At 48.7% G+C, this 98,903-nt stretch carries 97 protein-coding genes and 1 other RNA gene (1 of these 98 only partly in view); 57 read left to right on the top strand and 41 right to left on the bottom strand.

Annotated elements, in window-relative coordinates; genetic code table 11:
- Positions 1 to 96 precede the first annotated feature (96 nt).
- Genes B067_RS0116890 through B067_RS0116875 form a run of 4 tightly spaced genes read right to left on the bottom strand, consistent with a single transcriptional unit; the run spans position 97 to position 3,672 of the window.
- Positions 97 to 672 carry a BON domain-containing protein gene (locus B067_RS0116890; RefSeq protein ID WP_019531271.1) on the bottom strand — a complete coding sequence of 192 codons (576 nt, stop codon included), beginning with the start codon at positions 670 to 672 and terminating at the stop codon, positions 97 to 99.
- A 7-nt stretch (positions 673 to 679) separates the two neighbouring features.
- A complete protein-coding gene (locus B067_RS0116885) occupies positions 680 to 1,267 on the bottom strand; it encodes an SIS domain-containing protein (protein WP_019531270.1) in 588 nt (195 codons plus the stop codon).
- A gap of 19 nt (positions 1,268 to 1,286) precedes the next feature.
- Positions 1,287 to 1,694: a YraN family protein gene (locus B067_RS0116880; RefSeq protein ID WP_019531269.1), complete on the bottom strand. Its 408-nt coding sequence runs from the start codon at positions 1,692 to 1,694 to the stop codon at positions 1,287 to 1,289.
- Positions 1,695 to 1,737: 43 nt separating this feature from the next.
- Positions 1,738 to 3,672 (bottom strand): penicillin-binding protein activator, encoded by a 1,935-nt coding sequence (locus B067_RS0116875; protein WP_019531268.1) that lies wholly within the window; start codon positions 3,670 to 3,672, stop codon positions 1,738 to 1,740.
- Between the two features lie 47 nt (positions 3,673 to 3,719).
- Between B067_RS0116875 and rsmI the strand changes: the two genes are divergently transcribed.
- From rsmI to B067_RS0116865, 3 genes are all read left to right on the top strand, one after another.
- Complete coding sequence (gene rsmI / locus B067_RS0116870; RefSeq protein WP_035802565.1) at positions 3,720 to 4,562, top strand: 16S rRNA (cytidine(1402)-2'-O)-methyltransferase; 843 nt, start codon at positions 3,720 to 3,722, stop codon at positions 4,560 to 4,562.
- A 37-nt stretch (positions 4,563 to 4,599) separates the two neighbouring features.
- Positions 4,600 to 4,969, top strand: an RNA gene (gene rnpB, locus B067_RS21465) — RNase P RNA component class A.
- 263 nt (positions 4,970 to 5,232) lie between these two features.
- The gene (locus B067_RS0116865; protein ID WP_026244745.1) at positions 5,233 to 5,715 is read left to right on the top strand and encodes a YajQ family cyclic di-GMP-binding protein; all 483 of its coding nucleotides are present in this window, start codon (positions 5,233 to 5,235) and stop codon (positions 5,713 to 5,715) included.
- Between the two features lie 60 nt (positions 5,716 to 5,775).
- Here the strand turns inward: B067_RS0116865 and B067_RS0116860 are convergent, their stop codons facing one another.
- On the bottom strand, positions 5,776 to 7,077 hold the full coding sequence (locus B067_RS0116860) for an AmpG family muropeptide MFS transporter (RefSeq protein WP_051083874.1): 1,302 nt from the start codon (positions 7,075 to 7,077) through the stop codon (positions 5,776 to 5,778).
- 484 nt (positions 7,078 to 7,561) lie between these two features.
- On the opposite strand from B067_RS0116860, the gene mraZ reads away from it, so the two are divergent.
- The 20 genes from mraZ (at position 7,562) to mutT (ending at position 31,101) form a co-directional block, all read left to right on the top strand.
- Positions 7,562 to 8,008, top strand: coding sequence for a division/cell wall cluster transcriptional repressor MraZ (mraZ, locus tag B067_RS0116855; RefSeq protein WP_019531263.1), 447 nt, complete (start codon positions 7,562 to 7,564; stop codon positions 8,006 to 8,008).
- Positions 8,009 to 8,016: 8 nt separating this feature from the next.
- The gene (gene rsmH / locus B067_RS0116850) at positions 8,017 to 8,946 is read left to right on the top strand and encodes a 16S rRNA (cytosine(1402)-N(4))-methyltransferase RsmH (protein ID WP_019531262.1); all 930 of its coding nucleotides are present in this window, start codon (positions 8,017 to 8,019) and stop codon (positions 8,944 to 8,946) included.
- A 59-nt stretch (positions 8,947 to 9,005) separates the two neighbouring features.
- Complete coding sequence (gene ftsL, locus B067_RS0116845) at positions 9,006 to 9,311, top strand: cell division protein FtsL (RefSeq protein WP_019531261.1); 306 nt, start codon at positions 9,006 to 9,008, stop codon at positions 9,309 to 9,311.
- 31 nt (positions 9,312 to 9,342) lie between these two features.
- Positions 9,343 to 11,076: a peptidoglycan D,D-transpeptidase FtsI family protein gene (locus B067_RS0116840; RefSeq protein WP_476695842.1), complete on the top strand. Its 1,734-nt coding sequence runs from the start codon at positions 9,343 to 9,345 to the stop codon at positions 11,074 to 11,076.
- Positions 11,076 to 12,572 (top strand): UDP-N-acetylmuramoyl-L-alanyl-D-glutamate--2,6-diaminopimelate ligase, encoded by a 1,497-nt coding sequence (locus B067_RS0116835; RefSeq protein ID WP_019531259.1) that lies wholly within the window; start codon positions 11,076 to 11,078, stop codon positions 12,570 to 12,572. Before B067_RS0116840 ends, B067_RS0116835 begins: the two co-directional genes overlap by 1 nt.
- Positions 12,569 to 13,933, top strand: coding sequence for a UDP-N-acetylmuramoyl-tripeptide--D-alanyl-D-alanine ligase (locus tag B067_RS20785; RefSeq protein ID WP_019531258.1), 1,365 nt, complete (start codon positions 12,569 to 12,571; stop codon positions 13,931 to 13,933). Before B067_RS0116835 ends, B067_RS20785 begins: the two co-directional genes overlap by 4 nt.
- Positions 13,933 to 15,015, top strand: a complete 1,083-nt coding sequence (gene mraY / locus B067_RS0116825; RefSeq protein WP_019531257.1) for a phospho-N-acetylmuramoyl-pentapeptide-transferase — start codon at positions 13,933 to 13,935, stop codon at positions 15,013 to 15,015. The genes B067_RS20785 and mraY overlap by 1 nt, the downstream gene beginning before the upstream one ends.
- Before the next feature lie 65 nt (positions 15,016 to 15,080).
- Complete coding sequence (gene murD, locus B067_RS0116820) at positions 15,081 to 16,442, top strand: UDP-N-acetylmuramoyl-L-alanine--D-glutamate ligase (protein ID WP_019531256.1); 1,362 nt, start codon at positions 15,081 to 15,083, stop codon at positions 16,440 to 16,442.
- Entirely contained in the window at positions 16,443 to 17,690 is a 1,248-nt protein-coding gene (gene ftsW, locus B067_RS0116815; RefSeq protein WP_019531255.1) for a putative lipid II flippase FtsW, read from the top strand.
- On the top strand, positions 17,687 to 18,772 hold the full coding sequence (gene murG, locus B067_RS0116810; protein ID WP_019531254.1) for an undecaprenyldiphospho-muramoylpentapeptide beta-N-acetylglucosaminyltransferase: 1,086 nt from the start codon (positions 17,687 to 17,689) through the stop codon (positions 18,770 to 18,772). Before ftsW ends, murG begins: the two co-directional genes overlap by 4 nt.
- Positions 18,762 to 20,204: a UDP-N-acetylmuramate--L-alanine ligase gene (gene murC / locus B067_RS0116805; RefSeq protein ID WP_019531253.1), complete on the top strand. Its 1,443-nt coding sequence runs from the start codon at positions 18,762 to 18,764 to the stop codon at positions 20,202 to 20,204. Before murG ends, murC begins: the two co-directional genes overlap by 11 nt.
- Positions 20,194 to 21,111 carry a D-alanine--D-alanine ligase gene (locus B067_RS0116800; RefSeq protein ID WP_019531252.1) on the top strand — a complete coding sequence of 306 codons (918 nt, stop codon included), beginning with the start codon at positions 20,194 to 20,196 and terminating at the stop codon, positions 21,109 to 21,111. The genes murC and B067_RS0116800 overlap by 11 nt, the downstream gene beginning before the upstream one ends.
- Positions 21,111 to 21,878, top strand: coding sequence for a cell division protein FtsQ/DivIB (locus B067_RS20780; protein WP_019531251.1), 768 nt, complete (start codon positions 21,111 to 21,113; stop codon positions 21,876 to 21,878). Before B067_RS0116800 ends, B067_RS20780 begins: the two co-directional genes overlap by 1 nt.
- Positions 21,879 to 21,944: 66 nt before the next feature.
- Positions 21,945 to 23,186: a cell division protein FtsA gene (gene ftsA, locus B067_RS0116790; RefSeq protein WP_026244741.1), complete on the top strand. Its 1,242-nt coding sequence runs from the start codon at positions 21,945 to 21,947 to the stop codon at positions 23,184 to 23,186.
- 76 nt (positions 23,187 to 23,262) lie between these two features.
- Complete coding sequence (ftsZ, locus tag B067_RS0116785; protein ID WP_019531249.1) at positions 23,263 to 24,423, top strand: cell division protein FtsZ; 1,161 nt, start codon at positions 23,263 to 23,265, stop codon at positions 24,421 to 24,423.
- A 125-nt stretch (positions 24,424 to 24,548) separates the two neighbouring features.
- Positions 24,549 to 25,460: a UDP-3-O-acyl-N-acetylglucosamine deacetylase gene (gene lpxC, locus B067_RS0116780; protein ID WP_019531248.1), complete on the top strand. Its 912-nt coding sequence runs from the start codon at positions 24,549 to 24,551 to the stop codon at positions 25,458 to 25,460.
- Between the two features lie 199 nt (positions 25,461 to 25,659).
- Positions 25,660 to 26,586, top strand: a complete 927-nt coding sequence (locus B067_RS0116775; RefSeq protein ID WP_019531247.1) for a M23 family metallopeptidase — start codon at positions 25,660 to 25,662, stop codon at positions 26,584 to 26,586.
- A 120-nt stretch (positions 26,587 to 26,706) separates the two neighbouring features.
- The gene (secA, locus tag B067_RS0116770; protein WP_019531246.1) at positions 26,707 to 29,436 is read left to right on the top strand and encodes a preprotein translocase subunit SecA; all 2,730 of its coding nucleotides are present in this window, start codon (positions 26,707 to 26,709) and stop codon (positions 29,434 to 29,436) included.
- A 36-nt stretch (positions 29,437 to 29,472) separates the two neighbouring features.
- On the top strand, positions 29,473 to 30,693 hold the full coding sequence (argJ, locus tag B067_RS0116765; protein WP_019531245.1) for a bifunctional glutamate N-acetyltransferase/amino-acid acetyltransferase ArgJ: 1,221 nt from the start codon (positions 29,473 to 29,475) through the stop codon (positions 30,691 to 30,693).
- Positions 30,694 to 30,702: 9 nt separating this feature from the next.
- Positions 30,703 to 31,101: an 8-oxo-dGTP diphosphatase MutT gene (gene mutT, locus B067_RS0116760; protein ID WP_019531244.1), complete on the top strand. Its 399-nt coding sequence runs from the start codon at positions 30,703 to 30,705 to the stop codon at positions 31,099 to 31,101.
- Between the two features lie 3 nt (positions 31,102 to 31,104).
- Here the strand turns inward: mutT and yacG are convergent, their stop codons facing one another.
- Genes yacG through pilB form a run of 5 tightly spaced genes read right to left on the bottom strand, consistent with a single transcriptional unit; the run spans position 31,105 to position 35,757 of the window.
- Positions 31,105 to 31,302 carry a DNA gyrase inhibitor YacG gene (yacG, locus tag B067_RS0116755; protein ID WP_019531243.1) on the bottom strand — a complete coding sequence of 66 codons (198 nt, stop codon included), beginning with the start codon at positions 31,300 to 31,302 and terminating at the stop codon, positions 31,105 to 31,107.
- Between the two features lie 10 nt (positions 31,303 to 31,312).
- Positions 31,313 to 31,927 carry a dephospho-CoA kinase gene (coaE, locus tag B067_RS0116750; protein ID WP_019531242.1) on the bottom strand — a complete coding sequence of 205 codons (615 nt, stop codon included), beginning with the start codon at positions 31,925 to 31,927 and terminating at the stop codon, positions 31,313 to 31,315.
- A gap of 2 nt (positions 31,928 to 31,929) precedes the next feature.
- The gene (locus tag B067_RS0116745) at positions 31,930 to 32,814 is read right to left on the bottom strand and encodes a prepilin peptidase (RefSeq protein WP_019531241.1); all 885 of its coding nucleotides are present in this window, start codon (positions 32,812 to 32,814) and stop codon (positions 31,930 to 31,932) included.
- Positions 32,815 to 32,817: 3 nt separating this feature from the next.
- On the bottom strand, positions 32,818 to 34,032 hold the full coding sequence (locus tag B067_RS0116740; protein WP_019531240.1) for a type II secretion system F family protein: 1,215 nt from the start codon (positions 34,030 to 34,032) through the stop codon (positions 32,818 to 32,820).
- 3 nt (positions 34,033 to 34,035) lie between these two features.
- Entirely contained in the window at positions 34,036 to 35,757 is a 1,722-nt protein-coding gene (gene pilB / locus B067_RS0116735) for a type IV-A pilus assembly ATPase PilB (RefSeq protein WP_019531239.1), read from the bottom strand.
- Positions 35,758 to 36,069: 312 nt separating this feature from the next.
- On the opposite strand from pilB, the gene B067_RS0116730 reads away from it, so the two are divergent.
- The 3 genes from B067_RS0116730 to B067_RS0116720 all read left to right on the top strand — a co-directional run bounded on the left by B067_RS0116730 (position 36,070) and on the right by B067_RS0116720 (position 37,980).
- A complete protein-coding gene (locus B067_RS0116730) occupies positions 36,070 to 36,576 on the top strand; it encodes a pilin (RefSeq protein WP_019531238.1) in 507 nt (168 codons plus the stop codon).
- A gap of 68 nt (positions 36,577 to 36,644) precedes the next feature.
- A complete protein-coding gene (locus B067_RS21460; protein WP_019531237.1) occupies positions 36,645 to 37,394 on the top strand; it encodes a hypothetical protein in 750 nt (249 codons plus the stop codon).
- 79 nt (positions 37,395 to 37,473) lie between these two features.
- The gene (locus B067_RS0116720) at positions 37,474 to 37,980 is read left to right on the top strand and encodes a pilin (protein ID WP_026244740.1); all 507 of its coding nucleotides are present in this window, start codon (positions 37,474 to 37,476) and stop codon (positions 37,978 to 37,980) included.
- Positions 37,981 to 38,071: 91 nt separating this feature from the next.
- Here the strand turns inward: B067_RS0116720 and nadC are convergent, their stop codons facing one another.
- On the bottom strand, positions 38,072 to 38,911 hold the full coding sequence (nadC, locus tag B067_RS0116715) for a carboxylating nicotinate-nucleotide diphosphorylase (RefSeq protein WP_019531235.1): 840 nt from the start codon (positions 38,909 to 38,911) through the stop codon (positions 38,072 to 38,074).
- Positions 38,912 to 38,962: 51 nt separating this feature from the next.
- Positions 38,963 to 39,475, bottom strand: a complete 513-nt coding sequence (locus tag B067_RS0116710) for a retropepsin-like aspartic protease family protein (protein ID WP_019531234.1) — start codon at positions 39,473 to 39,475, stop codon at positions 38,963 to 38,965.
- A gap of 291 nt (positions 39,476 to 39,766) precedes the next feature.
- Between B067_RS0116710 and B067_RS0116705 the strand changes: the two genes are divergently transcribed.
- The 5 genes from B067_RS0116705 to B067_RS0116685 all read left to right on the top strand — a co-directional run bounded on the left by B067_RS0116705 (position 39,767) and on the right by B067_RS0116685 (position 45,776).
- Positions 39,767 to 42,148, top strand: a complete 2,382-nt coding sequence (locus B067_RS0116705; RefSeq protein ID WP_169335591.1) for a DUF1631 domain-containing protein — start codon at positions 39,767 to 39,769, stop codon at positions 42,146 to 42,148.
- A 100-nt stretch (positions 42,149 to 42,248) separates the two neighbouring features.
- On the top strand, positions 42,249 to 42,848 hold the full coding sequence (gene ampD, locus B067_RS0116700) for a 1,6-anhydro-N-acetylmuramyl-L-alanine amidase AmpD (RefSeq protein ID WP_019531232.1): 600 nt from the start codon (positions 42,249 to 42,251) through the stop codon (positions 42,846 to 42,848).
- The gene (gene ampE, locus B067_RS21455) at positions 42,845 to 43,750 is read left to right on the top strand and encodes a regulatory signaling modulator protein AmpE (RefSeq protein WP_019531231.1); all 906 of its coding nucleotides are present in this window, start codon (positions 42,845 to 42,847) and stop codon (positions 43,748 to 43,750) included. The genes ampD and ampE overlap by 4 nt, the downstream gene beginning before the upstream one ends.
- Before the next feature lie 43 nt (positions 43,751 to 43,793).
- The gene (locus tag B067_RS0116690) at positions 43,794 to 44,690 is read left to right on the top strand and encodes an ROK family protein (protein WP_019531230.1); all 897 of its coding nucleotides are present in this window, start codon (positions 43,794 to 43,796) and stop codon (positions 44,688 to 44,690) included.
- Positions 44,691 to 44,933: 243 nt separating this feature from the next.
- Complete coding sequence (locus B067_RS0116685) at positions 44,934 to 45,776, top strand: DUF481 domain-containing protein (protein WP_019531229.1); 843 nt, start codon at positions 44,934 to 44,936, stop codon at positions 45,774 to 45,776.
- A gap of 70 nt (positions 45,777 to 45,846) precedes the next feature.
- Here the strand turns inward: B067_RS0116685 and B067_RS0116680 are convergent, their stop codons facing one another.
- From B067_RS0116680 to B067_RS0116625, 12 genes are all read right to left on the bottom strand, one after another.
- Positions 45,847 to 46,614, bottom strand: coding sequence for a sulfite exporter TauE/SafE family protein (locus B067_RS0116680; protein ID WP_019531228.1), 768 nt, complete (start codon positions 46,612 to 46,614; stop codon positions 45,847 to 45,849).
- Positions 46,607 to 46,792: a cbb3-type cytochrome oxidase assembly protein CcoS gene (gene ccoS, locus B067_RS0116675; protein ID WP_019531227.1), complete on the bottom strand. Its 186-nt coding sequence runs from the start codon at positions 46,790 to 46,792 to the stop codon at positions 46,607 to 46,609. The genes B067_RS0116680 and ccoS overlap by 8 nt, the downstream gene beginning before the upstream one ends.
- Positions 46,793 to 46,796: 4 nt before the next feature.
- Positions 46,797 to 49,226: a heavy metal translocating P-type ATPase gene (locus tag B067_RS20765; protein ID WP_019531226.1), complete on the bottom strand. Its 2,430-nt coding sequence runs from the start codon at positions 49,224 to 49,226 to the stop codon at positions 46,797 to 46,799.
- 3 nt (positions 49,227 to 49,229) lie between these two features.
- Entirely contained in the window at positions 49,230 to 49,769 is a 540-nt protein-coding gene (locus B067_RS20760; RefSeq protein ID WP_019531225.1) for a FixH family protein, read from the bottom strand.
- Positions 49,769 to 51,172, bottom strand: coding sequence for a cytochrome c oxidase accessory protein CcoG (gene ccoG, locus B067_RS0116660; protein WP_019531224.1), 1,404 nt, complete (start codon positions 51,170 to 51,172; stop codon positions 49,769 to 49,771). Before ccoG ends, B067_RS20760 begins: the two co-directional genes overlap by 1 nt.
- 58 nt (positions 51,173 to 51,230) lie before the next feature.
- Complete coding sequence (gene ccoP, locus B067_RS0116655) at positions 51,231 to 52,112, bottom strand: cytochrome-c oxidase, cbb3-type subunit III (RefSeq protein ID WP_026244737.1); 882 nt, start codon at positions 52,110 to 52,112, stop codon at positions 51,231 to 51,233.
- Positions 52,109 to 52,273: a CcoQ/FixQ family Cbb3-type cytochrome c oxidase assembly chaperone gene (locus B067_RS0116650; protein ID WP_019531222.1), complete on the bottom strand. Its 165-nt coding sequence runs from the start codon at positions 52,271 to 52,273 to the stop codon at positions 52,109 to 52,111. Before B067_RS0116650 ends, ccoP begins: the two co-directional genes overlap by 4 nt.
- A 14-nt stretch (positions 52,274 to 52,287) precedes the next feature.
- Entirely contained in the window at positions 52,288 to 52,896 is a 609-nt protein-coding gene (ccoO, locus tag B067_RS0116645) for a cytochrome-c oxidase, cbb3-type subunit II (RefSeq protein WP_019531221.1), read from the bottom strand.
- A gap of 19 nt (positions 52,897 to 52,915) precedes the next feature.
- Entirely contained in the window at positions 52,916 to 54,343 is a 1,428-nt protein-coding gene (gene ccoN, locus B067_RS0116640; protein WP_019531220.1) for a cytochrome-c oxidase, cbb3-type subunit I, read from the bottom strand.
- Between the two features lie 174 nt (positions 54,344 to 54,517).
- Positions 54,518 to 55,276, bottom strand: coding sequence for a fumarate/nitrate reduction transcriptional regulator Fnr (fnr, locus tag B067_RS0116635; protein ID WP_019531219.1), 759 nt, complete (start codon positions 55,274 to 55,276; stop codon positions 54,518 to 54,520).
- A 34-nt stretch (positions 55,277 to 55,310) separates the two neighbouring features.
- Positions 55,311 to 56,729, bottom strand: a complete 1,419-nt coding sequence (gene hemN / locus B067_RS0116630; protein WP_019531218.1) for an oxygen-independent coproporphyrinogen III oxidase — start codon at positions 56,727 to 56,729, stop codon at positions 55,311 to 55,313.
- A gap of 172 nt (positions 56,730 to 56,901) precedes the next feature.
- Positions 56,902 to 57,495 (bottom strand): PEP-CTERM sorting domain-containing protein, encoded by a 594-nt coding sequence (locus tag B067_RS0116625; RefSeq protein WP_019531217.1) that lies wholly within the window; start codon positions 57,493 to 57,495, stop codon positions 56,902 to 56,904.
- A 441-nt stretch (positions 57,496 to 57,936) separates the two neighbouring features.
- Here B067_RS0116625 and B067_RS0116620 point away from each other — a divergent pair, with 441 nt between their 5' ends.
- Complete coding sequence (locus B067_RS0116620) at positions 57,937 to 58,500, top strand: PEP-CTERM sorting domain-containing protein (RefSeq protein ID WP_169335590.1); 564 nt, start codon at positions 57,937 to 57,939, stop codon at positions 58,498 to 58,500.
- Positions 58,501 to 58,615: 115 nt separating this feature from the next.
- Positions 58,616 to 58,939, top strand: coding sequence for a hypothetical protein (locus tag B067_RS0116615; protein WP_019531215.1), 324 nt, complete (start codon positions 58,616 to 58,618; stop codon positions 58,937 to 58,939).
- On the opposite strand, the gene B067_RS20755 is transcribed toward B067_RS0116615, so the two are convergent.
- From B067_RS20755 to B067_RS0116580, 7 genes are all read right to left on the bottom strand, one after another.
- The gene (locus B067_RS20755; RefSeq protein ID WP_019531214.1) at positions 58,917 to 60,299 is read right to left on the bottom strand and encodes an MATE family efflux transporter; all 1,383 of its coding nucleotides are present in this window, start codon (positions 60,297 to 60,299) and stop codon (positions 58,917 to 58,919) included. The two genes, B067_RS0116615 and B067_RS20755, sit on opposite strands and share 23 nt — an antisense overlap.
- 175 nt (positions 60,300 to 60,474) lie before the next feature.
- Positions 60,475 to 60,756 (bottom strand): hypothetical protein, encoded by a 282-nt coding sequence (locus B067_RS0116605; protein WP_019531213.1) that lies wholly within the window; start codon positions 60,754 to 60,756, stop codon positions 60,475 to 60,477.
- A gap of 325 nt (positions 60,757 to 61,081) precedes the next feature.
- Positions 61,082 to 61,537, bottom strand: a complete 456-nt coding sequence (locus tag B067_RS20750; RefSeq protein ID WP_019531212.1) for a group III truncated hemoglobin — start codon at positions 61,535 to 61,537, stop codon at positions 61,082 to 61,084.
- A gap of 13 nt (positions 61,538 to 61,550) precedes the next feature.
- Entirely contained in the window at positions 61,551 to 62,549 is a 999-nt protein-coding gene (cmoB, locus tag B067_RS0116595; RefSeq protein ID WP_019531211.1) for a tRNA 5-methoxyuridine(34)/uridine 5-oxyacetic acid(34) synthase CmoB, read from the bottom strand.
- The gene (gene cmoA, locus B067_RS0116590) at positions 62,549 to 63,277 is read right to left on the bottom strand and encodes a carboxy-S-adenosyl-L-methionine synthase CmoA (protein WP_019531210.1); all 729 of its coding nucleotides are present in this window, start codon (positions 63,275 to 63,277) and stop codon (positions 62,549 to 62,551) included. Before cmoA ends, cmoB begins: the two co-directional genes overlap by 1 nt.
- 103 nt (positions 63,278 to 63,380) lie before the next feature.
- Entirely contained in the window at positions 63,381 to 63,692 is a 312-nt protein-coding gene (locus B067_RS0116585) for an MGMT family protein (RefSeq protein ID WP_019531209.1), read from the bottom strand.
- A gap of 84 nt (positions 63,693 to 63,776) precedes the next feature.
- Positions 63,777 to 64,538 carry an SDR family oxidoreductase gene (locus B067_RS0116580; RefSeq protein WP_019531208.1) on the bottom strand — a complete coding sequence of 254 codons (762 nt, stop codon included), beginning with the start codon at positions 64,536 to 64,538 and terminating at the stop codon, positions 63,777 to 63,779.
- Positions 64,539 to 64,944: 406 nt separating this feature from the next.
- On the opposite strand from B067_RS0116580, the gene B067_RS0116575 reads away from it, so the two are divergent.
- From B067_RS0116575 to alr, 11 genes are all read left to right on the top strand, one after another.
- On the top strand, positions 64,945 to 66,045 hold the full coding sequence (locus B067_RS0116575) for a TonB family protein (RefSeq protein ID WP_019531207.1): 1,101 nt from the start codon (positions 64,945 to 64,947) through the stop codon (positions 66,043 to 66,045).
- Between the two features lie 186 nt (positions 66,046 to 66,231).
- Positions 66,232 to 66,756, top strand: a complete 525-nt coding sequence (locus tag B067_RS20745; protein WP_083921453.1) for an FxsA family protein — start codon at positions 66,232 to 66,234, stop codon at positions 66,754 to 66,756.
- Between the two features lie 162 nt (positions 66,757 to 66,918).
- Positions 66,919 to 67,209 (top strand): co-chaperone GroES, encoded by a 291-nt coding sequence (locus B067_RS0116565; protein WP_019531205.1) that lies wholly within the window; start codon positions 66,919 to 66,921, stop codon positions 67,207 to 67,209.
- Positions 67,210 to 67,292: 83 nt separating this feature from the next.
- A complete protein-coding gene (gene groL, locus B067_RS0116560) occupies positions 67,293 to 68,948 on the top strand; it encodes a chaperonin GroEL (protein ID WP_019531204.1) in 1,656 nt (551 codons plus the stop codon).
- 374 nt (positions 68,949 to 69,322) lie between these two features.
- A complete protein-coding gene (locus tag B067_RS0116555; RefSeq protein ID WP_019531203.1) occupies positions 69,323 to 70,111 on the top strand; it encodes a putative hydro-lyase in 789 nt (262 codons plus the stop codon).
- Between the two features lie 73 nt (positions 70,112 to 70,184).
- Complete coding sequence (locus tag B067_RS0116550; protein WP_026244735.1) at positions 70,185 to 70,925, top strand: 5-oxoprolinase subunit PxpA; 741 nt, start codon at positions 70,185 to 70,187, stop codon at positions 70,923 to 70,925.
- Positions 70,926 to 70,946: 21 nt separating this feature from the next.
- Positions 70,947 to 71,657 (top strand): 5-oxoprolinase subunit PxpB, encoded by a 711-nt coding sequence (gene pxpB / locus B067_RS0116545; RefSeq protein ID WP_019531201.1) that lies wholly within the window; start codon positions 70,947 to 70,949, stop codon positions 71,655 to 71,657.
- On the top strand, positions 71,654 to 72,601 hold the full coding sequence (locus B067_RS0116540; protein WP_019531200.1) for a 5-oxoprolinase subunit C family protein: 948 nt from the start codon (positions 71,654 to 71,656) through the stop codon (positions 72,599 to 72,601). Before pxpB ends, B067_RS0116540 begins: the two co-directional genes overlap by 4 nt.
- 29 nt (positions 72,602 to 72,630) lie before the next feature.
- Complete coding sequence (locus tag B067_RS0116535; protein WP_019531199.1) at positions 72,631 to 73,518, top strand: glutamate cyclase domain-containing protein; 888 nt, start codon at positions 72,631 to 72,633, stop codon at positions 73,516 to 73,518.
- Positions 73,519 to 73,734: 216 nt separating this feature from the next.
- Positions 73,735 to 74,592 carry a D-amino acid aminotransferase gene (locus tag B067_RS0116530; RefSeq protein WP_019531198.1) on the top strand — a complete coding sequence of 286 codons (858 nt, stop codon included), beginning with the start codon at positions 73,735 to 73,737 and terminating at the stop codon, positions 74,590 to 74,592.
- Positions 74,593 to 74,758: 166 nt separating this feature from the next.
- Positions 74,759 to 75,871 carry an alanine racemase gene (gene alr, locus B067_RS0116525; RefSeq protein ID WP_019531197.1) on the top strand — a complete coding sequence of 371 codons (1,113 nt, stop codon included), beginning with the start codon at positions 74,759 to 74,761 and terminating at the stop codon, positions 75,869 to 75,871.
- 79 nt (positions 75,872 to 75,950) lie between these two features.
- On the opposite strand, the gene B067_RS0116520 is transcribed toward alr, so the two are convergent.
- Together B067_RS0116520 and B067_RS21450 are read right to left on the bottom strand one after the other, a co-directional pair.
- Positions 75,951 to 76,673: a GNAT family N-acetyltransferase gene (locus tag B067_RS0116520; RefSeq protein ID WP_019531196.1), complete on the bottom strand. Its 723-nt coding sequence runs from the start codon at positions 76,671 to 76,673 to the stop codon at positions 75,951 to 75,953.
- Positions 76,674 to 76,849: 176 nt separating this feature from the next.
- Positions 76,850 to 77,617 (bottom strand): hypothetical protein, encoded by a 768-nt coding sequence (locus B067_RS21450; RefSeq protein ID WP_019531195.1) that lies wholly within the window; start codon positions 77,615 to 77,617, stop codon positions 76,850 to 76,852.
- A 260-nt stretch (positions 77,618 to 77,877) separates the two neighbouring features.
- Here B067_RS21450 and B067_RS0116510 point away from each other — a divergent pair, with 260 nt between their 5' ends.
- The gene (locus B067_RS0116510; RefSeq protein ID WP_019531194.1) at positions 77,878 to 78,540 is read left to right on the top strand and encodes a urate hydroxylase PuuD; all 663 of its coding nucleotides are present in this window, start codon (positions 77,878 to 77,880) and stop codon (positions 78,538 to 78,540) included.
- Positions 78,541 to 78,613: 73 nt separating this feature from the next.
- Here the strand turns inward: B067_RS0116510 and B067_RS0116505 are convergent, their stop codons facing one another.
- Positions 78,614 to 78,880 (bottom strand): hypothetical protein, encoded by a 267-nt coding sequence (locus tag B067_RS0116505; RefSeq protein WP_026244734.1) that lies wholly within the window; start codon positions 78,878 to 78,880, stop codon positions 78,614 to 78,616.
- A 310-nt stretch (positions 78,881 to 79,190) separates the two neighbouring features.
- Between B067_RS0116505 and B067_RS0116500 the strand changes: the two genes are divergently transcribed.
- From B067_RS0116500 to B067_RS0116485, 4 genes are all read left to right on the top strand, one after another.
- Entirely contained in the window at positions 79,191 to 80,708 is a 1,518-nt protein-coding gene (locus tag B067_RS0116500) for a fumarate hydratase (RefSeq protein WP_019531192.1), read from the top strand.
- Positions 80,709 to 80,919: 211 nt separating this feature from the next.
- Positions 80,920 to 81,513 (top strand): LemA family protein, encoded by a 594-nt coding sequence (locus B067_RS0116495; protein ID WP_019531191.1) that lies wholly within the window; start codon positions 80,920 to 80,922, stop codon positions 81,511 to 81,513.
- Between the two features lie 16 nt (positions 81,514 to 81,529).
- Positions 81,530 to 83,482 (top strand): M48 family metallopeptidase, encoded by a 1,953-nt coding sequence (locus B067_RS0116490; RefSeq protein WP_019531190.1) that lies wholly within the window; start codon positions 81,530 to 81,532, stop codon positions 83,480 to 83,482.
- A 23-nt stretch (positions 83,483 to 83,505) separates the two neighbouring features.
- On the top strand, positions 83,506 to 83,874 hold the full coding sequence (locus tag B067_RS0116485) for a hypothetical protein (RefSeq protein ID WP_020700321.1): 369 nt from the start codon (positions 83,506 to 83,508) through the stop codon (positions 83,872 to 83,874).
- Positions 83,875 to 83,877: 3 nt separating this feature from the next.
- Here the strand turns inward: B067_RS0116485 and B067_RS0116480 are convergent, their stop codons facing one another.
- Both B067_RS0116480 and B067_RS0116475 read right to left on the bottom strand, forming a co-directional pair.
- A complete protein-coding gene (locus tag B067_RS0116480; protein ID WP_019531188.1) occupies positions 83,878 to 85,092 on the bottom strand; it encodes a cation:proton antiporter in 1,215 nt (404 codons plus the stop codon).
- A gap of 19 nt (positions 85,093 to 85,111) precedes the next feature.
- Positions 85,112 to 86,662 carry an FMN-binding glutamate synthase family protein gene (locus tag B067_RS0116475; protein ID WP_019531187.1) on the bottom strand — a complete coding sequence of 517 codons (1,551 nt, stop codon included), beginning with the start codon at positions 86,660 to 86,662 and terminating at the stop codon, positions 85,112 to 85,114.
- A 138-nt stretch (positions 86,663 to 86,800) separates the two neighbouring features.
- Between B067_RS0116475 and sbcB the strand changes: the two genes are divergently transcribed.
- Positions 86,801 to 88,240, top strand: a complete 1,440-nt coding sequence (gene sbcB, locus B067_RS0116470; RefSeq protein WP_019531186.1) for an exodeoxyribonuclease I — start codon at positions 86,801 to 86,803, stop codon at positions 88,238 to 88,240.
- Positions 88,240 to 88,506: a GIY-YIG nuclease family protein gene (locus tag B067_RS0116465; RefSeq protein WP_019531185.1), complete on the top strand. Its 267-nt coding sequence runs from the start codon at positions 88,240 to 88,242 to the stop codon at positions 88,504 to 88,506. The genes sbcB and B067_RS0116465 overlap by 1 nt, the downstream gene beginning before the upstream one ends.
- A 7-nt stretch (positions 88,507 to 88,513) precedes the next feature.
- Here B067_RS0116465 and B067_RS0116460 read toward each other — a convergent pair whose 3' ends face one another.
- From B067_RS0116460 to B067_RS0116450, 3 genes are all read right to left on the bottom strand, one after another.
- Positions 88,514 to 89,005: a DUF4124 domain-containing protein gene (locus B067_RS0116460; RefSeq protein WP_019531184.1), complete on the bottom strand. Its 492-nt coding sequence runs from the start codon at positions 89,003 to 89,005 to the stop codon at positions 88,514 to 88,516.
- A gap of 84 nt (positions 89,006 to 89,089) precedes the next feature.
- On the bottom strand, positions 89,090 to 89,368 hold the full coding sequence (locus tag B067_RS0116455) for a polyhydroxyalkanoic acid system family protein (protein ID WP_019531183.1): 279 nt from the start codon (positions 89,366 to 89,368) through the stop codon (positions 89,090 to 89,092).
- Positions 89,369 to 89,400: 32 nt separating this feature from the next.
- A complete protein-coding gene (locus tag B067_RS0116450) occupies positions 89,401 to 90,300 on the bottom strand; it encodes a hypothetical protein (protein ID WP_019531182.1) in 900 nt (299 codons plus the stop codon).
- A 274-nt stretch (positions 90,301 to 90,574) separates the two neighbouring features.
- On the opposite strand from B067_RS0116450, the gene B067_RS0116440 reads away from it, so the two are divergent.
- From B067_RS0116440 to B067_RS0116425, 4 genes are all read left to right on the top strand, one after another.
- The gene (locus B067_RS0116440) at positions 90,575 to 91,591 is read left to right on the top strand and encodes an aspartate carbamoyltransferase (protein ID WP_019531180.1); all 1,017 of its coding nucleotides are present in this window, start codon (positions 90,575 to 90,577) and stop codon (positions 91,589 to 91,591) included.
- Positions 91,591 to 92,235 carry an NUDIX domain-containing protein gene (locus tag B067_RS0116435; RefSeq protein ID WP_019531179.1) on the top strand — a complete coding sequence of 215 codons (645 nt, stop codon included), beginning with the start codon at positions 91,591 to 91,593 and terminating at the stop codon, positions 92,233 to 92,235. The genes B067_RS0116440 and B067_RS0116435 overlap by 1 nt, the downstream gene beginning before the upstream one ends.
- Position 92,236: 1 nt before the next feature.
- A complete protein-coding gene (thpR, locus tag B067_RS0116430) occupies positions 92,237 to 92,782 on the top strand; it encodes an RNA 2',3'-cyclic phosphodiesterase (RefSeq protein ID WP_019531178.1) in 546 nt (181 codons plus the stop codon).
- Between the two features lie 191 nt (positions 92,783 to 92,973).
- Entirely contained in the window at positions 92,974 to 93,507 is a 534-nt protein-coding gene (locus B067_RS0116425; protein ID WP_019531177.1) for a cytochrome b, read from the top strand.
- A gap of 33 nt (positions 93,508 to 93,540) precedes the next feature.
- On the opposite strand, the gene B067_RS0116420 is transcribed toward B067_RS0116425, so the two are convergent.
- Positions 93,541 to 94,848 (bottom strand): metal-dependent hydrolase family protein, encoded by a 1,308-nt coding sequence (locus B067_RS0116420; RefSeq protein ID WP_019531176.1) that lies wholly within the window; start codon positions 94,846 to 94,848, stop codon positions 93,541 to 93,543.
- Positions 94,849 to 94,960: 112 nt separating this feature from the next.
- Between B067_RS0116420 and B067_RS0116415 the strand changes: the two genes are divergently transcribed.
- Positions 94,961 to 96,562 carry a tetratricopeptide repeat-containing sulfotransferase family protein gene (locus tag B067_RS0116415; protein ID WP_019531175.1) on the top strand — a complete coding sequence of 534 codons (1,602 nt, stop codon included), beginning with the start codon at positions 94,961 to 94,963 and terminating at the stop codon, positions 96,560 to 96,562.
- A gap of 23 nt (positions 96,563 to 96,585) precedes the next feature.
- Here the strand turns inward: B067_RS0116415 and B067_RS0116410 are convergent, their stop codons facing one another.
- Positions 96,586 to 97,764: a transglutaminase domain-containing protein gene (locus tag B067_RS0116410; protein ID WP_019531174.1), complete on the bottom strand. Its 1,179-nt coding sequence runs from the start codon at positions 97,762 to 97,764 to the stop codon at positions 96,586 to 96,588.
- Positions 97,765 to 97,925: 161 nt separating this feature from the next.
- On the opposite strand from B067_RS0116410, the gene murJ reads away from it, so the two are divergent.
- A protein-coding gene (gene murJ / locus B067_RS0116405) for a murein biosynthesis integral membrane protein MurJ (protein ID WP_019531173.1) crosses the window boundary here: on the top strand, positions 97,926 to 98,903 show its 5' portion. The gene runs 627 nt beyond the window's last position; the window shows 978 of its 1,605 coding nt (coding positions 1-978); the start codon lies at positions 97,926 to 97,928; the stop codon falls past the right edge of the window.

The raw sequence follows: 98,903 nt of genomic DNA, 5'->3' as shown, positions 1-98,903 counted from the left end.
GACTATCGACTATCGACTATCGACTATCGACTATCGACTATCGACTATCGACTATCGACTATCGACTATCGACTATCGACTATCGACTATCGACTGCTAAGAAATATACTCAAACAATATAACCACTTTTTGCACGCCGCTGGTTTGTTGGGCTAACTCGGCTACACGTGCACCTTCTTCGCGGGTTAGTAAGCCCAGCAAATATACCGTACCGTTTTCGGTGACGACTTTAATGCGGCCGCCCTGAATTTTTGGCTTTATTAGCATTTTGCTTTTGAGTTTGGTGGTAATCCAGGCGTCGTTGGAGCGGGCGACCATGGAGGTGGCGCCGGAGACGCTAATCTCATTGTGCACCTTGCGCACTTTGCGCACATCGTTGGCAATATTAGCAGCCATTTGGCGCAGGGATTCATCGCGCACTTGGCCGGTTAGCAGCACTACGCCGTTGTAGCAGGTGACACTAATATGAGCTAACGCCAGTTGCTGGTCGGTTTTATCTAGGTTGACTAAAATCTTGGTTTCTATCACTTCATCTTCAATAACGCTGCCGGTGGTGCGTTCACCTTCATCCTGATCTAATGGCCCGTCGGTGGTCATAGAGATGATTTTGCTACAGCCCTGTAGGTTAAGTGTTAAAAGAATGAGTAAAAATAGGCTGATAGTGCGAAACATGATGGGGTTATTCCTCGCTGCCAAAAAGTTGTTGTTCAATCAGTTCACAGAGACAGTTGACTATCAGTAACTGTGTTTCGCCCACGCGGGCGCGGTTATTAGAGGGTATGCATATTTCTATATCTTCGGGCAGCAGTAGCGCTGCGCTGTCGTGCTCGCTGTTATTAATGGTGATAACCAGCATGTCTCTATCGTGTGCGGCCTGAATGGCCTGCGAACTGGAGGTGACGTTACTGCCGCTGGATAGCACCAATAAAATATCCCCCGACTGGCCCAATGCGCGTATTTGTTTCGCAAAAACTTCAGCAAAATTACCTTCGCCAGTAATGGCGGTGACGGTAGTGCTATCGGTAAGAGCGATGGCGGCGAGGCCAGGGCGTTCGTGATTGAAACGGTTGAGTAAGTGGCTGGCAAAAATTTGCGCTATGGCACCACTTTGACCTTCACCACAGCAGAGAATTTTTTTATCGCTAAGCAGGCACTGCGCCATTAACTCACCACACTCGGCCAGCGTCATGGGGAGTTCTTCCATGCTACGCATGCTGGTGTCTATGTGGCTGTGAAAAAGTTCAGTAACGTATTCGTACAGATCCATTATTTAATCACTTCTTGCTTTAATAACTAAACGCATTTTTAACCCAATCAAAACAGAGCTCTGCACTTACCGGGTCGCAGTGTGCTGAGATGACATCAAAACGACAGGGCGCGTTTTGAAAATGTTGCTGAAGATAATGTTCAGCGGTGATTAGTAATTTTTGTTGCTTGCGAAAATCCACAGTTTCCAGCGGTGTGCCATGGCTGTTGCTGCGCCTATAACGCACCTCTACAAATACGATGGTTTCACCGTCTAACATAATAATATCTATCTCGCCGCGGCGGCAGCGATAATTGAACGCTAAAACACGCAATTGATGGCGGGTTAAATATTTGGCGGCCAGTTGTTCTACTTGTTGGCCGCTGTAATTAGCCTTGCGCGCTTGGTATGAGCGTTTTAATCGGTTAACAACGTATTGCAGTGCCATCCATGGCTCCTTCTATTCTTTTTCAACAGGTTTTTTGTCATGTTTACTGCTTGAGTATTCGGGTGTCTATGGCATCTCGCGGGCTAGCAGTTTTTGCAGCCGGCGGCGTAAATGCCTGATGTAATGATTGGTCGGCAGCGGCGATGACTTTGGCTTGGCCGCCAACAAACTGAGCTAATAATACCGTACGTTCTATTTGATTGCTTGGGTTTAATTTGAGCGTGCCGGTTTGGCCATACACGCGGCTGTCGGGTATGTGCTGTAATTGCTTTAGCCTAGGGTAGAGCTGGTAGCTGTCTACGCCTAGCGCATACATACGTTGGTAGAGCTTGCTGTTGTCCAGTTCGCGATTAACGAGCTGCTTTAAGGGGCTGTCGGGGTTGAGCACCCAGGGTATATCGGTAAATTTAATGCCGTTAATGTCGCTGTCTTTTTTCTTGTCGCTATAGCCGCTGTAGATTCTTGAGGTGGCATATATGGGCAGGTCGCTAGCGTAGTGGTAGTCGAGCAAGGGTTTGATGGAGCGGGCCTGCTCGGGGTGCGCTAATAAGAATATCATATCTATATCTTGGCGACGGCGGGGCTCAAACTCTACACGTTGGCCGGCAAGGGCTTGTATGCGGCGGGCGCGGCTTTCGCTGTGCTGTAGGTAGAGGGCATTTTTTATAGAGCTTGATAAATCTTTTTGGCCACTGAACTGGCTATTAGCTAGGGTTTTTGCGCCCAGTTGCTGCCAGTGTTGCTCAAAAGCGGCGCTGACTTTTTCACCCCAATCACCGCGTGGGCTAATGATTAAGGCGTTGCGGCGGTTTTCTAAAAAGGCCAGCTCGGCAATTTGCAGGGCTTCATCTTCGGGGGCTAAGCCAAATTGAAATAGTTGCTCGGGTGCTTGGCCGTAATCCTCTATGCGGTTAAGTGCCAAGGTGGGAATGCTGATGGGCTCATCGAATAGCTGGCGTACATGGGATTTATCCAGTGGGCCTATCACCACCTCGGCCCCCTCATTAACCGTTTGCTGATAGCGTTCGGCGAAGTTACTGCCGCTGGCGCTGTCATAAATTTTAATAATAGGTGCGCTGTTGCGATGCTGTAACGCTTGGTAATGGGCAGCCATAAAGCCGTCACGTATGGCTTGGCCATAGGGTGCTAATGCACCGGTGAGAGGTAATAGCAGGGCGATTTGTTTGGCCTGATTGGCGGCCAGCTCACGGATTAGCGCTAAGTCTTCGGGCAGGGGTTGGTTAGCTGGATGGCTGGGCCAGTGCTGCTGCCATTCATCTAAACGCCTCACTTGCTCATCTAAGTCGCCTTGCGCGGTTTTGACGATTAAGGCTAGTGATAGCCAACCTTTGTATTCTTCGCCAAAGGCGGTGCTCTCGTAGCGTATTAACTCCCCGGTGGGCACGTACATTAGCGAGCGCCAAATGCTTTTGCGGTTGAGGCTTTGGGTTTCACTATCCAATAGCGGGTCTATGTAAATACGCTGTTGGGCGCTAGCCAAGTGGCTACCTAGCAGGGCTAAAACTTTGGCGCGCAAATGGGTGAAATCAAGTTGCTGGGTTACGTTAAATTGGTCGCTAAGGTTGACCAAGCGCTCTCTATCTAGCGTGATAAGGGCCTGCTGATAAAGGCCGCGCTGGATATAGAGTTGGCAGAGTAATTTGCTATAGCTAATATACTGGCTATTGCTGAGCTGCTCGGCTTGTAACTCTTCTAAAATTTGGCTAGCTAAGTCTCTTTGCTGCTCTTGCAGTAGCAACTCTACCAGCGTCAGTTGCAGGTTTTGCCGTTTATTGCCGGCACTTTTTTGCAATTGCTGTAATAACTCTTGTATTTGTTGCGGCGTGTTTTGTGCTGCTGGTGTTTGCTCTGCGCCAGATCCACCATCTTGTGGCGTACAGGCGGCCAAGCTCAATAACAGTGCCGTCGTTAAAACGGCAGGTTTGAAGGCTGAAAAAAAGGCTGTTCTGAATGTCATTGCGTTGATAGTCTAGCGCCCACATTGATTCGCTGGGAGTATTATTGTTGGACCATACAGCTGCGCTTTATATCGTCGCCACACCTATAGGTAATTTAGGGGATATGGTACCCCGAGCGGTGGAGGTACTACAATCGGTAGATCTTATTGCTGCCGAAGATACTCGCCATAGTGTGAGGTTGATGCAGCATTTTGGTATAGAAACGCCGCTGCGAGCCTATCACGACCACAGCGGTGCCGACACGGTTGATTATTTAATAGGCAAAATACAGGCGGGGCAGTCTATAGCCCTGATTTCAGATGCGGGCACACCGCTAATTTCCGACCCCGGCTATCGCATAGTCGATGCGGCGATGACGGCGGGCATAAAAATTGTGCCCGTGCCCGGAGCCAGCGCCGCCATTACCGCATTAAGTGCCGCGGGCTTACCGTCAGACCGGTTTATTTTTGAAGGTTTCTTGCCCGCCAAGCAGCAGGGGCGCATCAAGCAGTTGCAGTTTCTACAAGAAGAAACCCGCACCCTGATTTTTTACGAGGCCCCTCATCGACTGCTCGCCAGCTTGCAGGATATGGCGGCGGTAATGGGTGCTGAGCGCGAGGTGGTGTTGGCCCGCGAGTTGACCAAAACCTACGAAACTATTAAACGCGCGCCCTTGGCCGAGATGGTGGCCTGGGTGGCGGCAGACAGTAATCAGCAGCGCGGTGAGTGCGTGCTATTACTGCGTGGCGCAGTTGAGCAGAATACCGAATTGGATAGCGAGGCGCGGCGCATTATGGATGTGCTGTTAGAAGAGTTATCGATCAAGCAGGCTTCGGTTTTAGCCGCCAAAATTACCGGCCTAAAAAAGAAGCCTTTGTACCAATACGGTTTGGATCAAAAAGCCGAATAGCACTTGCTTTGTGGGGCTGTGATGGTAGAGTCACGCCCGAGTTGGCTAGGCAGTCGCCGCTTGTTTTTGCCCTAGGGTGAACACAGGGGGAGGAAAGTCCGGGCTCCATAGGGTAGAACGCCAGGTAACGCCTGGGAGGCGCGAGCCTACGGAAAGTGCAGCAGAGAGTAGACCGCCGATGGCATCTTTCGGGATGAACAGGTAAGGGTGAAAGGGTGCGGTAAGAGCGCACCGCGCGACTGGCAACAGTTCGTGGCATGGTAAACCCCGTTCGGAGCAAGACCAAATAGGCCCTCTATAGGTGTGACCCGCACTGAGGGCGGGTAGGTTGCTAAAGCCTTGCGGTGACGTAAGGCGTAGATGAATGATTGTCCAAGACAAAACCCGGCTTATTGCTGACTCATTTTAATTACACAAGGCCTTCATGTTGAATGATATGTGGGCTTTTATATAGGTATCGGTGCGCCGGGCTTTGTCTTGGACAGGTCCAATCCACTCTTTATCTAGAGTCCGCGGCTTATTGCTGACTCATTTTTTTATCAGCCCTTAAGGGCTGAGCTACAAGTTTCAAGCTACAAGCTGAAAGAGGAATAGTGTGTTTTTCTTAAAGCTTACAGCTTACAGCTTACAGCTTGAAGCTTGCCGCTTCGAATGCAATGAGAACTTACTTATGCCCACTTTTGATATTGTCTCTGAAGTAGACGTTCATGAATTTACCAATGCGATTGATCAAGCTAATCGTATTATCGGTACGCGTTTTGATTTTAAAGGTGTAGACGCTAGCTTCGAGCGCAAAGAGTTTACCGTAACTATTTTTGCCGAATCCGATTATCAAATTCGGCAGATGGAAGATATGCTGCGCACCGCCTTGGTGAAGTGCAAAATCGACCCGCAGGCTATGAACTTAGGCAAAGTCGAAACGGCAGGTAAGCAGGTTAAAAAATTAGTGACCTTGCAAAATGGCTTAGAAAGTGACGTCTGTAAAAAAATCGTCAAAATTATTAAAGAGTCCAAAATGAAAGTGCAAAGCCAGATACAGGGCGACAAGGTCCGTGTCACTGGTAAAAAACGCGACGACTTACAGCAGGCCATGGCGCTGTTGCGCGAGCAAGAATTAGATCAGCCGCTGCAGTTCAATAATTTTCGCGATTGATATTTTCACCAGGGCAGCGATAGCTGCCTGCACCCACCCCGCACAAAAGGCTCAGGGGTTTTAATTCCTTGCTCTATCGTGCCGCATCACAATAACCGCCAATATTATTGCGGGTATGCCCATCACAGCAGCGTACATAAAAAAGCTTTGGTAGCTGCTGATATCTATAATTAAGCCCGAAAAACCACTTAACGATTTACCCGGTAGCGTCATTATCGAGCTAAATAAGGCGTATTGGGTGGCGGTATAAGCTCTATTGGTTAAGCCCGATAAATAAGCAATAAAGGCGGCGTTAGCTAAGCCAGCACTAAGGTTATCGGCGCTAATAGTGGCCATTAACCAATAAATATCTGGGCCTATATTGGCCAATGCTACAAATAATAAATTAGTGGCGGCCACCATAATGGCGCCGGCGACTAAGGGTTTATAAACACCGTAGCGTATTACCAGTAGGCCGCCGAGAAATGAGCCGGCAATCGTCATAAAAAAACCAAACACTTTACCGATATCGGCAATTTCGGTTTTGCTAAACCCTAGATCTAAGTAAAAAGGGTTGGCCATAATGCCCATGGTGATATCGCTGAGTCGAAAGAGGGCAATAAAAGCCAAAATCATTAGCGCAAAACTGCCTTGGCGCTTAAAAAAATCACTAAAGGGGGCGATAACGGCGTGCCTAAACCATTGCAGCAAGGTGTCGTGATCACTGCGCGGGGTAAGGCTGGCGTCACCGCCATTAGGCTCTCGCACGATTAAGCTGGTGATGATGCCTATAAGCATTAAGCCGGCCATGCACAGGTAGCTGGCCGACCACGAAAAAAATTCGGCAATATAAAGCGCGCCAGCACCGGCGACCAAGAGGGCAAGGCGATAGCCAAAAATATAGGTGGCCGACATGGCACCCTGAAACTCTTGTATGGCCGACTCAATTCTAAACGCGTCTATGGCGATATCTTGGGTGGATGAAGAAAAGGCCACCAATAAGGCGGCTAATGCGATAAGGCCTATATGTTGCTGCGGATCAAGCAGGGCTAATAACAGTAAGCCCAGTGCTATACCCAGTTGCCCTACCAGCATCCAGCTGCGGCGCTGGCCCAACTTGGTGCCGAGGTAGGGCAGGCTGAGTTGGTCGACTATGGGTGACCACAGCACCTTAATGGAATAGGTAATACCCACCCAGCCAAAGAAGCCTATGGTGGTTTTTTCTATACCGTAATCACTTAACCATGCGCTGAGTGTCGAAAACACCAGCAAGAAGGGTAGGCCGGCAGCAAAGCCCAGGAAAAACATGGCGATTACTGGCCGTTGGCAGTATACCGAAAGAGCTAGTCGCCAAGAGAGTATTGGAGCTGGGCTGGCCTTCAAATGGCTTAAGTCCTTCAAAAGACGAGAGTTTATTATAGGTATGTAGCTATGACGCTGAATGCTGTCATACTCGCTGGCATACATCCAGTAATGGCTTTTATTTTATCGCACCGTTTGTTATTGGGGGCTGTGTTGTGTTATGTTTTTGACCGTTGAGTAGCTAGGCGCAAGGCCTAATTGTTATTCACTTCTAGCTCAACAGGATTTCTCTTATCAAGCATCACTTACAAACTTAAAGTAATACATTAAGTTTGTCTTCTAATCGTTTGATTTAGCTGTATTTTGCTTTTTTCCCGTTTGTTGTTTCGCTGCAGATCCCTACACGATCCCCTCACATACCCCGAAATTCGTGGCTTTTAGCCATGTTTGTTTCTTGACAAGGTTACGCTTGCCTCCCTATAGTGTGCGAAAGTGGAGAAAAGTGTCATTAAGTGGTTTTTGGTGATTTTTTATCCCTATAAAAAAGCTAATTGGGTGGAAAAAAGTGTACCAAGGCAATTTTGCTATCAACATGGACGCCAAAGGGCGTCTCGCTATTCCCACGAAAGTGCGGGAAACGCTGCAGGCTGACTGCGGCGGTAGCATTGTTGTGACTGCAAATACCACCGAGAAATGCCTGTTGGTATACCCCGAGCCACGCTGGCAGCAAAAACTGCCAGAAATTAAAAACTTATCTAGTACTAATAAAAAAGCCGCACGCATTAAGCGGGTGGTACTGGGTTATGCCACAGCCTTAGAAGTAGATGAGGCTAATGGCCGGGTGCTGATACCACCGACACTGCGTGAATATGCAGGTTTAGAGAAAAAGATCGTGTTAGTAGGCCAGGTTGATTACTTGGAGTTATGGAGCGAAGAAAACTGGCAGTCTTACCTCGATGAAGAGGATGACGATGAAGAAATGCCTGCTTCACTCAGCGAATTTTCATTTTAGGCGAGCATATGCACGAAACCGTTTTACTACATGAGGCCGTCGATGCCCTGTTAGGTGATGATGACCAGCGCTTGCATGGCAGCTACGCCGACGGCACCTTTGGCCGTGGCGGTCATAGTGCTGAGATTTTAAAGCGCCTCTCAGAGCGCGGTCGTTTAATTGCCACCGATAAAGATCCGCAGGCCATAGCTACAGGCAAAGAATTCGAGCAGCAAGATTCACGCTTTGCCATTGTGCAGGGCTCGTTTGCCGATTTAAAAAACTTTATTGCCGATAAAAACATAGCAAGCCTAGATGGCATCTTGTTGGACTTGGGTGTGTCGTCGCCACAGTTGGACCAAGCTGAGCGCGGTTTTAGTTTTATGCGCGACGGTTATTTGGATATGCGCATGAACCCCGATGCCGGCCAAAGTGCGGCTGAGTGGATAGCTGAAGCGAAGGTGCCCGAAATACGAAAAGTATTGAAAGAGTTTGGCGACGAGCGCTACGCCCTGCGCATAGCCGAAGCCATAGTAGCTGAGCGCGACAAAAATCCCATTACTACCACTCTGCACTTGCAAAAAGTGGTGGCTGAGGCGCACCCCGCTTGGGAACGCGGTAAAAACCCAGCGACGAAAGCGTTTCAAGGCATACGTATTTTTATTAACAATGAGTTAGGCGATTTAGAAGATTTACTCAATCAGGCGCTGGATTTGTTGTCCATAGGTGGGCGTTTAGTGGTGATTAGTTTTCACTCACTAGAAGATCGCATGGTAAAGCGTTTTATTAAACAGCAAGTGCGCGGCGACGTGTTGCCGGCGGGTGTGCCTATTCTGGACTCGCAATTAAATAAACGTATGAAACAAATCGGTAAAGCTGTGCGTGCAGGCAGTGCCGAGGTAGAGGGTAATGTGCGTTCACGCAGTGCCATTATGAGAGTGGCGGAAAAAATTGCCTAGCTGGATGCAGTGATTTTTTGACGTTATAAGATTAATGCAATGTTTACTAAAGGTTTGGTATGAGTCGGCAGGGTTTAGCGTTTAACGGACTGGCCGCAAGCACAGAAAAATGCGTCATCACCATCGTGTTGGTCGTATTAGTGGTGAGCTCTGCGTTGGCGGTGATTTATAGCACCTATAAAAGCCGGCAGTTGTTCAGCGCCTTGCAGCGTGAATACAGGCATGAAATAGCGTTGGAGGAGCAGTGGGGGCGCTTACTGTTAGAGCAAAGTACTTGGGCTTCGCCGGTGCGTATAGAAGAAGTGGCAAAAACAACATTAGCAATGAAGGTACCCGATCCATCATCCATTAGGATAGTGAGATAACAAAAGGTGGCGAGATAACAAAGGTGAGTGTTTGAAAGCAAAATCGCAACAAGCAATGCCAGCATGGCGTTTTTCGCTAGTAGTTTTTCTACTGGCGGGCTTGGCTGTGCTGCTTATTTGGCGAGTGGTTTCTTTGCAATTACTAGAAACCCGTTTTTTGCAAAACCAAGGTGATGCTAGAACCATACGCACGCAAAACATTCCTGCGTATCGCGGCGTAATCACTGATCGCAACGGCGAGCCTTTGGCAGTGAGCACGCCAGTGGCGTCTATCTGGATTAACCCCAAGCATATGCAGGGTTTAGTGCAGGACCTCAAGCCCTTGGCAAAACTGTTGGAGATGCCAGCGGCGTCTATACAGAAAAAAATTATTGATAACCGCGAGCGCGGCTTTGTGTATTTGCGCAGACATATGTCACCAGAGCAGGCCAAGGCTATCATGGCCTTAAAAATAAAAGGTGTGAACAACCAGCAAGAATATAAACGTTACTACCCGGCGGCAGAAGTGGCTGCGCATTTAGTGGGTTTTACCAATATCGACGATAGAGGCCAAGAGGGCTTGGAACTGGCCTATGATGAATGGCTGCGCGGTAGTGAGGGCAGTAAGCGCGTATTAAAGGATTTGCACGGCAGTGTGATACGCGACATAGATCAGCAGCGCGAAGCCGAGTCGGGTAAGGAATTAACCCTAAGTATAGATATGCGTTTGCAGTACATGGCTTACCGCGAATTAAAGTCCATGTTGCAAAGCTCAAAAGCTAAAGCGGGCTCGGTAGTGGTAGTCGATAGCTACACCGGCGAAGTGTTGGCTATGGTGAATCAGCCTTCTTATAACCCCAATAATCGCAACCGCTTAAATCCAGCCCATATGCGCAACCGCGCCATGACGGATGTGTTTGAACCAGGTTCCACAGTAAAACCGTTTACGGTTTTAGCAGCGCTGGAAAGCGGTAAATATAAGCCAACTACCTTGGTGGATACCAATCCTGGTTATATACGGGTTGGTAAAAAGTCCTTATTAGACCCGGTTAATTACGGGGTGATAGATGTTACCAAAATTTTAACTAAATCCAGCCAGGTCGGTATTAGTAAGATGGCGCTGGATATAGATGAACAATCTACCTGGGAATTATTTGGCCGCTTTGGTTTAGGCCGCGACGTGGGCTCGGGGTTTCCCGGCGAAAGAGCCGGGCAGATGCCTAGTAGGGCTAATTGGCGACCTATAGAAATCGTCAACTTTGCTTTCGGTTATGGATTATCAGTAACGCCTGTGCAGCTTGCACAGGCTTACGCCGTTTTGGCTAATGGCGGTTTGATGCAGCCTATTAGTTTGTTACGCAAAGATCAGCAAGAGCAGGGCGTAAGGATTGTTAATACTCACCAGGCTAAGCAAGTCGTAGCAATGTTAAAAACCGTTACCGAAAAAGGTGGCACTGGCACCGGCGCACAAATTGCTACTTATACCGTGGCAGGTAAAACCGGTACCGTGCATAAAGTGGGTAGCAATGGTTATGCTGACGATAAATACCGAGCGATTTTTGCCGGTATGGCGCCAGCTGACAATCCTCGTCTAGTGGCGGTGGTGATGATAGATGAACCTAGTATAGAGATGTATCACGGCGGTGAGGCAGCTGCACCCTTGTTTTCAAAAGTGATGGCAGATGCTTTACGTTTATTAGATGTTACTCCCGATAAACTCTCAGAATTGAAAGAGGCGGTAGCCGCTAAGCCTGAGCTTGTTACAGGGGGGCGAAAGTCAGCTTAATGATGGCGAAATATAACTCCCCACAGTCGATTACCTTACAAGCGCTACTGGCCGGTGTTGTGTCTGCTATGGATAGCGCCATTGCCGAGCTAGCGGTTAGCGGCGTGCAGGTGGATAGTCGCGCTATAAACGCAGGCGATGTTTTTATTGCTAGTGCGGGCGCCGCTGTAAACGGCGAAGACTTTATAGATCAAGCCATACAGCAAGGCGCAGTTGCGGTATTGGTCGATAGTCACAGCACTTTAAAATCCTGTGCGGTAGCTATGTTGGCAATAGCTAATTTAAATCAGAAAATTAGCGCTATCGCCGCTAATTTTTATGGTCGGCCTTCATTGCAGCAAAATATTATTGCGGTAACGGGCACCAATGGCAAAACCAGTTGTACCCAATTTGTGATGCAACTGCTCAACGCCTTACAGCAACACTGCGGCGTGATAGGTACCTTAGGCATAGGTGTCGATGGCCAGTTTACTGCCGGTGTAAACACTACTCCGGATGCCATTAGTCTGCAAAAAACCTTAGCCGACTGGCAGGATGCTACCGATGTAGTGGCGATGGAAGTCTCCTCTCATGGTTTGGTGCAAGGTCGTGTTGCTGCGGTCAATGTTGATGTCGCAGTATTCACCAACCTCACTAGAGATCACCTCGATTATCACGGTGATATGGCCAGCTACGGCGCTGCCAAAGCGTTGCTGTTTAAACAGGCCGATTTAAAGCATGCGGTGATTAATTTCGATGATGCGTTTAGTGCCGAAATAAAAGCGGGTTTAGCTACTGCAGTTAATTGCGTCAGTTACAGCGTTAGTAATTCGCAGGCTGATATCTATGCCACAGAGCTGCAATATCATGCGGCAGGCATTTCGGCACAAATACACTCCCCTTGGGGTAGTGCTGCACTTAACACGACACTGCTGGGACATTTTAATATCAGCAATATCTTGGCGGCGGTTGCCAGCTTAGTTGTGCAGGGTTTTGATTTTAAAGCTTTGGTAGCAGCGGTAAGCAAGCTAAAACCTGTTGCTGGTCGCATGGAGCTAATCAGTGGCAAGCAAAAACCCGCGGTGGTAATTGATTATGCCCACACGCCTGATGCTTTAGAGCAGGCCCTAACGGCTTTGCGTTTACATGCGCAGCAAAAATTAGTTTGCGTATTTGGTTGTGGTGGCGATAGAGATCAAGGCAAGCGTCCTTTGATGGGCGCGGTAGCGGCTAGGTTGGCCGATCAGTTGTGGATTACTAGCGATAACCCCCGCACCGAAAATGCCGATGCCATTGTCGCGCAAATAGTAGCTGGTGTTACTAACGCTAACGCGATGACTGTCGAGGTTGATAGAGCGAAAGCCATAGAGCGAGCGATATTGGCCGCCGCCGAAGATGACGTGTTGTTGATAGCCGGCAAAGGCCATGAAGACTACCAGCAAATAGGTTTACAGCGTCTGCCCTTTAACGATGCCGTGCAAGCACGCTTGGCCATGGCTAAGAGGGCGACGTTATGATGCAGGCCATGAAACTGAGCCAATTAAATAGCGTGTTAGGTGGCGAATTAACCGCCGATGCGGACGTGCACAATATTTGCACCGATAGCCGGGCTTTAAAAGCAGGCGATTGTTTTATCGCTTTGAATGGCGAGCATTTTAATGCCAATCAATTTGTGGTCAGCGCGGCGCAGCAACAAGCCAGTGCCGCCATAGTTAGCGAACGCCAGGCTGTGGCGTTACCGCAGCTGGTAGTAAGCGATACCCGTTTGGCGCTAGGCCAAGTGGCCGCGATGCAAAGGCAACTTTTTGATAAAACAGTCATCGCCTTAACCGGCAGCGCCGGTAAAACTACCACCAAAGAAATGTTGGCTAGCATTATGGCTGGGCGCGGTGCGGTATTGGCAACCGCCGGTAATTTAAATAATGAGATTGGTGTGCCCTTAACGTTGTTGCAATTAACGCCTAAACATCAGTGTGCAGTTATAGAAATGGGCGCCGCTAAAAAAGGCGATATCGCCTACCTATGCCAGTTTGTAAAACCCACTATCGCATTGGTGACCAACGCCTTGCAGGCACACTTAGCGGGCTTTGGTAGCATAGAGGGCGTCGCGCAAACCAAGGGCGAAATTTATCAGGGCCTTGCGGGTAGTGATGTCGCGGTTATCAATATGGATAGCGAGTACGCTGTCCTATGGCGTCAGCAAGCAGCTGGTGTGCAGTGCCTAAGTTTTAGTTTGTTAGATGAACATGCCGATGTGTATGCCAGCAAAATCATAGCGGCTAAGCAGTTTACCGATTTTGAGTTACACGCCAGTGGTGTAGTGACCAGCATACGTTTGCCCTTGCTGGGCAAGCACAATGTAGCCAATGCCTTGGCCGCAGCAGCGGTAGCGTTGGCGGCGGGTGCCTCACTACAAGATATAAAAATTGGCCTGCAAAAAATGCAAGCTGTAGCCGGGCGTTTACATGTTATTACCATCAATGCCGATTTAACTTTGATAGATGACAGCTATAACGCCAACCCTGATGCCGTTCAGGCCGCTGTCGATGTGCTAGCGCAAAGTGATAAGCCTACTTGCTTAGTGCTGGGTGCTATGGCCGAGCTAGGCGAGCAAGTGCAGAATTTACATAAGCAAATGGGTAGTTACTGTCGTAGTAAAAATATTAACCATGTTGTAGCCATAGGGCGGTGGGCCAACGATGTAGCCGCTGGCTTTGGTCCGGAAGCGTTAGCCTTCGCTACTATAGAAGAGTTTCAACAGGCAGGTTTACCTCACTGCCAGCAAGGTGTGGTGCTGGTAAAAGGCTCGCGTAGTGCTCACATGGAGCGTGTTGTCGAAATAATAACAACAACTTATACCCAAGGGGAGACACACTAATGCTGCTTTGGTTGTCAGAATTACTGTCGCAACATTTTGTCGCTTTTCAGGTTTTTCAATACCTAACCGTGCGCGGTATTTTTGGGGTGATGACAGCGCTACTTATTTCATTGCTGCTAGGCCCTTGGATGATACGCAAGCTTAATTATCACCAGATAGGCCAAACTGTACGCGATGATGGTCCCGAGTCACACCTCAGTAAAGCGGGTACGCCTACTATGGGGGGGGCTTTAATTTTAGTGGCCATTCTTGCCAGTACTTTATTGTGGGCAGATTTAACTAATCCCTATGTGTGGACGGTGTTGCTGGTGACTGCTGTTTTTGGTGCGGTAGGCTGGGTAGACGATTATCGCAAGGTGATAGAGAAAAATTCTAAAGGCCTGCCCGCACGCTGGAAATATTTTTGGCAATCAGTTGCCGGTTTAGGCGCGGCAATATTTTTGTATGACATCGCCGTGACGCCTGCAGAAACACAATTGTTTTTTCCATTTCTTAAGAACTATGCCTGGAATTTAGGTCCGTTTTTTATCGTACTGACTTACTTTGTTATTGTCGGTGCGAGTAATGCGGTTAACTTAACAGATGGCTTAGATGGCTTGGCCATTATGCCCACAGTCATGGTGGGTTCGGCCTTAGGCGTGATCGCTTACTTGGTGGGGCACTCCGAATTCTCGCAATACCTATTTATACCTTATGTGGCGGGCACCGGAGAGTTAGTGGTGTTTTGCGGTGCTATGGCGGGTGCGGGTTTGGGGTTTTTATGGTTTAACACTTATCCCGCACAAATATTTATGGGCGACGTTGGTGCCTTAGCACTGGGTGCGGCGCTAGGTACGGTGGCGGTGATTACCCGCCATGAAATCGTGTTTTTTATTATGGGTGGCGTATTTGTGATGGAGACAGTTTCCGTCATCTTGCAAGTAGCTTCTTATAAATTAACGGGGCGTCGTATTTTTAAAATGGCACCCATACATCACCATTTTGAATTAAAAGGCTGGCCAGAGCCGCGGGTGATAGTCCGGTTTTGGATTATCACCGTCATGCTGGTGTTGTTTGGTTTAGCTACCTTGAAGTTACGGTAAGAAATTACGGTAAGAAATTGTGTTTAAAGTCACTTAAGAAGATACGTTAAAGGGAAAAAGAGTTAGTGCAAATTATCGCTAAAGACAATCACTATGTAGTCGTGGGCTTAGGCCTTACTGGGCTATCCTGTGCGCGTTATTTGGCGAGCCAAAATATTCCCTTTTCGGTGGTGGATAGCAGAATGCAGCCGCCGGGTTTGGCGCAGCTGCAAAAAGAATTACCCGATGTCACCATAAGTTTAGGTGCTATTAGCGATGAGGCCTTGGCTAATGCCAATGAACTCATTATTAGCCCAGGGGTATCTTTAGCGGAGCCTGCCATACAGCGCGCGATAGACGCGGGCGTGGCGTATTGCGGCGATATCGATTTATTTAGGCGTGTAGTCAAAGCCCCGATTATCGCTATTACCGGCTCCAACGGTAAAAGCACGGTGACAGCCTTGGTGGGTGAAATGGCCATAGCTGCCGGTAAAAAAGTGGCGGTGGGCGGCAATATAGGTGTGCCCGCTTTGGATTTATTGAGCGAGCCTGAGCCCGATCTTTATGTATTGGAATTATCCAGTTTTCAATTAGAGCGCACACAGCCGTTGAATGCGGAAGTGGCTACCGTGCTAAATATCAGTGCCGATCACATGGATAGATATAGCGATATAGCCGCCTATCATAGAGCTAAGCATCGCATCTTTTTTGGTTGCCAGCAGGTAGTGGTGAATTGCTCTGATACTTTATCTAAGCCCTTAGTTCACGATGAGGTCAAGCAATGGCACTTTGGTTTAGGTCAACCCGACTTTAAAGGCTTTGGTTTAATCAAAGAGGACGGACAAGAATTTCTAGCGTTTCAATTTGAAAAGCTAATGCCGGTAACAGAGTTAAAAATTGTTGGTAGGCACAATATAGAAAACGCCTTGGCCGCTTTGGCCCTAGGTCATGCTGCGGGCTTGCCTTTTGCGGCCATGCTTAGCGCGCTGCGTGATTTTTCCGGTCTGGCTCATCGCTGCCAGTTTGTAACAAGCATTGCCGGAGTGAAATATTACAACGACTCCAAAGCTACTAATGTGGGTGCCGCGCTGGCTGCGATAGAAGGTTTAGAGGCTAGTGTTGAAAAAATAATCTTGATCGCGGGCGGCGAAGGCAAAGGTGCCAGCTTTGATGATTTACTAGCGCCGGTGCAGCGCGCCTGTAGGGCGGTAGTGGTGATAGGAGCAGAGGCTGAGACGTTGTCCCGTTTATTATCACCAGCAGTGAACGTAGTTAAAGCCGTTACTATGGCCGAGGCCGTAGCAACTGCGAAAACTCTGGCTAAAGAAGGTGATGCCGTCTTGTTGGCGCCGGCCTGCGCCAGTTTTGATATGTATAACAACTATCAGCAGCGCGGTGACGATTTTTGTACTGCGGTCACCAGCTTAAAAAACAAGAGTGTGCATTGAATGATGACGACTCTAGCCAAAAACACAGCGCTAAAAAGCAAAGCTACAGAGAAAAAATCTGGTAGCCAAGGCGCCTTGGCGATAGCCGCAGCCGATGGGCAGGCGGTTTCAGTTCGTGTTTTGGCAGGCTGTATAGTGGCATTAATATTAATTGGTTTTGTGGCGATGAGTTCGGCCTCTATAGAGTTTGCGGCCTACCAATACGGCAATCCATTCTTCCATATTACGCGTTACGGATTTCATTTGGCTGTGGCGCTAGTGGGCGCCATGTTGGTGTATAGAGTGCCCATGAATGTATGGGAGCGCTGCAGCCCATTATTATTATTCGCCGCCTTTATTTTATTGACGATGGTGTTAATTCCTGGGGTGGGTCGTGAAGTGAATGGCAGCCGCCGCTGGTTAAGCTTGGGCGTGTTAACACTACAGGCTTCAGAGTTGGCTAAAGTGTGTGTGATTTTATATTTGTCGGGTTACTTAGTGCGTAGGCAGCAAGAGCTGCGCGCCAGTTGGACAGGGTTTGTTAAACCTATGGCAGTGTTGTTTTTTATCACCCTGCTCTTAATGCTAGAGCCAGACTTTGGTGCCACCGTTGTTACTGTAGGCACGGCTTTTGGTATGTTGTTTTTAGCGGGTGTGAAGCTGGGGCAATTCTTATTGGTGATTTTAAGCTCGTTAATGGCCTTGGTATTGTTGATTGCAACATCGCCTTATCGCTTGCAGCGTTGGTTAGCTTTTTCTGACCCCTGGGCCGATGAGTTTAAATTCGGCAGTGGTTACCAGTTGACGCAATCACTCATTGCCTTCGGCCGCGGCGAATGGTTTGGCGTGGGCTTAGGTAACAGCATACAAAAATTATTCTTCTTGCCAGAGTCGCACACTGACTTTGTGTTTGCCATTTATGCAGAAGAGTTTGGTGTTGTCGGCTCGTTATTGTTGTTGGCTTTGTTTGCGGCATTGATTATGCAAATTTTAAAATTAGGTAGATTGGCTGAGCAAATGTTGAAGCCTTTCCATGCTTATGTGGCTTACGGTATAGCGCTGATGTTGAGTAGCCAAGTGTTTATCAATATAGGTGTGAACACGGGCATGCTGCCCACTAAGGGTTTAACGCTACCTTTTTTAAGCTATGGCGGCAGCAGCTTAATTGTGTGCTGCGCCTTAATGGCGATGGTATTTCGTATCTATGCCGAGTTGCATCAAGGTGCGGCGACAGTGAGTCATAAAAAACAACGCGAGGTGGCAACATGACTGCGCCGGCGGTGTTAATTATGGCTGGTGGGACCGGTGGCCACGTATTCCCAGCATTAGCCGCGGCAGAATGTTTGCGTGCGCAAGGCGTGCATGTGGAATGGTTGGGCACGGCTAAGGGTATAGAGTCGCGCTTGGTACCTGAAGCGGGCATAACATTAAATCTATTAAGTGTGTCGGGTTTGCGTGGCAAGGGAGTGATAAGTTTATTAAAAGCGCCTTGGCAGTTGCTGTGCGCGTTGCGGCAGGCGCTGCAAGTTTTACGTCGCCTAGACCCTGTTTGTGTCTTGGGTATGGGCGGTTTTGTCGCAGGCCCTGGCGGTTTGGCCGCTTGGTTAACCGGTAGGCCCTTAGTGATACACGAGCAAAATGCAGTGGCGGGCACCACTAATCGCTTATTGGCCCGTTTCGCAAAAGTGGTATTAACAGCCTACCCCATTAATTTGGGCGGTGATAAAGGCCGCTATATCGGTAACCCGGTGCGCGATGAAATTGCGCAGATAGTTGAGCCTGCGTTGCGCTGGCAGGCCAGGAAAAATAAGCCGCTGCATGTATTGGTGCTAGGCGGTAGCTTAGGTGCTAAAGCGATCAATGATGCTTTACCGCCGGCCCTAGCGCAGTTGAGTAATAAGGCTGGGGTTGAGGTGTGGCATCAAACCGGTAATGCCCATATAGAAGCGGTTAAACAGGCTTATGGGCAGCTGGGGCTTAGTGTTAAAGCCGAAGCTTTTATAGAAGATATGGCAGCGGCCTATAACTGGGCCGATGTGGTGATTTGTCGAGCGGGGGCGTTAACCGTTGCTGAATTAACTGCCGCCGGCGTGGGCAGCTTATTAATTCCCTTGCCCCATGCCATAGACGATCATCAAACTGAAAACGGCCGTTGGTTGGCAAGTAATGGCGCGGCTATGTTATTGCCGCAAACTGAATTAAACCCTGAGCTGCTAGCGGAAAAAATTAAGCACTGGGCGCTCAATAAAGAGCAGTTACTCAATATGGCGACAGCCGCAAGATGTTTAGCTAAAAACAATGCAGCTATAGATGTTGCCACAACCTGTATGGAGTTTGCTCATGCTGGGTAATGAAGCGGCCTTCGTGGTGCCAGAAATGCGTCGTATTAAGCGCATACATTTTGTAGGTATAGGCGGTGCCGGTATGTGCGGCATAGCTGAAGTGTTATTGAATATGGGTTATAGCATTTCCGGCTCTGATATACAGGTTTCAAAAAATACTGCCAGATTACAGGATATGTGTGCCGATATTTTCATCGGCCATCAGGCTAGCAATGTCGAAGGTGTGGATGTAGTGGTGTGTTCTAGCGCAGTCAACGAACAAAATCCAGAGGTGATAGCCGCTAGGGCGGCACGTACGCCTATAGTACCGCGGGCCGAAATGCTGGCAGAGTTAATGCGTTATAGGCACGGCATTGCGGTAGCGGGTACCCACGGTAAAACCACGACTACAAGTTTGATTACGTCTATATTTGCCGAAGCCAAACTAGACCCCACCTTTGTGATTGGCGGCTTGGTGAACAGCGCCGGCACCAATGCGCAGTTGGGTGAAAGCCGTTATTTAATCGCCGAAGCCGATGAAAGTGATGCCTCATTTTTACATTTGCAGCCCATGATTTCGGTAATCACCAATATAGAAGCCGATCATATGGCCACCTATGACGGTGATTTTGAAAAACTAAAGCAAACCTTTGTGGAGTTTTTACATAATCTGCCTTTTTATGGCATGGCAGTGTTGTGTATAGATGACGATGTGGTGCGCGAGTTAATGCCACAAATTAGCCGCGCTATTTTAACCTACGGCTTTAGTGATGATGCAGATTATCAAATTATCAATGTGGTCAAGCGCAATAGAGTTACCGACTTTGAAGTGCTGAGGAAAAACGGCAAAGGCACTCTGTCGCTAACCATTAATATGCCTGGCGATCACAACGTATTGAATGCCACAGCTGCCATAGCGGTAGCCTGTGACGAAGGCATCGATGACTCAGCGATATGTCGCGGGGTAGAAAACTTTCAAGGTGTGGGTAGGCGTTTTCAAGTCTACGGTGATTACCCTATCACAACCGGCAATGTCACCTTGGTTGATGATTATGGCCATCACCCCACCGAGGTGGCCGCCACTATTGCCGCGGCTAGGCAAGCTTGGCCGGAGAGACGTTTAGTGATGGTGTATCAGCCGCATCGTTACAGTCGTACCAAAGATTTATACGAAGATTTTGTGCGGGTGTTGTCAGAGGTCGATTGCCTGCTGTTGCTGGAAGTTTACTCCGCGGGCGAGAAAGCGGTAGCGGGTGCAGACAGCCGCAGCCTGTCGGGCACTATCCGTAATCGCGGCAAGGTAGACCCTATTTTTATCGCCAATATCAACGACATCAGCGACGAATTACAGCGGGTGTTAAAAGATGGCGATGTGCTACTCACTCAGGGCGCAGGCAACGTCGGCGTATTAAGCGCGGCGCTAGCGGCCAGCCAATTAAAGGGGCCTATCAATGTTAGCTGAACGTTTAAACAGCCCCGTTGCCGTGTTGCTGGGCGGCACTTCTGCCGAGCGGGATATCTCACTGCAAAGTGGCAATGCCGTGCTGCAAGCTTTGCACAACAAAGGCATAGCGGCAGTGGCCCTAGATACCGCCGAGTCGGGCTGGGTGCAAGAGCTTATAGAGCACTATCAACATGTGTTTATTGCCTTGCATGGTATTAACGGCGAAGACGGTACAGTACAAGGCTTATTGGAAATGTTAGGGATTAGCTATACCGGTAGCGGCGTCATGGCCTCAGCTCTGGCCATGGATAAAATGCGCTGTAAACAATTGTGGGATGGTGTAGGTCTGCCCACCGCCGAGTTTGCTCACTTGCAAGCGGATAGCGATTGGCAGGATTTAATGGCGCAATGGGGCGAGGCCATGGTTAAGCCCGCGCACGAAGGATCTAGCCTAGGCATGGCGAAAGTGAATAGCGCTGAGCAATTAGAGCAGGCCTATCACTACGCCTCGCAATATGACGCTGTGGTGATAGCCGAGCGCTGGATTAAGGGTGCCGAATTTACCGTGGCGATCTTGGCCGGGGTGGCTTTACCTCCTATACGTTTAGAAACAGCAAACAGTTTTTACGATTATGAAGCCAAATATATTTCCAACGATACCAAATATATTTGCCCCTGCGGTTTGGCTGAGGAGCAAGAGCAGCTGCTTAAACAATTAGCCGAACAGGCTTTTGTCAGCATAGGCTGTACTGGCTGGGGCCGGGTAGATTTTATGCAGGATGAGCAGGGTAACTTTTATTTATTAGAAGTTAATACCGTACCGGGTATGACCAGTCACAGTTTAGTGCCTATGGCCGCAAAAGCGGTGGGGATGAGCTTTGATGATTTAGTAGAAGCTATTTTAGCCTTGAGCGTAGAGCCATAATGCAATTCTTAAAGCCTAAAAAACAACGCGGTGCTGTTAGCAAAGGCCCCCCTAAACCTTCCAAGGCAAGCTTCCCTTGGCGGCGTTTGCAGTCTGCATTGTTTGTGGCGGCGTTGTTGCTGCTAGTGGGCGGCTTATATCAGGGCGGTATGCATATTATTAACCAGCCCATAGATAAAGTGGCGGTAAGCGGCGAGCTTAGGTATGTCAATAAAGAAAAAGTTATTGCCGAAGTTCGCCCCTTTTTACAGCAGGGTTTTGTGCGCATAGATATGGCGGCCATACGCAAGCAGTTACAAAAACTTCCTTGGGTTTATGAGGTAAGAGTGCAGCGCTTATGGCCCAATGAAGTGGCGATTAACATTGTTGAGCAGCAAACTATAGCGCAGTGGGGTGAGCGAGGTTTTTTGAATCACCGCGGCGAACTATTTAAGCCTAAACCCATGGTTAAGGTGCCGGGGCTGCCTTTATTGGCCGGCCCCGATGAGAGCAGTAAAACCGTGATGGCTAATTATCGTGCGGTAGGCGAGTTGCTAAGACATCAGGGTTTGGAGTTAGAACGTTTTCAGTTAAATACTAGGGGCGGCTGGCAGGCCACCTTACGAGGCGGTGTAACGCTGAGTATAGGTCGCGATCAGTTGATGGAAAAAATGCAGCGCTTTGCTTATGTCTATCAAAAAACCTTAGCGAGTAACTTGGCATCGATTAAAAGCATAGACATGCGCTATAGCAATGGCTTGGCGGTGAGCTGGCGTGAGCAAACATAAGAGAGCTGTAAACATGGTTAAAAGTAACAGTGTTGATAAAAAAACGATAAAGAGGAGTGTGCGCTGATGAGCAGCTCATCAAATAGCAAGATGATAGTCGGCTTAGATATAGGTACCTCAAAAGTGGTGGCTATAGTCGGCGCGGTAACCAGTGATGGTGAGCTGGAAATTGTTGGCATAGGTTCGCATCCCTCTAGAGGTTTAAAGAAGGGTGTGGTGGTGAATATAGAATCCACCGTGCAATCAATACAACGTGCTATAGAAGAGGCAGAGCTAATGGCGGGCTGCCAAATACACTCGGTGTACGCGGGCATAGCCGGCAGCCATATACGCAGCTTAAATTCTCACGGCATAGTGGCTATACGCGATCGCGAAGTGTATCCCTTGGACTTGGAAAGAGTGATAGATGCAGCGCAGGCGGTAGCGATACCTGCCGATCAAAAAGTACTACATATATTGCCGCAGGAATACGTCATAGACACGCAAGAGGGTATTAAAGAGCCTTTGGGTATGTCGGGCGTGCGTTTAGAAGCCAAGGTACATTTAGTGACTTGCGCAGTAAACGCGGCTCAAAACATAGAGAAATGTATACGCCGCTGTGGATTGGAAGTGGAAGATATTATTTTAGAGCAGTTGGCTTCTAGTTATGCGGTGTTAACCGATGACGAAAAAGACCTAGGTGTTTGCTTGGTAGATATCGGTGGCGGCACCACAGATATTGCCATTTTTACTGAAGGCTCTATACGTCACACCGGTGTTATTCCTATTGCTGGTGATCAGGTAACGAATGATATTGCCATGGCTTTGCGCACGCCTACGCAACACGCTGACGAGATTAAAATTAAATACGCTTGTGCCTTAACGCAGTTGGCGGGCGCGGATGAATCTATCAAAGTGCCCAGCGTGGGCGATAGGCCGCCTCGCGAACTATCACGGCAAGCATTAGCGGAAGTGGTAGAGCCGCGCTATGACGAATTGTTTACCTTAGTGCAGGCAGAGTTACGCCGCAGTGGTTACGAAGATTTAATCGCTGCCGGCATAGTGTTAACCGGCGGCACCTCCAAAATGGAAGGAGTGGTTGAGTTAGCCGAAGAGATTTTCAACACACCGGTACGCATAGGCTCGCCACAGAATATCAGCGGCCTTACCGACATAGTCCGCAACCCGATTTACTCTACCGGTGTGGGCTTATTAATATACGGTTTAAAGCAGCAGGAGCCGGGGGCGATTAGAAGTCGCTCAGCGAACACGACAAACAATACGGGCAAAATGAGCCGTATTAAAGAATGGTTTAAAAATAATTTTTAATTTTTTAATTAATGTAAAAAAGTTACTCATGCCAACATTGGTTGGAATCGGTAAAAACAAAAAAGGGAGAAGGAAAATGTTTGAACTCGTTGATAATGTGCCCCAAAGCGCAGTCATTAAAGTAATTGGTGTAGGCGGTGGCGGCGGTAATGCTGTGCGTCACATGATAGATTCGGGTGTGTCTGGTGTAGATTTTATTTGCGCCAATACCGATGCTCAGGCTTTAACGGATTTAGCTTCTTCGACGGTTTTACAGTTGGGAGGCAACATCACTAAAGGTTTGGGCGCAGGCGCCAATCCGGAAGTGGGTAGGCATGCAGCTTTAGAAGATAGAGAGCGCATAGCCGAAGCCATACACGGTGCCGATATGATTTTTATTACCGCTGGCATGGGTGGCGGTACCGGTACCGGTGCGGCACCGGTAGTTGCTGAAGTGGCTAAAGAGATGGGCATCTTAACGGTAGCTGTAGTGACGCGTCCCTTCCGTTTTGAAGGTAAGAAGCGCATGAAGATTGCCGATGAGGGTATGCTGGAATTACAGCAGCATGTGGATTCACTTATCACTATTCCTAACGAAAAATTGTTAGAAGTGTTAGGTAAAAACACGCCGTTAATCGAAGCCTTTAAAACCGTTAACAATGTATTACTAGGTGCGGTGCAGGGTATAGCGGATTTGATTATCAACCCAGGCCAAATCAACGTCGACTTTGCAGATGTGCGCACAGTGATGTCAGAAATGGGTATGGCGATGATGGGTGCCGGTTCGGCTCGCGGTGAAAATCGTGCCCGTGAAGCGGCAGAAATGGCTATACGCAGCCCCTTGCTGGATGATATTAATCTGGAAGGTGCGCGCGGTATTTTAGTTAATATTACTGCTGGTCCTGATATGTCTCTGGGTGAGTTTGCTGAGGTCGGTGACATTATTGAAGCGTTGGCCTCTGAAAATGCGACTATAGTTACCGGTACTGCGATGGATCCAAGCCTGGGCGACGAGCTGCGGGTGACTGTGGTAGCGACGGGTTTAGGTGGTCATCAATCGATGGCTAAGCCAGAAAAAGTAGCGGATACTAAGCCTTTAGAGGTGGTGAACCCCGACTATAGCAAGCTGGATAGACCTACGGTGATGCGCACTAGCGGTGCTAACGCACTTAAGCGTGAACACAGCGTGGCCCCTAGCGAAGATAGAGATATGGAATATTTAGACATTCCAGCATTTCTACGTCGCCAAGCCGATTAAACGTAGAGCTGGGCAATATCACTGAGGGTTTGGCGATACTATTGAACTCTGGTAGTATTCGCGCCTCAAAATCCGGGCCTCGCATGTGGCGTATGCCACAGACGAATAGCTGAGCAAAAGTAGCCATGATTAAACAGCGTACCTTAAGAAATGCAATCCGTGCCACCGGCGTAGGCCTGCACACGGGTGAAAAGGTGTACCTAACCTTATTACCTGCCCCTATAGACACGGGGATTGTATTTCGTCGCACCGATCTTGATCCTGTGGTCGAAATTCCTGCGCGCGCAGAGAATGTCGGCGATACCACTTTATCAACCACCTTAATACAAGATGGCGTGCGTGTTTCAACGGTAGAGCATTTACTGTCGGCTATGGCAGGCTTGGGTATAGATAACGCCTATATAGAGCTAAGTGCGGCCGAAGTGCCCATTATGGATGGTAGTGCGGGCCCTTTTGTCTTCCTGATTCAGTCAGCGGGTATACAAGAGCAAGAAAAGGCCAAGCAGTTTATACGCATTAAACAACCGATATCGGTAGAAGATGGCGACAAAATAGCCAGCTTCCTCCCTTTTGATGGCTTTAAGGTGTCATTTACTATCGATTTCGATCATCCGGTATTTCGCGACCGCAAGGCCAGTGCCGAATTAGATTTTTCCAGTACCTCTTTTGTGAAAGAAGTTAGCCGTGCCAGAACCTTTGGTTTTATGCATGAAATTGAATACCTGCGCTCCAAGGGCCTGGCCCAAGGCGGCAGTGTAGACAATGCTATTGTGGTTGATGAGTACCGCATCCTCAATGAAGATGGCCTGCGTTACGAAGATGAGTTTGTTAAGCACAAGGTGCTGGACGCTATTGGTGATTTATATTTATTGGGCAATAGCTTGATAGGTGAGTTTAAAGCCCATAAATCTGGCCATGCCCTTAATAATGCTTTGTTGCGCAGCCTAATCGCCAAGCCAGAGGCTTGGGAAGTAGTGACTTTTGACGATAAAGACACTGCCCCCATCTCTTATATGGCCCCCGTTTCGGCGGTATAAACCCCTATAAACCACGGTTGATGGGCTTTTGTTATAGCGTGAGCTACTAGGCAAAAGCTGCTTTAGCTGTCGGCTTTTTGGGTTATAAGTTGGTAATTGCGGCATTTATATGCCATATTTGCACGCAATTCTGGGTTAGTAGTACTCAGCTAGCCCCGTGGCTGGTCAATAAAAGAAGCCAATAAAACAGCACATACTTATGAAAGTTATCATTGTTAACGATAAACATGCTGAGTCTAAAACTCTTTCCCTAGGGTTGTGGACGCGCACCCTGCTGTCGCTATGTTTATTGGGCGCGCCTTTGGCTACCGGTATTTATGTAGGTTACCAAGCGGGTCACGATGATGAAGTTTTAGATCACAGCGCGCTGCAATTGTTAAAAGATCGCAGTGAGCAGCAGCAGCAAGAGCTTAGTGATGCCAAGCGGCAGGCCGAGCAACAACTGCAAGCCCTAACCCTACGCATGGCCGAGCTACAATCGCGGCTGGTGCGCTTAGACGCTCTGGGCGAGCGCGTTACCACCATCGCCAAGTTAGACAAAGGCGAATTCGACTTTAGCCAAATGCCCGCTCTGGGTGGCCCCGAAACCGATGACTTGGGCCAAAGCTACTCGCAAACCGATTTTGTTAGCAATATGGACGAGCTGTTGGCCAAGGTTGATGACCGTGCCCAGCAGTTAGAAATATTAGAAACACTATTAGCTAATCGCAAAATTCAAGACGATATCTTCCTCGCTGGCCGACCTATCAAAAAAGGTTGGATGTCTTCTCGCTTTGGTCATAGGGCCGACCCGTTTACTGGCCGCGCTGCTATACACGAAGGGGTAGATTTTGCTGGCAAAGAAGGCTCGGCAGTTATCTCTGTAGCCGCAGGTGTAGTCACCTGGGCTGATAAGCGTTACGGCTATGGCCAAATGGTAGAAGTTAACCACGGCGGTGGTTATGTTACCCGCTATGGCCACAATAAAGAGCACCTAGTAAAGGTGGGCGATATTGTTAAGAAAGGCCAAGAGATTGCTCTAATGGGTAGTACTGGCCGCTCTACTGGCCCCCATGTTCATTTTGAAGTCTATAAGCACGGTCGCGCCGTCGATCCAGCTGCATATATACATCGCACCAACCGATAGTTTTGCCTCTCTAGCTAATTCTTAGCAGTTTCTTCTGATATATCTTATCTGGCTATGCCTGTCGCGACGACTGTGACAAAGATATATTCTCAGCCACACAACATTTTAATAGTGAAAGTTATGATTGGTAATGTTCTTAAAAAAGTATTCGGCAGTAAAAATGACCGTGAATTAAAGCGCATGAGCAAAACGGTTGAGCTCATTAATGCGCAAGAGGAGGGTCTAAAGGCTTTAGATGACAGCCAGTTACAAGCCAAAACCGACGAATTTAAAAAACGTTTAGAGCAAGGTAGTAGCCTGGATGAATTATTGCCTGAGGCGTTTGCGGTAGTGCGTGAGGCTGGCCGTCGAGTAATGGCTATGCGCCACTTTGATGTGCAAATGATAGGTGGTATTACGTTGCACCAGGGGCGTATTTCTGAAATGCGCACCGGTGAAGGTAAAACATTAATGGCGACCTTGCCGGTATACCTCAACGCTATAGGCGGCAAAGGTGTGCACGTGGTTACTGTCAATGATTACTTGGCGCAACGGGATGCCGAGTGGATGCGCCCTCTGTATAACTTTTTAGGTTTGAGCGTGGGAGTCGTGGTTTCTGGACAGGATAGCGAAGCCAAGCGCGCGGCCTATGCGGCTGACATTACCTACGGCACCAATAATGAATATGGCTTTGATTATCTGCGCGATAACATGGCGTTTTCTAAAGAGGATAGATTTCAGCGCGGCTTAAATTTTGCCATTATCGATGAGGTGGACTCGATACTCATAGACGAAGCACGTACTCCTTTGATTATCTCTGGCCCAGCCGAAGATAATTCTGCCTTATACAAACGCATTAATCTCTTTATCCCTAAGCTAGAGGAACAGATAGATGTAGAGGGAGATGAAGAGCAGGAAGAAACCGGCCACTATAAAATTGATGAAAAGACTAGGCAGGTAGAAATGACTGAGGCCGGTCATTTATTTGTTGAAGAGCTATTGATTAACGATGGTTTACTGGCAGAAGGTGAGAGCCTGTACTCGGCCACTAATTTATCTTTGTTGCAGCATGTTTACTCAGGCTTGCGGGCCCATAAATTATTCCATCGTGATGTGGAATATATTATTGAAAACCGCCAGGTGGTGCTAATCGATGAGCATACTGGCCGCACCATGGCTGGCCGTCGTTTATCAGAGGGTTTGCACCAAGCCATAGAGGCAAAAGAGGAGTTGGAGGTGCAAGCCGAAAGCCAAACCTTAGCCTCTACTACCTTCCAGAACTTTTTCCGCCTATACAATACCTTATCGGGCATGACCGGCACCGCCGACACCGAGGCTTTTGAATTTCACCAAATTTATGGTTTGGATGTGGTAGTCATACCTACTAACGTGCCCATAATCAGAAAAGATTTAAATGACCTAGTGTATTTATCTTTGGAAGAAAAATACCAGGCCATAGTGGATGATGTTAGAGAGCTGGTAAAAAAGGGCGCACCTATTTTAGTGGGTACGGCGTCGGTAGAAACGTCGGAAGCGCTATCAACTTTATTTAAAAAATCCAAAATCGATCACAAAGTGCTAAACGCCAAATACCATGAGCAAGAAGCCAGCATTATTGCCCAAGCGGGTAGTCCTGGGGCAGTCACTATCGCTACCAATATGGCGGGTCGTGGTACTGATATCGTATTGGGTGGCAGTGTAGACGTAGAAATTGCCGCGGTGGACGATCCCAGCGAAGCGCAGATAAAAGCATTGCGTGATGCTTGGGCCCTGCGCCATAAAAAAGTAATAGAAGCGGGCGGCCTGCATATTATAGGCACCGAGCGTCATGAATCACGGCGTATAGACAACCAGCTGCGTGGCCGTGCCGGTAGGCAAGGTGACCCAGGGTTATCGCGTTTTTATCTATCTATGGATGATAGTTTAATGCGTATTTTTGCTTCTGAGCGAGTAAAAATGTTTATGCAAAAATTGGGCATGGAAAAGGGTGAGGCCATAGAGCACAGCATGGTTACCAACTCTATAGAAAAAGCCCAGAAGAAAGTAGAAGGCCGTAACTTTGATATCCGTAAGCAATTATTAGAATACGATGATGTTGCCAATGATCAGCGTCAAATTGTGTATCAGCAGCGGGTAGAGTTATTAGAAGCTGAAGATATACACGACACCATAGAAGCGATACGCGAAGATGTGGTGCATGATTTAGTGAGTGAGTATATCCCTCCACAAAGCATAGAAGAGCAGTGGGATGTTCCCGGTTTAGAAAACCGCTTAGAGACCGAATTTGCTACGGAGTGCCCAATACAAGAATGGCTGGATAGCGACGACCAGTTACACGAAGAAAGCCTGCGGCAAAAAATTCTCAGCGCGGTAAAAGCTAGCTACGATCAAAAAATGGCTGAGATAGGCGACGAGCTACGCCAAGTTGAAAAACATATTATGTTGCAGGTGCTGGATGGCTTGTGGAAAGAGCATTTGGCGACTATGGATCATCTGCGTCAGGGCATACATTTGCGTGCCTATGCACAGAAAAACCCCAAACAAGAATATAAGCGCGAAGCGTTTGAGTTGTTCCAAGAAATGTTGGTTAACTTAAAGTTTGAGGTGGTGAAGTTTTTATCTCATGTGCGTATACAACATGAAGATGAAGTTAAAGCTTTAGAAGAGCAGCGTCGCAAAATCGAAGCCATGCAGCAAATGGAGTTTAACCACCCCAGTGCTGATTCCGGTTTGGTTGGCGATCAAGCTGAGCAGGCCGATGAACAGGAACCCTTTGTGCGCGAAGGCCGTAAAGTGGGTCGCAATGAGCCTTGCCCTTGTGGCTCGGGTAAGAAGTTTAAACAATGTCACGGTAAATTAGCTAACGCATAAAGCGTGGGTAACGTGTAATAGTGTGGAGTATTGAAAATGGCTGTTGGGTCTGGAAACTTGCCAGAGTTACACGATGTTGAAGGTTTTCGTTTAGGTATAGCCAGTGCCGGTATTAAAACGCCCGGCCGCCGCGACCTAGTAGTAATGGAAATTTGTGCCGGTGCCAGTGTCGCGGGCGTGTTTACCCAAAATGCCTTTTGTGCGGCACCAGTACAAGTGGCCAAACGTCACATCGCAGCAGAAGCGTCACGCTATCTATTAGTCAATACCGGCAATGCAAATGCCGGTACCGGCGCGCAGGGTGTTACCGACAGCGAGCAGTGCTGCGTCTTCTTGGCGGAGCAAGCGGGTGTTATCCCAGAGCAGGTTTTACCCTTTTCTACCGGCGTGATTGGCGAATTATTAGACGTAAGTAAAATAGCGAAGGCGATTCCTCAGGCGATAGCCGATTTAAAACCTGATAATTGGGTGGCGGCTGCCGAAGGTATTATGACTACCGATACCCGTCCAAAAGCCGCCTCGCGCCAATTTGAATTGGCTGGCGCTACGGTTAACGTCACCGGCATTGCCAAGGGCGCGGGCATGATCAAGCCAAATATGGCGACCATGCTAGGTTATATCGCCACCGATGCTGCCGTAGACCAAGCCCTATTAAATAAAATGGTGCTAGAAGCCAGCAACCTATCCTTTAACCGCATCACCATCGATGGCGACACCTCCACTAATGATGCCTGCATCTTAGTGGCTACTGGCAAAGCTGCATTGGCTCCACTCAATAGTGAAGAAGATGCTTTGTATCAACCTTTGATGGATGCGATTTGCAGTGTCTTTATAGAATTAGCACAAGGTTTGGTGCGCGATGGTGAAGGCGCCAGTAAATTCGTGACGGTTAAGGTTGTCGGCGGTAAAACCGAACAAGAAACCTTGGCGGTGGCGTTTACCGTGGCGGAATCGCCTTTGGTGAAGACAGCGCTATTTGCCAGCGACCCAAACTGGGGCCGTTTACTGGCCGCCATAGGCCGCGCCGGCGTTGAAAATCTTGATGTTAATAACGTCAGCGTGCAATTGAATGAGGTGTTAATTGCCGAACATGGCTGCCGTGCTGCCAGCTATACCGAAGAGCAGGGGCAGGCGGTAATGGATAAAGAAGAAATCACTATCACGATAGATTTAGCGCGAGGCGAGCAACACAGCACGGTGTGGACGACGGACTTGTCGTACGACTATGTGCGTATCAATGCCGATTACCGCAGCTAGCTTGCCAGTATGAGCCAGCCAGTGCATGTTGCGGTGGGCGTTATCGTTAACGCCCAACAGCAAATTCTTATTGCGTTACGCCACGACAGCAGCCATCAGGGCGGCTTGTGGGAGTTTCCCGGCGGTAAGGTGGAAGCTAACGAGAGCGTGCAGCAGGCGCTGATTAGAGAGCTGGAAGAGGAGTTAGGCATTAATGCCCAGCGCTTTCAGGCTTTAACCCAAATACACCACGATTACGGCGATAAAACGGTGCATTTAGATGTGTGGTGGGTGACTGCGTTTAGTGGCGAGCCAGTAGGGCGTGAAGGCCAGCCACTTAAATGGGTGGCTGCAGCTGAGCTTACGGATTTTGATTTCCCCAAGGCGAATACGCCTATTATTGATGCGGTGTTACAGTCGCTTAGCTAAGCGCTAATCCTGTGGCGGCAAGTCACCGGATAATAAATCGTCATACACCGAATTACCGCCTATCAAATTTTCCTCATTGGCCCAGGCCACAAAATCTTTATCTTTGCAGCTCTGTGCGCAAAAGGGGCGGTAGGGGTTATTAGTATCCCACTGTAGTTTACGTTTACAGCTGGGGCATTCTATTGTCAGTGCATTAGTCATGGTGATGGCTTTACAGTTGCGGGCTAAGGGTTAAATACTCGGTGTGTAGTGTAGCAATTTTTTGCTGCAGTGCGGCAACATCCTCGCTGTTATCGATCACATCGTCGGCAAGTTTTAGGCGCTCTTGCCTAGAGGTTTGGCTGTCGATAATGCGCTGTATTTGTTCGCGGTTGTTATTGTCGCGGTTACTGGCACGCTCTAGTTGCAAGGCGACAGGTACGTCAATCACTAGTATGCGATCACAGAGTTGTTGTTGATCGGTTTCTAATAATAAAGGCGATACAAAGAGAGTATAGGGGCTGCTAACGTTGGCTAATTGCTCTGTGATGTTTAAGCGAATTAGCGGGTGTAGTAGTTGCTCTAGCCAGGTTTTTTGTTCGGGGCTTTGAAAAATAATATCGCGTAATTGAGCGCGATTGAGTTCGCCATCAGGACGTAAAATGCTGCTGCCAAAATGCTCACTGATACGCGCCAAGGCGGGGCTGCCCTTGGCGACGACGAGCCGCGCCACTTCATCCGCATCAACAATATCTATGCCCAGCTGCTTAAAATAATCGCTGGCAGCGGTTTTGCCGCTACCTATGCCGCCAGTCAGGCCAATGATTAACGGGCGCGATGTACTCACTTTTACTGCAGGCCGGCAAACTGTAAATAGCTGCGGGTGATGTGGTCGCCCCACAAAAAGGCTATCCAGCCGGCGATGGCTAAGTAAGGGCCAAAGGGTATGGCAGTGTCGCGGCCTTTATTATTGAGTAGCATTAATGCAATACCAATAATCGCGCCCACCAGTGATGACAGCAAGATAATGATAGGCAGGCTCTGCCAACCCATCCACGCGCCCAGTGCTGCCAGTAATTTAAAATCACCAAAGCCCATGCCTTCTTTGCCGGTTAATAGCTTAAAGACCCAGTACACAGTCCATAGGCTTAAGTAACCAAAAACTGCTCCCCAGAGTGCGTTTTCTAAGCTGGTATAAAGGCCAAAGGCGTTGCAGATCAGGCCCAACCATAATAAAGGTAGAGTGATTTGATCGGGCAATAGCTGGGTGTCGGCATCTATCATGGTGAGGGCGATTAAGGCCCAAGTTAGTAATAGCGCGGCTACTAACTCGTAACCCATACCCAACTGCCAAATTAGTATGCCCGATAATAAGCCGCTAACGGCCTCTATAATGGGGTAGCGTAAAGATATGGGGTTTTGGCAGCGGGCGCATTTACCTTTTAGCAGCAGGTAGCTGATGACAGGGATATTTTGCCAGGGCTTAATTTCTTTTTTGCAGTTGGGGCAGTGGGAGTTAGGAAAAGCGAGATTAAACTTTTCGGGTTTTTCATCTGCACCAACTTCCGCCAATTCAAGAATATAGCGGCACTCCGACTGCCATTCTTTTTCCATCATCACCGGCAAGCGGTATATCACCACATTGAGAAAGCTACCTACTAGTAGCCCTAAAATAACTACCCCGCTGATCAATAACGCGGGGTAGAAGGGGTATAACTCTATGAGTGTTTGCATAGTTTAGATTGCGGCACCTAGCATGAATATGGGTAGGTACATGGCTATCATCAAACCACCTATCAGCACACCTAAAATAGCCATGATGATGGGTTCGAGTAAGGCTGTCATACCGTCCACCATATTGTCGACTATATCTTCAAAATGGGTGGCTACTTTTTCTAGCATGGTGTCTAGAGCGCCGGACTCCTCACCTATGGCCACCATTTGCAACACCATACTGGGGAATAGTCCGGAAGCGCGTATAGCTTGATTTAATTGCGTGCCGGTGGTGACTTCATCTTTAATTTTGATAATGGCATCTTTGTAGATAACATTGCCAGCGGTGCCGGCTACCGCCTCTAGTGCGTCGACTAAAGGTACGCCGGCAGCAAAAGTGGTTGATAGGGTACGGGCAAAGCGGGCGATAATAGAGTTGAAAATAATATCGCCGATTATGGGGATTTTTAAGATGATTTTGTCGGCAGCATACGATACGGCTTCCGAGCGTTTAATAGCCTCTTTTAAAGTAAATACCGAGCCTATAATGCCTACCAGAATAATCATCCACCATGCGATGACAAAGTCGGATAGCCCCATAACCATTTTGGTGAAAGCAGGTAAATCAGCCCCGAAACTTTCAAATGATTGAGCAAATTGTGGGATAACCTTAATTAACAGTAATGCGGTAACCACTAAGGCAATCACCAAAATAGCAATAGGGTAGGTCATGGCCTTTTTAATTTTGGCTTTTAAGGCTTCCGATTTTTCTTTATAGGTAGCTACCCTATCCAGCATGGTTTCCAGGGTGCCGGATTGTTCACCTGAGGCTATCAGGCTACAAAATAGCTCATCAAAATACTTGGGATGTTTGGCGATAGAGGGGGCAAAGCCAGAGCCGGAGGCAACATCGTTTTTGATTTCTAGCACCAAGTCGCGCATAGAGGGGTTGTCTAAACCCTCAGCAACTATGTCGAAGCTCTGCACCAGCGGTACACCGGCCTTCATCATAGTAGCAAGCTGACGGGTAAAGATGGCGACATCGGCAGGGCTTATTTTTTTGCCAGCACTAAACAGGGGCTTGGATTTTTTCTTAACCGATTTGGCTATCACCCCCTGCTTGCGCAACTGGGCTTTAACCATGGTTTGGTTAGAGCCCTGTATTTGGCCGTTAACCTCTTTACCTTGTTTATTGGTGCCTTTATAGATAAAGGTACTGGTTTTTATTGTGGTTGCCATCGATTAATCCTTGGTGACGCGGTTAACTTCTTCTAAGCTGGTTAAACCTTGAGCGGCTTTTAGTAAGGCCGAGCGCCGCAGGTCATTAAAGCCTTCCTTTCTAGCAATTTTATCAATTTCTATAGAGTTGCCGCCGTCCATAATAATCTGAGACAGGGCGGGAGTAATGCGAACGACTTCATAAATCCCGACACGACCTTTATAGCCATTGGTGCATTTGTCGCAGCCTACGGCTTTCATTAGGGTAATATCTTCCAAGTCACTTTCTAGGAAGCCTTCGTCTAATAACACTTCTCTAGGTATTTCGGTAGGTTCTGCGCAGTGGGAGCATAAACGGCGACCTAGCCGCTGTGCAATGATTAAATTAACCGAGGTGGCGATATTGAAGGCAGCTACCCCCATATTCATCAAACGGGTAATGGTTTCAGCGGCGCTATTGGTGTGCAGGGTAGACATAACCATATGGCCGGTTTGCGCCGCTTTAATGGAGATTTCGGCAGTTTCCAAATCACGGATCTCGCCTACCATAATAATGTCGGGATCTTGGCGCAGGAAGGAGCGCAGCGCTTCGGCGAAGGTGAGCCCCACCTTGGGGTTAACATGGCACTGGTTAATGCCCTCTAAGTTGATTTCCACCGGGTCTTCGGCGGTGGATATATTACGCTCGGGCTGATTCAATATATTGAGGCCGGTATATAGCGATACGGTTTTACCACTGCCGGTAGGGCCGGTTACCAAAATCATGCCCTGTGGCTGGTTGAGCGCCTGCATATACAGCTCTTTCTGCTCTGGCTCATAGCCCAGCGCATCTATACCCATCTGCGCGCTACTGGGGTCTAAGATACGCAGCACCACTTTTTCGCCGAATAGGCAGGGCAGGGTGTTAACCCGAAAATCGATGGCGCGCTTTTTGGATAATCGCATTTTAATACGGCCATCCTGAGGCAGGCGGCGCTCAGAGATATCCATTTGCGACATAACCTTTAAGCGTGATGATAGCCTACCGGCTAAAGACATGGGCGGGCGGGCGACTTCTTGTAATATGCCGTCAGTTCGAAAACGTACCCGGTAGCTTTTTTCGTAAGGCTCAAAGTGTATATCGGAGGCGCCGCTTTTAATGGCATCGATAAGTACTTTGTTAACAAAGCGCACGATGGGAGTTTCATCAGCGCCGTCACCGGCTTTATCGTCTTTGCCACCAGCTTCGTCCACGGCTTCTATGTCTAGGTCTTCCAGGCCTGCATCATCGAGGTCGCCCAAGCCGCCTAGGGGCTCATCGTTGGCTTCTATAAAGTCGTGTAGGGCCTTGGCTAACAGCTCTTCATTAACCAATACCGCATCGGTATTAATGCCGGTGTGAAACTTGATTTCGTCCAGGGCGCGCAGATTGGTGGGGTCGGATACGGCAATAAATAGGCGATTGCCGCGTCTAAACAGCGGTAGCGAGTGGTGTTTTTGCACCAGTTTGATGTCGATTAGCTCCCTGGGGATAACCTCTTTATTAAAAGCGGAGAGGTCAAATAAGGGCGCGCCAAATTCATCGGCGGCGGCCTCGGCTATGGTGGCGCTATCCAAATAGTTATTGGTAACTAGGTGGCTAACAAAATGGAGCTTCTCTTTGGCCGCCTCTTGCTGCGCCTTTTGGGCTATCTCTTCGCTTAGGGCGCCGTCTCTAACTAGCCGCCTGGCTAAACCGTTTAACGCAATAGGTGCTTGGGTGTTCATATTATTATCTACTTTAAACGTGTTTGTGTTGTGTTTAGGTATTGTTGCTGACAAAAAGTGTCACAATGTTGTTGTTTTTGAAACAAAAGCCCATTAAAGCATGGTTGTTGATAAGGCTACTATAATTTAAACAAAACTCCAGTTTTTGCTTGTAATCCCTTATTTTTCAACTAGTTTTTAGTTCTGATAGTGCGGCTTTGCGTAGTTGGCACGCGACTTGAATTGTAAATGCTCAAGTGGTGAAAGGCACTGAAAAGTTTTAATGAGGTCAGCTGATCTCAATAAAGTAAATGTTATCTTAGGAGAAACACAATGAAGAAAATACAACAGGGTTTTACCCTAATTGAATTAATGATTGTTATTGCGATCATCGGTATTTTGGCGGCAACGGCTTTACCTGCCTACCAAGACTACACTAAGCGTAGCCGCGTAAGTGAAGGTTTAGCACTTGCTAGTTCATTTAAATTACATGTAGTAGATCTACATGCCAATGGCGCTTGGACGGCAGTGACTGGTTATAGTGCAAACTCACCTGCGTTTAATGCGACTGATAATGTTGCGGGTATTGCTATTACTGAGGCTACTGGTGATGTGACGGTAACGTTTACTGCGCGTGTAGGTAATGCGGCCGCTCAAACTATTATCTTAGTGCCTTACTCTGGTGGTGTTGCGGCTCCGGTAGCCTTGCCTGTGGGAACTGCTGCTTTTACCCCTGCCGCAGGTAATATTGGTTGGAGATGTCGTGCTTTAAATTCGGTATTTGGTGTAGGTACAGCCGGTACTTTACCAGCTAACTTGGCTCCTTCTGAGTGTCGTTAATATAGTTATCTTTTAGTATGTAAAGGCGCTTCGGCGCCTTTTTTGTACTTAAAATTTGAGAGTTGATTGTGTTGAAAGTAAAGCTTAAAGCGGCGTTGTTGCATCTACTGGCATCTGTGCTGGTGGTTTCTTGTGCCGCGGTGTTAGTGTTTTATGTTTGGTATCCCGGTGAGTTTTCTAGCATGCTCGGAGGCCTAGAACTGTTTTTATTTGTAGCTATGTGTGAGGTGTTATTGGGGCCGGTAATTTCTCTGGTGATATATAACCCCGCCAAGCCGAAAAAAGAGCTGTTTAGAGATTATGCGATTGTGTTGTCTATTCAATTAGCCGCGTTGATTTATGGTTTGTATGCGGTTGCTTTGTCACGGCCTGTTTATTTAGTGTTTGTTAAAGACCGCATAGAGGTGATAGCAGCCGTTGAAATTGATGAGGTGGATTTAAAGGCTGCGAAATATACTGAATATTCGCGGTTGAGTTGGTCGGGATATAAAAGAGTATGTGTTGACGCGCCAACAGATAAAGACGAAAAAAGTGAATTGTTATTTTCGGCAGTAGAAGGGAAAGATATTCAACATTATCCTAAATATTATCGTCCTTGCGGCAACGATGAGGTTATAGCTGCGGCGTATGCATCCGCTAGGTTAAAAGAAATTGTTAAGAGTAAATTGGGTGAGGGTGCGTTGTTTAAAGAAGTGGCGAATATGGAGTATAGCTGGCTACCCATTAAACACCGGTTTGGCGTTTGGGTTGAAATATATATGGATAAAGACTTGGAGCGAGCATCGTATATCGCCGTTAATCCATATGATGAGTCTTGATAGTTTAATAGAGTGAATGCTGATGGCAGCTAATATTCATTGTTGTTGGTGTTATAAATGGGGTCGAGTGGAGGTGGGTATGAGCGTTAATCATTACAGAGGCTTTACATTAATCGAGTTGATGATAGTTATTGCTATAATTGGTATTTTGGCCGCAACTGCTTTGCCTGCATATCAAGATTATACTAGGCGGACTCGTGCCGCAGAGGGGCTAGTTTTGGTTGTTCCATTCAAAATAAATGTATCGGAAATTCACGCCAACGGACGTTTTTCTGCAGCGGGATATAGTGCAAATGCGCCAGTATTTACAGATACGGTTAACGTGTCTAATGTGACTATTAATCCAGCAACAGGTGAGCTGGCAATAATATACACAGCGCGAGTGGGCACAGCTGTAGGGCAAATTCTATATTTAACACCGTTTGCGGGAGGAGTAAATACGCCAGCACTGTTGCCTGATGCTACTGTGGTGTTTACGCCAGCAAATGGCGTTATCAATTGGCGATGCCGCTCTGCGGGTTCTGTTTTTGCTGTCGGTACAGTTGGAACATTACCTGCTCAGTTGTCACCTTCGGAATGTAGATAATGGTTACGGTTGGTATTTCTCTGATGATGTCTAGCGCAGCAAGGCTGCGTAGGTAATAACATTGTCAGTCTTTCGGGGCATGGCGGGTTTATTAAACAAACCGCATAGACAAATCAACAGCCCGACAATGCTTAGTCAAACCCCCAATAGAAATATAATCCACCCCAGTCTCGGCAATGGGCAGTAAGGTTTCATCAGTCACATTGCCCGAGGCTTCTAGTTTAGCTTTGCCATTGGTTAGCGCCACACTGTCACGCATCATGGCTAAAGTAAAGTTGTCCAGCATGACGATATCGGCGCCTGCATCTAAGGCTAGTTTTAACTCTTCTAGGCTTTCGACTTCTATTTCTACCAGCTTGCCTGGGGCTTGTTGCTTGGCGGTGTTAACGGCGTTGTTGATGCCGCCGCAGGCTGCGATGTGGTTTTCTTTAATTAAAAAGGCGTCGTATAGGCCTATGCGGTGGTTAAAGCAACCGCCCTGGGTCACGGCGTATTTTTGGGCGTTGCGCAGGCCGGGTATGGTTTTGCGGGTGTCTAAGAGTTTTACGGTGGTGCCCGCGACTATATCGGCGTAATGCTTACAGGTGGTAGCGGTGCCTGACAACAGCTGTAAAAAGTTGAGGGCGGCGCGCTCACCGGTGAGTAGGCTTCTAGCAGAACCGCTTAATTCAAATAACACTTGATCGGGTTGGGCGAGTTCGCCGTCGCTCACTTTCCAGTCAACGGTAACGCTGGGGTCTACTTGTTTGAACACCTCGTCTACCCAGGCCTGGCCGCAAATAATGGCTTGTTCGCGGGTGATAACACGGGCTAGTGCTTGCTCAGCAGCGGGGATGAGTTGCGCGGTAATATCGCCGTCGCCTATATCTTCTGCTAAGGCGTGGCGTACGGTGCTGGTTAAATCGTGCTGGGCGTAATGCGGTAGGCTCATAACAGTGTTTATGCTTCGCGAGTAAAGGTTAACTATTCTAGCAGCTTAGGTTTACTGCCGCAGTATTAGCAGATCACCTTTTTGGCTAAATTCTAATTGTTTTAGAGCACTCATGCCCAACAAAATAACATCGCCATTCATGCCGGGGTTAATGCTGGCTTTAACATTGCGCAGGGTGATGTTGCCAAAACTGAGCTTGTTGATTTCGGTGCTATAGGCGGTAGCTATGCCATTGGCGGTGGTTACCTGCTGCTGTCGTCCCCGTTTTAATTGCAGACGTTGGGCTAGGCTGCTAGGCACGGCAACGTGGGTGGCACCGGTATCTAATAAAAACACCACGGCCTGCTGGTTAATCGTGCCGCTGACTAGGTAGTGATGCTGGTGGTTGGGTTTGAGTATGACTTCCCTAAGCCCTTGTTGGTATTGGCTGTCAGGTTGTTGATTGGGGTTGTATTGATCCTCATACCATTGCTGAAACCCCGCGCCCAGTAGTGCAATGATGATGACCCAGGCCATGATGTACATGCCTGTGCCTAATTTACTGTGGGAGGATTGCTGATTCATAGACCTAAGCTGTTTACATTAATAGCGGGCGTATCCCTGTGCTTTAATAACTAATTGTACTAGGGTTTATAGCGATATAGGGAGTATCTGTGATCAGGTTCTCGATATCGTATAAAGGGGCGGCTGCTCTGGTTTAAATCTTATACTATCAAAGTAAGACTAATTTATTGAGCTTTACCCCGATGCCTTGTTGATAAGGTTTTTTCTTGTCTCTAAGGATGGGGGGAGTGCGGTATCACGAGGGTAGTAATGGCTAATTTTGGCTTAACATCAAAAAACAAGGCAAAGGTTGTGGCTATAGATAGCGGCTATATAGATAGTGCCTATATGCAGGTGCGACTGCCTGCTGTTTTTGTCGATATCAAAGAGCGCGCGCAGCAAAGCTGCATGCCTTTGTTGCAGGCCTTATTTGATCATGTAGACGACGCCCTGTTTGAAATGGCCGACAAAGCTGACAGCAACGCCGCACAAAATATGTATTTTGAGTCCATGCGCGAAGTGAGGTTGAAGCGCCGCGGCATGGAGCTGACCTTTTTAAAAACTATCGATGAGGCGTTTTATGCGGTAGTGAGTGCCAGCCCGCAAACTAGCAGCGAGGATGAAATCAGCGCCGCTGAACTTAGCTTGGTAGCGCATGATCAGCTAGAAGAGCTTATGGCCAGCAGCTCCTTAGTGAACAAAGCCGAAAAAGCCTTTATGGAACCCTTAGCGCTGATAATGGCGCGCTTAAATGCTTTACTGGGTGAGCAGCAAACGCTCAGCGCCGAAACCAACCCTTTGGGCCCCACCGTTATTTGTAAGGCCTTTGTGGCTGCTTGCGAAACCCTCGAGACGGACATCAACACCAAGCTAGTCCTGTTTAAATTATTTGATCGCTATGTGATAGAGGGCTTGGGCGCGGTTTACAGCGCCTGCAATAGCTACTTGATTCAATCAGGGGTTTTGGCTGACGCCAGTGCTGCCAATCTAACCGGCGGTGTGGCCAAAGCTAGCGCGGTTAATAACAGCGCCAGCGAGGTGTTTAGTCATTTGCAGGCCTTATTAAAGGCAGCGCCCCACGCCAACGCTAATCAACAGGCGATAGGTTTGCAAGCGACCGGCGAAGCCCCACAAATACCGCATGATAGCTTAATGGCGTTGCTGCAGCTGGTACAGCATCAAGTCGCGCATCAGGCTGCAGAGAATAGCGCCGCGGTGCAATTGGATATACAGCAAGCGTTAAACAGTTTATGTATGGAGCGCATGCCTGGCCAAGCCCTCAGCATAGGGCAAGTGGATGACGACACCATTAACCTCGTGTCCATGCTATTTCAATTTGTATTAGAGGATAGAAACCTCGCCGCCCCCATCAAAACACAATTATCGCGCATGCAAATACCGATAGTGCGTATAGCGATGCAGGATAAAAGCTTTTTTAGCCGCGGCGGTCATCCCGCCCGCAAACTGCTCAATGCCATGGCCACCGCCGCGTTAGGTTGGCAGGAGCCTCAGCAGCTGGAACGCGACCCGCTCTATAAAAAAATAGGCGCCATCGTCGACAATTTGCTGGAAGGTTTTGATAATGATACCGAGTTGTTTGACGATATTTTGGCAGACTTTACCGCCTTTTTAGAGTTGGAGCGTCGTCGCGCCAGCCTCATTGAACAGCGCACGCTAGATGCCGAAGACGGCAAGGCCAAGTCAGAGCTAGCTAGAGCCGCGGTTAAACAACTGCTGCAAGATAAATTACAGGGCGTCGATCTACCACCCGCGATCATGACGCTACTGCAAGATGCTTGGAGCAACGTACTGTTTCTTATCAGTCTCAAAGAGGGGCAGGATAGCCACGCATGGACCGAGGCCGTGCAGGTAGTTGATGACTTATTGTGGAGCGTGTCGGCCATGAGCGCCAGTGATGACCGTAAGCGCTTACTACAGCTAATACCCGGATTACTCAACGCTCTGCGTAAAGGGCTAACCCAAGTCGCCTTTAATCCCTTTGAAATGAACAGTTTGTTTGACGAGCTGGAAAATATACACCTAGCCCAATTAAAACAACCTCTGGCCGAGGCGGCGCAAAACATACCGACCTTGTCGCCGCAAGCTAGCGAGGCTGATGAGCCAGCGCCTAGCGTTAACACAGACGTCGAGCTTGGGGCCGAATTACCTATAGTGGATGAGCCGGCGGCTGTACCAAGCCCAGCCCAGCCAACCAGTGCTGACGAGCTCATTCAAGCCCGTGGTGAGCAAACCCTAGATCAGCTGTTAGAAGGTAGAAAACAATCAGCCGCCGGTGCCAGTAATGATAAATTGATGGCCGAGCTAGATGAGTTGGACGACCTAGAAGGTTTTGGTGAAGACAGTGACACAGCCGTGGCTGAGCAGTCGGCCAATACCGTCGCTACCCATAGCAATCACCGCGTAGACCAGTTGGCGGTAGGCAATTGGCTGGAGATAGTACAAGACGATGGTTCTAAACTGCGCTGCCGCTTGGCTGCCATTATTCGCGGCACTGGCAAATATATCTTTGTGAATCGCGCCGGAATTAAAGTCGCTGAGCGCACTAAAGCGGGCTTGGCACAGGCTGTGGATGAGGGCGAGGTGTCGCTGCTAGACGATGGCCTGCTATTTGATAGAGCGCTAGAGTCGGTAATAGGTAACCTGCGCGAGATGAAAGCGCAGGGTTCTTCTTAGCTCTCATACAAGTTAGCTCTCATGCCAACGGGTTAATTCTCGCGCTAGCCTGTTAAGCCTTACGATAGCCGGTGCTGGTGAATAGCGCGCAATAGGGTGTATGATTCCTCCCAATAAAAACAGGGAGCTGCACTTGAGTACACCGAAATGCCAAGGCCATTGGCTGGCCGAAACCGCCACTTGCCGGCATAATCCATCGCCCAACTACAATGCCCGCCCCGTCCCGCAAACCATCAGCTTATTAGTGATACACAATATCAGCTTGCCCGCCGGCGAGTTTGCTACCCCCTACGTAGAGCAGCTGTTTACCAATTGCCTAGACTGCCAAGCCCACCCCAGCTTCCACGACCTAGAGCGGGTACAGGTTTCCGCCCATCTGTTTATTAATAGAGCGGGTGAAGTCTGCCAATTTGTACCCTTTGATCAACGCGCCTGGCATGCTGGCCAGTCCAGTTTCGCCGGCGTAGTCAACTGTAATGACTACAGTGTAGGGATAGAACTAGAGGGTGCCGACGATATTGCCTATACTCAGGCGCAATATGAAAAATTGGCCGAGCTGAGTCGCTATTTACAGGCTCATTACCCGGCTATTACTAAAGACAGAATCACGGGGCATAGTACAATTGCCCCCGGTCGCAAAACCGATCCCGGCCCGGCCTTTGATTGGCCTTATTTTTATCAATTATTGGAGTTGTCATGATCTTTTTTTCCGTTTTGATAGTGCTGGCTATTTTGCAATTATGGGGCTCGCTCAAGTCTGTGCATCAAGACGCGTGGTTGCAGCAATGGGCGCAGTTGGTCAGCGACAAAATCGCTAACCCCGCGATCAGTTTGAGCTTCGTAGTTGTGTTACCGCTGCTGGCTGTTGCCATGCTGGATTTACTGCTAGACGATGTTTTATTGGGCTTACTGTCATTGGTGCTCTACGTATGGGTATTGCTGTATAGCTTGGGCCGTGGTGAGTTTAACGAAGCTATAGATCACTACTTGATGAGCTGGCGGGCGGGCAACTTTGAATCCGCCTATCAAAAAGCCACCGCCATAGGCGACTTTAGCCAAAATGAAGCCATAGACAATCCCCAGACTCTGCACAACAAGGTGCGTGCCGCTATGTTGTATGAAGGTTATCAGCGCTGGTTTGCGGTGGTGTTTTGGTTTTTAGTGTTAGGCCCAGCTGGCGCCTTAGCTTATAGGCTGTGTTACTTAGCGGGGCGTATGGTGTTGCCATCCCAGACCCAAGCACAGCCAGCCGATAGCGAGCAGGCACCTAGCGAGACATTGCAACAACAAGCACTGCAAGTTACCCATTATTTAGATTGGCTGCCAGCGCGTTTGTTGGCAGGCGCTTTTGCCCTTACTGGCCGCTTTGAAACCACGGCTCAGTACTTGGTCAGCCAAGGTACCGATAATAAACCATTGCCAGAATTACTGGATAGCTGTGCCATGGCTGCTTTATATGACGATAACCAAGCGGATTTATCCAGCGAACAAGACCAAGCCATAGCGCAGGGCGAGCGTGAAATTAGCGCGGTGCAAGGGCTGCTATCGCGTAGTGTGATGTGTTGGCTGGTCGTTATCGCCCTATTACAGCTCATTTTATAGCGTCTCTGATTTAACTTCGGGTTTAACGTCGGGCGTAAATGTCATGCATATAGGTATAGACCTAGGCGGCAGCAAAATAGAAGTGGCTGCCTTCGATAGCCTACATCAAAAAGTATTCTGCCAGCGTGTCGCCACCCCACAAGGGGATTACGCGGCCACCCTTAACAGCATCAAAGCCTTGGTTGCTCAGGCTGAAGCTGAGCTGCAACAAACCTGTACGGTAGGGCTAGGCACACCGGGCAGCCCTTCGGCGTTAACTGGCGCCATGAAAAACTGCAACTCCACCTGTTTGAATGGCCAATACCTGCAAGCCGATATAGAGGTCCTGCTAGGCAGACCTGTGCGCATCGCTAACGATGCTAACTGTTTTGCCTTAAGCGAGGCGGTAGATGGTGCCGCCGTTAATGCTGCAGTCGTGTTTGGGGTGATTTTGGGTACCGGTGTGGGTGGCGGCCTGGTGGTTAAGCAGCAGCTGCTTACCGGCGCTAATCATATAGCGGGTGAGTGGGGGCATAACCCTCTGCCGGCTGCGGCTATAAAACCAGAGCTGGCGGGTCGCGTCTGTTATTGCGGCCGCTGTGATTGCATAGAAACCTATTTGTCGGGGCCGGGTTTAACGGAAACTTTTAAGCGTATTAGCTCGCGGCAGTTAGCAGCAGATCAGATAGTGACGTTGGCCGAGCAAGGCGATCAACTTGCCGGGCAAGCTTTGGCTGATTACCAGCAGCAACTAGCTATGGCGTTGGCGCTGGTGATTAATATAGTCGACCCCGATGTGATTGTTTTAGGGGGCGGCATGTCAAAAACACCCAGTCTGTATCAACAAGTCCCGCAGCTATGGGGTGAGTATGTGTTTAACGATGAGGTGCTCACGCAATTGCAGCCTGCCCACCATGGTGACGCCAGCGGCGTAAGAGGGGCGGCTTGGTTGTGGCCATAGCTCTGGCTATCGTTTTAGGTATAGTGTGCGGGGGTTAATGCATACAGATATTTTTTGTAGCTACATCGACATAACAATAGCGGTCGATTATCATGCTCTCTTTATTTAATACGCTCCTAAAACTGAGTTTTTTAAGCGGCCTTACTGATGTGGGCTAATAATATATTTGAGTGTTATGACTATATAGCAGCTTAAATTGGAGCGGTGTTTTTGATTATAACGAGATGCAAATAGGGTAAATCCATGAACAAGAACCACATCGTTTTTATCTCAGCGGCGCTAGCCAGTGCTGTGGCTATGCAAGCCAGTGCTGAAGAGGCGGCTGTCGAAACTAAATCAGAAAGTGTGGGTTGTGAGGCTGTGGTGGCCGTTGCAAACGCGGCTTGTGCGCCTGCAACTGTTACCGTTCAGCAACCTAAAAAAGAAAAGCTCTGGTCTGGCGAGATAGATGCTAGCTATATCAATTTATCAGGCAACACCGAAGAAACCACTACCAGTGGTAGCGTACACCTGACTCGCAAAGAAAATGCCTGGAAAAATATTATCCATGCTGAAGGTTTATCGTCTGTAAAAGATGATATACGCACTGCTGAAAAATATTATGCCTACGATAAGCTCAGCTATAATTTTACGGAAAAAAGCTATTATTTCGGCATGCTGTCATATACCGATGATCATTTTAGCGGCTACGATTACCAAGCCTCTGCGATAGTCGGTTTGGGTCGCAATTTACTTAGCGCCGAAAATATGGTTTGGGATCTTGAGGCTGGTGTGGGTTATAGGGTTAGCAAAATAGAAGCTAACCCTGCGGAGATGATACTAGAAGAGGATCAGGATGAAGCCATAATTCGTATCGCGACTTTGTATACTTGGACTATTAGCGATAACGCTAACTTTCTACAATCGTTGTCTTCTGAAATTGGTGAAGAGAATACAATTAGCCAATCTGAAACGGCGTTGAAAGTGAAAATTAACAGCTCTTTGGCATTAAAACTTAGTTATAAAGTGAAGTATACCGACGTGGTGCCTATAGAAACTAAGCATGCCGATACTGAAACAATCGTCAGCTTATCGTATGCATTCTAAAGTAAGTGCTTAAAAAAACCGGCTGCGGCCGGTTTTTTTGTGTCTGTAATTTTGTGCCTGTAAAAACCGGCTAATGATGACTGTGGTCGTGTTCCATAGTTGTTGGCGTTGCTTGCTGGCCGCCGTGTTGGTGATGGCCCGCGTGTTGCCAAGGTGTTACAGCGGTAATAATACCTAGAGCTATCATTAGCACTGCGGCAATGGCGCGCATTTTTTGTTGTCGCAAAAAACTCAACACTTTTTTACCGGCCAAGCCGCTGATAAGCATAGAGGGTAAGGTGCCTAAGCCAAAGGCCAGCATTAACAGCGCTGATTGTAGGCCGTTAGCTGTGGCTAACGCCCAGCTTAAGGTTGAATAAATTAACCCGCAGGGTAATAAGCCCCATAGCAAACCCAGCTGTAAAGCTTGGCCGCTGCTGTGTATCGGCAGCAGTTTTTGAGTGAGGGGCTGCACTTTGCGCCACAGCCCGCCACCGATTTTTTCCAGTTGCGTTAGCCCCATCCACCAGCCCGCAATATACAAACCCATGGCGATTAATAATAATCCGGCTAAGGTTCTTAACACCGGGCCCAATAGTGGTAGGGCTAGGGTGATACTGCCGCCCACCATACCAGCGATTAAACCTATTAAGGTGTAGGTGCTAATACGGCCGACGTTATAGGCCAGTATGCGGCCATAGCCTTGGCCGGGTTGGAAGCCCAAGGCAGCACTAATACCGCCGCACATGCCTAGGCAGTGGCTGCTGCCCATAATGCCCAGTAAAAATGCTGAGCTTAGCAAACCTATAAATAGATGATCGGCAAACAGTGTGTTGATAGTTAGTGTTAGCTCAGTCATGGTTATCGTTTTCGGTTTTGCTGCTGTCGCTTTTTTTAGGCTGGTCATCAAACAAAATTTGCTGGCCGGCAGAATCTAGGTCATCAAATTGTTTGCTGTCTACCGCCCAAAAAAACAGTTTTACCGCGATGGCGGTAAAAATTAAGGCAATAGGTATAAGTAAGTAAATAATATCCATAAAGTTAAACCGGTAGGCGATGGCCTTGTAGTCGCAGGGCGTTAAGCAATACCAATAAGGAGCTTAACGACATACCCACGGCGGCTAAATAGGGCGGTATTAAACCACAGGCCGCCAAGGGAATAATGCTGATATTGTACAGCAAGGCCCAGCTGAGATTTTGCCGAATAATCTGTTGGGTGCGTTTCGCCATGCTGTATAAGGTGAGTACGCCGCTTAAGTGCCCCGATAATAAAATACAGTCGGCTTGCGTCTTGGCAACGTCGGGGGCGTTGGCCATAGCCACGGAAACATCGGCAGCAGCCAGTACCGGTATATCGTTAATGCCGTCCCCCAGCATCATCACCGGCCCTTCGCTTTGTAGGCCTTGTATATAGTGTAATTTGTCGGCGGGGCTGGCGGAGGCTATGCAATGGTCCATCGCCAGTTGTTGGCTAAGCCGCTGGGCGCTGCCGGAACTATCACCGCTTAATAAATGCAGGGTGAAGCCTTGTTGTTTGAGTTGTTGCACGGTGCTGGCGGTGTCGCTGCGCAGCGGATCTGCAAGTTGAAACCAGGCACAGGGCCCTTGCGAGTTGCTCAGCAGTATCCACTGGCCGTCAGCCTGCTGCGGTGGGCTGGCGTCAGTTTGGCCGTAAAATTCCCCGCCAAAACTGGCCTTGCCTATGCGATAGCGCTGGCCATCCACCTCACCTTCTAAACCTTGGTAAGGGGTACTGCGGACTTGTTGCGCTTGGCTGTGGCTGTAAGCGCTGAAGGCGGCGGCGATGGGGTGCTCGGAGCAGTTTTCTAATTGTGCGGCGATGCGCAATACCTGTTCGCGTTGGTAGCCGGTGCAGCAGTGGGTTTGTTCTATGCTGAGTTTGCCTTGAGTGAGGGTGCCGGTTTTATCAAATACGATGTGCCGTATGGCGGGCAGGCTTTCCCATAGCTGCGCCTTGGCGACAAACACGCCTTCTTGGCGCAGGCGATGGCTGGCGGCGGTAATCGCGGCGGGGGTGGCCAGTGATAAGGCGCAGGGGCAGCTCACTACTAATACCGATAGGCTTATCCAAAAGGCCTGCTGGGCATCAATGTTCAGCCACACAAAATACGTGGCCGCAGCGATGAATAGTACGGCGCTAATAAAATACAGGGATAGCCTGTCGGCTAGCATCGCCAGCTTGGGCTTGCTGTGTTGGCCCTGGTTAATGAGTTGGGCGATAGATTCTAATTGTAATTTGGCACCGGTGGCGGTGACGCGCATGCTAAGGGGGTTGCTGACATTGATAGTGCCGGCAATTAAAGCGTCGCCTGGGCCTTTGTTTAGCGGGGTAAATTCACCGGTAAGCTGAGCTTCGTTAATACTGCTTTGGCCTTCAATAATAATACCGTCGGCGGGTATGGTGTGGCCGGGCTTAATCAGTAAGACATCATCCTGCTGTATGTTAAACAGGGGCACGGCTGTTAGGTTTTTTTCGCCGTTGACGGTGCTTATGCGGGTGGCGGTGCTGGGCAGTAGACTTTGCAAATGGCTGCTGAGGCGGCCGTGATAATGGCGGGCGCGCATCTCTACATAACGGCCGGCTAGCAGTAAAAAAGTAAACATGGTGACGGAGTCAAAATACACTTCACCGCTGCCGCTAAAGGTGGCGCGTATGCTGGCACCGTAAGCCAAGCCTATGGCGATGGCTACAGGAAGATCCATAACGGGTTTGGTTTTTTTAAGTCCCTGCCAAGCGCCTATAAAAAAACTGCGGGCAGAATAAAACACCACCACGGTAGCCACTAATAAACTAATTACCCGCATAAAATTGCGGTTATCAATGTTGATGTCTTGCATGTCGCCAGCGTAGAGGGCGATGGCAAACATGCCCACCTGCATCATGCCTATGCCGGCTACGCCAAGGCGGCGTAGGGCGGTGCGTTGTTCGCGTTGTTGCAATTCTACCAATTGGTCGTGGTGATAGGGTTCGGGCTCGTAGCCTATGGCCGCTATGCTCTGGCAAATTTCGCTTAGGGTTAATTCATCGCGCCAAACAATAATAGCCTTTTGTGCCACTAGGCTTACCGAAACGCTAACCATGCCGCGGAGTTGTGCCAGTTGTTTTTCTAGCAGCCACACGCAGGCGGCGCAGTGCATGCCGCCTATTAGTAATTCGGTTTCACGCTGCTGGCCTTGTGTTTTAACAAAACGCTGTTGAAAATCGGCTTGGTCAAAAACGGCAAACTTTTCGTCTAGCAGCGCTTGTGGTGGCCGTTGTTCGGCGGCTTGTTGGTAACGGTAGAACGCGCCCATGCCACCAGCGTGTATGGTTTGAGCTACGGCCATGCACGCTGGGCAGCAAAAACCTTGGCTGGCCCCGTCTAACTCACAGGCAAAGCGATCACCGGCCATGATAGGTAACTGGCAGTGGTAGCAGGCAGTGCTGTGAGCGGGTGAGGAGGTGGGCATGGTTTACAGCGAGGGGGCAAAACTAAGGCTAATGCGCTCGCCATGATCGGTGGCAAAGTTAAGTTCTGCGCTTAAACGCCAGGTTTTATCTGTGTCGGCCTGTTTATCACTGAGTTGTAAATACCAGCGATTGTTAAGGCTATGATCTAGCTGCCCCAAGTAGAGGTTGTCACGGCGTTTGAGTAGGCTCACGCTAAAATCTAGCGGCTGCGCGGCGGGGTGGATAAAGTCTAGTTGTAGGCTGTTAGGTAGCGTCTCTAAATCACCTTGCAGTTCCAGCTGTAGGCCGCCGGTGAGAGGGTCTATGAGCAGCGCCCCTTGCACATTATGTTGGCTGGCAAACTTATCATGGGCGAGGACGCTGTTAATGGCTAGCCCCGCTTTGTAGTAATCGTCGCGTACTAGGCTGTCTTCATTTTTTACCGCAATAATAATGGTGATGGTGCCCGCCACTACCGCTAACGCGGGGAAAAAAACAAGAAACCATAACCAAAACTGTCGGTACCAAGGCGCTGGCTGCTTGCCGTTATCACTGTTATTCATTAAGGAGTTCCTGGGCCTATAAAGCGGCTTTCTATGCTCATGTGAATGTCGGGGTCGTCCAGTGACCTTATATGATAATAAATTGTACTGTTTAAGCGCTGTAGCTGCTCTGGGGCGATATTAAGACGCACTGGTAACTCGAGGATTTCACCGGCGCCTAAGGTTTTTTCAGTATCACCTTTAAGTTCAGCCTGATCCAAGCCGCTAAAGGAAATACTATAGGTATGGGGCTGTTGATCTTTATTCATGATTTTTAGCACATACATGTTTTCTATATGGCCTGTGGGGGTGCGTTGGTAGAGCTTGCCGCGTTCACGCACCACGTCAGCTTCCAGCGGGATGCGGGTAAGCAGGCTGTAGCCAAAGGCAGTGAGCATAATCAGCAGGACCACGCCATAGGCGATAAAACGCGGATGGTAGCGGTTGCCTTTATAGCCTTCTAATTCGTGCTCGGTGGTGTAGCGTATCAGGCCACGCTCATAACCCATTTGATCCATCACGCTATTACAGCCGTCTATACACAGGGCGCAGTTAATACACTCCACCTGTAGGCCGTCGCGTATATCTATGCCGGTGGGGCAAACTTGTACGCAGATATTACAATCGACACAGGCGCCTAAGTTTTCTTGTTCTAGGTTAGTGTCTTTTTTACGCGAGCCTCTGGGTTCACCACGCTTGGTATCGTAGGATACTAATAGCGTGTCTTTGTCGAACATTACTGATTGAAAGCGCGCATAGGGGCACATATAAATGCACACTTGTTCGCGCATATAGCCGGCATTAATGTAAGTGGCGCAGGTGAAAAAGGTAATCCACATCGAGCCCCATAGGCCGTAATCTAAGAGAAAAACTAAATCGTAAATAGGGGTGAAATAGCCAACAAAGGTGACGCCGGTAGCGAGAGAAACGCTGACCCAAACCGTGTGCTTGGCCAGTTTGCGGAAAAACTTCTGCCAGTGCATGGGTTTGTTGTCTAGCTTGATACGCTGGTTGCGGCTGCCTTCAAACTTTTGTTCGGCCCACATAAAAATAGCGGTCCAAACGGTTTGCGGGCAGGTGTAGCCACACCAAACACGTCCCACCCAAGCGGTGACAGTAAACAAGGCAAAGGCGGCAATAATTAAAATGCCGGCCAATAAATAAAAATCTTGTGGCCAGAAAGTCCAAAAAAAGACGTGGAATTGTCTGGCGGGTAGGTCGAATAAAACAGCGGGGTGACCATTCCATGTTAGCCACGGCACTATAAAATAGAGCAGTAGTAATGGCCAACCCGTGTACACTCGAATCTTCTGGTAGAAACCTTCAATTTTTCGGGTGTAGATTTTTTCACGTTTTTGGTAAAGGTCTAACTCGGCGACCCCGGCGGGGTGAAACTCTTCAACAGGATCGCGCTGCTTAGTCATGATTACCTCAAACGTTGAACAAACTAATAATTAAAAAATGTTGTTAAAGTGTTGTTGCTTACTGATTAGATAAGCTCCACACGTAGCTACTTAGCATATGGATTTTATCGGCACTCAGTAGCTCTTGGTGCGCAGGCATGTGGCCCGAGCGACCGTTTTGTAAGGTGTGCTGAATTTGGCCCATAGAGCCGCCATATAACCAGACGCTGTCACTTAGGTTAGGCGCACCAAAAGCGTAGTTACCCTTGGCATCTTTACCGTGGCAGCTAGAGCAAAACATTTGAAACTTTTTGCCACCTTCGGCTGCTAAGCCTGCATCGGCCTCACGGCCGTTTAAACTGTATACATAGGCGCTAATCTCACGCACACCCTGATCGCCGACGACGTTGCCCCACTGAGGCATCGCGGCGTTACGGCCGTGGGTAATGGTGGTTTTGATTTGCTCAGGGCTGCCGCCGTATAACCAATCGGTGTCGGTTAAGTTAGGGAAGCCGTAGCCGCCGCCTGCATCGGCACCGTGACAAACGGCACAGTTGTTAGCAAACATACGTTGCGCCATGCGCATGGCTTTAGGGTCTTGCGCTAGCTCGGGAATAGGGGTGGCTGAGTAGTCGGCAAACACGTCGTCGTAGCGCTCTGCCGCTTGGTCTACTTCTTCCTGCCATTGGCCGACAGAGGTCCATCCCAATACGCCGGGCCAGTTACCCATGCCGGGGTAGGCAATGAGGTAACCTATGCCAAAAATAATAGTGAGGACAAACGCTTGTATCCACCATAGGGGCATGGGGTTGTCGTATTCAACGATACCGTCGTACTCGTGGCCGGTAGTGGCATCGGGGCCACGGTCTTGCGTTTTACGGTTAGCCAGTAGTATCCAGCTGATACCCATTAAAAAGATAGTGGTTAGGATTATTATCCATGCACTCCAGAAAGGACTCATTGAGATTCTCCGTCTGATGAGGGTTTGTCATCGGCAAAGGGTAAATTGGCGGCGTCATCAAAGTCTTTTTTACGCTGCTTGCTGTAAGCCCATAGGCATATGCTAATGAATGCGATAAAGGCAAACACTGTGGCTAAACCGCGAAATGTATTAATGTCCATGCCAGTCTCCCCGCTTAGCGTTTATGCTTAAGCAATAGGCCGAGGTTTTGTAAGTAGGCAATCAGGGCTTCAATTTCCACCCTGCCTGCTACTGCTTCTTTAGCGCCAGCAATATCTTGGTCAGTGTAAGGCACACCGACTATACGCAGGGCGCGCATTTTAGCGGCTGTATGCTCGCCAGTTAAGCTGTTTTCAAACAACCAAGGGAAGGCAGGCATATTCGACTCGGGCACGACATCTCTAGGATTCATTAAGTGAGCACGGTGCCAATCATCACTGTAACGGCCGCCTACGCGCGCCAAATCTGGCCCGGTGCGCTTAGAGCCCCATAGGAAGGGGTGGTCGTATACCGATTCACCGGCTACGGAATAGTGGCCGTAGCGCTCAGTTTCTGCGCGCATAGGGCGTATCATTTGTGAGTGACAGTTGCTGCAGCCCTCACGTATATAGATATCGCGGCCTTCCAGTTGTAGCGCGGTGTAGGGCATAAGCCCCGCTATCGGCTCAGTGGTTTGCTTGATGAAAAATAGCGGTACGATTTCTACTAGAGCACCAAAGCTGATGGCTACAATAACCAACACCGACATGACACCAATATTTTTTTCTACAAAATCATGATTCATTTTAACTATCCTCCGGCGCTTAAGCGGCTGCAGTAGCAGGGTTGTTCGCTGCTGCTTCAGTGTTGCGAGTGGTTTGCCATACGTTGTAAGCCATAAACAGCATGCCCGCAAAGAAGGTGATACCACCAATGAGGCGTACCACATAGCCGGGAAAACTGGCTTCTACAGAGTCTACAAAACTATAGGTCAAGGTGCCGTCAGCGTTATACGCGCGCCACATTAAGCCTTGTAAGATACCGTTTACCCACATAGAGCTGATGTACAGTACCGTGCCTATAGTGGCCAGCCAGAAGTGCACATTAATTAAGGGGGTGCTGTACATAGCGTCTTTGTTAAACATCACGGGCACTAAGTGATAGATGGCACCAATAGTTACCATGGCTACCCAACCTAAAGCACCGGCGTGTACATGACCTATGGTCCAATCGGTGTAGTGCGACAGTGAGTTTACCGTCTTAATCGCCATCATCGGGCCTTCAAAGGTCGACATGCCGTAAAACGATAGAGACACGACCAAGAAGCGCAAGATGGGGTCGGTGCGCAATTTGTGCCAAGCGCCACTCAAGGTCATCATGCCGTTAATCATGCCGCCCCAGCTAGGTGCTAAGAGGATTAATGACATCACCATGCCCAGGCTTTGTGCCCAGTCAGGTAGTGCGGTGTAGTGTAAGTGGTGAGGGCCGGCCCATATGTATAACGAAATTAATGCCCAGAAGTGCACAATGGATAAGCGGTATGAGTAGACCGGTCTACCCGCTTGTTTAGGCACGAAGTAGTACATAATGCCTAAGAAACCTGCCGTTAAGAAGAAACCTACTGCGTTATGTCCGTACCACCATTGCACCATGGCATCGGCAGCACCGGCATAGACCGAATAAGATTTCATCATGCTTACCGGGATAGCGGCGCTGTTGACGATGTGCAAGACGGCAACGGTGATGATAAAGGCACCGTAAAACCAGTTGGCGACATAGATGTGGCTGGTTTTGCGTTTAGTGATAGTGCCAAAAAATAGTACGGCATAGGCTATCCAGACAATGGCCAATAAAATGTCGATAGGCCATTCTAGCTCGGCGTACTCTTTAGACGTTGTGTAGCCCAGTGGCAGCGATATGAAGGCTGAGACGATAACCAGTTGCCAGCCCCAAAAGACAAAGGAGGCGAGCTTGTCTGAGAGCAGGCGAGCCTGACAAGTACGCTGCACTACAAACAGTGAGGTAGCAAATAATGCTGAGCCACCAAAGGCAAAAATAACGGTGTTGGTATGCAGTGGACGCAGACGGCTAAAGGTGAGCCAAGGCGTCTCAAAATTTAGCGCAGGCCAGGCCAGCTGTGCGGCAATAAGCACCCCTATGGCCATCCCAATAACACCCCAGGCTACGGTCATGATCGTAAACTGGCGTACCACCTTGTAATTGTATACAGGGTGCTCAAGCTGATTATTCATAAATAACCCTATGTATTTGAACGTTTGTTTTTTGTTAATACAGATAGGATGTATAACAGCCTATCCATTGATCACTTAGGCTATAGTTGCCTTGAGTGAAAACCAGGTAAAAGGTTGGTTTTTTTTTGTGAAAGAGTCGTGTCTTAAAAGATGCCATCTTGCGGGGCTTGTCGCTTACATATCAGCGATTTCTCTTAAGGCCTCTAAATCTTTTAGAGTAATTTCCTTGCCATCAACATCAACAAGGTTTTGTTTTTTAAAGCGGCTAAAAACTCGACTGACTGTTTCTATGGTTAAACCTAGGTAATTGCCTATATCGGTACGTGACATAGGCAGCCTAAATTGCGTGCCTGACAGTTTGCGGCGCACCATACGTGCTGAGATGCTAATTAGCAAGGCTGCGATGCGCTCTTCGGCAGAATTTTTACTCAACAAAGTGATTAGCTGTTGATCGCTGGTTATCTCTTGGCTCATCAGCTGGAAAAAGTGACGTTGCATATTGGGCACTTCGGTGCTGAGTGCCTCCAACCTATCAAAGGGGATTTCGCAGATGGCGGCGGTTTCTAATGCTCTGGCTGAGTTGGCGTACTTGCCGGAACCTATGCCATCCATGCCCATAATTTCGCCGGGAAAGTAAAAGCCAGTAATTTGCTCTTGGCCATCGTTGGTGACTCTATAGGTTTTGACGGTGCCGGAGCGTACCGCATACACGGAGTGAAACTTATCGTGTGCGCGGTAAATATGGTCGTTTTTTTGTAAGGGGCGGCCGCGCTGTACTATCTCTTCCAGCTTGACGATATCATCATCTTTCATCGCCAGTGGTAGGCAGATGCTGCCTAGGCGGCAGTCGTTACAGGACACTTGGTGGTTGTGGGGGCAGGACTTATCACTACTGCTCAATAGATTACCTGCTAATGCGCTTTTCTCAGCCATAATCTGACAATATCCTGTGGGTCAAATAAGAAGGTTACAGTGTGTTTGAGTAACGAGGCTGTGCGTCGCTGCTTAAATATCGGTCAAAAGTCATACAGATATTTCTCAGCATAGACCGCCCTTCTAAGGTGACGCGGATTTTATCACTCTCCATAAGGATTAAGCCATCCTTTTGGTATGTTTTCAGTGTTTCTAAAATGTTGGCAAAATATTCGAAAAAACATAATTGAAAGTGTTGCTCTACTTGTTTGATATCCAAGTTTAGGTTGCAGATAAGCTCGCTAATAATATGGCGGCGAACTTCGTCGTCGTGGCTTAAACGCAGGCCGCGGCTAATGGCGAGGCGGTTGTTATCCAGTTGTTCGTAGTAACGCTCTAGGTCTTTTTCGTTTTGGGCGTAGCTGTGGCGTAGTGAGCTGATGGATGATACGCCTAAGCCAATTAGGTCGGGGGCTAGGCAGGTGGAATAGCCTTGGAAGTTGCGTTGCAAACGGCCTTCTTGTTGGGCGATGGCCAGTTCGTCATTGGGTTTAACAAAATGGTCCATGCCTATATAAACGTAGCCGGCCGTGGTGAGTACATCGGCAATCAAGGCCAGCATCTCTAGGCGCTGCCCTGTGCTGGGTAAGGTGTGGCGGTCTATGGCGCGCTGGCTGCTAAAACGGGCAGGTAGGTGGGCGTAATTGTAAAAAGTAATGCGGTCGGGGGCCAGTTCCAGTACCTGCTCTAGGGTGTTAGTGAGCGATTGCAGGTTTTGCTTGGGTAGGCCATAAATGAGGTCGTAGCTCACCGATTTAAATTGATACAGCCGGGCAGCATTGGTTAGCGATAGCAGCATATTAAAGGATTGGCAGCGGTTGATAGCTGTTTGTACCTCGGGGTCAAAATCTTGCACGCCAAAGCTTAGGCGATTAAACCCCAAGCCTTTTAATAGCGCGAGCCTATCTTTATTTACCGTGCGTGGGTCTATTTCTATGCTGTATTCACGGTCGGGGCTGTCGCTAAGCTTAAAGTGCTGGCCTAGGTGGTGCATAAGCTCAGTCAGTTCCGCATCGTTTAAAAAGGTGGGGGTGCCGCCACCAAAATGCAGCTGGGTAACCGGCCGCGCTTGTCCGGCCAGTTCGGCCTGCATGGCTATCTCTTTATTGAGATAGTTTAAATAGCGCCGGCTTACCGTGCTGTCACGAGTAACGATTTTATTACAGGCGCAGTAGTAGCAAATGTTTTTACAAAAAGGGATGTGCACATAGAGCGAAAGCGGTGCTATAGAGCTGCCTCTTTGTTTGATTAGCTCTTGCCGATATTCATTACAGCCAAAGTCGACACTAAAATGCGGTGCAGTTGGGTAAGAGGTATAGCGTGGCCCGGCCACATCGTATTTACTGGACAAAACCTGGGCATGGGTGCCAGCATTTTTGTCTGAAACAATGGTTAGGTGGGCCTGGTCGCTCATAATGCAAGGCTATTTTAAGTGTGGTGAATGATGCAGAAAGTGTAGCGGGGTGGTGTTTTTGCTGTGTTGATGTGGATCAATGGAAAGGGGTTATCGGTGTATATAGATTATGCAGCCCAACCGCAGGGTTGCCCTGCGGTTGGGGAGTGTAGCTTAGGGGCGGGATAGCCCTTTAATGTTGCTGGCGGCGTGAAGCCAGTAAGCCGGCAAGGCCTAAAAATAGCAGCGCTATAGATGAGGGCTCAGGCACAACGGTTCTTGAGGGCAAGTCTTGAGATAGCAGGCTGCCTTTTTTGTTACCATTAGCATCGATAAAGCGCACTTTTAAATGGGGGTTATCGGTATAGTTGCTAACAGCATTGGCAAAGGTGAAATCAAAGAACATATTGTTGGTTAACAGTTCGCTGCCGCTAAAACAGGGGTGGTTAACACCACCGGTGAGCGCCTGGCAGCCGTTAGCATTGAGTCCCCAGCCATCAGTTATGCCGTCAAAGGATGCCCCTGGGCCGTCGAGGGTGATATCGCTAGCATTGGCAAAGGCCACGCCAAAATCATTAATTGCTATGGAGTCTATTCTGACAGCACCATCCCAACCAGAGCCAGCGGTTATATTGCCAGCATCGATTTCAATTCTTAAGGTATCGCCTATCCAGCTGGAGAAAAAGTCTACACCGGTGCCTTCCCAGTTGTTGATGACGCCAGCAGAGGCTGATAAAGAAGTTGACATTATTACCGTAGAAATAACGCCGCCTAGTAGCTTATTCATTGTATGTTTCCGCCTTGTATAAGAGGATAAATACTGCAGTCTTTCGACAGCGTGTATTGCAGCAACAAACAGGCCATAAACTTTAACGTTATGTATTTGTTAGGGAAATCATTTTGCAATTTTTTATAATGTAAACTTACTCGACAGTGGCGGGTGTGGGCAGCGGGCTAGTTGGGCCAGCTATACTTTTGCGCTTGATTAATGCGCAGTCGCTGGGGGTAAAGGCGTTGCTGCGTCAGTGGTTACATACGATGTCGGTATAATTTACATGATTGTAGGTTTGATAGTCGATTAGTTCTTATAAATTATTGTTTCTTAACGACTTAAATTTAATGGCTTGGATTTTGCATTTAATAGCACCGATCGGTTTATGGACAATGATGTTGATGTAAGCCGAGTGTTTGATTGGATGATTTAAATAAAACCAGGATGATTTTAGAAATGAAAAGCATATTTACAACTGTTGTAAGCGTGTTCTTACTAGTTGCTGCCAATGCGTCGTGGTCGGCGAACATCGGTTGCGGTAGTACACAGCGCTGGGCTGAATTGGACTCAGCCACTTCATGTTTAACGGGTGAAGGTAATACCAATGGTAATGGATCTACCATTAATGCATTGTTTGGTCCTACGTGGACTCAGCAAGGCAGTAACGATGGTAGTAATGGTACTAGTGGTTTTTTGACTACTAATGCCGACTCTTGGGGTCAGCATGTTACCGGGACTTGGGCTATTGATGCTTCTTTTTGGAGCCTATTTGGCGAAGCGATTATCTCCATACACGTCGGTAACGGCGGCGGCAGCCCAGATCACTTTGCATGGACTATTGAAACTGGTGCAACCAGTGGCACATTCTCCTATGACAAGTTAACTGGTGGCGGTGGCGGTCTATCCAATATGAAACTTTGGAGTCGTGGCGCCCCTACTACTGTTCCTGAACCCGGTTCTATAGCGCTTTTAGGCTTGGGTTTAGTTGGCTTAGTAGCATCACGTCGCAAACAGCGTTAAGCTTATTGCTTAGCAGCTAGTTTGCTTAAAAGGCTCCTTGCAGGGGCCTTTTTTTATGGTCTAGTATTTTATGGATTAACGCTTTATGGCTAGCCATTTTGCGAGGGGAGGGATAGTGACAGCGATAGCATTTAACACGGAGTTAATTACGCAGCGTGGCGGTAATCTTTGCGGTGAAGATGAGTTGTCGGTAGAGGCCTGCGGTGCTTGCCAAGGGCAGTATTTGTTTAATGCGGCGCTTAATGATGTGTATTACGACAGTGTTGATTTGTCCCGCCACTTTTTTAAAATACCCGCCATAGACTTACCGCCCTGCCGTTATTGTGGTGCGTTGCAATGGCAGTTTGCCTGCCCAGCACCCGAGCTGGCGCAGGTGCAAGCAGGCCCTTGGGCGTGGGTGTTGGCTAGTCGGGTGTTTAGCTTTGATGGGCAGTCATAGCCCGGCGGCTAATAATTATATAACGCCAGCCCAGCATTAATGCGGCCAGGCTTAGGCCGCACACCAAGCCTATCCACATGCCTTTTGCCCCTAAGGGTGTCAGCCCGAATTTACCAAAACTTAGCGCCCAGCCTAAAGGCACACTAATCGCCCAATAGGCAAAGAGCACAACCAATAAAGGTATGCGGGTGTCTTGGTAGGCGCGCAGCGCGCTGGCCATGCAGATTTGTACCGCATCGGGTATTTGATAAATCGCCGCAAAAACAAGCAGCGAACTGGCTATGCCTATCACGCTGTCATTGTTGCTATATAGCCCAGCCACATCGGCTTTCAACCATAGAATGATCAGCATCATTGTTGATGATGTGATTAAAATTAGCCCCAATCCTGTACGGCATACCAAGTTAGCTTGCGCTTGCCGCTGGGCGCCCAGTTGCTGGCCGGCGCTAATGGTAGTCGCTATACCTACGCTTAAGGGAATCATAAATGTTAGCGCCGACACGCTAAGGGCAATTTGGTGGCCGGCAATCACCACGGTGCCCAGCGGGGCGATAATTAAGGCAATAATAGAAAATAGTATAACCTCGGCTAAAAAGGTAAAGGCTATAGGTACGCCCAAGGCGCATATGCGTTTGAAAACGGCGGCTTGCAGGCTGATTCTGTCGCTAAACAGTTGTAGTGAGCGAAATATAGAGAGCTTGTTGATGAGCAGCAGCCCCAGCAGGCATTGCAGCCATAGGGCGATGGCGCTGGCGTAGCCGCAGCCTACGCCACCTAGTTCGGGTGCGCCCCAGCGGCCATAAATAAACATGTAGTTTAGGGGGATGTTGGTGGCAAAGGTGATCAGCTGTATCAGCATCACCGGGCGGGTTTTACCCATGCCTTCGCTGAGGCTGCGCATCACTAAAAAAGCCGCGCCGCCGGGTAAGCCATAGGACAGCGCCGTTAAATAATCGGCGCAGATTTGGCTTAATTCGGGCTCTAGTTTAAGTAGTGCTATTAGCGGCGAGGCATTATTGAGCAACACTATCCCCAGCGGTGACAGTATGGCTGCCCACAGCAGTGATTGGCCGAACAGGGCTTTGATGGTGGATGTATTATTGGCGCCAAAGGCGTGGGCGATTAGGCTGGTGGTGGCGGTAAAAAATCCGACTAAAAACAACAGTGTGGGCAGCCAAAAACTTTGCCCTATGGCAATGGCGGCTAGGTCGGTAGCACTATAATTACCGGCCATAATCGTGTCGGTTGCGCCCATGCCGGTAATGGCAAGCTGGCCTATTAAAATAGGTGCGCTGAGGGTAAGTAATTTGCTGGCTTCGTGCCGGTAGGCGCGCAAAGAACTGTTTCTTACCTTGTTCATAATTGTGTCGTCAAAATGGCGGGCTACTATAGCATGGGCGGCGGCGGGTTTAGCTGGGCTTATATCGGCATGGTGCTTACTTACTGCTAGGCTTTTGCTGCAGTAAATGTCGCCCGACTAATGCTTATTGCGGGTTGCCGGCAATTAGCATTTGTTGTGAGGTGTTGCTATGCAATCAGCTGCTGCTGTTACCCGCTAGGTAATCAGTTAGCACATAACCGATATAGGCATCGAGGGCGTCATTATCTAATTCGCAGCTGTTGTCATGCCACCATGCCCCTATAGCTGTTACGTTACCTAAGCTGCAGTTAAAGGCGTCGCGGCAGCGTTCCATCAGTACGAGTTGCTCCTCTATACCTTCTTGCTGGGCCAAATAGCTCAATATTTCCGAGATTTTGTTACCCGACTTGGCCATGGTTTGCATGGTGGTGATTTGAGTGGTGATAGGCTTGGGCATGGTTCTACTCGGCAGCTAGGGTTGTTGGGGCGGCATGATAGCAGCTGCTGATTAAATTTAAAGTCAGTACTAAAGTAAAAAGATAAAGTAAAAAGCGGCAGGCATAAAAAAGCACCCCGAAGGGCGCTAAAAAAGTGTGAGACCTAGATGAGTGCTAGTAAACAACGACTAGCTGGGTAGGGCTGTTGAGGATAGCAACAGCTTGTGTTCCATGGTGTTGATAATAGTGGCTGTTAAGCAAAGACGAAATCGGTAATTACCGAGCACTGTTAAGTACATATACTTAGCGATAGCAGCATCCAGTGAATACTATAGGATTAAATGTTTAGAGAATTTGATCGGGTTCAAAGAACTGCACACCGCTATGTTCCCGCTGCAGCATATGTTGAGTGGCGGCTTGGTTGTGTAAGCCTTTATGCATAGATTCGGCAATGGCGGCGGCGCGCTGTTTGGCCAGCTCGGCCATAGGGCCGCTGTATAGCTCATCAACGCTGCGGGTAAATAGCATTACCCAGCGCTGAAAGTGGTGCTCGTTTAAGGCGCAGAGGCGGTGTAGCTGCTGGTGTATCTCAAAGGTGCGGCCGTTATAGCTTTGCCCTTCGGCTGACTGCGGTAGCAGTATTTTATGCCAAAAGCCGGCGATCTTGGGCAGGTGTTGCTGTAAGTCTATGCCGGCTATGTCGGTAAAGATAAACCCTATAATGGGGTCGGGTAATACCTTTTGATAAAAGGCGGTGACCAGGGCATTAATATCGGCTGGGCTGACTATATCCTGTTTCATGCTCTGCTCTCCCTTAACTCTCGCTGTTTTTTTGCGCGGTTTTGGCGCTGATGATGGCGCGCTTGGGGGCGGGGTAGCCTTCTAGGGTTTTGCTGTGGTCGTTGGGGTCTAAAAATTGTTCCAACGAATAAAAGGTCATCCAGTCGGTGCGGCGTTGCTCGGCTATAGAGGTGACGGTTTCATCAATTAACACAATATCGACAAAGCCGACTTTTTTAAGCCACTGCATTAATGTAGCCGAGCTAGGCAAAAACCACACATTGCCCATGCGGGCGTAGCGGTCTTCGGGTACTAATACATGGCCTTCGTCGCCATCGATAACTAGGGTTTCTAGCACTAGCTCACCCCCGGGGCGCAGGCAGTCGCGCAGCTCCATTAAGTGATCGAAGGGCGAGCGGCGGTGGTATAAAACCCCCATAGAAAACACGGTATCAAAAAACTGTAGCTTGGTAGGCAAGTGCTCTATGCCCATGGGCAGCACGGCAACGGCGTGATCTTGTATGTAATGCTGCAATAACAAGAATTGCATAATAAATAGCGGGGTGGGATCTATGCCGATTACCAGTTCGGCACCGGCACCGCGCATGCGCCAGCAGTGGTAGCCGCTGCCGCAGCCTATGTCTAACACCTTGCGGCCTTGCAGTGGGCTGATGTGTTTTGCTAAACGATCCCACTTCCAATCCGAGCGCCACTCGGTGTCTATATCGACGCCAAATAAATGAAAGGGACCCTTGCGCCAAGGGTGCAGGCCTTTGAGTAGCTCGGTAAAGTCGGCTTGTTGTTCGGTGTTGGTATTGCCCAATACTGAAATGGCGGCTTGGTTTAAATCGATAGAGTCCGCCTGCCATTCGGGCAGCTGGGCTAATACTTGTTTCCAGCGCGGTAGGTCGCCGTAGCGTTTTTCATCTAGGCCCTGGCTGATTTGCTGGGGCAGGCTGTCTAGCCAGTCGGCTAGGTCGGTGTCGGCTAGTTGCTGTAAAAAGGGTTGATAGTGTTTAAGTAAATCCGTCATTATTTTATGGCGACCAAAGAGGCAAAGTTAAAACATTGAAACCACACGTCTATGGATTTAAAACCGGCGTTTTTTAAGCGTTGCTGATGTGTGTTTAGGGTTTCGGGCAGCAGCACTTTTTCTATAGCGGCGCGCTTTTGGCTGATTTCTAAATCGCTATAGCCATTGGCGCGTTTAAAGCTGTGGTGTAAATCGGTGTTGAGTGCTTGCAGGTGCTCATCTTCAAATAAGATTTTTTCCGACAGTATTAAAATACCGCCTTCGTTCATACCCTCGGCGATACGCGTTAGTAAAGCGGCGCGTTGCTCTATGGCGATAAATTGCAGAGTAAAGTTAAGCACCACGACTGAGGCATTTTTGATGTCGACGTTATTGAGGTCGTCACACAGTAATTGCACGGGCGTACGGGTGCCGCTGTCGGCGATATTGCCTTTGCAGCGCTCTAGCATGGCGGCAGAATTATCCACCCCTATGATGTTGCAATTGCGCCCTTCAATTTGCTTGGCCATGGCTAGGGTGGAGGCGCCTAGTGAGCAGCCTAGGTCGTAGCAGTAGCTGCCGGCTTGGGCGTAGCGTTCGGCCATCACCCCTGTCATGGCGATAATAGTGCTATAGCCGGGCACCGAGCGCTGTATCATATCGGGGAATACGGCGGCGACTTTGTCGTCGAAGGCAAAGTTGGCAATGTTATCTAGACTGCTGGCGTAAATAGAATCTTTTTCGGTCATGGCAATAGGGTGCACAAGCTTGTGTAGTCTATAGGCTAAATAAGGGGGCGAGATTTTAGCACAGATTGTTTCTGCTTATTATTTGTTCTTAGTTATATTGCTCTTAAAGCAGCCAGCGATAATCCACTAGCGGAATGCGTGGCCCTTTAAAGACGATGCCTTCACTTTCTAAGCGTAGCTTTTGCTCGCGATAGCCTGCTGAGCCTTCGGGTAGCGAGAGCTTGCCCTGTGCATTAACCACCCGGTGCCAAGGTAATTGGCTGCCTTCTGGCAGCTTGTGCATGGTATTACCCACCAGCCTAGCGGCACCGGGCAGGCCGGCCAGATCGGCCACTTGGCCATAGGTGGCAACACGGCCAGCAGGGATTTGCTGCACCGCCAGCCAGATTTTGTGGGCGTTGGAAATTTCAGTCATAGGAGAAGTCTATAGGGGGAGTCGCTAGAAAAAGCGGGCTCCTGCCACTCTAGAGACTATCGACTAAGTACTAGCGACTGCGGCTTACAGCCGCAAACCGCCATCCATTTCTATAATGCGGCCATTTACATAGTCGGTCTCTAATATATAGAGGCAGGTTTCGGCGATTTCTTCCGGGGTGCCTAGGCGGCGAGCGGGGATGACCGAGGTGAATTTTTCTATGGCTTCGGGCTTCATGCTGGCAACCATATCGGTGGCGATAAAACCGGGGGCCACACCGGCTGAGCGTATACCGTAGCGGGCTAGTTCTTTTGCCCAAGTGACTGTCATAGCGGCAACGCCGGCTTTAGCGGCGGAGTAATTGGTTTGGCCTACGTTACCGGCGCGGGAGATGCTAGAGATATTGATAATCACGCCCTTGCTGTTAGTCGTAATCATTTGCTCGGCAGCTTCACGGCCGCATAAAAATACGCCGGTTAGGTTCACGTCTATCACCGACTGCCATTCGGCTAGGCTCATTTTTTTCTCTACTTTGCCGTCTCTGGCTTTTATCAACATACCGTCGCGTAGTATACCGGCGTTGTTAATTAATCCGTCTAGCTGGCCAAAGTCACTGGCGATAGCTTGAAAGGTGGCAACTACGTTTTCTTCATTGGCAACATTGCAGATATAAGCCTTGGCATCACCGCCGGCCGCTTTGCAAAGCTGCACAGTTTCATCCAGCTTTTCTTGGTTGAGGTCTATCAGTGCCAAGCGCGCGCCCTTGCTGGCAAGCAAGGTTGCCATAGAGCGGCCTAAGCCCTGGCCGCCACCGGTAATAGCGATAACGTTGTTATTGATATTCATGCTGTTGCCTTTTGGGTAAATGGTACGAGGGTAAAAAACGTCGACATTATTGCAGTGTTTAGGGTAGGCGACAATGGGCGAAACTGCTCAGGATATTGGCGAAGTAACCCAGAGCGTTAGAAGCCTCGTAGGACTTGAATAGGCATCGGTTGTTTTGTGGTAGAGGTGTTGGTTCATTGTTGGTGATGTAATCGCAAGCGCTAGTTCGATTCTGTGCGCACTACGGTGTTCCTTCGTTGCTAGGCTGCTAGAGAGTGGTGTTATGGGTTTAGCATTTCAAATGCTCTCCCCTTGAGCTCTAGGTGACGGGCTTATTCGCGACCAGCGATTGCAGGCTCTATGTTTTTCATAGTAACTTTGTTCCAAAAGAGTGTTTCTGCCACCTATATTTCACAGGAAGAAAGATATGAAAAAAATAATTGGATTGTTTTGGGTGGTAGCGCTATCAATTTTAAGCTCAGCTAGTTATGCCAGTGTTGAGCCCACGGTTGCAGAGTTTAAGCGGTCTTATGCTGCATTTAGTGGCTATGCGGATAAAAAACAATGGAAACAGTCGTTACCGTATGCCGAGTCGGCCTATGAAATAGCTTTGAAGCTGTACGGTGAGGATCATAAAAACACCGCTACATTAGCTTACAATTACGGGCTAAACCTTTTAGACGTAAACCAAAAAGACGAAGCTGCAAAGATATTAAAAAAAGCCTTGGCTATGTATGAGCGTGTTTATGGCGAGGACTCAATAGAGTTAATAGCATTATTAATAGATTTAGGGCATTCAAAAGCACATTTATTTAGAAATGGTGGCCAAAAATCATATTACAATCGAGCGTTAGAACTATCAGCCAAGTATTATGGTGATGACTCTTTAGAGCATGCCAAGTTGTCATCGGAAATAGGTTTGGAGTTGCTGCTGAGAACGCGATCTATTGCGGCAAGAACTCATTTAGAGAATAGCTACAAAATTTATTCGGACAAGCTTGGTGAGAATTCGTCGTTGGCTGGCTGGGCTGCGTTTAACTTAGGGAAGTATGAACTGTCGACTAGGGATTACGATGATGCCGCAGAGTATTTAACTAAAGCCTTAAAGACGTTTGAACTACCTGATCAGCCTTCCAATAAAATTGAACTGGCAACACACGGCTTTTTAGTCATGGCTTATTCAAAGATGGGTAAGGATGCTGAAGCTACGCAGCATTGTTTAGCTATTGGTCGTATGACGCCCTTTACTTCAGCGCAAAATTATCTCCCTCTAGTGAAAGCTGCACCCATGTATCCGCGTAAAGCGAGCATGGCTAAAAGGGAGGGGTATGCCATTGTGGAGTATGATGTCGATGAGTCGGGTTTTGTGCGCAATGTTAAAGTGGTGGATTGGGCTGGCCATAAATCTTTTGTGAGTACGTCTATTAAAGCGGCAGAGAAATTTCGTTATGCGCCAGCGTTCAAAGAAGGTAAGCCGGTGCTCACCGTGGGTGTACAAAACAGATTTATTTATGAGTTAGATGACTAAGCGAAAGCGCCCAAAAGTATCATCCCCCTCCATCCATCGCGATAATGACAGGTCAATAGATGCCGGATCAAGCCGGCATGACTATCTTTCTATCTAGATAACAATAGCCTCCCGATCGGGGATATAACCTTGAATTCCTCCTGCGGGCCCCCATATCTCAAGCAAACATACCCTGCCGAGCCCGCTATGCGCATCCTATTCTTCCTTTTTATTCTCATCCCCATTGCCGAAATCATGCTGCTTATAGAGGTGGGTGATCATATAGGCGGCCTTAATACCGTGGCCTTGGTGTTCCTCACTGCCATTATTGGTGCCGCCCTATTGCGCAAGCAGGGGGTGGATACCTTGCTGCGGGCCAATCAGCGTATGGCGCAGGGCGAGATCCCCATTAAAGAAATGCTGTCGGGCATAGTGCTGGCGGTGGGTGGGGCTTTATTGCTTACCCCGGGCTTTATTACCGATGCGGTGGGCTTTTTCTGTCTACTGCCGCTTACTAGGGGTTGGGCAATCGACCACCTGGTACGCAAGGGTGTGGTGGCCGGTAGTGGCGGTTTTACGGCCTTTAGTCACGGTGCCGGTGGCTTTGGTGCTGGCCCTACTGGCGGGCCTGCGGCAGGACCTACTGTGGGCAAGGGTGGCGATAAGCGGGGTTCGTCTTTGGGTGGGGGTGAGCACACCACGATAGAGGGCGAATACCGCCGCGAGGATTAGGCTTTGGTGGCTAAGTACACTAAATGACCCCAAAGCAGCTTTTTTTAACAAATTTTTAGGGGCGGGCCTTGAAGTCATTCTAGCTGGCCCCATATCCCAGTCATCCCGGGTCGCCCGGCCTTATTAAATTAGATAATTATAGTTTTTTGGAGAAGTGCCAAAATGAAAATTCGTCCCTTATATGATCGCGTTGTTGTTCGTCGCAAAGAAGAAGAAGCCACGTCAGCTGGTGGTATTATTTTATCTGGTTCGGCTAAAGAGAAGCCTAACCAGGGTGAGATCGTTGCAGTAGGTGAAGGCCGTGTATTAGATAGCGGTGAAGTACGCGCTTTAGCAGTAAAAGTTGGCGATCAAATTATCTTTGGTCCCTATGCTGGTAACAACACAGTTAATGTTGATGGTGAAGAGTTAATCATCATGAGCGAAAGCGAAATTTTTGGCGTAATGGCTTAAGTCCTGTTTAAGCATTGCCCGTTGAACGCAGAGGTTGCCGCTAAGCTGGCAGCTCATTGAAAAGATAATTGAAGGAAATAGTCATGGCTAAAGACGTAAAGTTTGGTAATGAAGCTCGTCAAAAAATGCTTAAAGGCGTAAATGTTTTGGCAGATGCGGTTAAAGCAACCTTAGGGCCCAAGGGTCGTAACGTAGTATTAGATAAATCTTTTGGTGCCCCAACGGTTACTAAAGATGGCGTTTCTGTTGCTAAAGAAATCGAGCTAAAAGACAAGTTTGAAAATATGGGCGCGCAAATGCTGAAAGAAGTTGCCTCTAAAGCATCAGATGATGCCGGTGATGGTACTACAACAGCGACTGTACTAGCCCAGTCAATTGTTAATGAAGGCTTAAAAGCTGTTGCCGCTGGCATGAATCCTATGGATCTTAAGCGCGGTATCGACCAAGCAGTGATTGCAGCTGTTGCTAAAATCCGCGAGATGGCTACACCTTGTGCCGACAGCAACGCGATTGCGCAAGTAGGCAGCATCTCTGCTAATAGCGATACTAATGTAGGTGACATCATTGCTGAAGCGATGGATAAAGTCGGAAAAGAAGGTGTTATCACTGTTGAAGAAGGCACTACGCTTGAAAACGAGTTAGACATCGTTGAAGGTATGCAGTTTGACCGTGGTTACCTATCACCCTACTTTGTGACTAACACTGAGAACATGAGTGCTGAGCACGAAGCGCCTTTCGTATTGTTAGTAGACAAAAAAATCTCAAACATTCGTGAATTGCTGCCCTTGTTAGAGCAGGTTGCTAAATCATCTCGCCCATTAATCATTGTTGCTGAAGATGTTGAAGGCGAAGCCTTGGCTACCTTGGTAGTTAACAACATGCGCGGCATAGTGAAAGTGGCTGCTTGTAAGGCACCTGGTTTTGGTGATCGTCGTAAAGCTATGCTTGAAGACATCGCTGTTTTAACGGGTGGTACGGTAATCACTGAAGAGCTAGGTCTAGATTTAGAATCAGCGACTCTTGAGCACTTAGGTTCTGCCAAGCGCATTACTCTAGATAAAGAAGCGACTGTGATTATTGACGGTGCGGGTGATGCCGCGGCTATTCAAGCACGTGTTGCTGAAATTCGTGTGCAAATGGAAAATACCTCTTCAGATTACGATCGTGAGAAGTTACAAGAGCGTGTTGCTAAACTAGCTGGCGGCGTTGCCGTTATCAAAGTGGGCGCCGCTACTGAAATGGAAATGAAAGAGAAGAAAGCGCGCGTTGAAGATGCCTTGCATGCAACACGTGCAGCAGTAGAAGAAGGTGTTGTACCTGGCGGCGGTGTTGCCTTGGTTCGCGCCTTACAAGCTATCGAAGGCTTAACCGGTGCTAACGACGACCAAACGGTAGGTATCAACTTAGCTCGCCGTGCGATGGAATCACCTTTACGTCAAATAGTCACTAACGCGGGCGACGAAGCCTCGGTAGTGTTAGATAAAGTGAAGGCTGGTACAGGTAACTTCGGTTACAACGCCGGTACTGGCGAATACGGTGACATGATAGCCATGGGTATATTAGACCCCGCTAAAGTAACCCGTACTGCGCTACAGGCTGCTGGTTCGGTTGCTGGTTTGATGATCACTACCGAAGCGATGATCTGCGATGCTGCTGACGATGGCGCTGCTGGCGGTATGCCAGATATGGGCGGCATGGGTGGTATGGGCGGCATGGGTGGCATGGGCGGTATGATGTAATCGTCCCCCGGCGCCTGGCCGTTAACGCGGCCTAGCTTCACCATTAAAAAACCCTGCACGAGTCTGTGCGGGGTTTTTTGTGTCTGGGTATTTATAACGTTGTGGTGGTGTTTGTCAGTGTTTACATGATATTTTTTCTAGAAGCACAGCAAAATACCCTGTGTTGAGCGAAAATGCGGCAGCTGTAGGCTGCAGTTACTGTAAAAATAAGCGCTTTAACTAAGGTGCAAAACGGCAAAATCCTATATAATTCGGCCCTGATTTTCCTGGTTCTGGTACTGCTATCCCCAAGATTCGGCAACCTGACACCCTTGCTTAAGCGTGTGAGCGGTTAGCTGTCGCACAGTAAATAGCATGATAAAGAGGTTTATACTATGTCAGCAGATTTAACGCCCTACGCCTTGCGTCAAAAAATTCGCAGCGGTGAGCACAGCAGTAATACCTCGGGTTTATGTACTGGTTTTGTGCAGGCCAACGTAGTGATTTTGCCCAAAGACTGGGCGCAGGACTTTTTAATGTTCGCCCAAGCTAACCCCAAGCCTTGCCCTATTATTGCGGTAGCACCAGAAGCTGGTGCTTATCACCTGCCCGAGGCCGGCAAGGATTTCGATATACGCAGCGATGTGCCGCAATACCGTATTTGGAATGACGGTGTGATGACCGATGAAGTCACCGACATTAAAGATTACTGGCGCGACGATTTAGTGACCTTTTTGATAGGTTGTTCTTTCTCCTTTGAAGAAGCGCTAATCGCCGATGGCTTAGAGATACGCAATATTGCCGAAGGCGTTAACGTACCGATGTACCGCACCAACGTACCGTGCAAGCCGGGCGGCCGTTTTAGTGGCAATACTGTGGTGAGCATGCGTCCCTTTAAACCGGTGGATGCCATACGTATGATACAAATTTGCAGCCGTTTCCCCTCAGTACACGGCGCGCCTATACACTTTGGCGACCCAGCTGCCATAGGCATAGCCGATATCAACAAGACTGACTTCGGTGATCCTGTCACCATTAAACCCGGTGAAGTGCCCGTTTTTACCGCCTGCGGGGTAACCCCGCAAGAAGCTATCGCCCAAGCCAAGCCGCCTTTCTGCATTACCCACAGCCCCGGCTGCATGGTGGTGACCGATATGCCCAATAGCAAACTGGCCATTATGTAGTAGGGCTAAGCTGTAATTGGCTGAGGCCGCGACGGCAAATATTGATAGTTTTTAAAAGACTTTGGAGAGCAACGTGCGTTTAAATTGTGATTTAGGTGAAAGTTTCGGCTCATGGACTATGGGCATGGATGAGGCGGTTATGCCTCATATTAATCAAGCCAATATAGCCTGTGGCTTCCACGCCGGTGATCCGTTGATTATGCAGCGCACCCTAAGCTTGGCAAAAGAGCACGGCGTTATGGTCGGTGCCCATCCCGCTTATCCCGATTTAGTAGGATTTGGCCGCCGTTCTATGAACTGCAGCGCTGACGAAATTAAAGCGTTTATGTTGTACCAGCTGTCAGCAATGGACGGCATGGCCGCAACCGCGGGCATTGAAATGCAATATGTTAAACCCCACGGTGCTTTATACAACGACATGATGGCCAAAGCAGATGTGCGTGAAGCTATCATGGAAGCCGTAGCCACCTTCCATAAGCCTATTAAACTCATGCTGCAAGCCACGCCGCAAGCTGACGAGCACAAAGCTGAAGCGGCTGCGTTGGGTTTAGAGTTATGGTTTGAAGCCTTTGCCGACCGTTGCTATGACGATGATGGCAAGTTGCTAGCACGCAGCAAAGCCGGCGCGGTACACAACAAAGAAAAAATGCTAGCGCAAGTTGAGCAGCTCTGTGATCAGGGGACTATCACCACAGTAAGTGGTCACACACTTACCCTGCAGGTGGATACCCTGTGCGTGCACGGCGATAACCTAGCCGGTGTGCAAGCTATAGAAGCCATTCGTGCTTTAGTCGACCAGCGCGCGCAGTCTTAAATTTCGGGGAATAACTATTTCATGAAGATTCAAATAGCCGGTGAAAATTCACTGATATTGTATTTTGGCGACGAGGCTAATGCTGAAGTCGCAGCGGCTGTTTATGCAGCTACCCAAGCCATACGCGAGCACTTGGCCGATGTCATCATCGATATGGTGCCTTCCTATGCCTCATTGCTAGTGATTTTTGATGCCTATAAGTGTGACCATTTACAGTTGCGCAAAAGCATACAGCAGGCTATTGCTGGTGACAGTGCTAGCGGCAATCAAGAGGGTGCCGTAGTCACGTTACCGGTGTATTACAGTGAAGAATCTGGCCCCGATTTAAAAATTATTGCTGAGCGCTCGGGTTTGAGCGTCGATGAAATTATTGCCCTGCACCAGGCCGAAGAATACCGTGTCTACGCTATAGGCTTTGCCCCGGGTTTCGCCTATTTAGGGCAAGTGGATGAGCGTATCGCCTCGCCCCGTATCGCTACGCCGCGTAAATATGTACCCAAGGGCGCGGTAGGTATTGCCGATAGGCAAACCGCGGTGTACCCGGCACCTTCCCCGGGCGGCTGGAATTTAATAGGCCTGTGTCCCATCCCCATGTTCACCCCAGAAGGGGAAAGCCTAATGCCGGTAGTTGTAGGTGATAGAGTGAAATTTAAAGCCATTAGCAAAGACGAGTTCTTGGCCATGGGTGGCGAATTGGATGAGAAGTTTTTACAACAGGAGGCGAAGGCATGAGTTGTTTTAAAGTTGTTGCTCCTGGTTTTTTGAGCCTGTTACAAGATGCCGGCCGCTACGGTTACCACGGCGTGGGGTTAACCACCTCCGGCCCCATGGACGCTTTGGCATTTAACTGGGCTAATTTATTATGCGGTAACGCTGCCGATGCCGTCGCCATTGAGGCCAGCGTAGGGGGGTTAACTATGACCTCGCAAGCCGATACTGTGATCGCTGTAACCGGTGCCGAAGTGCCTTTCACGATTAACGGTGAAGAGCGCGAGTTATGGCGCAGTCATAAGGTGAAAACGGGCGATACTATCGCCTTGAGTTTTGCTACCAATGGCTGCCGCTCTTACCTTGCCGTAGCGGGTGGCTTCCAAATTAAAGAAAGCTTTGGTTCAGTCGCTACAGTAGTGCGGGAAGGCATAGGCGGTTTGGCGGGTAAGGCCTTGCAGGCGGGTGATGAGTTGCCGGTTAAAGGCATTGATGCTCCCTGTTTAGAGTTGCCTGAGCAGTGGCGCCCTAGCTATAGCAAAGACATTACTGTTCGTGTTATTCCCAGCTATCAAGAGCAGAGCTTTAGTCGTGTGCAACAGCGCGTGTTCTTTGGCAGTGAGTACACGGTATCTGATCGCTGTGATCGCATGGGCTATAAAATGGCAGGCCCGGCGATTGCCGCTGCTATGTCAGCCATGTTGTCAGAGGGTATTTGCTTGGGGGCTATACAGGTTCCACCCGATGGCCAGCCCATAGTGTTAATGAATGATAGGCAAACCATTGGGGGTTACCCCAAAATTGGTGCTGTGTTGTCGTTAGATTTAGCTTATCTTGCCCAGCAAATGCCGGGCGGCAAAGTGCGCTTTGAACCCATTACTATAGATTGTGCCCACAACGCCTTACATCTAGCCAAGAGCCATTTTGAACGTGCTCAAAGCCAGTTAGTCGCAGTAGCAAGTGAATAGGCTGTATAGCCGCTTTTTGAGATCGTTTTATGACAAGTACTGAATTACGCTTTAACAGCACCGAGCAGGCGCTTAGCCAGCAAATTGAAAACATACTGGTGGCCCGCAACCCGCGTGGCATGCAAAACGCGCAAGCAGTTTTAGAAGCCGGTTATTACTACCGTGCCGCTAGAGTGCTGCAAGAGCAGTTAGCCAAGCCCGGTAGTGTGGTATTAATAGGCACGGGCTTTCCTGTACCTCAGCCCGGCGACACCCACACCTTCGAAACCGATGGTCCTGTTGGCGCTATTGCCCTGTATGACACCTTCAAAGCCTTAGGCATGCAGCCTATCATCATTACCAGTGGTGCTTTAGCGGCGGCCTTGGCGCCGGATTATCGCGTACACACGATTAGTGAAGGCAATTTGGCGGTAGCCGAGCAAGAGGCCAAAGCCGGCTTAGCGGCGCTTAAGCCCGATGTGGTAGTGAGCATAGAAATGCCCGGCCTTAATGCCAATGGCCAGTACTCGAATATGCGCGGTGAAGATATTAGCCACCGCTGCCCCAGCTTTGACGACTTTTTGCGTTTAGCCGCTTGTCCTACCATGGCCATAGGCGATGGTGGCAACGAGATAGGCATGGGCAATATTGCTGAGGCTTTAGAAAGTTTAAGTATCATCCCCGCCCGCACCCAGTGTGATGAGTTGATGGTGGCGGATGTGTCTAACTGGGGGGCCTACGGTTTAATCGTGTGGTTGTCCCTATGGAACCAACAAGATTTATTAGCCCCTATCAAGCCGCGGGCGATACTAGAATACTTGTCTGTCAGAGGCAGTGTAGACGGTGTAAGCCGCGAAAACACCGTGACCGAAGACGGTATGGAACCTACGGAAGGCGAGTCGGTAATTGCCGAACTAAGAGCCGTAGCGGGTTTTTAAGTCCCGTTTGATACAAGTAAGTACATTGCGTCATTCCCTGCAGGCCTTATTCTCTAAGGCTTGCAGGGGCAATAGCTGCCACTATTGTTGTAAAGATGACCAAAAGCGGTAATTTCTGTTAGAATTGCCGCCCTTTTATTTCAGGTGGCCATTTCATAGAGGCAAGCCCTACTATGAGCGTGGACCGAATTTTTTGACTAACGTGAGATTGATCTTATGTCTATTGTGTATTTAGACGGCGCTTATATGCCCATGGCAGAGGCGAAAATATCGCCTATGGACCGTGGTTTTCTATTTGGCGACGGCATCTATGAAGTGGTCCCTTCATACGACGGTAAAATGGTAGGCTTTGGCCCGCACATAGACCGCATGATAGAAGGTATGGGTTTTGTTGATATCAAACTGGATTGGTCGCACGATCAATGGCAAGACGTTTGTGATCAGCTAATCGAGAAAAACGGTGGAGGCAATTTAGGTATTTATCTACATGTTAGCCGCGGCACCGACACTAAACGCTTTCATGCTTACCCCGATAATGTAACGCCTACCGTGTTTGCTTTTGCTTTTGATATTGCTCCTGCCGCTGTGGCCGATAAGGCCAAAGTTAAGGGCTACAAAGTCAACACACAGCAAGATTTACGCTGGGATAGGTGCAACATCAAATCTACCGCCTTGTTGGGTAATGTCATGCACTTTCAGTCTGGCCATGTTGCCGGCATGAACGAAACCTTATTGTTCAACGCCAACAACGAGCTAACCGAAGCGTCTGCCTGTAACGCTTATATTGTTAAAGATGGCGTAGTCATAACGCCACCACTAGATAACCAGTGCTTGCCCGGTATTACCCGCAAAATTTTGTTAAGCATATTAGCGAAAGATGGCTCTATCAAAGTGGAAGAGCGCATAGTCACTAAAGACGAAGTGTTAAACGCTGATGAAGTGTGGATTACCTCTTCTTCTAAAGAGATTGCACCCGTTGTTGAAGTTGACGGCAAGCCCGTAGGTAACGGTGAAGTGGGCGACGTATGGTTGGCTGCACAAACCTTATATAGCGCGCAAAAGTACGATTATTAATTACTGCGCACTCGATGCACCCCGCGCTGCTTAACGGCAGCGCTTAAAAGCAAGAATAGCGTTATAGCGTACTCAAGAGTACGCAGCGCTTTTTCTTGCTTTTTTGTCTGTGAATACCTCTCACGACGCTTTAATGATTTGCTGCACTTAGAAAGAGAAATAAACCATGGCTCGTCCTGCAAAAGCTAAAATCAATCTAGATGCCTTGCGCCACAACTATAACGTGGCTTGCAATATTGCACCCGACTCGCAAGCGGTGGCTATTGTTAAAGCCAATGCCTACGGCCATGGTGCTGTTGAGACGGTAAAGGCCTTACAAGAACACGCCCCGGTATTTGGCGTGGCTTGCATAGAAGAAGCCATGGAGTTGCGAGAGGCAGGCATAGAGCAACCTATTTTATTATTAGAGGGGATGTTTAGCGCCAGCGAAGTTGCTGTAGCGCAGCAGCAGGGTTTTTGGGTCGCCGTGGGCAGCCGCGCACAAATAGAAATGCTGACTCATGCTAAAGCTGGCCAGCCTTTAAAAGTTTGGTTAAAGCTGGATACCGGTATGCATCGCTTGGGAGTGCAGCCCCATGAAGCAGTAACGTTATACCGCTTGCTAGCCGAGAGCGACAACGTAGCCGACGCCATTGTACTCATGACGCACTTGGCGTGTGGGGATGAGTTAGAGCGTCCACAAACCGATACCCAAATACAGTGTTTTGATGAGACTCTTGCGGCGATTAAGGATGTGGCCGATGAGTTGGGCCAAACTGTAGAAACCAGCCTTGCCAACTCGGCGGGTACTATGGCCTGGCAAGATTGCCGTCGCAGCTGGGTGCGCCCAGGTTATATGCTCTATGGCGGTAACCCTTTTGGTCATAGCCAGGAAAGCGCCGACCAATTGCAGCCAGTGATGAACCTACTGACTGCCGTCATTGCTCTACGCGATATAGCGGTAGGCGAGTGCGTGGGCTATGGCGCCAACTGGTGCGCCCAGCGCCCCTCAAAAATTGCTACCATCGCCATGGGTTATGCCGACGGCTACCCTCGCGTAGTTAAGACCGGTACACCGGTGTTGATTCACGGCGAGCGCGTTAGCATAGTGGGCAATGTATCTATGGACATGATTACTATCGACGTCACCGACATAGCCGATGTGCAGTTAGGCGATGAGGTAATGATGTGGGGTGAAGGTTTGCCTGTCGATGAAATAGCAGCCTGTGCTGGCACTATCGGTTATGAATTATTGGCGCGTATGCCAACGCGAGTGCCGAGGATTTATGTGGGTGGGTAAGGGCAGTCGCTAGGGTTTAGTCTCTAGTCGCTAGATTTCAAAAAGGCCAGCTCTTTGCGGAGTTGGCCTTTTTTATTTATTAAATAATATTTTGTAAACACGGAGCGGTTAAATCGGACAGTTTAGTTTTTTGATTGCCGTTTTCATCAAAATTACCTGGCGATAGCCACTGTATAAAGGCGGCTTTAAGTGTTGGCCATTCTTGATCGGTGGTTGCATACCAAGCCGTGTCGCGATTGCGTCCTTTTACAACGACTGCTTGGCGGAATATGCCCTCGAAAGAAAACCCTAATCGTTGAGCTGCGGCACGTGAAGGCGCATTGAGTGCGTCGCATTTCCATTCGTAGCGCCTATAGCCTAGTGAAAAGGCATGATCCATCATTAAAAACATGGCTTCTGTTGCTGCAGGGCTGCGCTGTAGGTTTGGCGAATAGTGTATGTGTCCGACTTCAATCGTGCCCATGTTAGGGGTGATGCGTAAATAGCTGGCAACTCCGGCGGCTTTACCTGTTGATAGGTTTACTATGGCGTAAAAGAGTGGGTCGTTACTACTTGTGTATTGCTCAATCCAGGTTTGGTAATCCTTACTGTCGCTAAAAGGCCCGTAGGGTAAGTACGTCCAGTTGTCACTCTCACTGTTTACTTGATTGGCGGCGTATAGATTTTCTGTGTGGTGTGAGGCTAGTGGTTCAAGGTGGCAAAAACGACCGGTTAGCACTGTGCGCTTGGGTAAGGGTGGTGGTGTCCAGTTGTTTATGGCTAAGCCTACAGGTTGATGAAATTGATTTATCTCGTATTCCATTATTGTCCTTAATAAGAAAATGGATTGTAGCGAGCTCTCGGTTATGTGAGGCAGCAGAGCTTACCGCCAAAAGAGACTAGCTTGCTGATCAGGTAGCTCTATGGATGCCGGGGTGAAACCCGGTATGACAGTAAGTCGATATCTAACGATTCTTTTACAGCTAGCGACTACAGCATTCACGGCGTACCACCGGTCAATTTCAACAAATCCGCATTCACCTTACGCCGAAAGTGATCCACTGAATCTAAACGTTCTTTGTTTTCTGCGCTTAAGCGCTCGGCTTTGATTAGGCGGTTGTTGAAGAGGTTAACCTTGTCGTTGGTTTTTTCTAAGGTGCTCTCTTGGGCCTTGAGTTTTTTCTCGTTGCTGGCTAGTTGGTTGCTGAGTTGGTCTAGGGTTTGTAGCTTTTGGTTAAGCTTGTTGGTGACCACGTCGTTGCTAGCCAGTTTTTGCTCGGTGCTGTCTATAAAGCTTTTAACATTGTTAAGGCTGCGGTCGTGGCTTTGCTGTTTGGTTTCTAAAATTTCTAGGCGTTCTTTGCTCTTTTTCCAGACATTGTCCCAGAGCTTGCGCACTTCAAAGTCGATCTCGCGCAATTTGACCTTCATGGCCTCGCTGGATTCACCCATGCTTTCATCGGTTACTGATAAACGACTTTCCAATCCGGCGACTCTGGCCTCGGTGAGCGCAAGGGTGTGTTCAGCGGCTTTGAGGCGCTGTTGTAAAAAGCCTGCTAGTACCGCAGTGAGTATTAACACCACCACGACAAAGGCTAAGGTGATTTTTAGGCTGTTGCTGGCGCTGCCGTTGCTGGCGACATCGGGCACTACGCCCAAGCCGCTAAGTGCACCTTTGCTTTGGGTGCGTTGGTAAGAGGCGATTTCATCACGTGCTGGGGTGATGGCGATGTTGTCGTGGGGTGGGCGGTTATCGTTGCTGGCCATAGTGTTTTTATCAGTATTTCGCTATTAAGGGGTGGACGCGTGTGCGGCATTATTGCACGGCTAGGGACAAGCACAAACTATGTGGGTTCATCTGTTTTAATATTTCGGTCATTTTTTCGGCAAAAACACAGTATTACAGTGGAATTCTATAAAAGAGGTTTAAATTTATGGCTAAATAGCCTATAAAAGCACTCAGGTATTAAGGGGTTAGCTAACTCCTCAATAACAATAATCCTTCCATAATCAACTAGGGGTGTTTCATGGAAAATATCATCAGCTTAGATCTACTATTTCGCTGGGCGCACGTGTTATTCGGTATCACGTGGATAGGCCTACTGTACTATTTCAACTTTATTCAAGGTGAATACTTCAAAGAGGCTGAGGCTAGCGCCAAGGCTGATGCCACTAAAAAATTAGCGCCACGTGCGTTGTGGTGGTTCCGTTGGGGCGCCATGTTTACCTTTATTACCGGTTTGGTGTTGTTGATGGGTATTCGCAAGACTCACGGTATTGATGGATTCATCGCCATGGGCGCGTTAATGGGTACTTTTATGTTCCTAAACGTTTGGTTAATTATCTGGCCAAACCAAAAAATCGTTTGCGGCATTGTTGAAGGTGATGCATCGGTTGCCGGTCCTAAGGCTTTATTAGCTTCACGAACCAATACGTTGTTTTCTATCCCTATGTTGTTCGGCATGCTGGCCTCTTTCCATGGCACTGGCAAAGGCAGCACCCTCATAGATCACGCTGCTGGCGCATCTCAAGGCCTGACTACTGGCGTTATTGCAGTATTAGCTTTAGTTGTATTGCTGCAGCTAAATGCTATGTTCGGTAAGTTAGGGCCTATGGCTAGTGTGAAGGGTGTTATTCACTCTAGTCTCGCGTTAGCGGTTGTATGTGTAGGCTTGTTACAGCTGGTATAGCTAGTACTGAGACACAAAAAAACCGGGCAATGCCCGGTTTTTTTGTGTCTGCTACTTACTCTTTAAAGAGAGTCTAGCGACAAACTTGCTTAGCAGTTTTGATTTGTTTCTTGCTGCAATCTTCTTTAGAGCCTTTGCCTACGCACCAAGTTTTGCGGTTGTCCCAAGCTGAAATATCTTTGCTTTCACCGTTAGAGCAGGAAACGACATAGTATGAATACACTTCGTCATCTTCTAAAACGATATCTTCGCTGTATTTAATACTCACAGGACGGGCGGCCATAACCGTTGTAGATACGGCGGCTAATACTACTGCTGTTAGTAAATGTTTGAATTTCATAGTGTTGTCTCTATTATTTTTTACCATAAACCATGGATGTTAATACCAGTCATCAAACAGGATTGTTATTTGATGGACTTAGTATAACTTTCAGAGCTGAACCCAAACTGAATGGCCGGCAATAAAATGCTTAGGGGGCCATATTATTTTGCATGGTCTTATTAGGAACGCCAGCAGAGAGGGTAGGCCGTGGGGATTTAGCGCGCCTGTAAGCGGGCAAAAGCGGTATTTTGGTGTACAATAGCCGCGTTTTATAAGGGCCTATTGCGGCCTGTAACCTTCTACCCAGCGGCTATATCAGGGAGCCTGTATGACCATTATTCGCCAAGATGACTTAATAGATAGCATTGCTGATGCGCTGCAATTCATCTCTTATTACCACCCGCTAGATTTTATCCAAGCGGTAGACAAGGCCTATCAGCGCGAGCAGAACCCTGCTGCCAAAGACGCGATGGCGCAAATCTTAATCAATTCTCGTATGTGCGCCGAAGGCCACCGTCCTATTTGCCAAGATACTGGTATCGTTACCGTCTTCTTAAAAGTAGGTATGAATGTGCAGTGGGATGCCACCATGTCGGTTACTGATATGTGTAACGAAGGCATACGCCGTGCCTATATGAACCCTGATAATGTCTTACGAGCCTCTATTTTGGCTGATCCCGATGGCGCTAGAACCAACACTAAAGATAACACCCCGGGTGTGGTGCATTATGAAATCGTGCCCGGCGACACCGTAGAGGTGCATGTAGCCGCTAAGGGTGGCGGCAGCGAGGCCAAGTCTAAATTTGCCATGCTTAACCCCTCAGACTCGGTAGTGGATTGGGTATTAAACATGGTGCCGCAAATGGGCGCGGGCTGGTGTCCGCCGGGCATGCTAGGCATAGGCATAGGTGGCACCGCCGAAAAAGCCATGATGTTGGCTAAAGAATCCTTATTAGAACCTGTCGATATACAAGATTTGCAACAGCGTGGTGCCAGCAATCGCGCCGAAGAGCTGCGCTTAGAGCTGCACGAAAAGGTTAACAAGCTAGGTATAGGTGCCCAGGGCCTAGGTGGCTTAACCACGGTGTTGGATGTGAAGGTCAAAGATTTCCCCTCGCACGCCGCTAACAAAGCCATAGCCATGATCCCCAACTGTGCCGCTACCCGCCACACTCACTTCACGCTAGATGGCAGTGGCTCAGCCAAGTTAACCCCACCCAAGCTAGAAGATTGGCCAGAAGTGACCCGCGAAGCCGGTGCCAATGTGAAGCGCGTAAATCTAGATACCGTCACTAAAGAAGAGGTAAAAGGCTGGAAGCCCGGTGATACCTTATTGTTAAACGGCAAGATGTTAACCGGCCGTGATGCTGCCCATAAAAAAATGGTAGACATGATTAACAACGGTGAAGAGCTGCCGGTGTCTATGCAAGGCCGTTTTATATACTACGTGGGCCCAGTCGATCCTATTGGTGACGAAGTGGTAGGCCCCGCCGGCCCCACCACCGCTACTCGCATGGATAAATTTACCCGTACCATGCTGGCTGAAACCGGCTTACTGGGCATGATAGGTAAAGCCGAGCGCGGCCCTATCGCTATAGAGGCTATTAAAGAGTTTGAATCGGTTTACCTTATGGCCGTAGGTGGCGCAGCCTTCCTAGTGGCGCAAGCGATTAAAGCCTCTAAAGTAGTCGGTTTCCCCGAATTGGGTATGGAAGCTATCTATGAATTTGAGCTAGAAGATATGCCCGTCACCGTAGCGGTAGACTACCAAGGCGAGTCTATACACCAAACAGGCCCCGCTTTCTGGTCGAAAAAAATAGAGGCGGAAGCGATAGAGGTTAGATAAGCGGCAAGCTTTAAGCTACAAGTAGCAAGATTAAAAATGGGAGGCTGTGTGCCTCCCATTTTTTTACAATTGATATTTCAGTTAAATTAACATTTAATCAAGTATTACGTGGCCTTAGCCAGGTCGTAGAGAAATAATAATCACAGCTTACAGCTTACAGCTTACAGCTTACAGCTTACAGCTTACAGCTTATGACCAAAGGACTAACAACATGGATTTATCATCAATTATCTTCTGGGTGATTATTTTTGGTTCGATTGTTTACATTGTCGGTATTTATAATCAATTAGTCACTTTAAGAAATCGCTTCCAAAATGCGTTCTCACAAATCGAAGTGCAGCTTAAACGCCGCTACGACTTAATCCCCAATTTAGTCGAAACCGCTAAAGCTTATATGAGCCATGAGCGCGAAACCTTAGAGGCGGTGATTAGTGCTCGCAATGAGGCGATGACGATGTTGAAAGGGGCTGCGGCCGACCCTAGCGGCAGTGCGATTCAAGGTTTGGCGGGGGCCGAAGGGGTATTACAGGGAGCCTTGGGTAAAATGAATATGGTGATGGAGGCCTATCCCGATTTAAAAGCCAATCAAAATATGATGCAGCTTACCGAAGAATTAACCACCACCGAAAATCGCGTGGCTTTTGCTAGGCAGGCTTTTAATGATGCGGTGACTGAATACAATAGCTACAAGCAATCATTTCCCCCGGTGTTTTTTGCGAAAAAGTTTGGCCACCCTAAAGACGCTAGCCTATTAGAGTTTGAGGATAGCGCCGCCATACAGGCCGCGCCTAAAGTTTCCTTTTAATCATGTCTGCTAAGCCGTGAATTTCTTCACTGAGCAAGATCAGGCCCGCCGCAACAGTAAAATATTAATTGCCTTGTTTGCTGTTGCGGTGTGCAGCCTTATTGCTATCACCAATCTTGTTGTGGCTATTACCTTTTGGCTGATGGATGGCCAGCTGCAAGATTCTTCCCATGTCACCGAGTTGCTACACAGTGCGGGTAAACCTAGCTTTGCCCATTATTTTAGCTGGCAAAATTTTGGCAAGATTAGTCTTATGGTCAGCAGTGCTATCGCCATAGTGATAGCCTATAAATGGCTGCAGTTAGCGGCCGGCGGCAAGCGTGTGGCCGAGTCTTTGGGTGGCGTACGCATACATCCCAATACCGACAATGTTAATGAAAAGCGCGTGCTTAACGTGGTGGAAGAAATGGCCTTGGCCTCCGGCATGCCGGTGCCTGCGGTGTATTTGTTGCGCGGCGAAAAAGGTATTAACGCTTTTGCCGCGGGTAATACCCCAGCCGATGCAGTGATTGGTGTTACCCAGGGGGCCATAGAGCAGTTTGATAGTGAGCAACTGCAAGGGGTAGTGGCGCACGAATTTAGCCATATACTTAACGGCGATATGCGCTTAAACCTGCGCATGATTGCGCTGTTATCCGGTATTGTTTTTATCGGTAATATAGGCGAGCTGATTATGCGCGCCGGTGGCCGCCATGGCGGTTATCACACCACTAAGCGCTCCGGTGATGCCCGGGTGTTTATGCTGGGCTTGGCCTTTGTCATTATAGGTTGGCTGGGTGTTTTTTTTGGCGGTTTGATTAAAGCCGCTATTAGTAGGCAGCGTGAATTTTTAGCCGATGCCTCAGCGGTGCAATTTACCCGCAACCCACAAGGCATCGCTAATGCCTTAAAAATTATTGGGGGTTATCAAGCGGGGTCACGGGTGTTCAGTGCCAAAGCCAGTGAGATTAGCCATATGTTTATTGCCGAGGCGTTGGGCAGCTGGGCTAGCTTTGATACTCACCCCGAAATAGAAAAGCGTATTAGAAAAATAGAGCCAGGCTGGAATGGCGCTATGATTAGCCGTCGCATGCGCGTAGAGGCCAGTGCGCAGGCGGGCGCAGCCTTGCATGGCAAAGAGCAACGCAAGGGGCAGGCCGCTATGGCCGCCGTTGCCGGCGCTGCTTTTGTTGCCGCACAACAGACCCAAGCTATACATTCGGCGGTAGCCGATGCCGAGCACAGCATAGAGAGCATTCCCTATGGGTTAAAAAAGCTTGCTCATGAACCTTTGGGAGCCAGTGCTTTGGTGTATAGCTTATTACTCGATGCCGATAAGGCTACGGCCGAGCAGCAAATAACTTATATAGAACAATGTCAGGTTAAAGGTTTGGTAATGCTATGCCTGCAAATTAAAGAGGACGTTGCGGGCTTAGATGTCAGCTTGCGTTTACCGTTAATTGAGTTAAGTTTGCCAGCGTTAAAAATGTTATCGGCAGAGCAATACAAGCAGTTTAAAAAAACCTTATTGTTAATCATACGCGCCGATAAAAAATTTGAAATATTTGAATGGTGCCTATTTCAATTGGTGCGTCATTATCTGGCGCCAGAGTTTGAAACCATACGAGCCAGCAAGCCGCAATATAAAAAGGCTAAACAGGTTGCCAAGCCCTACGCTATAGTATTGTCTGCGTTGGTGCGCTACGGGCATGATGATGAAGGCGAACAGCATCGTGGGTTTACTAAAGGTGCCAATACCGCAGGTTTATACACCTTAACGTTATTGCCTGAGCAGGACTGCAGTATGGATGATTTTGTGAAAGCGGTTAATCAATTAGCTAACTGCTTTCCGCTGCTAAAGCCTAAATTACTAAAAGGGTTTGCTGATTGTGTCAGCCATGATGGCGTGGTCAGCCCTATTGAACAAGAAGTGTTAACAGCCATCGCTGCAGTGATGGATTGCCCTCAACCTCGGCTATTAATGAGCTAACAACAGCATAGCGCTGTGGAAAAATGATGAAGCCTATACAATTTAACGCCAGTGAAGTCAGCCTACAATTAGAGCAGGGCTACCATGTGCTTGCCTTTTATAATGACGATGAATATCTGTTTTTACAGCGTTTGGAAGAGATAGGGCATAAAGAAGATGATGGGGTTTATATAGAATATAAAGATCCCGTTCATGCCGGCTTTGATGTGGCTGCATCAGTTAGCCTAAGCAAAAAACAATTTACCCTTACGCTAAAATCTCCTTTATATAAATTACCCGACGTGCTGAGCTTTGACATCGCGTTGCAGCTTAGTGATGAAGACTATGGTCGCTACGGCACTATGCTAGAAACATTTTTTAGCGATAGGCAGGTTGAGGTCGCAGTACGTTAAGCGCTATTCATCCGCTGTTATTTTACGTATTAGCCAGCGGCTAGTAGGCGCTTGGATAAGCAAGTTAAACAGCACTACCCCAAACACTATAGATTGTATGGTCCACCAATAACTCAAGCTGGTGGGCAAGGTAAGCACTAAGGCTATGGCTACCACCCCACGTATATCCCCCCATATTAATACCCCCTTCCAATTTTTTTGTATGCTGTGGCTGAAGGGAATGCTGGCTATAGTGCAAATAAAGATGGTGGCGCTACGGCTAAGAATGGCTGCGCCTATACCTATTAAAATGGCTAGCCATTGATGGCTAAACATATCGGGGGTAATCACTAGGCCCATTAACACAAATAAGATGCTGCTAAATAATAAGGCCAGCCAGTGCCAGTTGCCGTCGGCCCCTAATAAAAAGCTGTGCTCTTTTTCGTTGAGGCACATACGGGCGACTATGGCTGTACCCATCACTGCCATAATGCCTGATACTTCAAATATGTTTTTAGCTAAATAAAAGCTACCCACAGCTGCAAATAATAAAACAATGCGGGTGGTGGAGTGGCTGGCCAGTAGCAAGGTCAGTATGGCGGCGATTAAACCCATAATGCCGCCCAATATCAACCCGCCCATAAATACACTGATAAAAAAAGTACTTATAGAAAGATTGCTGCTACTTGCACTGTGCGTGGCAATGGCAATAAGCAGCGAAAACAAAACAATAGTGGTGGCATCGCTAAATAAACTTTCGCCTTTTATCAGGGTGATAAGGCCCTTAGGTGCTTTATGCTGCTCTAGCTTGGCGGTAGTGATTACCGGATCGGTGGTGGCTAACACTACGCCGCAAATCAAGGCGGCTATCCAGGGGAAGCCGCTGGGATGGTTTATGCCGTAATAAATAAGCACGGCGCTAAATAAGGTGCTAAGTACTACGCCTACACTGGCCAGCAATAAGATGGGTTTTAACCAGCGTTTTAAGTCACCGGGTTCTATATGCCAGACGGCTTCAAAAATTAATATAGGTAGCAACAGGTAAAAGACCAAGTCTTGCAAGTTGTTGGCTCTAATGCCGGTATCTATACCCCATTGCGGCACTAACCAGCCTGCAGCTACGCCCACCAATAAGCAGCCTAAACTGTTATCAATTTTTAACAGGCGATTTAAAATTAAACCGCATAGCGCCATGGCCACTACCAGTAATATTTGGCCTACAACTAATTCCACACCCATACGATTTCCCTTGTGTTAGTTATGGTTCTTTTGAACTGGTGATTAAATCAGCGCGCATCGTTGGCGTAGGAAATTGCACTTCCATAGGTTCCGGTAAGCCGTGTGCATTAATAATGTTGGCATGTTTACGGGTTAAGCTGCGCGCTTCTTTAACACCACAGGAGTGAGCAATAACACCCACTTCATATTGCAATTGAGTGGCGTAATTGTATACGCGTTCGGCTTTGTCGGTTGGGTCTAGGCCGCGTTGTAAATCTTTGTTGTGAGTGGTGATGCCGGTGGGGCAGGTGTTTTTATTGCATTGCAGGGCTTGTATGCAGCCTAGTGCAAACATAAAACCACGGGCTGAGGTAATAAAATCGGCGCCCATGCATATAGCCCAGGCGACTTCGCTGGGGTTGATTAATTTCCCCGAGACGATAATTTTTATGCGGTCACGCAAATCATACTCAATGAGTTTATCGACCATCAACGGCAGGCTACGCTTAATCGGTAAGCCTACATAATCCATTAGGCTTTGCGGGGCTGCACCGGTGCCACCATCGGCGCTATCTATAGTAATAAAGTCGGGGGCGTGGCTGGGGCCGCGGCGGTGTATGGCTTGCATTAAGTCGTCTATCCACTCGCTGTCGCCTATAACTACTTTAAAACCTACCGGTTTGCCGGTTAATTCACGTATGCGCACTATCATATCCAGCAGGTTATCTATGCACTGTATTTCGACATGGCCGTTGGGGCTGATTGAATCTTGGCCTTCGGGTATATGCCTAACTTCGGCAATAACCTTGGTGACTTTTTCTTTGGGTAAAATGCCGCCTTTGCCTGGCTTTGCGCCTTGGCTCATTTTTATTTCAAACATTTTTACTTGCTCTAACTTGGCTATGCGCAGTAGCTTTTCTTCGTCCAAGGTTTTATCGGGTTTGCCTACGCCGTATTTGGCGGTGCCTATTTGAAACACTAAATCGCAGCCGCTGCGCAAATGATAGGGGGACACTGAGCCTTCGCCGGTATTCATCCATATGCCGGCTTTTTTGGCGCCGTTAGCTAAAGCGGTAATGGCCGGTATAGAAATGGCTCCAAAGCTCATACCTGAAATATGAAAAATAGAGCTGCTGGTATAAGGCTGGCGAGCATAGCCTTGGCCTATCGTCACCGCGTTGGTGGGGGTGGCATCTTCGGTTAAGGTGGGGAATAGACAGTTTAAAAAGATAATATCACCGGCTTGATTGAGTGGCCGGGTAGAGCCAAAGGCGATAGTGGAATCCACTTTTTTGGCGGCGCGATAAACCCAAGAGCGCTGGGCGCGGTTGAAGGGTAGCTCTTCGCGGTCTTGGGCAAAAAAGTACTGCCGGAAAAACTCCCCCATATGTTCAAATAAATAACGAAAGCGGCCTATTACCGGATAGTTACGCCGTATCGCTTGTTTGGTTTGGGTGATGTCTGATAGGTACAGATACACCACTATCAGGGCGGCAATAATGACTACCAACACAAACAGCAATTGGCTAAATTCTAAGAAGTCGCTGACAAATTGGTATAGCACGGGGAATTGGGTGTTGGCGGTACTCATATGCGCGTTAAGGCCTTGTTGCTATTGCTAAAATTATTATGCCTAGAGTATAGGGGCGCTAGGGGGCTTGTCGATGGATAAACAACACTTTAAGCTGTTGCTAACTCTATAACGACAGACATTATTTGAAGCAATACTATGCCCCAAGCAACTTTTTATTGGCACGATTACGAAACCTTTGGCGCTAACCCGTCGCTGGATAGGCCCTCGCAGTTTGCCGGCATACGCACCGATGCCGATTTTAATATTATCGGTGAGCCGCTGGTGATTTACTGCCAGCCAGCTAGCGATATGCTGCCCCAGCCGCAGGCCTGTTTAATTACTGGCATCACCCCGCAACAGGCCAAAGCCAAAGGGCTGCCTGAGGCGGAATTTATTCGCCTGATACATAAAGAGATGGCTAGGCCTAGCACCTGTTCGGTGGGCTATAACAGCATACGGTTTGATGATGAGGTGACACGCTACACCTTGTATCGCAATTTTTACGATGCCTATGAGCGCGAATGGAAAAACGGTAACTCCCGTTGGGATTTAATTGATATGGCGCGGGTGTGCAGAGCGCTGCGTCCCGAAGGCATAAATTGGCCCGATCATGACGATGGTACGCCCAGTTTTAAGCTGGAGCATATTACCGCCGCTAATGGTATTAGCCACGAGGCTGCCCACGATGCGCTCTCCGATGTGCATGCCACCATAGCGTTGGCCAAGCTGATTAAAACGAAACAGCCTAAACTCTATGACTATGTATTGAGCCTGCGTAATAAGCGCACGGTCGCTGCCATGTTAGATGTGGTGGCACAGGCGCCGGTGCTACACACCTCGGCGATGTTCCCAGCCAGCCGTTATTGCACCAGCCTAGTGATGCCCTTGGCCGCCCACCCCAGTAATAAGAATGCGATAGTGGCTTATGATTTAAGCGTAGACCCTACGCCGTTGCTTACTCTGAGCGCTGAACAAATCCGCGAAAAACTCTACACCCCTACCGCAGAGTTAGCCGAAGGCGAACAGCGCATCGCACTAAAAAATATTCATATTAACCGCTGCCCCATAGTCGCCACCAGTAAATTACTGGACGAAAAATTAGCGGCACGCATACAGCTGGATTTGCCACAGGCGCGGCAACATTATCAGCAGTTAAAGAATAGTCCTGGGCTAGCGGAAAAAGTCGCTCAAGTTTTCGCCGCCGATGCGCAAGGCCCTGCAAAAACCGACCCCGATGTCATGTTGTATAGCGGTGGCTTTTTTAGCCAGCAAGATAAAAGTGTTATGGCACAGGTGCGCAGTGCCAGCCCCGAACAATTACAGCAGCAAACATTTGCTTTTAGCGATAGCCGTTTAGCAGAGATGTTGTTTCGCTACCGGGCGCGTAACTACCCCGAGAGTTTAACTGCTGAAGAGGCGGAGCAGTGGCAGGAATTTCGCTTTCTTCGCCTAACCGACCCCGAAGCAGGGGCCAGCATAGTGATGGATGATTTTATAGAAGAAATTGAAACGCTAATGGCCGATGCTGCTACCACCGCTGCGCAGCGCGAAATTTTAGAGCAGTTATTGCACTATAGCGATGAGCTATTAGTCTGATGGCGGAGTCTGTCTGGGCGGTGTATATGGTGCAAACCCAATCGGGCAAACTGTATACCGGCATTACTACCGATGTGGCGCGGCGCTTTAAAGAGCATAGGGGCGAGGTGGGGGTGAATAAAGGCGCCAAGTTTTTTCGCAGTGATGCCGCGCTGAAAGTGGTATATCAAGAGCCCTGTGAAAATCGTAGCGTGGCTAGTAAGCGTGAGGCCGCCATTAAAAAACTCGGCCGTCAGCAAAAGCTAGTGCTGAGCCTAGGCCTATAAACAGCTATTATTTTTTACAATACTTCGTGTAATTATCCTGCAGTGTTTTGCTGTACTGTTTGCGTTCTTCGCCTGTCCATACGGTTAGCGTGCCATCGGGGTGTTGGGTGCGGCGCATACTGACGCGGTTATCGATCAGTTGTTGGGATTTTAACCGGTCGCAGTAGTGCTTTCTTTGTTTTGCTTTTTCTTTGGCTTCTACTCGCTGTTGCTGCTCATAGCTTTGTTGGCGCTGCCGCTCTAATTCATTTTTTTTGATGGCATTTCTATAGCTTTCCAATTCAGGGTCTAGGCTGGGCTGGCTGCCGGCGTAATGCTTTTCTTCAGCTTGTTGTTGCGCGGGTTTACTGTCGGAATAGTGCACATTGCCCTGTTCATCTACCCATTTATAGACTTGGGCCTGTGTGGTTAGGGCAATGAAGGGGAGTAGTGCGGCAACGTAGTAAGGCTTGCGGCAAATAATACGTCGGTGTTTACGAGGTGGTAAATAAAAGTTCATGGTGGTAGCTTGCGTCCTTGATAGCTAAAGATAGGGGTAATAATGGCACATTAATCAACTTTTGTTGATTAATGTGCGCACAATTTAGGCGAAGTTTTTCGCTAAATATTTTGTAATATCTTCTTCGATTTTACCGGCCATCATAGACAGCATCATGTTGAGCTCTATGGTGATGCCTATGTCGCTATCACTTACGTCTATGCTACCGGTCACGCCGGGGGCGCTGATGTCAGCTTGAGTGTCGCTATTCCAGTTAGCGGTAACGCCGTAGCGCTGTTTGATCTCGCCGGTGAGGCTTTCGATTTTGGTTTTTAATGTGTCGGCATCGAGTTGGTGGGGGTGGTTGATGGTCACTGTGCTCATGGGGCGATCCTTAGGTTGCTAAAAATAATCAGTTAAATTTCTGTAAAGTGTAGATTATAACTGTTGCTGATTAATTCTGATTGATAAATCCTACATTGTGGATAAGCCTTTACGACCAATTTTTGTAAGTGTTTTTTATCACTGCTGTCTATGTTGATGCCTAGGTATAGCTCGGTTAAATAGCGGGGCTGAAAGGGTTTGGCCTTATACCACAGCTGATCATCGCTATCGGCCAAGGTGGTTTCACTATCAAAGCAGCGTATTTCCTGCTCGTCATGATCAAACAGCGGTTTGTGTAATAGTAGCTGGTGCAGTTGCTCGATTGCGGGAGCGTTGCTGCGGCCAAAGGCGATATCCACTTGCTGCCGCAGGCTGGTTGCGGCTATGGGTTGCTCGCCGTAATTAACGTCATGGCAGGGGTTTAAACTAGGTTCTTGGCTGTCAAACTGCAGCACTATGCCCTGATGGTTGTCGGCATAGCGTTGCCAACTTTTGGCGTTATCGGGGCTGTGGCTAAAACAGCAGATGCGACAGTTTTGGGCAAATTGCCGCCACTGCTTAAGATAGTCATGTACTTCTAGCTGATGCTGTTGGGCCATGGGCAGCAGTAGTTGCTTTAACACCGGCTCAGCCTCGTCAGCGGAAAGAAAGCGGCTATCGTGTTGCCAGCGTTTGATGGTGCTGACTAGCTTATTGTTGCCAGTGGTTTCGGACTCGCCAAATAAAACTGCCAAAGCCTCTTGGCACAGACCCTGTAATAGCTGCTGGGCGGTAAAGTCGGTATCACTTAAATGGTTGAGCTCGTAAGGGTCATTGTAAAGATGCGGTGAGCTCCAGCGCAGTGACTGGCTGTTTAAGATTTTTAAGGCTGTGCCTATATCACAGTATTTATACAGTGCCGCGTTGGGTGGTTTGCTTACATGCTCGCTCACATAGTTACCTGTCGTTGTTTTACGTCAAAGCCATAGCGCACTATAGCCAATAGCTGGCCTTATGCCGTATCACTAAACTGTAAATGAATTGCAGGCCTAATGCCATATTGAAGAAAATGAGGCAGAAAGAGGGCGAAAATAGCGGCAAAACCCAGGTGCTGTGGCCGCTTAAAACCGCTAGAATGCAGCAGTTAAAACCCTATTTCAAAGCCAGCCGCTAATAAGCCACAAGCCTGTTAGCGTGCCAAGGCCTGTTACCAGCGAGGAGCTTACGTTGAAATTTCCCGGCAGCCATATTATTTCCATAGAGCCCTTCGAACGCGCAGACATAGAGCGGGTATTTACCGTTGCCGACAAGATGCGGCCCTATGCCCTACGCCAACGCATGACCAAGGTATTGGACGGCGCCATCTTAGGCAGCATGTTTTTTGAACCTAGCACCCGTACCCGAGTCAGTTTTGGCAGCGCCTTTAATTTATTGGGGGGCGAGGTACGCGAGACCATAGGCTTTGCCTCCTCAGCCATCGCCAAGGGCGAATCGCTATACGACACCGCCAGGGTGCTTAGTGGCTATAGCGATGTGATTACCATGCGCCACCCCGATGTAGGTTCGGTAGCCGAATTTGCCGAGGCCAGCCGGGTGCCGGTGATTAACGGCGGTGACGGTGCCAATGAACACCCTACACAAGCACTGTTAGACCTCTACACCATACGCAAAGAGTTGTTAGATAACGGCCGCAACGATATAGACGGTTTGCGCATCGCCCTAATAGGGGACTTAAAACACGGCCGTACCGTGCACTCGCTGTGTAAATTACTCTGCCTATACCGCAATGTTACGGTGACGCTAATTTCACCGCAGGAACTGGCTATGCCGGGCGAGATCGTTGAAAAAATGCGCAGTGCTGGCCTAACCGTACATGAGTCCGATGTAATGGAAGAGAGCATAGGTCATGTCGATATTGCCTATTCCACCCGCATTCAAGAAGAGCGCTTTGCCAGCAAAGCCGAGGCCGATTTATACCGCGGCCGCTATCGCTTAAACCAAGCTATCTACACCCGTTTTTGTGAACCCAATACCGTGATTATGCATCCCCTGCCGCGCGACTCCCGCGCCGATGCCAACGAATTGGACAATGACTTAAACAACAACCCAAACCTCGCTATCTTCAGGCAAACCGATAATGGTGTGTTGGTGCGCATGGCCTTATTCACCTTGGTGTTAGATGTGGTGGACTTGGTGGATAAGGAGTCCCGCGAAGTACATTGGTATACCGAGCGCCGTTTTTAATGGCGGAGCAAGAACTACAATTTGGCCTAGAAGATGTGCAGCTGCTCAGCGATGACAGTGTATACAAAGGCTTTTTTGAAATACGCAGCCTCACCCTTAAACACCGTTTATATGCGGGCGGCTGGAGCCAGGCGATACGCCGTGAGTTGTTTGTGCGCCACGATGCGGTGGGGGTTTTACTCTACGATCCCGCTCTAGATGCGGTAGCCCTAGTGCAACAGTTTCGAGTGGGTGCCTATGGCCATCAAGGTAAGCAATCGGCCGATGAATCGCCTTGGTTGCTGGAGTTAGTGGCGGGTTTAATCGATAAAGATGAGTCGCCAGCCTTAGTGGCCCAGCGCGAGTCGCAAGAAGAAGCGGGCGCGGTGATACAAGAGCTAGTGCCTATACACCAGTATTTTTCAAGCCCCGGCGGCAGCTGTGAGTTTTTTCATTTATATTGCGGCCGCTGTGACTTATCAGCGGTGGGCGGTATACATGGCTTAGCGGAAGAGGCGGAAGATATACGGGTGCAGGTGATACCGGTGGCCGAGGCTTGGCAAAAATTACAGCGCGGCGAAATTAATAACGCCCACAGCATTATTGCTCTGCAGTGGTTGATGATGAACAAAAACCAGCTGTGGCAACAGCTACAGGAAAAGTGAAGTGATACGCGCGTTTATCGCCTTATCTATTACCGAAACCCTAGAGAGTCAGCTCAGCCTGCACGCTCAGAGCTTGGCGCTGCAATTAAATCGCGAAGCGCTGCGCTGGGTGCCCAGCGAAAATTATCATATTACCTTGGCTTTTTTAGGCGATATTAAAAACCAAGATCTGGCCAAGCTAGAGACGATTATGGACGCAGTCGCCAGCCATCATCCGATTACGACTTTACAGGTGGACGATGTGCAGTGGTTTCCCTCAGTGCATAAGCCACGTTTGTTAGTCGCCACGGTGGCAGCGAATAGCGCACTGCAAAAACTACAGCAGACTTTGGTTAATCAATTGCGTCAGCATGGCTTTGCTATTGAGAACCGCCGTTTTCGTCCGCATATTTCCTTGGCCAGAGCAGGTCGACAGCAACAGGCGAAAAAGTTTCAACTGGTGTTGGGTGATCTCAATACCGATATGGATGAGTTGGTATTATTTGAAAGTAAGCTCACGCCTAAGGGCTCGCGCTACACCGCTTTAGCGGCGGCTTTATTAGAGTAGTCGTAACAAGGCTAAGCTAATACAGCGTTATTTTATAAGTTTTTTTCTTTAATTGTTTACCTATAGTTTGATTAAGGTCAGGTTTGTAGGCGTTTTTAATATTGCCTTAAGAATATAATGCAACAATATGTAATTGTTGGTGGATGGCATTATCTGCTGGGCGAGAAACAAGTAAATTACAGGGGTATAAGGTGGATAGTAACAAACAACAATACAGCGTTTTATTGCGTTATATACACTGGGGCACGGTTTTATTATTGGTAGCAGTATATGCCAGCATAGAAATGCGGGTGTTTTTTGATAAGGGCACAGATCTGCGTAATGCCTTTAAGGCCTGGCATTTTATGTTGGGCTTGAGTGTGTTTGCGTTGGTTTGGCTGCGACTGATGCTGCGTTTTAACCAAAGATATCCGGCGGTGCACCCCGCCTTACCTACTTGGCAAAAGGGCTTGTCCTATGCCACCCATGTATTGCTATATGTGTTGATGATAGGCATGCCCTTCAGTGGTTGGTTGATTTTAAGCGGTGAGGCCAAGGCCATACCTTTTGGTTTACCTGCGTTAATCGCTGAAAATAAAGACTTGGCCCACGAGCTGGAAGAGTGGCATGAGCTGGCGGGCCAGGCCGGTTATTACCTAATAGGCCTACATGTGTTGGCCGTTGTGTATCACCAGTTTATACGCAAAGATAATCTGTTTAAGCGTATGTGGTTGCGGAAGGTTTAGGCTGTTGTTTAGCTTTAAACCACCATAGTTTACTTAAGGCTGTACGATAAGCTGGCCGTTTAGCATGACCAGCTTAATATTCTCTAATTGCTTTATATCGCTTAAAGGATTGCCGGCTACTGCAACTATGTCGGCGAGCTTGCCCTCTGCTAGGCTGCCTAGCCTGTCATCCCAGCCCAATAGCTCGGCACCTACATGGGTGCCAGCTTGTATGGCCGCCATAGGGCTAAGGCCTGCCTCTACCAGCGTCGCCATTTCACGCACATAGACATGGGCCGGATATTTCATGTCGCCCAGGTCTACCCCCACCGCAATTTTTACCCCAGCCTTATGGGCTTTGCCTATCATCTTTAAAAATATGGCGCGGTAGTTATCGTAATACTCATCGTTTACCGCTTGAGCTTTGAGGGTTTTTTCTTCCTCATAAAAATAATCTCCTACATAAATCGTAGGCACAAAAAAGGTGCGGTGTTTTTTCATTAAGCGTATAGCTTCATCATCCATATAGGTGCCGTGCTCTATAGAGCGCACCCCGGCTATTACCGCTTGCTTAATACCCTCGTTGGCATGGGCGTGGGCGGCTACCGGTAAGCCCTGACGATTGGCCTCGGCCATAATGGCGGCTAATTCTTCGGGGCTAAAATGGACATTTTTAGGATTGTTGCCGGCGGCGTGAAAAGCGCCGGTGACTAATATTTTAATCCAGTCGGCACCGTACTTGGCTTCTTGTCGTATGGCTTTGCGTATTTCTTCGGGGCCGTCAACAATTAAGCCGTCTGGGGTAATAGTTTGTTCGTGGGAATAATAATTAACGTCACCGCCGCCACCGGTAATCGACAAATAATGCGGCGCCACCGATAAACGTGGGCCTACAAATAGGCCTTCGTTTATCGCGCGTTTTAAATCTACCGGGCCATAGGCGGTGTCGGCATCACCCATAATGCGCATAGAGGTCCAGCCGGCTTTTAATAGTTTTTGGGTGGAGTTTAAGGCGCGTAAACTTTTATAGGCCGAGCTATTTTGCAGGGCGGTGGCTTGGTAATCTTCGCCGTGTATAAAGGGATGAGTATGGCTGTCTATAAAACCTGGCAGCAGGGTGGCGTCGCCCAAATCGATTACCGTGGCATGAGCGGGGATAATATCGCGCTGGCCTATGGCGGTAATTTTATTGTCGTCGACAATAATGGTGGTGGCTGCCAGTGGCTGTGAGCTTACGCCATCAATAATTCTGGCGGCGACTAGGGCGGTGGTGGCAGCGTTGCTGCTAATGGCGTGGGCGGCCAATAGCAGGCTAAGGCCGGCGCTGAGTAGCTGGCGGCAGTGTTTGTGGTGAGTAAGCATGGTGTGTTTTCCTAGTTTTATCGTTGTTTGTGGCTAAGGGCTGCATCTAGTGTAGCCAGTGAATGACAATGCTGAATATAATAGCTGCACATTTAATAAAAGACGTATCACTATGGCCAAGCCTCCCTCCGTACAGCCCTTATTAAAGCAAATTCAGCAAGGCATGTTTCGAGAAGCCGCGGCTACTATCGAGCAGTTGTTAAAACAATTTCCGCAGCAGGCCAGTTATTGGCATTTATACAGCGTGGTGGCAATTAAATTACATCAGGCGGTTAAGGCCATAGAATTTTCCCAGCGAGCCTTGCAATACAGCCCTACCAATATTGCCTACCGGGTGCAGTTAGCGGCGGCCTTGCAACAGAACGTGCAAATTACTGAGGCCTTGGCCGAGGCGGCGGCGATAGAGCGCGAGAGCAATATTACGGCTGCAGGCGACCCCGTAGTGTGGGATGCCTTGGCGACGGTATACACCCACTGCGGTGATCTTGAGCGCGCCCAGTATTGGTATGAGCAGGCGGTAGCGGCTGATCCCAGTTCTTCCCATTTTCAATTTAATTTAGCCACAGCCTATCGCGGCAACGGCCAGTTGAGCAAGGCCGAAGCCATTTATGATCAGGTTATCGTCAACAACCCGCAGGATTACGAGGCCTATGCCAATCGCTCGCAGTTGCGTACTCAAACTGAAGAAGCCAATCATGTCGATGAAATGGCAGGCTTGTTGGCGCAGGGTATAGCCGATTGGCGAGAAGAGAGCCGCATTTGCTATGCCTTAGCGAAAGAGTGTGAAGATTTGCGTCGCTATGCGCAGTCTTTTCAGTATCTAAAGCGCGGTGCTGACTTACGTCGTCAACATATGAATTATCAAGTAGCCAGCGATGTAGGCGCGATGGATAAAATTATCCAGACCTTTAGCGCCAGCTGGGTGCAGCAGGCCGGCGCTAGCAATAGGCCCAGCTGTGATTCCGCCGAACCTATTTTTATTATTGGCCTGCCGCGCACCGGCACCACCTTAGCCGAGCGCATAGTGGATAGTCACAGCGAGGTGCACTCTGCCGGTGAGTTGCAAAACTTTGCCTCACAAATGATTAAGCAAGTGATGGCGCAGTTTCCCGGCCAACAATTCAATAAAGAGGTGTTGATAGAAAAGTCTACGCAAATAGACTTTGCCGCATTGGGCCAGTCTTATATAGATAGCACCCGGCCGCTAACCGGCCAGCACGCGCATTTTATTGATAAGCTGCCGTTAAATTATTTATATATAGGTTTGATTAAAATGGCTTTGCCCAAGGCAAAAATTATCCATTTAACACGCCACCCTATGGATGCCTGTTACGCCATTTACAAAACTTTGTTTGCCCAAGCCTACCCCTTTTCCTATGACGTAAATGATTTGGCGGATTATTACTTGGCTTACCACCGCTTAATGCAGCACTGGCACACGGTATTCCCCGGCCAGATTTATGATTTGAACTATGAGGAATTAGTGCACAGCCCCGAGCAGCAAAGCAAAGCGCTAATCGACTACTGCGGCTTGGCGTGGCAAGCGCAATGTTTGAATTTTCACCACAACCCCAGCGCCAGCATGACCGCCAGTGCCGCACAGGTGCGGCAGCCTATCCATACCGGCTCGGTGCAAAAGTGGCGTCACTATGAATCACAGTTACAGCCGCTGGTTGATAAGTTGAGTGTGATTTTGCCGCCTACTGATGCCTAACAAAGCATAAAAGTTCTAGCGTATTATGGTTTTTGAAGAGTCATTTTTTGGTTTAAAAACCGTAATTGCTTTTGAAAGGCGCGCAGGCGTTTTTTCTCTTGGCTGTTGACTATGGCTTGCATCAAGGCCTCTCGGCTTTGTACTAATTGTTGTAGCTGTTGGTAAATAAGGCTTTGTTGGTAATAAAATTCTGCCTCATCAGATTTTAAACGTATAGCTTTTTTTATAGCCTTAAGTGCTTGTGGATAATCCTCATCGCTAATGGCTAGAAGAGCTAGGTTGTAATGGTGGTAGGGGTTACTGGCGCGGTAGACTTTAATTTTATTGAGGTAATACTGGGTTTTTACGCTGTTATTTTGCTGTTGGTATAGCACCGCCAAGTTGTTTAAGGCGGGGTAGGCCTGCGGGTCTAATGCTAGGGCATTGTGTAGGCTGAGCTCTGCCGCTGGTAGCTGTTGGTTTTTTCTAAACAGTGCGCCTATATTACTCCACAGTAATGAGAGCTGACTGTCTAGGTTGATGGCTTTGGCTAAGTAGCGATAGCTGGTGAGGTAGTCGTCCTTAAACATGGCGTCTATCGCCAGGTTGTTATAGTGCAGGGCATCGGCACTGTTATCGCTAATCATCTGCCCCCGTTTAATTAAGTGCTGCTGCTCTGGTACCGTGTCGGCGGTAAAACTATGGCCGTTGTTTAATTGCACTACCGCATTAACGTGTATAAACAGGGAGATTTTTTTATCTCTTAATACCAAGGTGGGGTCGCTATCTATTAATTGGTAGTGCGCTTTTAAGCCCAGCTGCCTAGCTAAACTTATGTATAAATGGCTGTAGGCTATGCAATTACCCTGGGCTTTATCATAGGCCTGTTGGGCGCTGTAGGTTTTATCTTCGGCGTATTCAAAGTTGACAAAGGCGGGGCTGTGAATGAGGTTGCGCAGCTGTATGGCTATTTGCCGTGGGTGCATATTGTCGAGCAGGTATTTTTTAAAATAAGCGAGGGTTTCGTCGGATAGTGCGCGAAACTCATTATCGTCTATCTGCAGCTTGGCCTGCTCTGCGCTTAGCGGGCCGTTGTTAGTCGCAAAGTCGGGTAGCTGTTTAGCGCTGATGCCTTGCTGTCTACTGCAGCTGCTCAGTACTAGGCTTAATGCTATGGCTAGCAGTGTGGGTGTTATTGCATTGCTTAACCCTTGGGGTTTCATAGGTGCACTATTGCTAAGGTGTTTATTAAGTATACAAAGTCTGGCTTAGTCGTCCACGCAGTGGCAGTATTGTTTCGCTTTATTTGTACTCCACAGTCAAAACTTTCTACAATGCGGGCTAATAAGCATAATGCAGCATCCTGTATCCCCCGGAGTTTTACTTGTCCCAAGCTAACGGCAGTACCGCCAGCGAACCTACCGTAGCAAAAGCCTCTGGCTTACTAAGGTCCAGCGCCGTGGTGGGAACTATGACCATGTTATCGCGGGTGCTGGGTTTGGCCCGCGACGTGGTAATCGCCAATTTTATCGGTGCCAGCGCTGCCGCCGATGCCTTTTTCGTCGCCTTTAAAATCCCCAACTTTATGCGTCGCCTATTTGCCGAAGGCGCTTTTGCTCAGGCTTTTGTGCCGGTGTTATCGGAGTATCGCAGCCAGCGCAGCCATGCCGAGGTGAGGGCGCTGCTGGATAGGGTGGCGGGTGCCTTGGGGGGTATCTTATTGCTGTTTACCCTGCTGGCGGTGCTGGCAGCACCGGTGTTGGGGGCGCTGTTTGCCCCCGGTTGGTATTTCCATGCCGAAGCAAAGTACCTGCTAGCCACCGAGATGATACGTATTACCTTCCCTTATTTATTACTCATTTCCCTCACCGGCTTTGCTGGTGCGGTGTTAAACAGCTATGGCCGTTTTGCGGTGCCTGCGTTTACCCCGGTGTTGCTGAATTTGTCATTAATAGGCTCTGCCTTATTGGCGGCGCCCTTATTTGCCGAGCCTGCCTTTGCCCTGGCTTGGGGGGTGTTACTGGCTGGGTTGATACAGTTTGTATTTCAAATCCCTTTTATTCATGCCCTTAAGCTCACCCCACGGCCCACCTGGGATTTGCAGCATGAAGGGGTGCGGCGCATTTTGCTGCTGATGGGGCCGGCCATCTTTGGGGTGTCGGTAAGCCAAATTAACCTATTGCTAGATACCGTGCTGGCCTCGTTTTTACCCAGCGGCAGTGTGTCGTGGTTGTATTACTCCGACCGCTTGGTGGAGTTACCGCTGGGAGTGTTCGCCATTGCCATTAGCACGGTGATACTCCCCGCGTTGTCTAGGCATCAGGCCGATAGCTCGCCCGCGGCCTTTGCCCACACCATGGAT

Source organism: Dasania marina DSM 21967 (assembly GCF_000373485.1).
Lineage (GTDB): Bacteria > Pseudomonadota > Gammaproteobacteria > Pseudomonadales > Dasaniaceae > Dasania > Dasania marina.
This window is presented reverse-complemented; position numbering and strand designations above follow the sequence as displayed.

What these genes read in the sequence shown, in the direction of transcription:
- B067_RS0116890 (WP_019531271.1), bottom strand. Translation starts at nt 672, where the DNA reads ATGTTTCGCACTATCAGCCTATTTTTACTCATTCTTTTAACACTTAAC.
- B067_RS0116885 (WP_019531270.1), bottom strand. Translation starts at nt 1,267, where the DNA reads ATGGATCTGTACGAATACGTTACTGAACTTTTTCACAGCCACATAGAC.
- B067_RS0116880 (WP_019531269.1), bottom strand. Translation starts at nt 1,694, where the DNA reads ATGGCACTGCAATACGTTGTTAACCGATTAAAACGCTCATACCAAGCG.
- B067_RS0116875 (WP_019531268.1), bottom strand. Translation starts at nt 3,672, where the DNA reads ATGACATTCAGAACAGCCTTTTTTTCAGCCTTCAAACCTGCCGTTTTA.
- B067_RS0116865 (WP_026244745.1), top strand. Translation starts at nt 5,233, where the DNA reads ATGCCCACTTTTGATATTGTCTCTGAAGTAGACGTTCATGAATTTACC.
- rsmH (WP_019531262.1), top strand. Translation starts at nt 8,017, where the DNA reads ATGCACGAAACCGTTTTACTACATGAGGCCGTCGATGCCCTGTTAGGT.
- ftsL (WP_019531261.1), top strand. Translation starts at nt 9,006, where the DNA reads ATGAGTCGGCAGGGTTTAGCGTTTAACGGACTGGCCGCAAGCACAGAA.
- B067_RS0116835 (WP_019531259.1), top strand. Translation starts at nt 11,076, where the DNA reads ATGATGGCGAAATATAACTCCCCACAGTCGATTACCTTACAAGCGCTA.
- B067_RS20785 (WP_019531258.1), top strand. Translation starts at nt 12,569, where the DNA reads ATGATGCAGGCCATGAAACTGAGCCAATTAAATAGCGTGTTAGGTGGC.
- mraY (WP_019531257.1), top strand. Translation starts at nt 13,933, where the DNA reads ATGCTGCTTTGGTTGTCAGAATTACTGTCGCAACATTTTGTCGCTTTT.
- ftsW (WP_019531255.1), top strand. Translation starts at nt 16,443, where the DNA reads ATGATGACGACTCTAGCCAAAAACACAGCGCTAAAAAGCAAAGCTACA.
- murG (WP_019531254.1), top strand. Translation starts at nt 17,687, where the DNA reads ATGACTGCGCCGGCGGTGTTAATTATGGCTGGTGGGACCGGTGGCCAC.
- murC (WP_019531253.1), top strand. Translation starts at nt 18,762, where the DNA reads ATGCTGGGTAATGAAGCGGCCTTCGTGGTGCCAGAAATGCGTCGTATT.
- B067_RS0116800 (WP_019531252.1), top strand. Translation starts at nt 20,194, where the DNA reads ATGTTAGCTGAACGTTTAAACAGCCCCGTTGCCGTGTTGCTGGGCGGC.
- B067_RS20780 (WP_019531251.1), top strand. Translation starts at nt 21,111, where the DNA reads ATGCAATTCTTAAAGCCTAAAAAACAACGCGGTGCTGTTAGCAAAGGC.
- ftsA (WP_026244741.1), top strand. Translation starts at nt 21,945, where the DNA reads ATGAGCAGCTCATCAAATAGCAAGATGATAGTCGGCTTAGATATAGGT.
- ftsZ (WP_019531249.1), top strand. Translation starts at nt 23,263, where the DNA reads ATGTTTGAACTCGTTGATAATGTGCCCCAAAGCGCAGTCATTAAAGTA.
- lpxC (WP_019531248.1), top strand. Translation starts at nt 24,549, where the DNA reads ATGATTAAACAGCGTACCTTAAGAAATGCAATCCGTGCCACCGGCGTA.
- B067_RS0116775 (WP_019531247.1), top strand. Translation starts at nt 25,660, where the DNA reads ATGAAAGTTATCATTGTTAACGATAAACATGCTGAGTCTAAAACTCTT.
- secA (WP_019531246.1), top strand. Translation starts at nt 26,707, where the DNA reads ATGATTGGTAATGTTCTTAAAAAAGTATTCGGCAGTAAAAATGACCGT.
- argJ (WP_019531245.1), top strand. Translation starts at nt 29,473, where the DNA reads ATGGCTGTTGGGTCTGGAAACTTGCCAGAGTTACACGATGTTGAAGGT.
- mutT (WP_019531244.1), top strand. Translation starts at nt 30,703, where the DNA reads ATGAGCCAGCCAGTGCATGTTGCGGTGGGCGTTATCGTTAACGCCCAA.
- yacG (WP_019531243.1), bottom strand. Translation starts at nt 31,302, where the DNA reads ATGACTAATGCACTGACAATAGAATGCCCCAGCTGTAAACGTAAACTA.
- B067_RS0116745 (WP_019531241.1), bottom strand. Translation starts at nt 32,814, where the DNA reads ATGCAAACACTCATAGAGTTATACCCCTTCTACCCCGCGTTATTGATC.
- B067_RS0116740 (WP_019531240.1), bottom strand. Translation starts at nt 34,032, where the DNA reads ATGGCAACCACAATAAAAACCAGTACCTTTATCTATAAAGGCACCAAT.
- pilB (WP_019531239.1), bottom strand. Translation starts at nt 35,757, where the DNA reads ATGAACACCCAAGCACCTATTGCGTTAAACGGTTTAGCCAGGCGGCTA.
- B067_RS0116730 (WP_019531238.1), top strand. Translation starts at nt 36,070, where the DNA reads ATGAAGAAAATACAACAGGGTTTTACCCTAATTGAATTAATGATTGTT.
- B067_RS0116720 (WP_026244740.1), top strand. Translation starts at nt 37,474, where the DNA reads ATGAGCGTTAATCATTACAGAGGCTTTACATTAATCGAGTTGATGATA.
- nadC (WP_019531235.1), bottom strand. Translation starts at nt 38,911, where the DNA reads ATGAGCCTACCGCATTACGCCCAGCACGATTTAACCAGCACCGTACGC.
- B067_RS0116710 (WP_019531234.1), bottom strand. Translation starts at nt 39,475, where the DNA reads ATGAATCAGCAATCCTCCCACAGTAAATTAGGCACAGGCATGTACATC.
- ampD (WP_019531232.1), top strand. Translation starts at nt 42,249, where the DNA reads ATGATTCCTCCCAATAAAAACAGGGAGCTGCACTTGAGTACACCGAAA.
- ampE (WP_019531231.1), top strand. Translation starts at nt 42,845, where the DNA reads ATGATCTTTTTTTCCGTTTTGATAGTGCTGGCTATTTTGCAATTATGG.
- B067_RS0116690 (WP_019531230.1), top strand. Translation starts at nt 43,794, where the DNA reads ATGCATATAGGTATAGACCTAGGCGGCAGCAAAATAGAAGTGGCTGCC.
- B067_RS0116685 (WP_019531229.1), top strand. Translation starts at nt 44,934, where the DNA reads ATGAACAAGAACCACATCGTTTTTATCTCAGCGGCGCTAGCCAGTGCT.
- B067_RS0116680 (WP_019531228.1), bottom strand. Translation starts at nt 46,614, where the DNA reads ATGACTGAGCTAACACTAACTATCAACACACTGTTTGCCGATCATCTA.
- ccoS (WP_019531227.1), bottom strand. Translation starts at nt 46,792, where the DNA reads ATGGATATTATTTACTTACTTATACCTATTGCCTTAATTTTTACCGCC.
- B067_RS20765 (WP_019531226.1), bottom strand. Translation starts at nt 49,226, where the DNA reads ATGCCCACCTCCTCACCCGCTCACAGCACTGCCTGCTACCACTGCCAG.
- B067_RS20760 (WP_019531225.1), bottom strand. Translation starts at nt 49,769, where the DNA reads ATGAATAACAGTGATAACGGCAAGCAGCCAGCGCCTTGGTACCGACAG.
- ccoG (WP_019531224.1), bottom strand. Translation starts at nt 51,172, where the DNA reads ATGACTAAGCAGCGCGATCCTGTTGAAGAGTTTCACCCCGCCGGGGTC.
- ccoP (WP_026244737.1), bottom strand. Translation starts at nt 52,112, where the DNA reads ATGAGTCCTTTCTGGAGTGCATGGATAATAATCCTAACCACTATCTTT.
- B067_RS0116650 (WP_019531222.1), bottom strand. Translation starts at nt 52,273, where the DNA reads ATGGACATTAATACATTTCGCGGTTTAGCCACAGTGTTTGCCTTTATC.
- ccoO (WP_019531221.1), bottom strand. Translation starts at nt 52,896, where the DNA reads ATGAATCATGATTTTGTAGAAAAAAATATTGGTGTCATGTCGGTGTTG.
- ccoN (WP_019531220.1), bottom strand. Translation starts at nt 54,343, where the DNA reads ATGAATAATCAGCTTGAGCACCCTGTATACAATTACAAGGTGGTACGC.
- fnr (WP_019531219.1), bottom strand. Translation starts at nt 55,276, where the DNA reads ATGGCTGAGAAAAGCGCATTAGCAGGTAATCTATTGAGCAGTAGTGAT.
- hemN (WP_019531218.1), bottom strand. Translation starts at nt 56,729, where the DNA reads ATGAGCGACCAGGCCCACCTAACCATTGTTTCAGACAAAAATGCTGGC.
- B067_RS0116625 (WP_019531217.1), bottom strand. Translation starts at nt 57,495, where the DNA reads ATGAATAAGCTACTAGGCGGCGTTATTTCTACGGTAATAATGTCAACT.
- B067_RS0116620 (WP_169335590.1), top strand. Translation starts at nt 57,937, where the DNA reads ATGAAAAGCATATTTACAACTGTTGTAAGCGTGTTCTTACTAGTTGCT.
- B067_RS20755 (WP_019531214.1), bottom strand. Translation starts at nt 60,299, where the DNA reads ATGAACAAGGTAAGAAACAGTTCTTTGCGCGCCTACCGGCACGAAGCC.
- B067_RS0116605 (WP_019531213.1), bottom strand. Translation starts at nt 60,756, where the DNA reads ATGCCCAAGCCTATCACCACTCAAATCACCACCATGCAAACCATGGCC.
- B067_RS20750 (WP_019531212.1), bottom strand. Translation starts at nt 61,537, where the DNA reads ATGAAACAGGATATAGTCAGCCCAGCCGATATTAATGCCCTGGTCACC.
- cmoB (WP_019531211.1), bottom strand. Translation starts at nt 62,549, where the DNA reads ATGACGGATTTACTTAAACACTATCAACCCTTTTTACAGCAACTAGCC.
- cmoA (WP_019531210.1), bottom strand. Translation starts at nt 63,277, where the DNA reads ATGACCGAAAAAGATTCTATTTACGCCAGCAGTCTAGATAACATTGCC.
- B067_RS0116585 (WP_019531209.1), bottom strand. Translation starts at nt 63,692, where the DNA reads ATGACTGAAATTTCCAACGCCCACAAAATCTGGCTGGCGGTGCAGCAA.
- B067_RS0116580 (WP_019531208.1), bottom strand. Translation starts at nt 64,538, where the DNA reads ATGAATATCAATAACAACGTTATCGCTATTACCGGTGGCGGCCAGGGC.
- B067_RS0116575 (WP_019531207.1), top strand. Translation starts at nt 64,945, where the DNA reads ATGAAAAAAATAATTGGATTGTTTTGGGTGGTAGCGCTATCAATTTTA.
- B067_RS20745 (WP_083921453.1), top strand. Translation starts at nt 66,232, where the DNA reads ATGCGCATCCTATTCTTCCTTTTTATTCTCATCCCCATTGCCGAAATC.
- B067_RS0116565 (WP_019531205.1), top strand. Translation starts at nt 66,919, where the DNA reads ATGAAAATTCGTCCCTTATATGATCGCGTTGTTGTTCGTCGCAAAGAA.
- groL (WP_019531204.1), top strand. Translation starts at nt 67,293, where the DNA reads ATGGCTAAAGACGTAAAGTTTGGTAATGAAGCTCGTCAAAAAATGCTT.
- B067_RS0116555 (WP_019531203.1), top strand. Translation starts at nt 69,323, where the DNA reads ATGTCAGCAGATTTAACGCCCTACGCCTTGCGTCAAAAAATTCGCAGC.
- pxpB (WP_019531201.1), top strand. Translation starts at nt 70,947, where the DNA reads ATGAAGATTCAAATAGCCGGTGAAAATTCACTGATATTGTATTTTGGC.
- B067_RS0116540 (WP_019531200.1), top strand. Translation starts at nt 71,654, where the DNA reads ATGAGTTGTTTTAAAGTTGTTGCTCCTGGTTTTTTGAGCCTGTTACAA.
- B067_RS0116535 (WP_019531199.1), top strand. Translation starts at nt 72,631, where the DNA reads ATGACAAGTACTGAATTACGCTTTAACAGCACCGAGCAGGCGCTTAGC.
- B067_RS0116530 (WP_019531198.1), top strand. Translation starts at nt 73,735, where the DNA reads ATGTCTATTGTGTATTTAGACGGCGCTTATATGCCCATGGCAGAGGCG.
- alr (WP_019531197.1), top strand. Translation starts at nt 74,759, where the DNA reads ATGGCTCGTCCTGCAAAAGCTAAAATCAATCTAGATGCCTTGCGCCAC.
- B067_RS0116520 (WP_019531196.1), bottom strand. Translation starts at nt 76,673, where the DNA reads ATGGAATACGAGATAAATCAATTTCATCAACCTGTAGGCTTAGCCATA.
- B067_RS21450 (WP_019531195.1), bottom strand. Translation starts at nt 77,617, where the DNA reads ATGGCCAGCAACGATAACCGCCCACCCCACGACAACATCGCCATCACC.
- B067_RS0116510 (WP_019531194.1), top strand. Translation starts at nt 77,878, where the DNA reads ATGGAAAATATCATCAGCTTAGATCTACTATTTCGCTGGGCGCACGTG.
- B067_RS0116505 (WP_026244734.1), bottom strand. Translation starts at nt 78,880, where the DNA reads ATGAAATTCAAACATTTACTAACAGCAGTAGTATTAGCCGCCGTATCT.
- B067_RS0116500 (WP_019531192.1), top strand. Translation starts at nt 79,191, where the DNA reads ATGACCATTATTCGCCAAGATGACTTAATAGATAGCATTGCTGATGCG.
- B067_RS0116495 (WP_019531191.1), top strand. Translation starts at nt 80,920, where the DNA reads ATGGATTTATCATCAATTATCTTCTGGGTGATTATTTTTGGTTCGATT.
- B067_RS0116485 (WP_020700321.1), top strand. Translation starts at nt 83,506, where the DNA reads ATGATGAAGCCTATACAATTTAACGCCAGTGAAGTCAGCCTACAATTA.
- B067_RS0116480 (WP_019531188.1), bottom strand. Translation starts at nt 85,092, where the DNA reads ATGGGTGTGGAATTAGTTGTAGGCCAAATATTACTGGTAGTGGCCATG.
- B067_RS0116475 (WP_019531187.1), bottom strand. Translation starts at nt 86,662, where the DNA reads ATGAGTACCGCCAACACCCAATTCCCCGTGCTATACCAATTTGTCAGC.
- sbcB (WP_019531186.1), top strand. Translation starts at nt 86,801, where the DNA reads ATGCCCCAAGCAACTTTTTATTGGCACGATTACGAAACCTTTGGCGCT.
- B067_RS0116465 (WP_019531185.1), top strand. Translation starts at nt 88,240, where the DNA reads ATGGCGGAGTCTGTCTGGGCGGTGTATATGGTGCAAACCCAATCGGGC.
- B067_RS0116460 (WP_019531184.1), bottom strand. Translation starts at nt 89,005, where the DNA reads ATGAACTTTTATTTACCACCTCGTAAACACCGACGTATTATTTGCCGC.
- B067_RS0116455 (WP_019531183.1), bottom strand. Translation starts at nt 89,368, where the DNA reads ATGAGCACAGTGACCATCAACCACCCCCACCAACTCGATGCCGACACA.
- B067_RS0116435 (WP_019531179.1), top strand. Translation starts at nt 91,591, where the DNA reads ATGGCGGAGCAAGAACTACAATTTGGCCTAGAAGATGTGCAGCTGCTC.
- B067_RS0116420 (WP_019531176.1), bottom strand. Translation starts at nt 94,848, where the DNA reads ATGCTTACTCACCACAAACACTGCCGCCAGCTACTCAGCGCCGGCCTT.
- B067_RS0116415 (WP_019531175.1), top strand. Translation starts at nt 94,961, where the DNA reads ATGGCCAAGCCTCCCTCCGTACAGCCCTTATTAAAGCAAATTCAGCAA.
- B067_RS0116410 (WP_019531174.1), bottom strand. Translation starts at nt 97,764, where the DNA reads ATGAAACCCCAAGGGTTAAGCAATGCAATAACACCCACACTGCTAGCC.